This window comes from Paraburkholderia piptadeniae (genome assembly GCF_900007165.1).
GTDB lineage: Bacteria > Pseudomonadota > Gammaproteobacteria > Burkholderiales > Burkholderiaceae > Paraburkholderia > Paraburkholderia piptadeniae.
Window position 1 is genome coordinate 1 of sequence record NZ_CYGY02000042.1, and the last position, 113,196, is coordinate 113,196.

The window sequence follows — 113,196 nt, forward strand, 5'->3', positions numbered from 1 at the left end:
TAGTACATAACGCAAATAAGGCAATCATTTTTTAACTCGGGATACTAGACTGTTCTTCACGAATCGCGCGATGCGCATCGGAAATCCGCATTTTGAGGAGACAGACATGAAGGTCCCTACCTGGGAAAATCCCGTCGGCACCGACGGTTTCGAATTCATCGAATACACCGCGCCCGACCCCGTCGCGCTCGGCAAGCTGTTCGAGCGCATGGGCTTCACGGCGATCGCGAAGCATCGTCACAAGGACGTGACGTTGTACCGTCAGGGCGACATCAACTTCATCGTCAACGCGGAGCCGGATTCGTTCGCGCAGCGCTTCGCGCGCCTGCATGGCCCGTCGATCTGCGCAATCGCGTTCCGCGTGCAGGATGCCGCCAAGGCGTACAAGCGCGCGCTCGAACTGGGTGCATGGGGCTTCGACAACAAGACGGGCCCGATGGAGCTGAACATCCCCGCAATCAAGGGCATCGGCGACTCGCTGATTTATTTCGTCGACCGCTGGCGCGGCAAGAACGGCGCGGCGCCGCACAGCATCGGCGACATCAGCATTTACGACGTCGACTTCGAGCCAATTCCGGGCACCGATCCGAACGCGACCGGCCACGGCCTCACCTATATCGATCACCTGACGCACAACGTCCATCGCGGACGCATGCAGGAGTGGGCCGGGTTCTATGAGCGCCTGTTCAACTTCCGCGAAGTGCGCTACTTCGACATCGAAGGCAAGGTGACGGGCGTGAAGTCGAAGGCGATGACGTCGCCGTGCGGCAAGATCCGCATTCCGATCAACGAGGAAGGCTCGGAAACGGCTGGCCAGATTCAGGAATATCTCGACGCGTACCACGGCGAAGGCATTCAGCACATCGCGCTCGGCACGAACAATATCTACAAGACGGTCGACGGCCTGCGTGCGTCGAACATCTCGCTGCTCGATACCATCGACACGTACTACGAACTCGTCGACCGCCGCGTGCCCAACCACGGCGAGCCGCTGGAAGAACTGCGCAAGCGCAAGATCCTGATCGACGGCGCACACGACGACCTGCTGCTGCAAATCTTCACCGAGAATCAGATCGGACCGATCTTCTTCGAAATCATCCAGCGCAAGGGCAACCAGGGCTTTGGCGAGGGCAACTTCAAGGCGCTGTTCGAATCGATCGAGCTGAATCAGATTCGTCGCGGTGTCGTGCAGGACAAGACCTAACACCCATTCTGGCGGCTAACGCTCGGCAAAGAAAAAGGCGAGGAATCGTACGATCCTCGCCTTTTCATTTCTGGATTTGAGAATCGGCGCCCCTCGGTCCGCCGACTCTCGCTGTTCGTTCAGACGCGGGCGGTCGTGTCGGCCGCCCGCCATCGTGCGTCAGCCACGCCGCTCCGTGTCGTCGGACGAGCGCTGCCGGTTCACGGCGACCGTTGCCGCTGCCACCGGCGCGGTGCGCGTGACGGCATTCACGAGCGAGCTGGCGCTGCTCGAGTGCACGGGCGCGCTCATCGCGAAGAATGCTGCCGAGACCATCAGGAAGGTCTGGATGTGTTTCGTGTTCATGCGTACTCCTTTTTCAACTCCTGCACAGCGAAGCTCCGCAGCATGCGGAACGTTGCGATTCGTGCAGGTGGGGAGTTTAGACCAGCATTTCAAGTCCCGTTCCTGTCGTTTCAAGCTTTTACACGCTGTTACAGCGGCACACCAAATAGATTCCGCCACGTCATACGCGCGACATTTTCCTGCGTGAGTCATCCCGCATTGCGGTGTTTTCAACGATTAGCGGCGGGTTTTTACCAGTGCTACCATCGCAAAAAAGCCGTCAATATGGCGACCCCGGCCGGAGCATTCACAAGATGCCGAGGCCCTGAAGGTTTTGGCGATCCCAACCTGGGTGGAGGAGTACACATAATGAATGCCCCGCTAGACGCTGGTCAGCGAGCCTCGCTCGAAGCCGCGTTGACTTCCGTCACGCTCGACGACAAATACACGCTCGAACGCGGCCGCGCGTACATGAGCGGCATCCAGGCGCTGGTGCGTCTGCCGATGCTGCAACAGGAGCGCGACAAGGCCGCCGGACTCAATACCGCCGGTTTCATCTCGGGCTATCGCGGATCGCCGCTCGGCGGCCTCGACCAGGCGCTGTGGAAAGCGAAGAAGCACCTCGCCGGGCATCAAGTGGTCTTTCAGCCCGGCGTCAACGAAGACCTCGCCGCGACGGCCGTGTGGGGCTCGCAGCAGGTCAACCTCTATCCCAGCGCCAAATACGACGGCGTGTTCTCGATGTGGTACGGCAAGGGCCCCGGCGTCGACCGCTCGGGCGACGTGTTCAAGCACGGCAACTCGGCCGGCTCGTCGCGTCACGGCGGCGTCCTTGTACTCGCAGGCGACGATCACGCCGCCAAATCGTCGACGCTCGCGCATCAGTCGGAACACCTGTTCAAGGCGTGCGGCCTGCCCGTGTTGTTTCCGTCGAACGTGCAGGAATATCTCGACTTCGGGCTGCACGGCTGGGCGATGAGCCGCTACTCCGGCCTGTGGGTCGCGATGAAGTGCGTCACCGACGTCGTCGAGTCGTCGGCTTCCGTCGATATCGATCCGCACCGCACGCAAATCATTCTGCCAACCGACTTCGAGATGCCCGAAGGCGGTCTCAACATTCGCTGGCCCGATCCGCCGCTCGTGCAGGAAGCGCGTCTGCTCGACTACAAGTGGTACGCCGGGCTCGCGTACGTGCGCGCGAACAAGCTCGACCGGATCGAGATCGATTCGCCGCACGCGCGCTTTGGCATCATCACGGGCGGCAAGGCGTATCTCGACGTGCGTCAGGCGCTGACCGACCTCGGCCTCGACGACGAGACCTGCTCGCGCATCGGCATTCGCCTGTACAAGGTCGGCTGCGTGTGGCCGCTCGAAGCGCAAGGCGCGCAGGCGTTCGCGCGCGGACTGCAAGAGATTCTGGTGGTCGAAGAGAAGCGCCAGATTCTCGAATACGCGATCAAGGAAGAGCTGTACAACTGGCCCGATGCGCAGCGTCCGCGCGTGTTCGGCAAGTTCGACGAGAAGGACGGCGCGGGCGGCGAGTGGTCGGTGCCGATGGGCAACTGGCTGCTGCCCGCGCACTACGAACTGTCGCCCGCGTTGATCGCAAAGGCAATCGCGACGCGTCTCGACAAGTTCGATCTGCCATCCGACGTGCGCGCGCGCATCGCAGCGCGCATCGCCGTGATCGAAGCGAAGGAAAAGGCGCTGGCGCGTCCGCGCGTCGAAGCCGAACGCAAGCCGTGGTTCTGCTCTGGCTGCCCGCACAACACGTCGACGAACGTGCCCGAAGGCTCGCGCGCGATGGCGGGCATCGGCTGCCACTATATGACCGTGTGGATGGACCGCAGTACGAGCACGTTCAGCCAGATGGGCGGCGAAGGCGTCGCGTGGGTCGGCCAGGCGCCGTTCACGAACGACAAGCACGTGTTCGCCAATCTCGGCGACGGCACGTATTTCCACTCGGGCCTGCTCGCGATTCGCGCGGCGATCGCGTCGAAGGCCAACATCACGTACAAGATTCTTTATAACGACGCGGTCGCGATGACGGGCGGCCAGCCCGTCGACGGCACGCTGACCGTGCCGCAGATCACGCATCAGCTCGCGGCGGAAGGCGCGAAGAAGATCGTGATCGTCACCGACGAGCCCGAGAAGTACAGCGCCAATGTCGGCCTCGCTCCTGGCATCGCGGTCCACCATCGCGACCTGCTCGACGACGTGCAGCGCGAGTTGCGCGAGATCGAAGGCACGACGATCCTGATCTACGACCAGACCTGCGCGACCGAAAAGCGCCGCCGCCGCAAGCGCGGCGCGTATCCCGATCCGGCGAAGCGCGTCGTGATCAACGAAGCTGTGTGCGAAGGCTGCGGCGATTGCTCGGTGCAGTCGAACTGCCTGTCGGTCGAGCCGCTCGAAACGGAGTACGGCACGAAGCGGCAGATCAACCAGTCGACCTGCAACAAGGACTTCTCGTGCCTGAAGGGCTTTTGCCCGAGCTTCGTGACCGTCGAAGGTGGACAGCTACGCAAGCCGAAGGCGTCGGGCGCCGGAAGCGACACGATGCCGCCCGTGCCCGATCCCGAGATTCCCGCGATCGGCAAGCCGTACGGCGTGCTGGTGACGGGCGTCGGCGGCACGGGTGTCGTGACGATCGGCGCGCTGCTCGGCATGGCCGCGCACCTCGAAAGCAAGGGCGTCACGGTGCTCGACGTGACAGGTCTCGCGCAGAAAGGCGGCGCCGTGATGAGCCACGTGCAGATCGCGAACCAGCCCGCCGACATCCACGCGACACGTATCGCGATGGGCGAAGCGAATCTGGTGATCGGTTGCGATTCGATCGTGACGGCGGGCGACGAATGCGTGTCGCGGATGCAGAACGGCCGCACGCACGTCGTGCTGAACAGCGCGCCGACGCCGACGGCCGAGTTCATCAAGAACCCGAACTGGCGCTTCCCTGGCGCGAGCGCCGACACAGACGTGCGCGCGGCTGCCGGCGACGACAACGTCGCGGCTGTCGATGCGAACCATTTCGCCGTTGCCCTGCTCGGCGATGCGATCTACACGAATCCTTTCGTGCTCGGCTACGCGTGGCAAAAAGGCTGGCTGCCGCTCACGCACGAGTCGCTGATTCGCGCGATCGAACTGAACGCGGTGCAGGTCGAGAAGAACCGCGCGGCATTCGAATGGGGCCGCCGCGCGGCGCACGATCTCGATGCCGTGCGCAAGCTCGCACGACCGCAGAATCGCATCGACGACGACACGTCGAATGCCGCGAAGATCATCTCGCTGCATACCCCGAAGGCGCTCGATACGTTGATCGACAAGCGCGCGCAGTATCTGGCCGCTTATCAAAACGACGCATACGCGGCGCGTTATCGCAAGCTGGTCGACGAAGTGCGGGCCGCCGAAACGAAGCTCGAAGCCGCCGACGGCCAGATGCCGCTGACGGAAGCCGTCGCGAAGAATCTGCACAAGCTTATGGCGTACAAGGACGAATACGAAGTGGCGCGCCTGTATTCGGACCCAGCGTTCGTCGAAAAGCTGAAGGCGAATTTCGAAGGCGACTGGAAGCTGAAATTCCATCTCGCACCGCCGTCGACGGCGAAGAAGGACGCGCACGGCCATCTCGTGAAGAAGCAGTACGGTCCGTGGATGCTCAACGCGATGCACGTGCTTGCAAAGCTGAGGTTCCTGCGCGGCACTGCCCTCGACGTGTTCGGCAAGACGGAAGAGCGCCGCGCCGAACGTGCGTTGATCGTTGAGTATGAAACGCTGGTGCGTGAGCTGATCGGCGGATTGACGGCTGACAAGCGCGCGCTGGCCGTCGAGCTCGCGAACCTGCCGGACGGAATTCGCGGCTACGGCCACGTGAAGGAAAACAATATGAAGGGCGTTCGCGCGAAGTGGGCCTCGTTGCTCGCGAAGTGGCGCTCGCCGGCGGGCGGCGTCGAGCAGCAGCACGTCGCGTAACGCCCGAAGTTTTCCGGACAGGCCGGCAGCACAAGGCCGGCAGCAACAAAAAGGGCACCTCGCGGTGCCCTTTTTTCATCAAGCGATCATCCAGCGGGAACGCGGTTAGTTCGCGGCTTGCCGCTCCGCACCGACGTTCGCCGAAGCGATCGCCGTCATGTTGATGATCCGGCGCACGGTCGCGGCCGGCGTCAGGATGTGCACCGGCTTCGACGCGCCGAGCAGGAACGGACCGACCGTCACGCCTTCGCCGCCGATCATCTTCAGCAGGTTGTACGTGATGTTCGCCGCTTCGACGTTCGGCATGATCAGCAGGTTCGCTTCGCCCGTCAGCGTCGTGCCCGGGAAGGCCGCCTTGCGCACCGCTTCTGACAGCGCGGCGTCGCCGTGCATTTCGCCGTCCACTTCGAGATGCGGTGCGCGTTCGGCGATCAGCTTGCGCGCAGCCGACATGCGTGCCGACGTCGCCGACGGGATGCTGCCGAAGTTCGAATTCGACAGCAGCGCGACCTTCGGCACGATGCCGAACTTCTCGATTTCACGCGCGGCGAGAATCGTCATGTCGGCGAGCTGTTCGGCCGTCGGCACTTCGTTCACGTACGTGTCGCTGATGAAGAGGTTGCGGCCCGGCAGCATCAGCAGGTTCATCGCGGCGAAGTTATCGACGTGCTCGGCCTTGCCCAGCACCTGCTCGACGTATTTCAGATGCTCGTGATACGTGTCGATCAGGCCGCAGATCATGCCGTCCGCGTCGCCGAGATGCACGAGAATCGCGCCGATCAGCGTGTTGAACTTGCGCATCGCGGCCTTCGCGACTTCCGGTGTAACGCCTTCGCGCGCACCGATTTCGTGATACGCCTGCCAGCTCTTGTGGTAACGGGGATCGTCTTCCGGATTGACGATCTCGAAGTCTTCGCCGCACTTGAGTTTCGAGCCGATCTTCTTCAGACGCATCTCGATCACGCCGGGGCGGCCCACCAGGATCGGCTTCGCGATCTTTTCGAGCAGCACGAATTGCGCGGCGCGCAGCACGCGCTCGTCTTCGCCTTCCGCGAACACGATGCGCGCCGGCTGCGCTTTCGCGGCGGCGAACACGGGGCGCATCACCATGCCCGAGCGGTAGACGGTCGCGCCGAGTTGCTCGCGATAGGCGTCCATGTCCTGAATCGGACGCGTGGCGACGCCCGAATCCATCGCGGCCTGCGCGACGGCGGGCGCGATCTTGATGATCAGACGCGGATCGAAAGGCTTCGGAATCAGGTAGTCGGGGCCGAATTCCAGCGAATGGCCTTCGTAGGCCTTCGCGACTTCATCGCCCTGATCGGTTTCTTCGGCGAGTTCCGCGATCGCGCGCACGCACGCAAGCTTCATTTCTTCCGTGATCGTCGTCGCGCCGACGTCCAGCGCGCCGCGGAAGATGAACGGGAAGCACAGCACGTTGTTGACCTGGTTCGGATAGTCCGAACGGCCCGTCGCGATGATGCAGTCCGGGCGCACCTTCTTTGCTTCTTCCGGGCGGATTTCCGGCTCCGGGTTCGCGAGCGCGAGGATCAGCGGCTGCGTGCCCATCTCCTTGACCATTTCCGGCTTCAGCACGCCGGCGCTCGAGCAGCCGAGGAACACATCGGCGCCCTTGATCGCGTCGGCGAGCGTGCGCGCGTCGGTATGCGCCGCGTAGCGCTCCTTCGACGGGTCCAGATTGCCGCGCCCTTCGTAGATCACGCCCTTCGAATCGACGACGAGCACGTTCTTCTTCGACAGGCCCAGGTTCACGAGCAGGTCCAGACACGCGATGGCCGCCGCGCCCGCGCCCGAACACACGAGCTTCACCTCTTCGAGCTTCTTGCCGACCACCTTGAGGCCGTTGAGAATCGCCGCCGATGCGATGATCGCCGTGCCGTGCTGGTCGTCGTGGAAAACGGGAATCTTCATGCGCTCGCGCAGCTTCTTCTCGATGTAGAAGCATTCGGGCGCCTTGATGTCTTCGAGGTTGATGCCGCCGAGCGTCGGCTCCAGCATCGCGATCGCTTCGACGAGCTTGTCGGGATCGGATTCGCTCAGCTCGATATCGAACACGTCGATGCCGGCGAACTTCTTGAACAGACACCCCTTGCCTTCCATCACGGGCTTCGCGGCGAGCGGTCCGATGTTGCCGAGGCCCAGCACAGCCGTGCCGTTCGTGACCACGCCGACCAGGTTGCCACGCGACGTGTACTTCTGCGCGTCGAGCGGCTCGTCATAAATGGCCATGCACGCGGCTGCGACGCCCGGCGAATACGCGAGCGACAGATCCAGCTGGTTCGAGAGCGGCTTGGTCGGTGTGACCGAAATCTTGCCGGGCTTCGGATTCTGGTGATACGCGAGAGCGCTTTGCTTCAGTTGTTCGTCCATTTTCTAACCTGCGAGACGTTAATAATGGGCCCGGCTCGATACATCACTACGTCACGTGCTGCGCTGGCCATTGCCGGAACGATGCCCGACGGCGGCGTTTCTCGCGTGCGCCCGTCGGGCGCGGCGTCAAACCTCAGCGGAAAGCAGGCGGCGCTGAGCTTTTTCGGGTCGATTAGTGTACACCCCTGATGAGTCAGTTCGGGCCAGGTTTTGTACCGGACGGATAAGCCTGAGCCGCGCCAGCTCGTGCTGCGGTGCGACATGAAAGTACTTTCAGCTTGCGCGCGGGTGCTCGGCAGATGCGGTCATTCGAGCGCTGCGCCGCAGCGTTCCGGAATCAGAAAGACCGTCGCGAAGATGTCGAGCACGTAGATTGACGCGAGCGCGACAAGCGCCGCACCGAATGAAAAACGCGCAGCCAGCGCGCCGACCGCGACGGGACCGAAACCGCCCACCGCCCGGCCGATGTTGAACAGCACGTTTTGTGCAGTGGCGCGGGCATCCGTCGGGTACAGCTCGGAAATCAGCGCACCGTAGCCGCCGATCATCCCGTTCACGAACACGCCCATCACTGCGCCGCCGATCAACAGCGCGGCTGGCGTGCTCAGGTGCGCATAGACGAACACCATCGCGACGGCACCCGCCTGGTAGAAAAGAAACGTCGGCTTGCGGCCGAAGCGGTCGGCGGCGACGCCGAACAGCCAGATGCCGACGGCCATGCCGAGCACCGTGACGGCCGTCCATAGACCGGAGCGCGTCAGCGAGCAGCCGAAGGTCTTCGACAGATAGGTTGGCAGCCAGATCATCAGGCCGTAGTAGCCGAAGTTCTGCACCGAGCAGAGAGTCGCGACGCCTGCGCTCGCGCGAGTCGTGCGTGCATCGGCGACGAGCAGTTTCACAGGCGCCTTGCACATGCCACGCGCGACCCGCTCGGTGAACAGCGCCGGTTCCTCGACGCGCCGCCGCACGAAAAACGACACCACGGCGGGCAGCAGCCCGAGCGCGAACATGCCGCGCCAGCCAATCAGCGGCAGCAGCGGCGGCGTCAGCAACGCGGCCGCGAGCACGCCGAGTTGCCAGCCAAGCCCGACATACGACGATACGCGCGCCCGCTGCGCCGCAGGCCAAGCTTCCGCGACGAGCGTCATGCCGATGCCGAACTCCCCACCCAAACCGACGCCCGCGATCGTCCGGTACGCGAGCAGATCGCCGTAGCCCCGCGCGAGCGCGCACAGGCCCGTGAAGATCGCGAAGATCAGGATCGTCCACGTGAGCATGCGCACGCGGCCGAAATAGTCGCTCAAGACGCCGAAGATCAGACCGCCTGCGACTGCGCCGATCAGCGTCCAAGTGACGAGCGACCCGGCTTGCGTCGACGTAAGGTGCAGATCGGCGGCGATCACGGGCAGCATGAAGCCGAGAATCAGCAGGTCAAAGCCGTCCATCGCATAGCCGAGCACCGACGCGATCAGCGCCCGCGCGGCATAGCCGGCGCGAGGATCTTGCGTGACGGCGTTCGGCGAAGAGGCGATGTTCATATGCAGTGCTCCGTGCGCGCGTAACCGGGCGGCAAATGGCAAATGGCCGCGCACGGCCATCGCTGAAACTTGGTGTGGTGGAAAATGTCGCGTGAGTGTAAAGGCCGCGATCTGCCGTCACAACCTGGCCAAAAAGCATAGGCGAAGCGTCCAGGCGGCCAATGCGTCGGCGGGCCTGCACGTTCGCGCGCCCTGGGACAAGTCCGAATCGGGTAAAATATCCGGCTACGCGCGCAGCAATCCCGTCAGTTTTTCAACTTTCCGGCGTGTTTCGCCCATCCGGGCGCCAGGTGCCACATCTGGTCACGCCACGCTTGCTGCGCCATAGGGCCGCGCGCCCGCCTCCCAGCTCACCACCCAAGGATTCGCCCATGACAGGCTTCGATCGCCAGACGATCTCCGACACGACCGCAAAAATGCTGCTGGAAGTCCAGGCAGTGCACTTCAACGCGGAAAAACCGTACATCTTCACCTCCGGCTGGGCGAGCCCGGTATACATCGACTGCCGCAAGTTGATCTCGTACCCGCGCGTGCGCCGCGGCCTGATGGAGATGGCGGAAACGACGATCTTGCGCGACGTTGGTTACGAGCAGATCGACGCCGTCGCTGGCGGTGAAACGGCGGGCATCCCGTTCGCCGCGTGGCTGTCGGACCGCCTGATGGTACCGATGCAGTACGTGCGCAAGAAGCCGAAGGGTTTCGGCCGTAATGCGCAGATTGAAGGTCTGCTGACGGAAGGCCAGCGCGTGCTGCTGGTGGAAGACTTGACCACCGACAGCCGCAGCAAGATCAACTTCATCGACGCACTGCGCACGGCGGGCGCGCAGGTGAACCACTGCTTCGTGCTGTTCCACTACAACATCTTCAAGGAAAGCGTGTCCGTGCTGAAAGACATCGACGTCGATCTGCACGCGCTCGCCACGTGGTGGGACGTGCTGCGCGTCGCGAAAGAAAAGGGCTACTTCGATACGAAGACGCTCGACGAAGTCGAGAAATTCCTGCACGCGCCCGCCGAGTGGTCGGCAGCGCACGGCGGTGCGACGGCTGCTCCGCAGTAATCGTCCGCATCACGCGCCGGGCTGAAGTCGCCAGGGCCCGCGCGCAGCCGGCGATGCAAACAGAAAGGCTGCCTGTCCGTAAGACAGGCAGCCTTTTCCTTTGGCATGCCAAGATTCGCGTCGACCAGATTCGGAAGCGTCCCTCCTCCTCCGGCGACACGTCTAAGACTGTTGCGGCGCAGCGCCTCCGTCGTCGGCCTCGCCCGGCGCATACGACGACAGGTTCATCAAGCCGTTACTTTGCGCATACTGAAATAATTCGGAATCCCGTTCGAGTCCGAGCTTGCGCATCGCCGTGTTCTTTTGAGTACTGATCGTCTTGATGCTGCGATTCAGTTGCTCGGAAATTTCCTTGATGGTCATGCCCGAAACGAAGAGCCGCACCACTTCGAGCTCGCGCTTCGACAGGATCACCTCGTCGCTCTTGCCACCCGCGTTCATGCGCAGCGTGTCGAGCGACGCCTTCACCGACGGACTCATGTATTCGAGATGCCGGCTGACGTGCTGCACGGCAAGACCGATATGACTCAGATCGTCCGACTTGTTCACCACGGAAGTCACGCCAAGCTCATTTAGCCGCTTCAGCAACGCGGCGTTTTCAAGCATCGTCAGGACAACGATGGGCAAGTCGGGAAAATTCCGACGCAAGTAACCGATCAATGGCAGACCGTCGCCGTAATGCCCGCCAGGCATCGCGAGATCGGTGACGAGCACGTCGCAGGGCGTCGTTTGTAACAACTTCACTAGCTCAGTGGATTGTTTTGCGCGCGCGACCACACGAATACCCTGGAACTTGAGCAACGCCTGCTCGGCACCAAAGAGAATGACCGGATGGTCGTCGGCAACCACGACCCTGATGGGATCTTGCATGGCCCTCCCTCGATCTGACAATCCACGCTCCGAAACTTCAGTCATGAAACTGTTTCTTAGTTCTAAATTTCTAGGAGTTGTCTGCTTGCATACGACCGCAGACGATCCCAGCGACTATAGCTGATTTCAGGCCATACTGGCCGCTTACCAAGCACGAATGCTTTTATAAGATGTAATGTTAGACTCGATTTGTCGCTTGGGTATAAAAAAGGATAATAATCCTTCGTAAGGACAATTCTTTACGAGCCTGACAGGAGATTCGGCACATGCGCTTGCGTTGCCCGGTCGTTACGCCTGCTTCGTCCCGTTCGTTCCTGCCGTTTCTGTCTGTCGCGCCATCGCGCGCCGCGTCCGTCATCGCGTTCGCGTGCGCGGTTCACGCGTCCACGGTCTTCGCCGACAGTGCGTTCACCGTCACCAGCACCAGTTTTCGCGCGGGCGGCACGGTCAACAACGCGCAGGTCTTCGACCGAGACGACTGCAAGGGCAACAACTATTCGCCGCAACTCAGCTGGCATAACCCGCCCGACGGCACGCGCAGCTTCGCGATCACGATCTTCGATCCCGATGCGCCTGGACGCGGCTGGTGGCATTGGGCCGTCGTCGGCATTCCAGCCAACGTCGACCGGCTGCCGGAAAACGCTAGCGCGTCCGGCTTTCTTAAGAAACTCGGTGCCGTCGAAGCACGCAACGATTTCGACATCGACGGCTACGGCGGCCCCTGCCCGCCGCCCGGCAAGCCGCATCGTTATGTCATCACCGTGTATGCGCTGAGCGCGCCCAATCTCAGGCTCGCGCAGGGACGGCCTTCGGTGATGTTCGACCACGAGATCAGCACCGCGACGCTCGGCTACGCCCGCATGACCGTCATGTACGGTCGCTAGCCTTTTTCCAAGGCGGTCTCAACAGCGATCGGACGACGCCGCGTTTTCTCGCGGCGTCTGAAAGAACTCGCCCTTGATGACAGAATGAACCCGCAACGTTCTGCCCTTGCCAATCATTTCTTGCAACGATGGAGTTGTCCATGTCGAAGATCATCATCGTGTATCACAGCGGCTATGGCCACACGAAGAAGCTCGCGGAAGCGGTTCTCGCCGGCACGCTCGACGGCGGCGCGGACGCAAAGCTGATCGCCGTCGGCGAGCTCGACGACGCGGGCTGGGCCGAGCTGGACGCAGCCGATGCGATCATCTTCGGCGCGCCCACGTACATGGGCGGCCCGTCCGCCGACTTCAAGAAATTCGCCGACGCCAGTTCAAAGCCGTGGTTCGGCCAGAAATGGAAGGACAAGATCGCCGCCGGCTTCACGAATTCAGCGACGATGAACGGCGACAAGTTCTCGACGATCCAGTATTTCGTCACGCTCGCGATGCAGCACAGCATGATCTGGGCGGGCACGGGCATGATGCCGTCCAACACGAAAGCGGCCACTCGCAATGATCTGAACTATGTCGGCGGCTTCACCGGGTTGCTGTCGCAGTCGCCCGCCGACGCGACGCCCGAAGAAGCGCCGCTGCCCGGCGACATCGAAACGGCAAAGGTGTTCGGCGCGCGCATCGCGGCCGTGACAGCGCGCTGGAAGGCGGGACAGCCGGCGTAGGCGAGCGCGGCGCGTGCTGGTCGCGTCCTGGCAGCGCGGTCTGTCATGCCGCTGTCACTGTTGCAGCGCAACTTGTTTTTAACCAAATCCGCACATGCGCTGCACACGCGCCGCCAAGCAGTCTTAAAATGGCGTTCCGGCGCAGCGAGCGCCCGTTTTCCGTAAGCCAGCGAGATCGAGATGAGCACGAAAGTTTTTGTCGACGGACAGGAAGGCACGACCGGCCTGAAAATTTTCGAATACCTGTCACAACGCGCAGACGTTGAAATCCTCCGCATCGAAGAAGCGAAGCGCAAGGACATCGACGAGCGCCGTCGTCTCATCAACGCGTCCGACGTCACGTTCCTGTGCCTTCCGGACGTCGCGTCGCGCGAATCGGCCTCGCTCGTCGAGAACGACCGCACCGTGCTGATCGACGCGAGCACGGCGTTCCGCACCCATGCCGACTGGGCGTACGGCCTGCCCGAACTGGCCCGCGCGCAACGAGAGCGTCTGCGCACGGCGAAGCGCATCGCGGTGCCTGGCTGCCACGCATCGGCGTTCGTGCTGGCGATGCGTCCGCTCGTCGAAGCGGGCGTGGTGTCGGCGGATTTCGCTGCGCACAGCTATTCGATCACCGGCTACAGCGGCGGCGGCAAGAAAATGATTGCGGACTACGAAGCGGGCGGAAACGCGAAGCTCGACAGCCCGCGCCCGTATGCGCTCGGCCTCACGCACAAGCACCTGCCGGAAATGGCCGCGCACACGGGCCTGAAGCACCCGCCCATCTTCACGCCGATCGTCGGCAACTTCTTCAAGGGCCTCGCCGTGACGACGTACTTCACGCCGAGCCAGCTCGCGAAGCCAGCCACGCCGCAAGAAGTGCAAGCGCTCTTCGCCGAGTACTACAGCGGCGAGCAGTTCGTGCGCGTCGCGCCCTTCAACGCGGACGACAACCTCGACAGCGGATTCTTCGACGTCCAGGCGAACAACGACACGAATCGCGTCGACCTGTTCGTGTTCGGCAGCGAAGAGCGCTTCGTAACGGTCTCGCGGCTCGACAACCTGGGCAAGGGCGCGTCGGGCGCGGCGATCCAGTGTATGAATCTCGCGATCGGCGCTGACGAAGCGACGGGATTGAAACGCTAACCGATCACTCTCGGACGGCACGGCCGTCCTCATAAGTCACAAAGCCGGCCATTCAAACGCCGGCTTTTTCTTTTGCGCTCGTCAATTCGCGATTTAAAACCATTAATTAAAACACCGCGCGATTCCTTTCGTTTTTCTCACTATCTCCAGCATTCCTGAAAGCTGGCATTTACTACTTCCCTTTTCCCATTCTGAGCATCTGTTACCGCATAGGGAAACTCCGGATTTTTTTGCGAACGATCGTTCGCAGATGATAGAGCACTTTAGTGTATCGCCCACCAGCAAAGGATGAGCGGAGTCGGAAGAAATCCGTCCGACTTCGAAATAATCCGTTTTTGTTTAAAAACGCGCGCCTCGAAGCGCCATGCGACTCTCCGCGAAAAATGGGCTGTTTGAATCGGACTTTTTAGACGATTCGTTCAATTGACAGTCTTAAATCGCGCAGCGAAATTAGCTCGCAAATTAGATCAGTCGGCAAACACGGATCGGAGTAAGCGTTAAAAGCCCCAACTCCGGCCAACAGGGAGACAACAGCATGTACGCCATTTCGAAAGGGCTGGCATGTGCCATTGCCAGCTCGCCTTTTTTGCTCGGCTGCGGCGGAGGGAAGGCAGATAACCCCGGTTCGATCCAGACGAGCCAGTGCTCGGGATCGAGTTGCGGCGTGCAGGGGCCACCGACGTCGACGGCCAGCGCGAGTACGCTCTGCCCCGCCGATGCCGACATCGGCAAGAACACCTACCTGGGCGGGGCCGGCAGCGGCGAAGTCGTGTCCCTGAACATCGACGCCGTGAAGATGACGTACAAGCTGACGTTTCTGGAATCGCCGATTCCCGTGTCGACGGGACAGGTCGACAAGACGCGCGCGGGCACGACCGTCACGGGCGCTGTCATGCATCCGCCCGCAGGCATGCTGCCCAACGCCGAGCAGACGCGCTGCGCGTTCATGCTGACGCCGGCCTCGGGCACCGCGCCGTCTACGGGCTCGACGTACACCACATCGTTTTCGTCGGCGAACCCGCCGATTGTCTTCGTCGGCAAAGGCGTCGCGGGCGGCGGCATTCCCGGCGCGGACATCTCGTACGCCGGCAAGAACATCCTGACCTACCAGAACGTCGGCGCCGTGCCGAGCCGGCACTTCGACTTCTATCCGTTCCTCGGCTTCGCGAGCACGACGACCGATCTCTCGAAGCTCGCCGGCATCTACAACGGCCTGCTGTATCACATCGAGCCATCGGCGAACTACGCGGCGGCCGCAACCAGCACGTCCGAAACGTTCGACGCAAACGGCGCCTGCTCGTCCGCATCGAATCCGGCGCCCACTACCGGTAACACGAGCTCGACGGGATGTCTGTCGACGGGCGACCCGCTGACGCTCAACGCCAACGGCTATTTCGACAGCAACAACGCGCCGCGCATCGAAAACCAGTTCAGCTTGCCGCTGCTCGGCCAAAGGGGCACGTCGAAGGCCCATATGATCCTCGGTCAGCTGAACGGCGCCACTGTCCCGGTCGTCGTGAGAACGGGCTATGTGTTCACCGGCACGGGCGCCGTTCCTCTCGACGCGCAGGTCGACGACGAATCCGGCATCGCGATGCTCGCTAGCGCGACGCCGCTCGCGTCGGGCGGCTTCGACGGCGGCTATGTCGGCGCGGACTCGAACTTCAAATACACCGCGTCGCTGATCCAGGGCGGCCTCGGCACTTTCATCAATCCGACCACGCAAGCAGCCGAAAGCGGCTTCGCGCTGAAGTACGGCCTCGGCAACCCCGGCGTCGTGAACGTTGGCGACACGCAGGGCAAGTTGGGCCTCGCCATCGCCGCGGGCGGACTCTACGCGATCTTCATCGAGGGCACGGAAAACGGCGGCGTCGCGCCGACTTCGGCCAACGCCGACACGGCCAGTTCGCCGTACTTCAGCGTCGGCGCACAGATCAGCAAGTGAACCAAGTGAGCGACCCGGCGACACGATTGCAACCGGCAACCCGGCAACAAGACATGCAGCAAGGGCAGCAGGACGCAACGAACGCGGTACGGCAACAACGCTAGATCACGAGACCGAAAGGCGGCTGGACTGGGAGCCGGCTGCCCACAACAAGACAGGGAGGCACAATGAACTGGAAGATTCTTTCGGCGCTGGCTTTTGCTGCGCCGTTGCTCTCGGCTTGCGGCGGTTCGGGCGGCGAAGGCCCGCCGCCGACGGAAGCGCGCCTTTGCCCTTCGTCGCTCGATTACGGCACGACCTTCACGGGCGGCGGTGGAGATGGCGAACTCGTCAAGCTGCAACTCGACACGACGAAGATGACGTGGCAAGTCACCTACGTCGAATCGCCGATACCTGCGACGAAGGGAACGGTCGCGCCCACCCGCAAAGGACAGACGGCATCCGGCACGCTCACCCAGGAAACGCAGCTGCCCACCAACAAGCTCAATCAGTGCGCGTTCCGCCTGAACGGCGCGAGCCTCGATCCGAACCGTCCGGCGCGCATCTTCGTCGGCGAAGGCGTGGCAGGCGGCACGATTCCGGGCGCCGAGATCCAGTTCGATGGGATTCTCGGCCAGGGCAAGGTGCCCGATACGACATTCCCGTATTACCCATTCATCGGCTTCTCGTCGATCGAGAAGAATCTTGCCAACGTCGTGGGCACGTACAACCAGCTCGGCTATCACCAGATTCCGTCGCAAAACTTCGCACCGACCGTCGTCGATACGAAGATCACGATCAACGCCGACGGAACCTGGACCGAGTGCGACAACGCGGGCGTCAACGCCGGCAAGTGTCAGCAGCCTGGCACGAACTGGGCGCAGTCGTCCGACGGCAGCGGCGCGTTCGAAACCGACAACTTCCAAGGCCAGGGCAAACCGACGCTCGCGACATCGCCTGTCGCCAAGGGCTTCATGATCGTCGGCAAGCTGCGCAACCAGAACGTGCCGATCCTGATCCGCACGGGCGTCGCGAATTCGTCGCTGACGCCGAATCCGCAGAACGGCTTGAGCGGCCCCGTCGCCGATGACGAATCGGGTATCTCGATCCTCGCGCCTCAGACGAACATCGCCGTCAACTCGCAGAACGGCGAGTACATCGGCGTCGACAGCGAGTTCGACTACCGGACGAATGCGCTCGTCGGCACACAGGCGACGCTGCTCGATCCGTTCAACCCGTCGCAGGCCTCGCTCACCAAGGCGCTAAACCTCGATTTCACGCAGACGGTGCCCGGCGTCGTCACGTCGACCTACGCGAGCGCGGCGGCAGGCAGCGCGCCGACCGGCAAGTTCATTTTCACGGGGGGCGTGTTCGGCTTCCTGGACTTGTCGAATGCGTCGTCGCCGTACTTCACGATCGGCGCCTTCGTCCAGTGATGGGCGCGCGCTCCTCACCATAAAACGCAACGAGGCGATCGCCCCTCGGCCCGTCCCTCTGCCCGCGCGGCAGAGCGGACGGCCGGGGCGCGGGCCAGACGGCGCCGATAACGCCGTTGCCCGCGCGGCAGGCCGCCCGCTCAGGAGGAACAGAATGAAAAGGCTCTTGGTCGCGGCGTCGGCTGCCGCAATCGGCGCGCTCGTCACGCAGAGCGCGCACGCGCAAAAGGCCGGCGACAATCTCGTCACGCTCGGCTGGTTTCACGTGATGCCGCAGGATTCGAGCACGCCGCTCACGACACACGTCGCGCCCGTGCCGATCAACACGCCTTTGCGGCTGCCGAGTTCGTTCACATCGCCGGGCACCAGCCTGTCGACGACGAATGCCGACACGGCCGGTCTCGTCTTTTCGCACTTCGTCACGGACCATATCGCGGTGACGTCGGTGGCGGGCATTCCGCCGAAGTTCCAGATATACGGGCACGGCACGATCCAGCCGCCCGGCCCGGCGGGCGCGCTCGGCAAGCAGGACATCGGCGATCCCGCCGTCAATCCGATCGTGAAGAGCGTGCGGCAATGGAGCCCGGCGCTGATCTTCCAGTATTACTTCGCGTCGGCGACGGCGAAGTTCCGGCCGTTTCTCGGCATCGGCGTGTCGTACAACTGGTTCAGCGACATCCAGCTAAACAACAACTTCGTCACGTCGACGCAGGACAACCTCGGCGCGATCCTCGCCGCGGGCGCGGGCAAGCCGGGCAAGACATCGGTGGAAGCGAAGGCGTCGTCGTCATGGGCACCCGTCTTCAACGCCGGCGCGATGTACAACATCACGGACCATTGGGGCGTGACGGCGTCAGTCACCTATATCCCGCTGAAGACAACCTCGTCGGTGATCATCAAGGCGGCGGACGGCACGGAACTGGGCGTATCGAAGGCTGAGCTGAAGGCCGATCCGATCATCACGTACCTCGCGGTGTCGTACAAATTCTGACGACGCGAGTGCGAGCGCGAGCGGCTTTGATGGCACCGGCCGCGCGCAACAGCAAGGACGTGAAGGAAACGGGCAAAAAAAAGCCCGCCGAAGTTGGCGGGCTGAATCCATATCAGAGGAGACATGGAGGAGACAAAAACAACTATAGCAAACCCTGTGATGCGACGCAACATTTCAATTTAGAGCAACCGCTCTATGCAGCACATGGGCGACATATCGCCGTACCGCACCTTGCGAGGGCGTTCGTTGTGCTCCGCATCATGCCGTCGAGCCGGCCAACGGCCAGCAGGCGGCATCCTTTTCCAGCTTTTCGATCAGCGCGTCGCGCATCAACGCGATCGGCCGCATCAGGCGCCCAGGCAGCGCCCCATGCACGAGCCACACGTTCAGGCCGCTGCGAAAATCCGGCACGTCGAGAATCTGCAGCGACTCGCGCTGCGGGCTGCGCGCCAGCACTTCCGGTGCCGCGAGCCCCACGCCCAGGCCGCGCGCGACGAGCGACAACTGCAATTCCGAGCCGAATGCCTCGACGGCGACATTGAACGGCAACCCCGCAGCCGACATCGCGCGGCTCAGCGCCGAGCGCATCCCGCAGCCATCCTGATTCAGCACCCACGGATGACACGACAGTTCGGCGAGCGTCGTCGGCTTCCCGGTGAAGCCGAACGAGCGCGGCGCGACGACCACGGTCGGCTTGTACGCGAGCAGCGTCGCGGTGAGCGCTTCCGGCAACGGGATGCCCTCGGGCAGCAGCACCACGGCCGCATCCGCCGAGGCACGCTCGACGCCCTGCAGCAACCCCGGCGACCAGCCCGCCGTCACGCGCAGCGTGAGCTTCGGAAACGCGCTGCGCAACCGGTCGATGGGCTGCTCCAGCGCGAGTTCGGACAGAAACGGCGGCACACCGATTTTCAGCTCGCCCGTCGGCTCGCTGTCGGGCGACGCGACGGCCATCAGGTCATCGACGGCGCGCAGCACCGTACGCGCGAGCCCGTACACCTCGTTGCCCGCCGCCGTCGGCCTGAGCGGCTTGCTCTGCCGGTCGAGCAACTCGATGCCGAGCATCGTCTCCAGGTTCTGCACGCGGCGCGTGAGTCCCGGCTGCGTGAGAAACAGCTTTTCCGACGCCCGCACCATCGATCCGCTTTCGACAACCGCGACGAACGCCTGCAAGTCTCGCGTGTTCAAAACTTCCTCGCATAAACATTATCGAGATAATTCAATTGTCGCATAACGTCGGCATCCCTACGATAGGACGGACCAAAACCTTTCGGAGCCGAACCGATGAACCGACCCGCCGACACCTGTCCGCGCGCCGTCACCACACCGCCCTCGCCGTCATTGGCGCGATCGCCCGCTACGCGGGGGACTTTGACCACGCCGTTGACGCTCTTTTTCGCCGCCGCAGTCGGCGTGATCGTCGTGAATCTGTCGGCGGCACAGCCGTTGACGGGGCCTGTCAGCCGCGCGCTGAACCTGCCGCCGGAACTGGCCGGACTGATCGCGATGCTGCCTCAGCTCGGCTACGCGGCCGGTTTGCTGCTGCTCGTGCCGCTATGCGATCTGCTCGAAAACCGCCGGCTCATCTTCAGGACGCTCGCGTTCTGTGCTGCGTTCCTCGCGCTATCGGCGCTCGCACGGTCGGGCTGGCTATTTCTGGCGTCGGCATTTCTCGCGGGCGCGACGTCGAGCGTGATCCAGATGCTCGTGCCGATGGCGGCGTCGATGGCGCCGGAAAGCCGGCGCGGGCGCGCCGTCGGCAACGTGATGAGCGGACTGATGCTCGGCATTCTGCTGTCGCGTCCGCTTGCGAGCGTGATCGCGGGGTCGTTCGGATGGCGCTCGTTCTACGGCATCGAAGCGGCCGCCGATGCGTTGCTTGCGCTCGTCCTGTACGTTCAGTTGCCGAACCACATGCCACTTGCCCACGCGCGCTACACGGAATTGCTGCGCTCACTGTGGACGCTGTTGCGCACCGAGCCCGTGCTGCAACGGCGCGCGACGCTGGCCGCGCTCGCCCTCGGCGCGTTCAGCGCCTTCTGGACGGCCATCGCATTGCGGCTCGCGCAGCCACCGTTTTCGCTCGGCATGCAAGGCATCGCGGCATTCGCGCTGGCGGGCGCCACGGGCGCGATCGTCACGCCGCTCGCCGGCTATCTCGGTGATCGCGGCGCGGAGCGCTCGACGCAGATCGCCTCGCATCTGGTGATGATCGGCGCCGTTCTCGTGCTGGGTATCGCGGGCGCGGGCTGGGGCGGCTTCTCGCCGGCTGCGCATCCCGTTGCGGCGCTCGCGCTGCTGGTCGCCGGCGCCGCAGCGCTCGATGCGGGCGTCATCACCGATCAGACGCTCGGACGACGCGCGATCAATCTCATCAACCCGACCGCGCGCGGTCGGTTGAATGCGCTCTTCGTGGGAATTTTCTTTATCGGCGGAGCGATTGGCGCCGTACTGGCGGGCGCGGCGTGGGCGTGGGCCGGATGGAGCGGCGTGTGCGCGATAGCCTTGGGGTTCACAATCGCCGTGCTGCTGTTCGGATTCGTCGACCGCGCCGCTCGGCGGACCCCGCATTGAGCGTGGTTGCTCGCAGCAAGACCGGGCGAGCAAGCCGAACAATCGAGGGCCCGCTCGCCGCGCTGAACCGCGTGGCGAGCGTGAAGCGTCAGTGCCGCACCAGCGCCATCATCGCGCCGAAGCCGACGAACACGCCGCCCGTCAGCCGGTTGAACGCCTTCGCGACGCTGCTGCTTTTAAGCTTCGCGCCGATCTGCGTGCCGCAGCCCGCGTACACAATGTACCAGCTGACTTCGAGCACGGCCGTCGTCGCGACGAGAACCGCGAACTGAGGCAGCGTCGGGCGCGACGCGTCGATGAATTGCGGCAGCAGCGCAGCCGAAAACAGAATCGCCTTCGGATTGCTGCTGCCGACGAGAAAGCCGTTGCGAAACAGCGAGCCGCGCGAACGGGTGAGCTTGCTGCCCGTATCGTCGGGCGAAGCCTCGATTTTCGCCGCCGCGATTTCGCTCGCGGGCGCACGCCATGCCTTCACGCCGAGATAGATCAGATACGCCGCGCCGAGCAGGCGCAATGCATTGAACATCGTCGGCCAGGCTTTCAGGAACACACCAAGCCCGGCGACAGACACGGCCAGCATCAGCATCAGCGACATCAGACAGCCGGCCATCGTGGCCGTCGTTTGTCGCATGCCGTAGCGTGCGCCGTGCGTCATCATCAACAGCATGTTCGGACCGGGGATCGCGCAGACGACAAAAACCGTGGCCACGTAGAGCCACCAGGTATGCAGACTCATGATGCTTCGTGCTCGATGAAATGGAAAACGGGCGGGACGAACATTATGCCCGCCCCGCCCGTTGCGCGCCGAAGCCCGCCGCCTGCCGCCGCGAATGACAGCAAGGATCGACAAGCGACGGCGCGGTTCAAGCCGGAATCAAAGATCAGCTGCCGCTACAAAGCGTCAGCGGCCCGCTCGCCGCGAGGCGACTTGCCCAAGCACGGCGAAATCCTTCTCTCCATCACCATGCGCGACTGCTTCGATCAGGCTGTCGCGCACGACGCTCGCCACCGGCAGCGGCGTCGAGACGGAGTCGGCTGCCGCCAGCGCGAGCCGCACGTCCTTCAGGCCAAGCCGCGCCTTGAAAAGCGCGGGCTCGTAGCGCCGTTCCGCGATCATCTTGCCGTAGCCCTGATACACCGGCCCGGGGAACACGCTATTCGTGATGACGTCGAGAAAATCCTGCATCGCGACGCCATGACCGCCCAGCAGCGCCGATGCTTCGCCGAGCGTCTCCACAGCGGACGCCAGCATGAAGTTCGCCGCGAGCTTCACGACGTTCGCCTGCTGCGGCAGCGAGCCGATGCGCCACGTCTTCTGGCCGATCGAATCGAACACCGGCTGAACGCGGTCGATCGCCTCGGCGGGCCCGGCAGCGACGATCGTCAGCTTCGCGGCGGCCGCCACGTCCGGCCGGCCCATCACGGGCGCCGCCACGTAGTGCACGCCACGGCTCGCGTGCGCAGTCGCGAGCTCTTCGGCGAGCGAGACGGAAATCGTCGCCATGTTCACGTGGATCAACCCGCGCGGCGCATGCTCGAGCAACGACGCGCTGACGACATCGCGCATCGCGGCATCGTCGGCGAGCATCGAGAAGACGGCGTCCCCGGCGAAAGCCTCGGCGGGCGAACCGACCACCTGCGCGCCCAGTTCGGCTAGCGCCTGCGCCTTGTCCGGCGAGCGGTTCCACACGCGCACGCTGTGCCCGGCTTTCAAGATGTTTGCGACCATCGCGCCGCCCATCTCACCGAGACCGATAAAACCGATGTCCATCAATAGCTCCTGTTCAACAGAATCCGCAGTAGAGCATAGTCGCGCGAGCCGTGCTCGTAATTGCCCATCGGCACTGCGCCGGACGCAGTGCCATACTCGCACCATGGTCACCGCGACTTTCCGCTTCTACGAAGAATTGAACGACTTCCTGGCGCGGCCGCTGCGTCGGCAGTCATTCAGTTGCGAGTGCGCGCGCGCCGCCACGGCCAAGCACATGATCGAAGCGCTCGGCGTGCCGCATACGGAAGTCGAGCTGATCGTCGTGAACGGCGAATCGGTCGGCTTCGAGCATCAGTTGCAGGAAGGCGATCGCGTTGCCGTCTATCCGAAGTTCGAGGCGCTCGACATCCAGCCGCTGCTGCGCGTACGCGAGCGCCCATTACGCGTGGTGCGCTTCGTCGCCGACGCGCATCTAGGCGGGCTCGCGCAATTGCTGCGCCTGGCCGGCTTCGACACACTCTACGACAACCATTACGCCGATTCGCACATCGAGTCGATCGCCTCCGACGAAGACCGCATTGTCCTCACGCGCGACCGAGAACTGCTCAAGCGCCGCACGATCACGCATGGCTGCTATGTACGCGCGTTGAAGCCCGAAGCACAGTTGCGCGAGATTTTCAGCCGGCTCGATCTGGCGGGCACTGCGCGGCCGTTTCGCCTGTGCCTGACGTGCAACGCGCCGCTGCGGCGCATTCCAAAGGACGAAGCAATCGGACGCGCGCCCGCCGGGGTGCTCGAGCGGCATTCGCAGTTCGTGACTTGCGACATCTGCCGGCGCGTCTTCTGGGAAGGTTCCCATTGGCGGCGGATGCGCGCGTTGATGGATAGCGTGACGGGCGCGCAGACTGCCGCGCAATGACCTGCACCCTGCCGTGCACACACGGCGCTGCTTAACCGGCATTTCAGGCGCGCGCGGTGCGTACAATGTCGGATTGCTTATTCGTTAGAGGCCTTCAGCATGGCAATGAAGAAATTCGACCTTGAGAAGAACAAGGCGCTGAAACTGGGCAACCAGATGAAACAAACCCTCGCCGCCGACCGTTTCGGCAAGGCGTCGTCGCAACAGCCGCAGCTCGACCGGCGCGAGCAGCGCAAGCTCGATCAGGCAATGGGTCTCGTGCCGTTCGCGTGCAAGCTGCCGGAAGCGCTCGTCGATCAGTTGAAGGAGCGCGCCGCGACGCATCCGGAAGGCATGAACGCGCTGATCGCCGAATTGCTGGTCAACGGACTCGCAGCGAGCGCTTGAGCGCACGCAAAGCGCGGCGTCGACGTTTTCCGTTCAGGTGCGTGGGCACGACTGCCCGCGCTGAAAATGCAAAAGGCCGAAGCATTCGCTTCGGCCTTTCTTGTTGCTACGCCAGCAGCGCTGCGAAGGCGCCGGTGCCATCGAAGATGACGCGCCGGGCAAACCGCTCGCAGCTTGAGTGACGAACGGGCTGCTTAGTTCGTCGTGCCCTTGTCGTTCGTACCTGCAGCCGAAGCGGCGCTCGACACGCCTGCACGCTTGCCGTGCGTCTTCAGTTGCTTGTGGGCGTGCTTCGGCTTGGCGGCGCTAGCGGCTGCCGGTGCTGCGTCGGATGCCTGTGCGAAAGCCTGAACGGACACGAGTGCGAGCGAGGCGGTGATGAGCGAGGCGATGATCTTCTTCATGTGTGTTTATCCCCAAAACCTGACGACTTTTTAAGTCAAATGTTGAATTGGACAGCAAGACGGTGAAGCCGGCCGGGCCACACAGCGCCTCCCGGCTCCCCGCGGGGGAGTATCACGCAGCGTAGGCAGTTTGTCATCCCATAAAGTTGGATTGTATTTTCGGGGACACATTTAGCTTACTCGATGCTTTCACCCCGTCGACGCTTCGCCGACGGCGTGCCCGGGTATCATGTCGGCTGCCACCAATGCCGTCATGAATCATCGTTTCGTCTGAAGAGATACGCGCCCTATGCGCCGCGCATCCCACGAAATGAGTTGCCTTGCAGGAAATCTCCGCTTGAAAACCGCCACCCGCCAACACCTGCGCGCGAATCTTCTGATGCTCGTCGCCGCAATGATCTGGGGCAGCGCATTCGTCGCGCAGCGTCTGAGCCTCGATGCAATCGGACCGTTTCTCTTTACCGGGCTGCGCTTTCTGCTGGGCGCGTTCGTCGTGCTGATCGTCTGGTCGATCACGCGACGCCGCAAGCCCGGCATCCCGACGGAAACGACGCCCGCAGTCGCCGTTTCGACCGCACGCAAGCTATGGCGCGACGGGGCGCTGCTCGGCCTGCTGGTCGCCGTGTCGATTTCGTGCCAGCAGATTGGCCTCCAGTACACGAAAGTCGCCAATGCGGGCTTCATCAGCTCGCTGTATGTCGTCATCGTGCCGTTGATGGGCGTCGTGCTGCGCCATCAGACGGGCCTCGGCGTGTGGCTCGGCGCAACGCTGGCCGCGCTCGGCATGTACTTCCTGAGCGTCGACGAGCATTTTTCGATTCTGTACGGCGACTGGCTCCAACTGGCGGGCGCCATCGTGATTTCCGCCCAGGTGGTGCTGGTCAGCCGTTTTGCGCGCCGTCACGATCCCCTTGCGCTCGCGCTGGTGCAGTTCGTCGTGTGCGGCGTCGTGAGCCTCGCGATCGGACTCGCCGTCGATCCGCTGCGCCTGAGCGACATCGTCCGCGCCGCGCCGACGATTCTCTACGGCGGCGCACTGTCGGTGGGCGTCGCGTACACGATTCAGGTGGTCGCGCAAAAAGATGCCGCGCCCGCGCACGCCGCCGTGATCTTCAGCATGGAAGGCGTGTTCGCGGCGCTGGCCGGCTGGCTCGTGCTCGGAGAAACGCTCGCGGCGCGGGCAATGCTTGGCTGCGCGCTGATGCTCGCGGGCCTGATCGTCTGCCAGGTGATGCCGATGTGGAGCGGCCGGCGCCAGGTATCGTCCGATTCAGCGGAACCGGCCTGACGCGCGGCCCGCTGGAATTACGCCGCGCGAGCGGTCACAGGCGACCACAAGCGGCGACGAGCGATTACAAGCGGTCACAAGCCGCTTCAGGCGACGGCCTGCGCGGCAAACGCGCTCTGCCGGCTTTCGTCGTCGGAACCGCGCTTCTTCGGCGTCGGCGGAAAGACGCACCAACAGCCGTCGTCGTGACGAAAGAAGAAGAGCGAACGCCGACCGTCCGGCAACGATGTCTCGACGCGCACGTAGCGGGTGTTGTCCCGTTTCGTGCGGCCGACCTGGGTCACGCGCACGGGTGCTGAAACCGGCCCCAGCCACTTGTCGACCAGAAAATGCAGCGACTGCTCGGTGGCGGGTTTCATGACGTTCTCCACGTCCTCTTTTCGCGGGAGCCTTCGCGCACTGTGTCAGGCTTTTCCTGCTCTTCCTCCGCTGCCTCAGCTGCTGCAAGCTCCATCGCCCGTTGCGTCGCAGCTGCGCGAAGCGCCCTGCAATCCGCCGCGTGCCGCATGTCCGACAGTAGCCGAACCAGTTGTCGCGCGTTTCTACGTTTCATAACACCCCCCGCACTGCACAAGAGACTTGAGAAAGCACTTTAACTTTAGGCCTTGATCTCCCGTCTCTCTAGTTGTTTTGACGAAATAGCAACAGTCAAATTCGAATGGAAGCACTGAGTATTTCGTCGGTTTTCATCGTGTTCCCGCTGTTGCCCGCAGTCTGTGCGCTGGCGACCGCAATCTTTGAGGCGTGCAGCCCGCGCAATACCTGATGTGGCATTGAATATGCTGTTGCGCCGTACATGCGCGCGTCGACGAAAACGATCAGTTGACCGAATCTCCCTTTTGCGCCCATGTCCTCTGACATGTCGCAAGCGCCGCGCCCGCAGCAAGCAGACATGCCGAATAGATGAGGCCGCGTTCTAGACCGGCGCCGTCGGAGACCCAGCCGATCACCGTCGGCCCGACGATCTGCCCAAACGCGAACACGATCGTAAAAGCGCTGATGCCGCGTGCCCAATGCGCGGCGGGCAGATTGTGACGCACGAACGCTGTCGTCGATGCGACGGCGGAAAGGAACGTCGCGCCGAACAGCAACCCCGACGCAAACGCGACGACGGGATGCGCGACGAGCGCAGGCAGCACCGTCGCGAACGCAAGCAGAGCGTTGAGCACGGCCAGCGCCTGGCCGCCGCGCATGCGGTCGAGCAGCCGCGACCAGATGCGCGCGGAGACGATCGTCGCCATGCCGAGCAGCACATAGAAGCCCGTCACGACGCCTTCGCTCATGCCGACGCCATGCAGGAGCGCGACGATGAACGTCATGTAGCCGATATAGCCGACGCCGAAGAGCCCGTAGCCGGAAAGCGCGAACGCATAGCGAAAGACCGACACGTGCCGCGTTGTTGCGGCAGCTTCGCCCGCTGCGCTCGTCCGCAAGACATGCTGCTTGTCGACGCGCCTCGCAGCGATGCCGGCGACGACCGACAACGCGACGCACGCGCCTGCAAGCGCAAACCATGCAACTTGCCAGCCATGCACGGCAGCGACGAGCGTGGCGGGCACGAGCAGCGCCGACGCGACGATGCCCCATCCCGTGCCGCCGTAGTAGAGGCCGAGAACGAGCCCTGCATCGCGCGGACTCGACGATGCGAGCCGTGCCGCCAGCACGCCGCCGCTCACGAAGATGAACGCGCTCGCGATGCCTGTCGCGACACGTTGCGCGAACAGCGCGTTGGTGTCGGACAGCATGCCTGTCGCCGCCATCAGCAAGGCCGTCGCAACGCATCCGCCGATAAAGAGCGCGCCTGCCGACCATCGCCGCGACAGTCGAGGAAACGCCAGCGCGCCGAGCAGATAGCCGAGCGCATTCGCTGTGTTCATCGCGCCCGCTTGCGCGAAGCTCCAGCCGAGGTCCGTTTTCATCGACGGCAGCAGCAGCGCGTACGAAAAGCGCGCAAGCCCCAGCGCGATCGCGCTGCCCATCGACAGGCTGATGGCGAGCCACAGCGTCCGTCCGCGGCGCGGCAAGCGGGCGTCCTGCGCGGCGCGCGATGCTTCGCCGGATAACGCTTCATCTTTTGGCCGCCACTCGCCTCGTTCGATGAGATCGGTGAGGCTGAAGTCGGTCCATGAAAATGCGCGGCGAGCGAAGCCAGTCGTCATGTCGTTGTTTGTGATAGTCGGTTGGGCTATCACTGTACATCGCAAGCGCGCGTTCAGTAGGTACGCATTCGACACGCATCGAACACGATCGCGGCGCTTGCTGGACACTTCGCCAGCCTGATAGCGTAGTGATCCCACTACAGAGACTGTCCTTGTGTTGAATCCGCTTCTGGTCATCCGTCACAGGCTTCACCACCTTGAGCGCACGCACGGCGCGGCCGTGTCGCAAGCGGTTGGCAATCGCCCGTTCCTGACGGGCATTGCGGGCACGCTGATCGCGACGGCGATGGCGGGCCTGACGCTGGCCACGCTGTACTCGGGACGCACCGACGCGCTTGACCACGCACGCGAAACGTCGGCGAATCTCGTGCTGCTGATATCGAGCGATATCGCGCGCAACGTCGAAATCTACGACCTGTCGTTGCAGGAAATCGTCCATCGTGCGCAGGAGCCCGCCGTCTGGCAGATGCCCGACGAGCTGCGCCGCACGATGCTGTTCGATCGCGCGACCCTGGCCGCGTACCTCGGCGGCGCCTATGTCGTCGATGCGCGAGGCATGCTCAAGGCGACGCAGCAAGGCCCCGTCAACAAGACCGTCAAGTTCGACGACCGCGACTATTTCACCGTCCAACGGCGCGACCCGCAGGCCGGCCTGTTTGTTTCGCATCCGTACCGGTCGCGGCTGCGCGGTCACGAGCTTTCGTTTGCACTGTCCCGACGCATCGATGCGCCCGACGGCTCGTTCGCCGGCGTCGCGCTGCTCGCAGTACGCATCGCCTATTTGCAGCGGCTGCTCGACAAGGTCAGCACAGGCCAGGCGGGAACGGCCGCCATTCTGCTCGACGACGGCACGGTGCTCGCGCGCAAGCCGTTTGTCGAAGGCCTGATCGGCACCAACGTAAAAGGCATTCCACTGTACGCCGACAGGCGGATGGGAACGGCAGGGTCGTACATCGACTATTCGCCCGTCGATCATGTGCAGCGCATCTACTCGTACGAGCATGTGCCCGGCACGCCGCTGGTGGTGGTCGTCGCGCCCGCCGTCGATGATGTGCTCACCCTATGGCGCACGCGCAGCGTGATCGCGGGCGGACTCACTTTCATGCTGGGCGCAATCGTCGTGCTGGTCTGCTGGACGCTTGCGTTCACGCTGCGCGACAAGGTGCGTGCGCAGGCGCGCCTGGCCGAGCTGGCCGCCACCGATCCGCTCACCAAGCTGAGCAACCGCCGCACGCTCGACCTGCATCTCGACGACGAATGGCGCCGCGCGCGGCGCACGGACGCGCCGTTGTCGGTGCTCTTCATCGACATCGATTACTTCAAGCGCCTCAACGACACCTACGGCCATGCAGCCGGCGACGAAGTGCTGGCGGCCGTCGCGGATTGCATCGCGTCGATGGCGCGGCGCTCGATCGACATGGTCGCGCGATATGGCGGCGAAGAGTTTGCCGTCGTGCTGCCGGACACGGGGTCGAATGCAGCGATCCATGTCGCCGAGAAAATCCGCCGCGTCGTCGAGACGTCGCGCGTCAAGCAACTGCCGCCCGATCACGGCGGCGTGACGGTGAGCATCGGTGTCGCGACATGCCGTCCCGCCGACGGCGGCACGCCGCCGGAACTCGTCGCCGCCGCCGACGCGCAGCTCTACGCGGCGAAGGCGGCTGGGCGCAATCAGGTGAAATCGGCGGAATGGACGCAGGTTGACGAGGCCAACGATCATGCGGAACGTGCCGGTTCGGCGAAACGGCGCGCATGAACCGGAATACGCGGGACACAGCGAATTGCGGGGAAAAACGCTCACTATTCGCTCAATGGCGCTTGCCGCGTCGACGTAGACTTGTTCCCGTCTCCAGGTTCTCCATGATTCTTCACGCAGTTGGAATCATCGGGACGATTTGCGCGCCACGGCTTTTGTCCGTGGCGTTTTTCTTTTCACGGCCAAGCGAACAGCATGTGGTGACGCGGCCGCGCGGTAGCCGCTAACTCTCGCGCTCATCGCGCCCGGCAAAGCGCCGCGCCACTTCGTGCGGAATATTCTCCGGCGTCACCACCACGACCGACGACGACGCGCTCACCGCCGACATCGGCAGCAGGTTGTGAAAGCACATCACGTGGCGACACGCCGAGCGCATGTCCTGCCGCAAGTCGTGGTGCAGCACCGCCGTGATCGCGCGGTCGCGCAGCAACTGCACGTTCTCGCGATCCAGATCGTGTCCGATGAAGCACTTCGGATGCTGGTTCAGCGACCCGAGCGCCCGCAGAATCGCCGCGTTGCCGCCGCCCATCGAATAGACGGCGGCAATCTTCTGCCCCGCTTCGAGCGCCTTGCGCACGCGGTCTTCCGTTTCCGCATCGAGCCCCTGCCCGCCGCTCGCGTCGATCAGCGTCAGATGCGCGTACCGTTCGCGCAGCGTCGCGCGAAAGCTCGCCTCGCGCTCTTCTTCGCCGCGAAAGCGCTCGTTGCTCATCGTCACGAGCACGTTGCCCGCGCGCCTGCCGAGCCAGTGGCCGATCAGATATGCAGCCGTCGCGCCGCCGACACGATTGTCGAGCCCCGCATACGCAATGCGCTCCGACACCGGGATGTCGGTAAACATCGTCACGACAGGAATATCGCGCTGCTTCAGTTCAGCGATGGCTTGCGCGATCTCCGGCACGTCCTGCGCCTTCAGAAACACACCGTGACTTCCGCGCCGCGCGATCGCGCGCAACGCATCGACGACTTGCGCCGTCGTCATCGTCTCCTGCATCAGAAAGCGCGGCCGGAAGATCGCGGGATGCAGGCTCGGAATCGTATCTTCGAGCGCGTCGCGGATCTCGTCGGCGAAACGGCGCGGCGCCTCCACGACGACATCGACGACGAGCTTGCGCCCGCTCGTCGCCATCGTGATCTGCTGCTTCTCCAGTTCCCTGATCGCCTGCATCACGCGGCGGCGCGTGTGCTCGCGAACGTGCGCGCGACCGTTCAGCACGCGGTCGACGGTGGCCGTGCCGAGCCCCGCCTGCAACGCGATTTCCTTGATCAGAAAGGGATGACTCATGGCTCGCAGGCCGAAAGCGCCGTCGGTTTTTGATGTGTTTTTGATGTTTCGATAGTAACGCAGCGCCGAAGTTTGGCGATAAGCTGGTTCGAAACATCCAGCCATCAGGTTGCATCGGAAGGGAGACGACATGAGCCAGAACCCTCGACGTTTTGCATCGGGCGCGCACGCATGGTTTCGCGAAGCGGACTGTTCCGTCGACGGCTTCGCGACGCTGATTGAAGCTTCGCGCGAAGCGTACACACGGCCGCGCTTCGCCGCCGCCATCGAACAAGCTATTCCCGTGTACGACTGCGACGCGCTGCGGCCTGTCGTGGGCGATGCGTCGCGGCGTCCCGAACTGCTGGCCGAATGGGCCGACGTGTTGCTCGACGGCGCCGGCGTGTTCGTGCTCAAGCGCGCCTACGAAGACACGTCCGCGATCGACGATGCAACCGCGATCTTCGAATCGATCATCCGAAGCGAGCGCAAGGCGGGAGGCGGCGCCGATCACTTCGCGAAGGCCGGCGCGAACGACCGCATCTGGAACGCGCAAGAAAAGCTCTGCCTTGCCGCGCCGGAAGTTTTCGTGCGCTACTTCGCGAATCCGATCCTGATGGCGGCCGCCGAAGCGTGGCTCGGCCCCGGCTATCAGATGACGTCGCAGGTGAACGTCGTGCGTCCGGGCGGCGAAGCACAACAGGCGCACCGCGATTTTCATCTCGGCTTTCTCACCGTCGACGAAGCGCAGCGCTTTCCCGCCCATGTGCACTTGATGTCGGCGCTGCTGACGCTGCAAGGCGCCGTCGCGCACACCGACATGCCCGTCGATAGCGGGCCGACCAAGCTGCTGCCGTTCTCGCAGCGTTATCCGCAGGGCTATGTCGCGTGGCGCCGCGCGGATTTCCGCGAGTATTTCGAATCGCACTACGCTCAGCTGCCGCTGCGAAAGGGCGATGCGATCTTCTTTAGTCCCGCGCTCTTTCATGCGGCCGGTTCGAACCGTACGCGCGACGTGCAGCGGATGGCGAATCTGCTGCAGGTGTCGTCGGCCTATGGGCGCGCGATGGAATCGCTCGATCGCGCGCGCATGTGCAATGCCGTGTTTCCCGCGTTGCGTGCGATGCGCGCGCAACGGCGGATCGGCGCGCCGGAAGCGGTGGCCGTGATCGCATCGTGCGCGGAAGGCTACGCGTTCCCGACCAATCTCGATCGCAATCCACCCGTCGGCGGACTCGCGCCCGCGAGCCAGCAACAGATCTTCGCGACAGCGCTCGATGAAAACTGGTCCGACGGAAAATTCGCGGAAGCACTGCGCGATCTCGAAGTCCGCAACGCGACGCACTAGCTACGCACTAGCTACGCACTAGCTCGTACTTACTCGAACGACGGAGACGACATGACGATAAGCACAATCGGCAGACGCATTCGGCTCGGACTGATCGGCGGCGGCCCGGGGTCGATCATCGGCGAGACGCATCGCATCGCGGCGCGGGTGGACGGCCACTACGACATCGTCGCGGGCGCGCTGTCCTCCGACCCTGAACGCGCGCGTCAGGCGGCGTTGAATCTCGGCATCGAGCATGAGCGCGCGTATCCGTCGTGGCAGCAGATGATCGAAGAGGAAGTCGCGCGGCCCGATCGCATCGACGTGGTCGCGGTGATGACGCCCAACGACTCGCATCACGCGATCTGCATGATGGCGCTCGACAAGGGCTTTCACGTGATCTGCGACAAGCCGCTGGCCAACGATCTGGCGCAGGCGCGCGAGATTGCGGCGCGCGTCGAGGCGACGAACGCGGAGTTCTGCGTGACGTACTGCTACTCGGGCTTTCCGATGGTGCGGCAGGCGCGCGATATGGTCCGTGCTGGCGAACTCGGCGAGATTCGCCAGGTGCATCTGCAATACGTGCAGAGCTATCTGGCCGCGCACGATCTGCCCGCCGGTTGGCGCACGGAATCGGGACGCGCGGGCCGCTCGCTCGTGCTGATGGATATCGGCACGCACGCGTTTCATCTGGGCGCGTACGTCACCGGGCTCGACGTCACGCGCGTGTGCGCGGACGTCGGCTCGGCGATTCCCGGCCGCACCATCGACGATTATGTTTCCGCGCTGCTTCGCTACGAGAACGGCGCGCGCGGCTCGCTCTGGGTAACGAACGCGGCGGCTGGCTCCGAGCATGGACTGAGCTTTCGCATCCACGGCGACAAAGGCGGGCTCGAATGGCATCAGGAAGAACCGAACCGTCTGATTCATCGCCGGCATGACGGCTTCGAGCAAATCATCACGCGCAGACTCGGCCCGACGATGAGCGAAGGTGCGCAACGCTCGACGCGCATCGCCATCGGCCATCCCGAAGGCTATCTGGAAGCGTTCGCGAATCTTTATACGGAGTTCGCGGAGCGTGTCGCAGGTCGGATCAGCGAAGGCGAACGGGATGACAGGCCTACGCTCTTTCCCGGCGTGAGCGATGGCGTGAAGGGACTCGCATTCGTCGATGCATCGGTGAAGAGCATGGCGGCGGGCGCGTGGCAGGACGTCGAGCGCGCTTGATCTGCGGATCGTGTACGCCAAAAAAAGAGCCCTGTTCCGCGGGGGAACAGGGCTCGGTGGATGAGTCATATCGTACAGGCGCGTGGATGCTTGCCGACTTGCTGCTCATCACATGAAGCTGTTATTGGTCACGCTTCTTTTTGCTTCGATTTGGCCCCGCGCCTACTCCTTGCTGCTAACCCCAACTGCATTCTTTAAACCGGTGAATCGACTGCTCGTTTGCCGCTGCTACGACTGCTGTTGCCGACTGCATTGCTTCGCTACTGCGGTACTGCCCGACTGCTACTGCTGTACTGGCCTACTGCTACTGCAACGAGGACTTCAAACTGCTGATCGAACTGCAGGCAACCTACGGTCTTGCACGACGCGGAGGGGAACCGCATCGATGGGGCTTATTGAATCGCCGCTCCATGGAAAGAAGTATAGGAGCGGGCTCGCGCAATCAATTGGCTGAAGCGAGGGCGATTCGTGGCGCTGTTCGCCCGTTTGTTCGCGGGCGGCCAGCGGCGCGCGATAGGTTCACGTTGCGAAGCGCGTGCTCGCCGCGTGCGAACGGTAGGCGCTGCCGAACAGCACGTCCGGATCGGCACGGTCTTCGTCGGGCGTTTCACTGAGTTCGCGGAACGTCGCGACGAGGCTGTCCCACGAAGCGGACCAGCGTGTTTCTCTCAAACGGCAGCCCGTGCTGTCCGTGATGCGCAGGACGCCCGTGTCAGGGAAAAAAGTGAGCGTGACCGCGATTCCATCGATGACACACGTCGCAGTACAGGGTTTTGCTGCAAGCACGATCGCCTCCGGTTGATGTGTGGTGAAGTCCGCTTCATTGGCGGGCGCGCAGTAAAAAGCAATGGGCAAGCCATGCGGCCCTCGCGGGCCGCATGGCTTGCTACGCGGGACGTGCGGGCGCTCGCGCGCGATTCAGGAGCGAACCTTTCGACGATGAGTGTTGGCTTGCTCCGCACACAATGCTTTCGCACTGCCTTCGCCAAACCGACACTGCTAACCGACACTGCTATTCGCGCACAGACTCATCAATCCAGTGTTGTCCAGGGAACAGGCAAATTCCATCGTCTGCTGCACATTCACCCCGTACGCATGCATTACTCAACGCTTTTAACTCATCGATATGTATACGTAGTAGCAGTTAACAAGCATCGCCGTTTCCTGTGGACAAGCATCAAATCCGCATGGCTTTCAATCGATTGCGAAACGGATACCCGTGCGAATAAACGTGGGACGCGTGGCGGCAGCCTTGGATAACTTTTGCGGTGTTTGAACGCGCGGCGAGTTTACCCAGAATCCGCCCACAGCAATCGCCTCCGCGATATCCCCATGTTGTCCAGAGCATCGTGTGGACATCCGGATGTCGGGCCCGCGTGGATTCACACCGTTCGTCGATTGATCGTTGCACTCTCGCGCGAGGGGCCTATAACGGAATTCATCGCGCGAAATCGCGGCGACGGGATGAAGCCGTTGCCGTGAACAGGCATCGCTCGCTATCGTCATGAACGCCATAATGCGTCTGGAGAAACCGACATGGAAGAAAGCGAATTCGGCGCCTTCGAACATCGAGGCTGGGAACGGGCCGCGCAGCCTTATCACACGTATTTCGGTAACTTGACCATTCAGTCCCACGGTCCGTTGCTCGACGCGCTGGACGTCCGGCGCGGCGTCCGCTTCCTCGACGTCGCATCGGGCCCCGGCTATCTCGCTGCGGCGGCCGCGCAGCGCGGCGCCGATGCCGTCGGCGTCGACTTTGCCGAGTCGATGGTCGATCAGGCACGGCGCATCTATCCCGCGCTGACGTTCCGCATCGGCAGTGCGGAAGACCTGCCGTTTCCCGACGAGTGTGTCGACGCCGTCGGCATCAACTTCGGGATGCTGCACTTCTCGAATCCCGAGAAGGCGCTTCTGGAGGCATTCAGGGTGCTGCGGCCCGGTGGCAAGGTCGGCTTCACGAATTGGGCGACGCCCGACAAGGCGGCCGGTTTCGCGATCGTGCTGAATGCCATCGAGGCGCATGGCCGGATGGATGTTCAGTTGCCGCCAGGGCCGCCCTTCTTCCGGTTCAGCGACTGGGACGAATGCAAGCGCGTGCTCGTCGAGGCAGGCTTTCTCGATCCGCGTGTGCAGGAAATCGGGCTGACCTTGCATGCGCGCGCGCCGGGCGCGCTATTCGACATGGTGAGGCGAGGCGGCGTGCGCATTTCCGCGATCCTGAATGCGCAGACGCCAGAGGCGCTGGACTTGATCGAGAAGACGATCGGCGAAGGGGCTGCGCGATATGAAAGCGCCGGCGGGGTGCGAATACCGATGCCGTGCGTGCTGGCCAGCGCGGCGAAGCCTTGAGCGTTCGCGAGGGAACGTCAGGCAATGGAGGAAGGGAGAGCTTGAATTCGAGGCGTTCCGGATACGCCCGCCAACATGGCGCCGTATCGGGAACGCTTGCACGACAACAACATCACTGCAGAGCGAACAGCCTCACTCCACCGTGACGGATTTCGCGAGATTGCGCGGCTTGTCCACGTCCGTCCCGCGCGAGCACGCCGTGTGATACGCGAGCAACTGCAGCGGCACGACGTGCAGAATCGGCGACAGCAAGCCGTAGTGCTCCGGCATGCGAATCACGTGCAGCCCTTCGTCGTTGACGATCTTCGTATCGGCATCGGCGAACACATACAGCTGACCGCCGCGCGCGCGCACTTCCTGGATGTTCGACTTGAGCTTTTCGAGCAGCGCGTCGTTCGGCGCGACCGTCACGACGGGCATCGCCTCCGTGACGAGCGCCAGCGGCCCGTGCTTCAGTTCGCCCGCCGGATACGCCTCCGCATGGATGTACGAGATTTCCTTGAGCTTCAGCGCGCCTTCCAGCGCGATCGGATAATGCAGGCCACGGCCGAGGAACAGCGCGTTCTCCTTGCGCGAGAACTCTTCCGACCACGCGATGATCTGCGGCTCCAGCGCGAGCACGCTGTTGAGCGCCGCGGGCAAATGGCGCAGCTGGCGGATGTAGTCCGCTTCCTGCTTCGCGCTGATGTTGCCACGCATCTTGCCGAGCGTCGCGGCGAGCACGAACAGCGCGACGAGCTGCGTCGTGAAAGCCTTCGTCGACGCGACGCCGATCTCGCGGCCCGCGTGCGTGAGGAACGACAGCTCCGTCATACGCACCATCGCGCTCGTGGCGACGTTGCACACCGACAGCGTGTGCTTGTGCCCCAGCGATTGCGCGTGCTTGAGCGCCGCGATCGTGTCGGCCGTCTCGCCCGATTGCGAAATCACGACGACGAGCGACTTCGGATTCGGCACCGAATCGCGATAACGGTACTCGCTCGCGATCTCGACCTGCGTCGGAATCTTCGCGATCGATTCGAGCCAGTACTTCGCCGTCAGGCCCGAGTAGTAGCTCGTGCCGCACGCGAGAATCAGCAGGCTGTCGATTTCGGCAAACGCCTTCGGGGCCGTTTCGCCGAACAGCGACGCATCGAACACGTCGGATTGCGGGATCGTGTCCGAGATCGCGCGGGGCTGCTCGAATATTTCCTTCTGCATGAAATGACGATACGGGCCAAGCTCAACCGCGCCGCCGTATGCCGCGACCTGGCGCACATCGCGCGCGGCCGGCTTGCCGTCGCGATCGAACACGCGGACCTTTTCGAGCGTCAGTTCGCAGACGTCGCCTTCTTCGAGGAACATGAAGCGATCGGTGCTGCCCGCGAGCGCAAGTGCATCCGACGCGAGGAAGTTCTCACCTTCACCGAGGCCGACGACGAGCGGCGAACCCTGGCGCGCGCCCACCACCGTATCCGGCTGGCTCTTGTGCAGCACGGCGATCGCGTAGGCGCCATGCAGGTGCCCCGTCGCTTCGCGCACGGCCGCGAACAGATCGCCGCTATATAGGCTTTGGATCAGATGCGCGATCACTTCCGTGTCCGTCTGCGAGATGAACTCGTAGCCCTTGCCGCGCAGCATGTCGCGCAGCGTCTCGTAGTTCTCGATGATGCCGTTGTGGACGATCGCGAGTTCGTTGCGCGAGAAGATCGGGTGGGCGTTGTCGGTGACGGGCGCGCCGTGCGTCGCCCAGCGCGTGTGCGCGATACCCGTCACGCCTTCGAGGCGCGTCTCGCGCACCTGTTCGTCGAGATCCGCGACGCGCGCCACGCTGCGCGCGCGCTTCGGCTCGCCGCCCGCGAGCACCGCGACGCCGCATGAGTCATAGCCGCGATATTCGAGGCGACGCAATCCTTCGATCAGAACAGAAACGATGTTTCGCTGCGCTACCGCGCCGACAATGCCGCACATAATCAATGATCCTTTGCAGAGTTAGGGTCCGCTGCGCACTTCACGCGCGGCTTCCTTCAGCTTTTCTTCTTCGTCGGGCGCACGTAACCCTTCTTGCCCACCTGGGTCTTCTCGTTGAGCACGAGAAGACCTTCTTCGACGTCCTTCCACACTGTCGTGCCCGCCGCGATCGTCACGCCGCGGCCGACGCGCACGGGCGCCACGAGTTGCGTATCCGAGCCGACGAACACGTCGTCTTCGATGATCGTGCGAAATTTGTTCGCGCCGTCGTAGTTGCAGGTGATCGTGCCCGCACCGATATTCACGCGCGCGCCGACATCCGAATCGCCGATATACGACAGGTGATTCGCCTTCGACCCGTGCCCCAGCACCGCGTTCTTTACTTCGACGAAGTTGCCGACGTGCGTCTCGTCCGACAGCGCCGCGCCCGGACGCAGACGCGCGTACGGACCGAGCACGACCTGCGCGCCGATCTGCGCGCCTTCGATGTGCGTATAGGCATCGACGCGCGTGCTCGCGCCGATGCTCGCGTTACGGATCACGCAGTTCGGCCCGATCGACACGTTATCGGCCAGCGTGACCTCGCCTTCGAACACGCAATTCACGTCGATCGACACATCGCGGCCGCATTTGAGCGAGCCGCGCACGTCGATGCGCGCCGGGTCCGCAATCGTCACGCCCGCGACGAGCAGTTCGTCCGCGACGTTGCGCTGATGGATGCGCTCGAGTTCGGCGAGCTGCTGCTTGCTGTTGACACCGAGCGTTTCCCACTCCTCGTCCGGTTGCGCGGTAACGACATCGATGCCCGCTTCGATCGCCAGCTCGACCACGTCGGTCAGATAGAACTCGCCTTGCGCGTTGTCGTTCTTCAGCGATGACAGCCAGCCGTCGAGGCGCTTTGTCGGCATCACGACGATGCCCGTGTTGATCTCGGCGATCTTCTGCTGCTCCGGCGTCGCGTCCTTCTGTTCGACGATGCGCTCGACCTTGCCGTTCGCATCGCGCACGATGCGGCCGTAGCCGGTGGGATCGTCGAGCGTCACCGTGAGCACACCGTAGCCGTCGTGGCCTGCGCTATCGGTCAGACGCTTGAGCGTGCCGGCTTTCGTGAGGGGCACATCGCCGTACAGCACGAGCGTCGGCTGCGACGGATCGAGCAGCGGCAAAGCCTGCTGCACCGCGTGCCCAGTGCCGAGCTGCTGTTCCTGCAACGCGAATTGCACATCGGTCGCCGCGACGGCCGTGCGGACCTGTTCCGCGCCGTGACCGACCACGACGACGAGGCGCGTCGGATTCAGCGTGCGGGCGGTATCGATGACATGAGCGAGAAGCGGCCGACCGGCCAGGGGATGTAGCACCTTCGGCAACGCGGAACGCATGCGCTTGCCAGTGCCTGCCGCCAGAATCACGATATTCATGACGTGGGCATCTATGACGAGTTTGGAGTGGGCGATTCTAGCACGCTGCGCATGACGGCTACGTTCCCAGGCAGACCGACAATTCCCCGCAAATGCCGGTGCTGAAAGGCTTTGCGGGGAATCGGGCGATCTGTCAGAGATCGTCGAATTGCACGAATGAGATCGTCTGCGACGCGCTTTGTTGCGTGCCATCCGGCGCGGAATCGGTGGAGCACGGCTCTTCGTCGAACGCGATATCGCCTTGCGGATCGGCTTCGCCCGTCGCGCGCAGATTCGTGAACGGGAACAGCTTGTGGTCCATCAAGTGCGACGGGACCACATTCGACAGCGCATTGAACATGTTGTCGACGCGGCCCGGGAAACGCTTGTCCCACTCGCGGATCAGCGCCTTCATTTCCGCGCGCTTCAGATTGGGCTGGCTGCCGCAGAGATTGCACGGAATGATCGGGAATTCGCGCAATTCCGCGTATTTTTCGAGGTCCGTTTCCTTCACATACGCGAGGGGACGGATCACGACGTTCTTGCCGTCGTCCGATTGCAGCTTGGGCGGCATGCCCTTCAGCTTGCCGCCGTAGAACAGGTTCAGCAGCAGCGTCTGCAGGATGTCGTCGCGATGATGGCCGAGCGCGATCTTGGTTGCGCCGAGCTCGCCCGCCACGCGATACAGAATGCCGCGCCGCAGACGCGAGCACAGCGAGCAGGTCGTCTTGCCCTCGGGCACCAGACGCTTGACGATGCTGTACGTGTCCTGATTCTCGATATGAAACGGGATGTCAAGCTTGCCCAGGTACTCGGGCAGCACGTGTTCCGGAAAGCTCGGCTGCTTCTGGTCGAGATTCACGGCGACGATCTCGAAGTCGATCGGCGCGCGCTCGCGCAGACGCATCAGGATGTCGAGCATCGCATAGCTGTCCTTGCCGCCCGACAGGCACACCATCACCTTGTCGCCGTGCTCGATCATGTTGAAGTCGCCGATTGCCTGGCCGACCTGGCGCGCGAGCCGCTTGAACAGCTTGTTGTTCTCGTACGCTTCTTTCTGCTCGCGGCGCGTGAGCGCGTGCTTGCGCTCGGCGGCTGCCGCTTCGGCTCCGGCGTCGTTCGCGTCGACGCCCGTCAACGTTTCGGGAGCGTTCATCGCTCAGTCCTCTTTGATCTGGAAAACTTCGACGCCCACGGCATCGCAGTCGGAATAAACATCGGGCTTTTCCGTCGAAAGGCGCACGGCGCGGACCTGCGGATGCGCGAGCAGCACCTTGACCAGGTCATCGCAGAGCGTTTCCTGCAGATGGATATGCCCCTGGCTCACGCGCTGTGCAATCGTTGCGCGCATGAAGTCGTAGTCGACGACTTCGCGCAGCTTGTCTTCGACGGGCGTCGACTGCGCGAGCGGCACGAACAGTTCGACGTTGATCACCACGCGCTGCTCGCCGCGCTTTTCGAATTCGTGCACGCCGATGTTGATGTGCACCTCGTAGTTGCGCAGAAAGAGCCGGCGGCAATCAGCGAGCCGGGGATGAAGCAAGGCGGCAGACATGTTCGTTCCAGTACAAAAGGGCGCGTGCGGGCACGCACGCAGTTGCAATTGGGCGCGCATTGCGGCGCGCCGGTGGGGCGCGACCTCCCGGTCAGGCGCCCGTCAAAAACATCACATCGCGCGGCAGCGGCACGAGATGCTGGCCGCCGTCGACGACCAGCGTCGTACCCGTGACGCCCCGCGCATCCGCGAGATACAGCGCGGCCGCGACGATATCCTCGATGCGCGACGCACGGCCGAGCGGCGTGACCTTGTGCGCGGCCTCGAAGCTCTCCGGCGTCTGATCGCCGGATTGCAGCGTGAGGCCGGGCGCGAGGCCGACGACGCGCACCTTCGGCGCCAGCGCCTGCGCGAGCGCGACGGTCGCGGTGCCGAGCGCGGCTTTCGACACCGTGTACGACAGGTAATCCGGATTCATGTTGTACAGCTTCTGGTCGAGCACGTTGATGACGGCACTACGCAGCGACTCGTCTTGCCGCGCCGCCTCGGGCGTGACTTCGTGCAGCATCCGCGCTAGCACGAGCGGCGCGCCGACGTTGATCGACGTCAGATGCAGCAACTTCGCGTAGCCGATGTCGAGCGCGGTGTCCTCGTCGAACAGCGACGCGTTGTTCACGATGCACGACGGACGCCCGAGCGACGCGATGCAATCGGGCACCAGCCGCTCGACTTCCGCCTCGACGGACAGATCCGCCCTCAGCGCGACGGCGCGCCGGCCCAGCGCGGCGATTTCCGCGACCACGTCGTCGGCTTTCGCCTTCGACGAGCCGTAGTGCACCGCCACGTCCCAGCCCGCCGCCGCAAAGCCGACGGCCAGCCCCCGGCCGATCCGGTGCGAGGCGCCCGTGACGAGGACGACGCGCTCGCGTCGGGCGTTGGCGGCGGAAGTGTCGTTCGAGGCGGTCATTTACAATGCAAGGATGAATCCGAAAGCTCACCAACCCGATAGTTTACCTGCTCCCGGCCCGACCGCGCTCGCGCAGTCGGAAGCGCTCGTTTCGCGGATTCGCGCGGAGATCGACGCGAACGGCGGCTGGATGCCGTTCGATCGCTACATGGAGCGCGCGCTGTACGCGCCGGGACTGGGCTACTACAGCGGCGGCGCAATCAAGTTCGGCCGCCGCGCCGAGGACGGCAGCGACTTCGTGACGGCGCCGGAACTGTCGCCGCTCTTCGCCGAAACGCTCGCGCGGCCCGTCGCGCAAGCGCTCGAAGCGAGCGGCACGCGTCACGTGATGGAGTTCGGCGCGGGCACGGGCAAGCTGGCGTCCGGCTTGCTCAATGCGCTTTCGGAGCTTGGCGCGCAGTTCGACAGCTATTCGATCGTCGATCTGTCGGGCGAATTGCGCGAGCGTCAGCGGGAGACGATCGAAGCGCACGCGCCCGCGATGGCCTCGCGCGTGCGCTGGCTCGACGCGTTGCCGGAGCAGTTCGAAGGCGTGGTGGTGGGCAACGAAGTGCTCGACGCGATGCCCGTGCGGCTGTTCGCGCGCAGCGGCGGACAGTGGCGCGAACGTGGCGTCGCGTTCGAAAACGGCGCGTTGCGCTTCGCAGACCGTGCCCTTCAATCGACACACGATGCCGCGTTCCTGCGCGATCTGGAAATCGACGGCGATGGCGAGTATGTGACCGAGACGCACGAAGCCGCGCTCGCCTTCACGCGCACCGTCTGCACGATGCTCACGCGCGGCGCGGCGATTCTGATCGACTACGGCTTTCCGCGTCACGAGTACTATCACGCGCAGCGCACGCAGGGCACGCTGATGTGCCATTACCGGCACCGCGCACACGGCGATCCGTTTCTCTATCCGGGCTTGCAGGACATCACGTCGCACGTCGAATTCACGGGCATCGCCGAGGCGGGCGCCGATGCGGGCGCGGATCTGCTCGGCTATACGTCGCAGGCGCGCTTCCTGATGAACGCAGGCATCACGGAAGCATTGAGCGCGATCGATCCGTCCGACATTCCCAACTTCCTGCCCGCCGCGAACGCCGTACAGAAGCTGCTATCGGAGGCCGAAATGGGCGAGCTCTTCAAGGTGATCGCGTTTTCGCGCGGCATCGACGGCACACTCGATGCGTTCGCGCGCGGCGATCGTTCGCACACGCTGTGAGGCAAACACGATGATCCGCTGGCTGCTCACCACGTTCGTCGCCGTGGCCGTGCTGTCGGCGTGCTGGCCGTGGCTGCGCAAGCTCGGCATCGGCAGGATGCCGGGCGACATCACGCTGCGGCTGTTCGGAAAGGAGTATCCGTTTCCGTTTATGTCGACGCTGGTGCTGTCGATGCTGCTGTCGCTGATCGCCCGGCTGCTTTGATTCACGCGTCTTCCGAGGACGCTTCGTCCAACGCTTTCGCCACCGCGCGCACGCGCTCGCGATGCACGGCCTCCTTGATCTTCGCGGGGTCGTCCGCATACGCGCTCGCAACCGCGCCCGCATCGACCGAGCGCGCGGCGACGAGCGCCTCGCGCAAGCGCTCGGCCTGCGGATAGGCCGCTGCCTCGAACCCGAGCCGGCCGCGCGCGTCGGCTTCGCACGCCTGCAAGGCTTCCGCGAAACGCGCGGGCTTGCGCAGCGCGTCGCAACGCTCGAATAGCCGCACAAGCCCCGCCGACTTCGTCTCCATCACGCGATGAATAGTGCCGTGCTCTCGCGCGACCAGCAGCGCAAGATCGCGGCATTCGTTCGGCACGCGCAGACGTTCGCACAACGGCTTGAGCAGATCGACGGTGCGCCCTTCGTGGCCGATGTGACGAGGCAGAACATCTTCGGGCGTGGTCGCCTTGCCGAGATCGTGCGTGAGCGCGGCAAAGCGCACCGTCAGCGCGTAGTTCTGCGCAGCGGCGTGATCGACGACCATCATCACGTGCACGCCCGTATCCACTTCCGGGTGATAGTCGGCGCGTTGCGGCACGCCGTACAGCGCGTCGATCTCGGGAAGAATGCGCGCGAGCGCGCCGGATTCGCGCAGCACGTCGAACATCCGCGAAGGCTTCTTCTCCATCAGACCGCGCGAGACTTCCTGCCACACGCGCTCGGGCACCAGCGCGTCGACTTCGCCCGCCTCGACCATCTTGCGCATCAGCGCCATCGTCTCCTGCGCGATGGTGAAATCGGCAAAGCGCGCCGAGAAACGCGCGACGCGCAGAATGCGCACCGGGTCTTCGAGAAACGCGTCGCTGACATGCCGGAACACGCGGTTCTTCAGGTCGGTCTGGCCGCCGAACGGATCGATCACCGAGCCCGTCAGATCGCCGTCCGGGGTCACTTCGCGGGCCATCGCGTTGACGGTGAGATCGCGCCGCGCGAGATCCTCTTCGAGCGTCACGTCGGGCGCGTAGAAAAACTGGAAGCCGTGATAGCCCGCCGACGTCTTGCGCTCGGTGCGCGCGAGCGCGTATTCCTCATGCGTGTCCGGATGCAGGAAAACGGGGAAATCCTTGCCAACCGGGCGAAAGCCCTTCGCGATCATCTGCTCGGGCGTCGCGCCGACCACGACGTAATCGCGATCCTGAACGGGCATGCCGAGCAGCTCGTCGCGGATCGCGCCGCCTACTGCGTAGATATTCATGCGCAGATGTCGTACTTGGCGATGTCATGTCCTTCGCGCAAGGCATCGCCGATCCACGCTTTCACGGCGGGCTGCTCCGTCACGCGGCGTGCGTAAGCGGCCGCAGCCTCCGAGAGCTTCGGCTGCCACGTGTTGAAGCGCATCACGACAGGCGCGTACATCGCATCGGCAATGCTGAAGTCGCCGAACAGGAACGGGCCGCCGTACGTTTCGAGACACTCGCTCCAGATCGCATCGATGCGCGCAACGTCGGCGAGTGCGCCCGGCGTCGCGCCCTTGCCGGGGAACGACGCGCGAATGTTCATCCACATGTTCGAGCGCAGATCGCCGAAACCCGAATGCATCTCGGCACTGATGCTGCGCGCGCGCCCGCGCGCGGCGGCGTCGCGCGGCCACATCGCGTGCTGCGGATAGCGCTCGGCCAGCGTCTCGCAGATCGCGAGCGAGTCCCACACGGTGATGTCATCGTCGGTGATGAGGCACGGCACTCTGCCCGAAGGCGAATGCGCAAGGATGGCCGCTTGCGTCTGATCTTCGGCCAATGGAATCCTCACCTCTTCGAACGGAATGCCGAAGTGCGTGAGCACGAGCCACGGCCGCATCGACCACGACGAATAGTTCTTGTCACCGATAACGAGTTTCATGCTTTGCGAGAAGTGAAGTTGAAGGGAACGACGGGTTTGTGGGCTCAACGGCCCGCGCTCTCGCGGAACGTGTTGAAGCGCGAGCGGAACGATGAACCCGTCAGATACACGGGCGCGATCGTTTCGATGCTGGCCGGTTCGATATCGAGTTCGGGCGCGAGCGGCGCGCTCAGCACGGCATCGATTTTCATCGAGTCGAGATTGTCGCGCGAGATGACGGGCTCGCCCGGCGCGAGTTCGAACGACAGCGCCTGAAGCCGCGCAAGCGAATCGGGCAAACGGATGATGCGCGCATGCTTGCCGATCACCGAGCCGCAGTAGTCGACGAGCGCTTCGAGCGTATAGACGGACGGCCCGCCGAGTTCGTATGTGCGGCCTGTCGATGCGTCGAGATCCAGCACGTTGACGATCGCCTTCGCGACATCGCCGACGAAGATCGGCTGAAAGCGCGCCTCGGCCTTCGCAAGCGGAATCACCGGGAATACGCGCTGCAGGAACGCGAACTTGTTGAGAAACTGGTCTTCGGGACCGAACACGACGGACGGGCGGAAGATCGTCGACGCGAGCATCGACGACGCGTGAATCGCGCGCTCGCCATCGCCCTTCGAGCGCAGATACATGCTCGGTCCACGCGGGTCGGCGCCGATCGCGCTGACATGGATCAGCCGATGCACGCCCTTGCCTTCGCATGCGGACACGATCTTCGTCGGCAGCTCGACGTGCGCCTTCGCGAACTCGGGGCCATACGGATCGCCGCGATGACCATGCAGCACGCCGACGAGATTGATCACGGCATCCGCGCCCTCGACGAAGCGCGCAAGCTGGATGGGATCGAACACATCCACTTCGACCACGTCGATGGGAAGCAGCGTGAGATGCCGCGCGTTATAGCGGCGACGGGTGGCGATGCGCACCGTCTTGCCGAGTTCGACGAGCGCGTTGACGAGGTGACTGCCGATGAAGCCGGAACCGCCGATGATCGCGATGGTTTGATGTCGCATTTTCGACTCCCTGAAGGAAGCCGCGGCAACGGCTGAAGGTCGGGCGCCGCTGCGTGTGCGTGTCACGCGGCGGCGGCCTGGCGCACCGTCATTGCAAGGGTGAGATGTAACCCAGACGCGCCTTCAGCGATTGCGGACGGCCTTCGAACAACGCTGCATAGTAGACCGTGTTGGACAGCACGTTCTTCACGTAGTCGCGCGTCTCCTGGAACGGGATGGCTTCCGCGAAAATCGCGCCTTCGACTCCGTGCTGCAACGACGCGCGCCAGTTGCGCGGACGGCCCGGACCGGCGTTGTAGCCGGCTGTGGCCAGCACGGCGGACCCGTCGAATTCATTGTAGATCATCGACAGATAGTTCGTGCCGAGCAGGATATTCGTGTTGATGTCGTTCATCTGCGCGCGCGAAATCGGACCGAGGCCGATTTTCTTCGCGACCAGTTGCGCGGTGCCCGGCATCAGCTGCATCAAACCGCTTGCGCCGACATCCGAGCGCGCGTTCATGATGAAGCGCGACTCCTGACGGATCAGACCATATGCCCATTCGACATCGAGCCCGTTCGACTGCGCATCGCGCTCGACGATATCGCGGAACGGCGACAGAAAGCGCAGCGAGAAATCGTGCTCGCTCTTCGTGCGATCGGCCGTGTTCACTGCGCGGTCGTAGAGCTCGATACGGCGCGCGTACTCGGCGGCCGCGATCAGCTGACGGTCGTTCATGTTGCGCAGCGGCCAGTTCCATTCGCGGTTGCCTTCCAGACGCAGATTCAGCGAATAGAACTTCTGAGCAAGCGCGAAGCCCGGTGTCTTGCCCGCCTGTTCGACTTCGGTATCCGAGACCGCCGTCTTCGGCGGCACGATGATCTTCTGGCCGAGTTCTTCGGCTGCAAGCTGACCGTAGAAGTTGTAGCCCTGTGCGATCGACTCGAATTCCTGGTTCGCCGTGGTCACGTCACCTGCCTGCTTCAGCGCGCGCGCATGCCAGTAGACCCACGCGGGCTGGCTGCGCAGCGATGGCGGCATCTGTTCGATCGACCAGCGCACCATTGTCCAGTCGCCTGCAACGAGCGCCACACGCGTGCGCCATTCGTACGCGGGATTCGACAGCGGCGCATTCGCCGACAGGCGATACCAGTCGACGGCGCCAGGCATCTGCTTCGCGGCCGCCTGATAGGCAATCGTGCCCCAGCCGATCGCGCGTTCAGGCGTAGTCAGCGACGGCGCGACCGAACCGAACGTCGCGGCTGCCATCGCCGGATCGTTGCGAGCCATGCGCGTGATCGCGAGCAACGCGAGCTGATGCGCCTGCGGATCGGGGCCGACGCCGCGCGCGAGCAGAAGCGGCGGTGTGCTCGCGGCCTGATCGAAGAGCGTCGGATCGGGACGGTTGTTGCCGAGCGCATCGACTAGCTTCGCGCCCGTGTTCGTCTGATTCTGCTCGTACGCGAGACGGATCTGCTGCCAGACGTCGTCGCTGCTGAACTGCTGGTTGATCGCGAGCGCGGTGATCAGATCGACGCATCCGTCGCCATAGTTGCGCGGCTCGACCAGCAGTGCGCGCGCCGCGTCGACGACGTTCTCGCCTTTCGCCGCACGCGATTCGAGCGCGTAGCACTTCACCTGCGTGTCGTCGTCGAGAACGAAGCGCGCGTATTGCTGGTCGAAGTTGGGCCAGTCGTGGCGCGCGCCGAGCACGACGAGGTAGTCGTTGCGCATGCGGTCCGCGATCGCCTGGCCGTCGTAGCGTTGCAGGAACGACAGCACGGGCGCATCGGCCGCATCGATGCGCGGATGTCCCTGGTTGTCGAACAGTTGCGGCTTCAACTGGAAGTACTCGAGATACGAAGGCGCCGGGTAATCCGGAATCATCGCCGCGAGTTGCGCGGCGCGGCCAGCATCGTTATTGCGCGCGGCCTCGCGCAATTGCATGAAAATCTGGTCGTCGTTGTTGGGTGGGGAAAGCTGAATGGGCCTGACGGCGGAAGCCGTGCTGCACGCGACGAGTGCCGCCGCGGCGAGCGCCAGACTGGCCGCGCGATATACTCGGAAGAGGCGTTTGGACATCGTTATTTCTGGAGCGCGAATTGAACTCAAGCATAGCATGCAACCTCGGCGCAAAATCGAAAAAGGAACTGCGTACAACGCTTCTCGAAGCGCGTCTGCATGCGGCTCGCGGGCCAGGGATCAACGATGCACTGAACCGTCGCGTGCTTGATGCGTTGAAGCGCTTTGCGCCGAAGAGCGTAGGGTTGTACTGGCCGCTGTCGGGCGAGTTCGACATACGTGCCGCGATCGCAATCTGGCTCGCGACCGACGCCACGCGCCGGGCGAGTCTGCCCGTCATCACGGGCCGCGAAAAGCCGCTCGAGTTCCATGTGTGGACGCCGGACATGCAGATGCAACTCGGCGCACATCGCATCCATGAACCGACCTCGGGCGAAGCGATCGCGCCCGACCTTTTGTTCGTGCCGTGCGTCGGTTTCGATGCGGACGGTTATCGGCTCGGCTATGGCGGCGGCTATTACGACCGCACGCTCGCGATGTTTCGCGACGCCGGGAAAGTGCCCACCACAGTGGGCATTGCGTATGAAGCATGTCGTACGGAAACGCTGCAGCACGAAGCACACGACATTCCGCTCGATGCGATCGTCACCGATGCCGCGTGGTATCCAAAAGAGACCTGAGCGCGCGATCGCTATTTCGTAGACAGCCTCAAAGCGATGCGGCCGCGCGCGCGGCCGTGTCGTAGATGCCCGACGCGTTGCGCATCAATTGTGCGGCCTCGCCGATCTGTTCATTGGTGAGGCCGCTTTCCTTAAGCGTAGCGATCAGACAGTTCTCACGCACCTCGCGATACTTCATGCACAGATCGCGTCCCGCCTGCGTAGCGGAAAAGAACACCTCCTTGCCGGTCTTTTCGCTTTTTACATACCCTCTAGCTACGAGCTTCTTGAGCGCATAGGTCGCGACGTGCGTGTCCTCGATGTTCAGCACGAAGCAGATATCGGCAATCTTCTTGCGCCGCTCGCGATGACTTACGTGATGCAGCAGTGACACCTCGATGGCCGTCATGTCCTTGTCACCGGCCGCCGCCATACAACGAACCATCCAGCGGTTGAACGCGTTGCTCGCCATGATCAGCCCATATTCCAGTTCGGACAGTTCCGCACTGAACTCGGAAACAAGATGTTCCGATGAGACGATTTTGGTCGGATGACGCGCCATGGTGTTTTTTTAGCGTGATGGTTGATGGGAGTGTACGACTTCGCTCACATCCGGGCGAGCCTGGGGAGATCTCTTATTGATAAATTGTCGATATTTTATTGAGAATGTACGCTACCCGTCGCGAGGGGCAGCGGACATCATCCGACGAATCGGCTGCTCTCGACCCAATCCAGGATTTCGATGACTGAACCCCGCATCTTTCCGTTCGGCGATATCGCGCTCGTCTGCGAGGCGCCGCCGCCTGCCACGCTCGATTGCCAGCGCCGCGTCTGGGCGGCCGCGCAGGCCGCGCGCGACTGGCCGCACGTGCTTGAAGTGGTGCCAGGGATGAACAACCTCACGGTGATCTTCGATCCGCTCGAAGCCGATCCCGACGATCTGAGCGCGAAGCTCAAGGCCGCCTGGGAGCGCGCAAGCGATGCGCCCGCCGCCGGCCGCGACGTGGAGATTCCCGTCCAGTACGGCGGCGAGTACGGCCCCGATCTGAAGGCCGTGGCCGATCACACGGGGCTTTCGGTGAAGGAAGTCGTCGAGCGGCATGCGGGCGGCAAGTACATCGTGTTCTTTCTCGGCTTTCAGCCCGGCTTCGCGTACATGGGCGGGCTCGAAGACGCGCTGCACACGCCGCGCCGCGCCGAGCCGCGTCTCGAGGTGCCCGCCGGCTCGGTCGGCATCGGCGGTGCGCAGACGGGCATCTATCCGGCGACGTCGCCGGGCGGCTGGCAACTGATCGGCCGCACGTCGCTCAAACTCTTTGACCCGTCGCGCAATCCGCCGACCCTTCTCCAACCGGGCGATCGCGTCCGCTTCACCATCGCAGGGCTGCATCCATGATCGACGTGATACGCGCGGGTTTGCTGACGACGATCCAGGATCTCGGGCGGCACGGCCACCGGCATCTCGGCGTCGCGATGGGTGGCGCGCTCGACCGGCTGGCACTCGAAGTGGGCAACCGGCTGGTCGGCAACCGGCCCGATGCCGCCGGGCTCGAAATCACGTTCGGTCCGACCGTGCTGCGCTTTCTGCGTCCGGCGCGCGTCGCGATCACGGGCACCGAGTTCGGCGCGACGCTCGACGGCAAGCCTGTCTATTCGTGGTGGAGCCTGCCCGTCAAGGCCGGCCAGGAACTGACGTTGAACACGGCGAAGCGCGGGATGCGCGGCTACGTATGCATAGCGGGCGGCATCGACGTGCTGCCGATGCTCGGCTCGCGCAGCACCGATCTGCAAGCCGGTTTCGGCGGGCTCGGCGGCCGCGCGCTGCGCGACGGCGACCGCCTGCCTGTCGGCGCGCCGCGCGCGGCCGCCGGCTCGGGCTTCTCGCCCGACGCGCCCGAGTTCGGCGTGAAGGCGCCCGCGTGGTGCAAGTTCGTGCTCGTCGACGAGCCCGTGCGGCGCGGCCGTCATCCGTCGGGCGTCGCGTGGGCGCCGCCCATCCGCGTGCTGCCCGGCCCCGAGTACGACAGCTTCACTGCCGATGCGCAAAAGGCTTTCTGGAACGAGGAGTGGCTCGTCACGCCGAACAGCAACCGCATGGGCTACCGGCTGTCGGGCAGCGAACTGAAGCGCACGCAGAAGACCGATCTGCTGTCGCACGCGGTGATGCCCGGCACGATCCAGGTGCCGCCGAACGGCCAGCCGATCATCCTGATGAGCGATGCACAGACAACGGGCGGCTATCCGAAGATCGGCGCCGTGATTCACGCGGATTTGTGGAAGCTCGCGCAGGTGCGCCTGAACGGCGCGGTGCGCTTCATTCCGGCGACGCCTTATGAAGCCCGCCAGGCGCTGATCGAAGAACGCAAGTACTTGCGACAGATCGATGCCGCAATCGGCATGCATGAAGAACGCTGCGCGCGGCTTATCGCGTCCGCAGTGGCCTAACCAAGAGGACATCATGGAAATCGACTTGAACGCCGACCTCGGCGAAGGATGTGGCTCCGACGAAGCGCTGCTCGATCTCGTCAGCTCGGCAAATATCGCGTGCGGCTGGCACGCGGGCGGACCCAACGCGATGCGCGACTGCGTGCGCTGGGCGGTGCAGAAAGGCGTGTCGATCGGCGCGCATCCGAGCTTCAACGATCCGGAGAACTTCGGCCGCAAGGAAATGGACCTGCCCGCCAGCGAAATCTACGCGGGCGTGCTGTATCAGCTCGGCGCGCTGTCGGCGATCGCGCAGGCCGAGGGCGGACGCATCGCGCACGTGAAACCGCACGGCGCGCTCTACAACCAGGCCGCGCGCGACCCGAAGATCGCCGATGCGATCGTTTCCGCCGTGCACGACTTCGATCCGTCCGTCGCCGTGTTCGCGCTTGCAAACAGCGGGCTCGTGACGGCAGCGCGCAACGCGGGGCTCGTCGCCATCGAGGAAGTGTTCGCCGATCGCGGCTATCGCGCCGACGGTTCGCTCGTGCCGCGCAAGGAGCCAGGCGCGCTGCTCGATGACGAAGACGAAGTGCTCGAGCGCACGCTGACGATGGTGCGCGAGCAGCGCGTGAAAGCCGTCAGCGGCGAGTGGGTGGCCATCAACGCGCAGACGATCTGCCTGCACGGCGACGGTCCGCATGCGCTCGCGTTCGCGCGCCGCATCCGCGCGGCGCTCGAAGCGGCGGGCATCGGCGTGCACGCGGCCAGTGCGGCGCGCGTCTGATTCCGGCACGCGTACCGCATGCACCTGTCAGCAACCGACGCCCCGCTCTTCGCGGGGCGTTTGCCAGAACGCAACGGCAACGGTTGCCGGCGATTTTTTGAAGCACGAGAAGTTCGGCAGCAGCCGGGCAGTACCCGCAGCAACGACAGGCAGTCAGCCAGGCGGCCATCGAAGAGCCGCACGGCAAAGAGGGCATCCGCGCCGACATGGCCCGGAGTCACGAGAGTTCGCCGCCACGTGCGGTGTCCCAACGCAGGACCCACATCAGGAGATCCAGATGCAGTCAACCGTTAACCTGTGGCCGCTCATAGGAGTTGCCGTCATCATCGTCGGGTTCGTATTGCGCTTCAACCCGATGCTGATCGTGGCCGCCGCCGCAGTCATCACCGCCATCGCCGCGCATTTTCCGCCCGACAAGATTCTCGCTGCGATCGGCAGTGGCTTCATCAAGACGCGCAATATCCCGCTCATCATCCTGTTGCCGCTCGCGGTGATCGGCCTGCTCGAACGGCATGGGCTGCGCGAGCGCGCGCAGACGTGGATCGCGAGCATCAAGGCCGCGACGGCCGGGCGCCTGCTGATCGTCTATCTGCTCGTGCGGGAACTGACGGCTGCCGTCGGCCTGACGGGTCTCGGCGGCCATCCGCAGATGGTGCGTCCGCTGATCGCGCCGATGGCCGAAGGCGCGACGGAAACGCGCTTCGGCAAGTTCAGCGACGCGGTGCGCTACAAGCTGCGCGCGTTCGCGGCGGCAACGGACAACGTGGGCCTCTTCTTCGGCGAAGACATCTTCGTCGCGTTCGGCGCGATCGTGCTGATGGTCACGTTCCTGAAGGAAGCGGGCATCACCGTCGAGCCGATGCACGTCGCCGTGTGGGGCATCCCGACGGCCGTCAGCGCGTTTCTGATTCACGGCTTCCGGCTCTATCTGCTTGACCGCAAGCTCGAGCGCGAACTACGCGGCAACGCGGCATCGCAAGCGGGCACGAACACCAACGACAACAACGCGGCAGGCAAGCACGCCACTCAATCGGCTACGCGCGCGACAACCGGGGACGAAGCATGACACTCACCATCAACTATCTGTTCTGGCTGGTCGGCATCGTGCTGCTCGTGATCGGCGGCATGATCGTCACCGACAAGGAACATCCGCGCCGCTTCACGGCGGGCGGCTTCTGGATCATCTATGCGGTGATCTTTCTCGTCGGCGACAAGCTGCCTGTCGAACTCGTCGGCGCGCTCGTGATCGCGATGGCGCTGATCGCCGGCTTCGGCGGCGTGACGGCGGGCAAGCCCAAGGTGCTGTCGGAGGCCGCGCGCAAGGCGAGCGCCACGCGTCTCGGCAACAAGCTCTTCTTCCCCGCGCTGACGATTCCCGTCGTCACGGTGATCATCACGCTCGGTGCGAGCCATCTGGTGTTCGGCGGCACGCCGCTGATCGAGCAGAAAAACGTCACGTTGATCGGCTTCGGCATCGGCTGCGTGATCGCGCTCGCGTTCGCGTGCATGATGACGCGCGACACCGTCGGCCAGTCGATGAAGGAAGCGCGCCGTCTCGTCGATGCGCTGTCCTGGGCCGCCGTGCTGCCGCAGATGCTCGGCATGCTCGGCCTCGTGTTCTCGGATGCGGGCGTGGGCAAGGCGGTTGCGCACGTGACGACGGCCTATATCAGCCTCGACTACCGGCTGATCGCGGTGGCTGTCTACTGCATCGGCATGGCGCTCTTCACGATGGTGATGGGCAATGGCTTCGCGGCCTTTCCGGTGATGACGGGCGGCGTCGGCGTGCCGATTCTCGTCAACGTGTTCCATGGCAACCCGGCCGTGATGGTTGCGATCGGCATGTTCTCGGGCTACTGCGGCACGCTGATGACGCCGATGGCCGCGAACTTCAACATCGTGCCCGCCGCGCTGCTCGAACTGCCTGACAAGAACGCGGTGATCAAGGTGCAGGTACTGACGGCGCTGCCGCTGCTCGTCGTGAACATTTTCCTGCTGAACTTCCTGATGTTCCTGTAGCAGCAGCTCTCTGGCTGAAGCGAAACGGCAAGGCGGTCTTTTCCATGAAATACGGACCGCCTGCGCCGCGTGCTGAATGCACGCGCAACGCCAGGCTCAGTAAGCGTCGACGACGAAGCCGCGCTGCCGAAGCAACTGCAACACGCCCTTCGGACCGCCCAGATGCAGCGCGCCGATCGCGACGAACACGGGCTTGTTCGGCGCGGCGATCAGCAGCATCCGGTTGACGAAGCGCCGGTTGCGATCGAACAGGATCTTGCTGTCGACCTGCGCGGAAATGCGCTTGTCGCGCGCGAGCTTCTCCGACTTCGCCGCTTCCCATGCGGCGATCGCATCGGCATCGCCGACGCGCCATAGCCGGTGCAAGGTCCGCACATCGGCGACGTTATCAGCGGGCGTCTGCACGAGATCCTGCGCGAGCATTTCGCGCTGCTGCGCGAGCGTGAGCCCCGTGAACGCTCGCATCTGTTCCGCGAGCGTCTCCAGTCCGACGATCCTGCCCTTCTGCTTCAGATAGACGTTCTGCAACTGCGCCTCGGTGCCGTACTCGGTTTGCAGGCCGGCGCTCAGCGAGTCATAAGTTTCCACCAGCAGCGCTGCGAGCCAGGGCCGCATCTTTCTGATTTCGTCGAGCGCGGCGGGATTGCCGTGCAGGCGCATCGCAAGCTTGTGCCACAGCGGCTCGGGCAGCAGCTTCGGCAGGCATCGGTACGAGCAGACGCCGTACTTCGACACATCGTCCTGCGAGACGAGCAGATCGTCGGGCGACAGTTCGAGCGCGAGCGTCGGCGATGCGGCGAGCGCGCCGAGTATCGGCGGACGGAACGGCTGGCCGGACGGATAGTCGTTCGGATCGCCGACATGCAGCGTGCCGAGCAGATAGATCGTGGTCGTGCCGCGCGTGGCGACATAGAAAGGCATGCGCGCCGGTTGCACGCGCACCGGGCCGCTTGCCGTCGTGCCGCTCGCGGTCGACGGCGGCGGATTGAAGCCGGGCAACGTCGCGCGCGGCTGCGAAGCATTGCGCGAACCCGGCACGGGGACGGCGGGCCGCCCCGCCTGGTTGGCCTGCGCGCCTTGGACGGCCGTATTCGCGGCAGCGCCCGCGGCGTGCGCCGGAACAATCACGGCATCCAGCCAATGAAACGAAAGCTGCGCGGCGGCGAGCATGGCGCACGCGACAACGTGCGCAGCCCGCCGCCGCATCGACACAGCGCGCGCGCCGCGCGCATGATCGACATGCGAACGACGCGCGTGACGGCGCGCAAGACGACGCGCCGCCACCCCATCATGCATTCGTGTCGTCTCCCACCTCTTCGGCGCGATGACACGACACCTGACGGCCATCCACTTCACGCAGCTTCGGCTCTTCCTTGCGGCAACGCTCGATCGCATACGGGCAGCGCTGATGGAACGTGCAGCCCGACGGCGGATTGAGCGGCGAAGGCATTTCGCCTTGCAGCTTGATCTGGATGCGGCGATCGGCTTCGAAGATCGACGGCGTCGCCGACATCAGCGCCCGCGTGTACGGATGCCGCGGCTTGCTGAAGATGCGCTGCTTGTCGCCGAGTTCCGCGATGCCGCCGAAGTACATCACCATCACGTCGTCCGCGATGTGCTCGACCACCGACAGGTTGTGCGAGATGAACACATAGCTGGTCTTGAACTCGTCCTGCAGGTCCATGAACAGATTCAGGATCTGCGCCTGGATCGACACGTCGAGCGCGGAAACCGGCTCGTCGGCGACGACGATCTGCGGATCGAGAATCATCGCGCGCGCAATCGCGACGCGCTGACGCTGGCCGCCCGAGAACATATGCGGATAACGCTTCGCATGCTCGGGCCGCAAGCCGACGATGCGCATCATGTGCGCGATGCGCTCCGTGCGTTCGACCGCGTTCAGCTGCGTGTTGATGGCGAGCGGCTCGTTAAGCGTCTGCTCGACGGTCTTGCGCGGATTCAGCGATGCGAACGGGTTCTGGAACACCATCTGCACGCGGCGGCGCAGTTGCGCGATCTTCTCGTGATTCGCGCCCGCCACGTCCTCGCCGTTGATCAGCAGACGGCCGGACGTCGGCGATTCGATCATCGTCAGTTGACGCGCAAGCGTCGACTTGCCGCAACCGGATTCGCCGACCACGGCGAGCGTCTTGCCGCGTTCGAGCCGGAACGACACGCCGTTCAGCGCCTTCACGGTGCCGTGGCCGAACATGCCGCGCTTCACGTCATAGTGGCGCGCGAGGTTGTCGGCGACCAGCACGTGATCGCCTGCGGGCTTGCGGGCTCCGTCGTCGGGGCGCCGCGTTTCGGGTACTGCATTCATCGTGCGCCTCCGTGTTGAATGGCATCGCGAACCAGGTTCAGCGGCTTGATGCAGCGAACCCGGGTTGCGGCGTCGTGGTCCGCCAATGACGACAGCGCGGGCCTTGCCTTGTTGCAGTCGTCGACGACGTACTTGCAGCGCGGCGCGAACAGACACCCTTTCGGGCGATCGTCGCGCCCAGGCACCATGCCCGGCAGCGCGGCAAGACGCACCGCGCCGACGTTGTGCTCGGGAATCGCCGCCAGCAGCGCTTCCGTGTACGGATGATGCGGCGCGCTGAAGATATCGGGCACGCGGTTCGTTTCGATGATCTCGCCCGCGTACATCACGGCCACGCGCTGCGCGACTTCCGACACCACGGCCAGATCGTGCGAAATCAGCACGAGCGCCATGCCGCGCTCTTTCTGCAACTGCACCAGCAGTTGCATGATCTGCGCCTGGATGGTCACGTCGAGTGCCGTAGTCGGCTCGTCGGCGATCAGCAGCTTCGGGTTGCATGCGACAGCCATCGCGATCATCACGCGCTGATTCATGCCGCCCGACATCTGATGCGGGAACGTCGAAATGCGGTTCTTCGCGTCGGGAATGCCGACCTGGTCGAGCAGTTCGAGCGCGCGCTTATGCAGCGCGTCGCCGCGCAGTCCTTCGTGCAGCTTCAGCACTTCCTTGATCTGATAGCCGACGGTGTAGCTCGGGTTCAGGCTCGTCAGCGCGTCCTGAAACACCATCGCCACATCTTTGCCGATGATCTTGCGGCGCGCCTTCGGCGTCGCGTTCAGCAGGTCCTTGCCGTTGAACGTGACTTCGTCGGCAGTGACGATGCCCGGCGCGTCGATGAGACCCATCAGCGCCATCATCGTCACGCTCTTTCCGGAGCCCGATTCGCCGACGACGCCCACCACTTCGCCCGGCGCCACGTCGAGATTGATTCGATCGACAGCGGGCATGCCGCTGAAGTTGACCGCGAGATTGCGGATGGTCAACAGATTTCCGTTGGTAACGTTTTGCATGTCAGGCCAACCGTTTGAGTTTCGGATCGAGTGCGTCGCGCAGCCCGTCGCCGAGCAGGTTGATCGCGAGCACTGAGATCAGGATGGCGAGACCGGGCATGGTGACGATCCACCATGCGCTGTCGATGTAGTCGCGTGCGGACGCGAGCATCGCGCCCCACTCCGCCGACGGCGGCTGCACGCCGAGGCCGAGGAAGCCGAGCGCGGCGGCATCGAGAATCGCCGACGAAAAGCCGAGCGTGGCCTGCACGATCAGCGGCGCCGTGCAGTTCGGCAACACCTGCGAGAACATCAGGCGCAGCGTGCCCGCACCCGCGACGCGCGAAGCCATCACGTACTCCTTGTGCAGTTCGCCGAGCGCCGATGCGCGCGTGAGACGCACATAGCCCGGCAGCGCGACGATTGCGATGGCAAGCATCGTGTTCGTCAGGCCCGGACCGATGATGGCAACGACGGCCACCGCGAGCAGCAGCGACGGCAACGCGAGCAGCACGTCCATGATGCGCATGATGGGCGTGTCGGCCCACTTCTCGAAGAACGCGGCGACCAGGCCGAGCACGATGCCGGGGATCAGCGCGAGCATCACCGACACGAAGCCGATCCAGAACGACAGGCGCGCGCCGTACATCAGACGCGAAAGAATGTCGCGGCCCGCTTCGTCGGTGCCGAGAATGAACTTCCAGTTGCCGCCGTCGAGCCATGCGGGCGGAATCTTCACGGAATCGCGGTACTGCTCGATCGGGCTGTGCGGCGCGATCAACGGCGCGAAGACCGCGACGAAGATCAGCACCAGCACGATGATGCCCGCACTGACGGCGCCGCGGTTGCGCGAAAAGTTGGTCCAGAATTCACGGGCGGCAATTGCACGGCCGCTGGGCGGCGTGACTGCCTGGGGGACGGTGTTTTGGATATCTGCCACGGCTTTTTACCTCGTATGGCGAATGCGCGGGTTCAACACGCCGTACAGCAAATCGACGACGAGGTTCACGACGATCACAAGCGTTGCGATCATCAGGATACCGCCCTGCACGACAGGATAATCGCGCCGGCCGATCGCATCGATCAGCCACTTACCGATGCCCGGCCACGAGAACAAGGTCTCCGTCAGCACCGCGCCTGCAAGCAGCGTGCCGACCTGCAGACCGATCACCGTCACGACGGGAATCAGCGCGTTGCGCAGCGCATGCACGACGATCACGCGCGCCGGCGACAGGCCCTTCGCGCGCGCCGTGCGGATGTAGTCCTCGCGCAGCACTTCGAGCATCGACGAACGCGTCATCCGCGCGACCACCGCAAGCGGAATCGTGCCGAGCACGATCGCGGGCAGGATCAGATGCGAAAGCGCCGAGCGGAACGAGCCTTCGTCGGTGCCCGGCAGCAGTGAGTCGATCAGCAGGAAGCCGGTCACGTGCGGGATGTCGTATTCGACCGCGATGCGGCCCGACACAGGCGTCCAGCCAAGCTTCGACGAGAACATCATGATGAGGATCAAGCCCCACCAGAAGATCGGCATCGAATAGCCGGTGAGCGCCGTGCCCATCACGCCGTGATCGACGACGGTGCCGCGCCGCAGCGCCGCGAACACGCCCGCCGGCAGCCCGACGATCAGCGCGAACAGCATCGCGCAGAACGACAGCTCGACGGTGGCGGGAAAGCGCGCAAGGAACTCGTCCATCACGCTCGTATTGGTGATGACCGATATGCCGAGGTTCCCCTGCAGCGCGTGACCGACGTAATGGAGGTACTGGATGGGCAGCGGCTCGTCGAGTCCGAGGCGATGCATCGCGGCTGCGTGCATGGCCGGATCGACGCCGCGCTCGCCCATCATCACTTCGATGGGATCGCCCGGGATCAGGTGGATGAGCGCGAATGCGAGGATCGTGATACCGATGAAAGTCGGTATGACCATCCCGATGCGGCGCAAAACGAATCGGAACATGGTTCGTCCCTATGGTCTTGGTGAGAAAAAACGCAACCGGCGACGAGGGCTCGTGACCCCGGTCGCCGGACCATTTCGACCAGTCTTCTAACCGAACGAAAAGCGTACTGCGTCTGGGACGCAGCGGGCAACGAAGCCCGCCGCATCGCGAGATTTACTTCATCGTCACGCCGTCGAAGCGCGCGTAGCCCAGCGGCTCGATACGCATATCGACGACCTTCTTGCTGACAGGCTGATACACCGTCGAGTGAGCGATCGGCGAGAACGGCAACTGCTGCGCGAAGATCTGCTGAGCCTGCGTGTAGAACTTCGTGCGCGCTTCCTGGCCCGTCGTTTCGCGGCCCTTCTGCACGAGTTCGTCAAAAGGCTTGTAGCACCACTTCGAGAAGTTGTTGCCGTTCACCGCGTCGCAGCCGAGCAGCGTGCCGAGCCAGTTGTCCGGGTCGCCGTTGTCGCCCGTCCAGCCGATCAGCATCGTGTCGTCTTCGCCCGCGTGCGCGCGCTTGATGTACTCACCCCATTCGTACGTGACGATCTTCGCCTTCACGCCGATCTTCGCCCAGTCGGCCTGGATCATTTCCGCCATCAGGCGGCCGTTCGGGTTGTACGCGCGCTGCACGGGCATCGCCCACAGCGTGATGTCGAAGCCGTTCGGGAAGCCTGCCTTCGAGAGCAGCGCCTTCGCCTTCTCCGGATCGTAAGCCGGCATCTTCAGGCTCTTGTCGTACGACCACTGAGTGGGCGGCATCGGGTTCGTCGCGGCCTGGCCTGCGCCCTGGTAGACGGAGTCGATGATCGCCTTCTTGTTGATCGCCATGTCGAGCGCCTCGCGCACTTCGAGCTTGTCGACGGGCTTGTGGCTCACGTTGTACGCCAGATAGCCGAGATTGAAGCCCGGCTGCGACGGCATGTCGATGTTCGAATCGGCCTTCAGCGGCGCGATGTCGGCGGGGCGCGGGTAGCTCATCACCTGGCATTCGTCGCGCTTGAGCTTCTGCACGCGCACGCCCGGATCAGGCGTGATCGAGAAGATCAGCTTCGACAGCTTGACCGTGTTCGGCTTCCAGTAGTCCGGATTGCCGTCGTAACGGATCGTCGCGTCCTTCGTGTAGCTGCGGAAAATGAACGGGCCCGTGCCGACCGGCTTCTGGTTGATGTCGGCGGCCTTGCCTTCCTTCATCAGCGAATCCGCATATTCAGCAGACAGGATCGATGCGTATTCCATCGCCAGGTTCTGGATGAACGGCGCGTTGACTTCCTTCAGCGTGAAGCGGACGGTGTACGGGTCGACCTTCTCGACCTTCTCGATCAGCTTGTCGAGGCCCATGTCGGTGAAGTACGGGAACTGCACCGGGTAGGCTTTGCGGAACGGCTGGTTCGGGTCCAGCATGCGCTGGAACGTGAACACGACGTCATCCGCATTGAATTCGCGCGTCGGTTTGAACCAGGAAGTCGTGTGGAATTTGACGCCGTGGCGCAGATGGAACGTGTACGTCTTGCCGTCGGGCGAAACGTCCCACTTCTCCGCAAGGCCCGGCTCGACCTTCGTGCCGCCGCGCTCGAATTCGACGAGGCGGTTGTAGACGGTAAACGTGTTGGCCGTGAAATCCACGCCCGTGGTGTACTGCGCCGGATCAAAGCCCGCTGGACTGCCTTCGGAGCAGTAGATGAGGGTCTTGTTCGGAAGATCGGCGGCGTTCGCCAGTTGGGCTCCCGCCATCGATGCCGCTGCCGTCGCGACCAGCATCGTGAGCCGAGCCGCGCGCAACAGTTTGTTTTGCTTCATGTTTCCTCCAGGTTCAGCGCCGGCAAAAACCAGCGTAGCGCGATATTACTGAGCTTTGCCAGGGGCCACAAGCGGAGGAAATTCCTTGTGTTGACGATCGGAAACAGCTGTGCGGGGGACTGCCGCGGGCCGCGCGGCAGCCATCCCGGACTAGAGCGAACTTGCGTAAAGAAGCGGCAAATTCGTTACTTCAGGCCGACGTTCCAGAATTGCGTCGGGCCAAACGGGTCGATTTTGAAGCCTGTGATCGACTTCGACAGCGGCTGATAAACCGTCGAATGCGCAATGGGAGTGAAAGGAACCTCCTGCTTGAAGATCTCCTGGGCCTCCGTGTAGTCCTTCGTGCGCGTCGCCATGTCGGTCGTGCTGCGGGCCTGCTTGATCAGGTCGTCGAAAGGTTTGTAGCACCATTTGGAAAAATTGCTGCCGTTGACGGCATCGCAGCCGAGCAGCACGCCGAGCCAGTTGTCCGGGTCGCCGTAATCGCCCGTCCAGCCGATCAGCATCGCTTCGTGCTCGCCGCTGTGTGCGCGGCGAATGTACTCACCCCACTCGAAGGTGACGATCTTCGTCTTCACGCCGATCTTCGACCAGTCCGCTTGCAGCATTTCGGCCATCAGGCGCGCGTTCGGGTTGTACGGACGCGAAACGGGCATTGCCCACAGTGTGAGATCGAAGCCATCGGGGTAGCCCGCCTGCTTCAGCAGCGCTTTTGCCTTGTCGACGTCGTACGGCGCGTCTTTCAGGTTCTTGTCGTAGCCCCATTGGGTCGGCGGCATTGGATTCGTCGCGGCCTGGCCCGCGCCCTGGTAGACGGAATCGATGATCGCCTTCTTGTTGACCGACATATCGAGCGCGCGCCGCACGAGCACGTTGTCGAGCGGCTTTTTCGTCGTGTTGTACGCGATGAAGCCCAGATTGAAGCCCACCTGATGCGGCAGCGCGAGCGACGAGTCCGACTGGATCTGCGGAATGTCGGCGGGCTTCGGATAGCTCATCACCTGGCATTCGTTGCGTTTGAGCTTTTGCAGACGCACGGACGGGTCGACAGTGATCGCGAAAATCAACTTGCTCACCTTCACGACGCCCGGCTTCCAGTAGTTCGGGTTGCCGTCGAAGCGGATCGAATCGTCCTTCGTGTAGCTGCGGAAGATGAACGGCCCCGTGCCGACCGGGAACAGATTGATATCGGACGCCTTGCCCGCTTTCAGCAACTGATCCGCATACTCGGCCGACAGGACCGATGCGAACGGCATCGCAAGCTGCTGGAGGAACGGTGCATCCACTTCCTTCAGCGTGAAGCGGACGGTGTACGGGTCGAGCGCCTCGATCTTGCTGATGTTCTTCGCGAGGCCCAGGTCGTTGAAGTACGGGAACGACACGGGGTACGCCTTGTGGAACGGCTGCTCCGGATCGAGCATCCGCGTGTAGGTGAAGACGACGTCGTCGGCGTTGAAGTCGCGCGTCGGCTTGAACCAGGCCGTCGTGTGGAACTTCACGCCATGGCGCAGATGAAACGTGTATTGCAGGCCGTCGCTGGAAACGTCCCACTTTTCGGCGAGGCCGGGCTCGATGTCGGTGCTGCCGTGACCGAACTCGACGAGCCGGTTATAGACGGTGTACGAACCGGCGCTGAACTCGACGCTCGTCGTGTACTGCGCGGTATCGAATCCGGCGGGACTGCCTTCGGAACAGAACACGACCGTCTTGTCGGGCAGCGACGCCGCGGCGCTCAGACTGGGCGCGACGCATGCCGCGGCAATCGCGACGGCGGACAAAATGGGCAGGCAGGACTTGCGAACTGCAGACAGCGTCGATGACATTGGCATGTTGTTCTCCGCGAGGCAGTTGGGTCGAGTGCCCTTTGGATCATAGTCAGCCAATATTCCGATTCAATATGGGTTTTCACTCCGCTTTCGTGACAGCAAGGTGAATCGGCACGGGTGAAATGAAAAGGGCGGCGCACGCCTGCGCGCACGCCGCCCATTTTTGCTGCCGATAAAAGATCAGATGCGAAAGATCAGAGGCCCAGCCGCCCACAAATGGCTTTCGTCGCCGCCGCGCCGTTGAGCGTATAGAAATGCAGGCCCGGCACCTTGGCGTCGACGAGACGGCGGCACAGGTCCGTCACCACGTCGAGACCGAACGCGCGGATCGCATCGCGGTCGTCGCCGAAGCTTTCCAGCCGCTTCGCGACCCAGCGCGGCACTTCCGCGCCGCACATTTCGGAGAAGCGCATCAGCTGCGAGAAGTTCGTGATGGGCATGATGCCCGGCACGATGGGCACATCGACGCCCAGCTTGTGCGCATCGTCGACGAAGCGGAAATACGCGTCGGCGTTGAAGAAGTACTGCGTGATCGCCGAATTGGCGCCCGCCTTCACCTTGCGCGCGAAGTTTTCCAGATCGTGACGCGGCGAACGCGATTGCGGGTGGTACTCGGGATACGCCGCGACCTCGATGCGAAACCAGTCGCCGAACTCGGCGCGAATGAAGCTCACCAGTTCCGACGCATAGCGCAGTTCGCCGACTTCGCCCATGCCCGACGGCAGATCGCCGCGCAGCGCGACGATATGACGGATGCCATGCGAGCGGTACTCGTTGAGAATCGCTCGCAGGCTTTCCTTCGACGAGCCGATGCACGACAGGTGCGGCGCGGCGTCGACACCGTCCTTCGCCATTTCGAGAACGGTGTCGAGCGTGCCTTGCTGGGTCGAGCCGCCGGCGCCGAACGTGACTGACACGAACTTGGGCTTGAGCGGCAACAGTTGCGCGCGCGTGGCGCGCAGCTTGTCGAGTCCTTCCTGCGTTTTCGGCGGGAAGAATTCGAATGAAAGTTCTATGGGGTTCATGGTCCTGTTGGCAGTCCCGTCAGCCGATGCTGCGGTTGCCGAAGATGAGCGCGGACAGCAGCCACGAAACGATGCTGTACAGGATCGAGCCGAAGAACGCCGACCAGAAACCCGACACTTCGAAGCCCTTCAGCAGCGACGCGCACAGCCAGAAGCACAGCGCGTTCACCACCAGTATGAAGAGCCCGAGCGTGAGTATCGTGACGGGCAGCGTCAGCAGGATCAGCACCGGTCGCAAGACGGCATTGATGAGCCCGAGCACGAGCGCGACGATCAACGCAGTGCCGAAACTGCGGATGTGGATCGACGGCACAAGGTAAGTGATGATCAGAAGCGCGAGCGCGTTGATCACCCAGGTCAGCAATACAGTCATTTACAGCTCCTCGTCGCTTGCGGGCGTGAAGTCCGGGTTGAACGCCAGGGCATGCGTGAAGCACGGGCCCATGCGATCCATCGCGTGGGCCACGTCCAGCCCTATGCGGCCATGTGTGACGCCGCATCGGCCATCCGCTTCGTGCTTCGCGCGATGCAGCTGCATGCCGTGGCACGCTGCTGCATCCGTCATGCCGCCTGGTTGCCGATCAGTAACGGTAGTGGTTCGGCTTGAACGGACCGCTCTTGTCGACGCCGATGTACTTCGCCTGCTCGGCCGACAGCTCGGTCAGGTTCGCGCCGATGCGCGCGAGGTGCAGGCGCGCGACCTTCTCGTCCAGCTGCTTCGGCAGCACGTAGACCTTGTTTTCGTACTTGCCGCCTTCGACGAACAGTTCGATCTGCGCGAGCGTCTGGTTCGTGAACGAGTTCGACATCACGAACGACGGGTGGCCCGTGGCGCAGCCGAGGTTCACGAGGCGGCCTTCCGCCAGCAGGATCACGCGCTTGCCGTCCGGGAAGATGATGTGGTCGACTTGCGGCTTGATGTTTTCCCACTTGTACTGGCGCGTCGACGCGACGTCGATTTCCGAATCGAAGTGGCCGATGTTGCAGACGATCGCGTTGTGGCGCATCGCCTTCATGTGATCGTGATTGATCACATGGTAGTTGCCCGTTGCCGTCACGAAGATGTCGGCCTTGTCGGCGGCGTATTCCATCGTCACGACGCGATAGCCTTCCATCGCGGCTTGCAGCGCGCAGATCGGATCGATTTCCGTGACCCACACGGTCGCGCCCAGGCCGCGCAGCGATTGCGCGCAGCCCTTGCCCACGTCGCCATAACCCGCGACCACGGCGATCTTGCCCGCGATCATCACGTCCGTCGCGCGCTTGATGCCGTCCACGAGCGACTCGCGGCAGCCGTACAGGTTGTCGAACTTCGACTTCGTGACGGAATCGTTCACGTTGATGGCCGGGAACGGCAAACGGCCTTCCTTCTCCATTTGATACAGGCGATGCACGCCCGTCGTCGTTTCTTCCGTGACGCCCTTGATGTGCGCGAGACGCGTCGAGTACCACGTTGGGTCGGCGTCGAGATGCTTCGCGATGGCCTTGTACAGCGCGACTTCTTCCTCGTTGGTCGGCTTGGCGATCACCGAGCGGTCCTTCTCGGCCTTCGCGCCGAGAATCAGCAGCAGCGTAGCGTCGCCGCCGTCATCGAGGATCATGTTCGCGAATTCGCCGTTCGGCCATTCGAAGATGCGGTGCGTGAACTCCCAGTATTCGTCGAGCGATTCGCCCTTGAACGCGAACACGGGCGTGCCGCCCTTCGCGATCGCGGCAGCGGCGTGGTCCTGCGTCGAGAAGATGTTGCACGACGCCCAGCGGACGTCGGCGCCGAGCGCCTTCAGCGTTTCGATCAGCACGCCCGTCTGGATGGTCATGTGCAGCGAGCCGGCGACGCGCGCGCCCTTCAGCGGCTGCTGCGCCTTGTACTCTTCGCGGATCTGCACGAGGCCGGGCATTTCCGTTTCGGCGATGTCGAGTTCCTTGCGGCCCCAGTCGGCAAGCGACAGGTCGGCAACGACAAAATCCTGGGAATTTTTCGAATCGTAGACTGCGGCGTTCATCACGCCCTCCTTTCTAAAAAAGACTAGAAATGTGACGTGAGCGCCGTTCGATGCGGTTGGTTTGTAAGCGCGGCGCGCGTCCAATCCTTCCGATTGAAAGCCTTCGAGCCTGGCGGGCGGAACCCGTCGCAACGCTCCTCGAAGACGAACGGCGATTGTAGCAAAACGAGATGGCTTGCGGTGGTCCTTCGGCCTATGCCGATTGACCTGCCGGCGCTGCATCGGTGGGCGGCGGCGTCAGTTGCGGCGCCAGATCGGCGTCGCGCAATTCCTTGACCGCTGCGTAGGCGCGGTGCACGAAGCGCCACGAAGCGTCGCGGGTCGCGGCGATCAGTTCGTCCGGCGCGGCGAGCATGCCCATCGAAATGCGGAAATAGCGCTCGGCGTGGATGTTCGGGTGATAGTGCATGCGCACGCGCTTGCAGTCGTCGAGGCGCGGATTGCCGAAGATGTTCAGCAGCGCCAGCGAAAACGCGCCGTCTTCGCCGCCGTGGCGCCGGAACACGTCATCGAGCGGAAACCCGCCGAACGCCGCATAGACGGAACGGCGAATCACGAGACTGCTCGGCACCGTGTTGCTCAGGACGGCCGCGTAGCTTTCGAATTGCGGATGCCCGGTGATGTTGGCGGGAAAGCCGCAGAATTCGACGTCGAGCCGGATCGACGGCTGATGCGGATGCTCCGCCATGAAAGCGGCGGCGCTCGCCAGCGCGCCGGGCATGTACTCGTCGTCGGCATCGATGAAGCCCAGCAGCGGATGAAGCGCATGCATCGCGCCCCAGTTTCGCGCGCGAGCCGCGCCGCCGTTGTCCGGCATGCGCAGCAGCTCGACACGCGGATGTTGTCGCGCGTAGTGCGCGACGACCTCGGCGGAGGCGTCCCGCGAGCCGTCGTCGACCACGACGATCTGCGCCGCCTCGGGCTGCACGACGCAGCTCGCGAGCGTGCGGGCGAGCGTCTTCTCGGCGTTGTAGCAGGGAATGATGACGGAGATGGGCAGCATCGCGTGGACCGGAAACCGGGAAAGGACGGTGCGTCGATCATAAAGCCGACGCGCCGCTTTTTATCCCGATTTGGTCGCGCGAGCGCTGCGCGTCATAGCGGCAGCAAGCTGAAAAGCGGCGCGAGCAGCACCATCACGACGCCGGCGATCATCATCGTCAGGCTGGCGACGACGCCCTCTTCGCTGCCCAGCTCGCGCGCCTTCGCCGTGCCGACGCCATGCGCCGCCGCGCCGAACAGCGCGCCGCGCGCGAGCCTCGTGCGCAGCGGCACCAGCGCGAGCACGATCTCGCCGAACAGCATCCCGCAGACGCCCGTCGCGATCACGAACAACGCGGTCAGGTCTTTCGGCGCGTGGATCTTGTCGGAGACGGCGAGCGCGAACGGCGTCGAGACGGAGCGCGTCATCAGGCTGCGCTGCAGTTCCGGCGACAGGTGCAGCAGCTTCGACAGCGCGAGCGATCCGCCCACCGCGACCACGATGCCGACCGTCACGCCGACGGTGAGCGAAATCCAGTGACGCCTGAGCAGCTCGCGATACTCGTAGATCGGCACCGCGAACGCGACGGTGGCCGGGCCGAGCAGCCACATCAGCCAGCGCGTGTCCTCGAAGTAGACGGCATACGGAATCCGCGTGACCAGGACGATCGCGGCGAGCACGGCCGGCACCGCGACGAGCGGCGTCAGCCACGGCGACTTGAAGCGCGCATACAGCGCCTTCGACGCGAAATAGAGCACCACCGTCAGCACGAAGCAGCCCGCGGCGATGAGCCGGGACGCGTCGTCGGCGAAAAGGGACGTGTAGAGGGCGCTCATGATGGCGTGACTCGCAACAGGAATTAGCGGAAGCTTCGACGGTCGAGGCCGCGCTCGCCGCGTTGGACCCGTTGGACCATCACACGGCGCAGCGCGAGGCGGCGTTCGAGGCGCGCGGCCTGGTCGACGGCGAAGGCGACGGCCACCATCACCATCAACGTACCCGCGACCACCACGAGCGCGAGACGCCAGCCGTCTTCGCGGAACAGGCCGCCGTACTGGACGGCCGCGACGGCTGCCGGGATGAAGAACAGCAGCATGTCGGACAGCAGCCAGTCGGCGCCTGCCTTGACCCAGCGCGGCGCGACGCCGCCGCAGAACAGCAGCGCGAGCAACGCGACTAGCCCCACGACGCCGCCCGGAACGGGCAAGCCGTAGCGTCGCACGACGAAATCGGCGGCGAACCAGACGCCCGCGATCGCGGCGCTCTGCACGGCGATCCGGCTGATCCTCGCGAGCGGCGACGTCGCGTCGACGCGAACGGAAGCGGCAATACGAGCGATGAGCGGCAAGATCATGGCAAACCCTAGGTGACTTTTCGATGGAATTCAGTATAGGTTGCAACGCAACATAAATAAAATGACTTAGAATTATTTGCTCCATTCCGAATTGGAATTCCAGAGTTACGAGGGCTACGATCATGGAACTGCGCGCGCTGCGTTATTTCGTCGAGGTCGTCCGGCAGCAAAGCTTCACCGTCGCGGCCGAGCAGATGTTCGTCACGCAGCCGACTATCAGCAAGATGGTGAAGTCGCTGGAAGACGAGATCGGCTCGCCGCTGCTGCTGCGCGACGGCCGGCAGATGGTGCTGACGGACGCCGGGCGGATCGTCTATCAGCGCGGCCAGGACGTGCTCGCCGCTTACGCGCAGTTGCAGGCCGAACTGAACGATCTCGGCACGCTCGGGCGCGGCGAACTGACGATCGGCATTCCGCCGATGGGCGGCTCGCTCTTCACACCCGCCATCGCCGCGTTCCGGCAGCGCTATCCGAAAGTCGAGCTGAAGCTGTTCGAGCAGGGCTCGAAGGCGATCGAGGCCGCGCTGATTTCCGGCGAGCTCGAACTGGGCGGCGTCCTGCAGCCCGTCGACCCGGAGATGATCGACGTGCTGCCGATGACGCGCCAGGTGCTGTGGCTGGTCGCGCGCCGGAGCTCGCGCTGGGACGCGCTGCATGAAGTGCCGCTCGCCGATCTCGCGAACGAGCCGTTCGTGTTCTACGGCGAGAGCCTCGCGCTGAACGACGTCGTGCTCACTGCATGCCGGACGGCGGGTTTCGCGCCGACCATCGTCGGACGCAGCGGGCATTGGGATTTCATGGCGGCGCTGGTGCTGGCAGGCGTCGGCATTGCGCTGCTGCCCGCGCCGTATTGCCGGCGGCTCGACGCCGCGCAGTTCACCTGCCTGCCCGTCGTCGAGCCGGAGATTCCGTGGGAAATGGCGATCGGCTGGCGGCGCAACGGCTATCTGTCGCACGCGGCGCGCGCGTGGCTCGAAGTCGCGCGCGAAACGCTCCCGGGACTGACCACCGACAACTTCACCCACACACCGACGTTCGACGTGCCCGAAGCGTCGCCGGATCGGCCGAAATCGACGCTGAAATGAAAAATGCCGTCCGATCAGCGACGGGCGGCATGCTGTTTTGCTTGCGGGCGCGGGGCGCTTATTGTGCGTGGGCCTGGGCTTTCGCTGCCTGTGTCCGCGTGGCCTGAGCTTTCGCGACCTGTGTTTGCGCGCCTTGCGTCCGTACGTCGTGCGTCTCGTTTGCCGTAGCGCGCATGGCATCGAACGCGCTCACCTGATACGTCGCGCCCAATCGCGCGTTCAGGCGGTCCGGCCAGCCGGCCTTCGCATCGGCGGCGGCGCCGCTCAGCTCGACGCGCGTGCCGCCGATTTTCATCCCGGCGCCCGGCGTCTGCATCAGCGGCAACAGCGCGTCGATGTGCGCTAGCCAGTCGGCGGCCTTCGTGTTGTCGTCGACGGTGACATCGGCGTTGAAGTTGCCCGCGCCGAATTTCGCCGTCAGCGCATTCAGCAGCACGGATTTTTCCGCGACGTTCTGCACGGTTGCCGTAATCGCAGGCTTGCCGTGCTTGTCGACGGCGACGATCAGTCGCGCATCCTTCGCGGTCGCTGATGCTTGCGGCTCGATCTTGCCCGTCGCGCTCGCCGCGTCATCCGGCCGCGCTTCCGATGTGGACAGAACTGCGGCATCCGGCGCGTCGGCGGGAGGACTAGCCTTGATCGTCGGAGCCGTGGCTGCGACGGCATTGCGGCCAACCAAATTCACCGCCGACGGGCAGTAAGCCAGCGCGACCCACATCAGCATTGCGGCAACCGCGCCGAGCAGCGCCGACAAGGCCGCCGCGCCGAACCAGTGCTTCGCCTTCGGGCCGGCGTAGCGCACTTCGCGCACCGTCTGCGCCGCCGGCGCGGCAGCCGCCGCCGATGCGGACGGCGCCGGTTCGGCAGGATCGCGAGCCGACGCAGGTGCCGCAGCCGGACGCTCGAAATGCGCCGAAACCGCGCGCACATGCAAGCCGACGGCGTTCACGAACGCGGACGCGCCGCCCAGCCCGAGCACCGTCGTCAGACTGTCGTTAAGATGCGGCGCGATGACCGGCAACTGCTGGCCGAGCAGCGTCGGCAACTGACCGATATTGCCCTGATGAGCGAGAAGGTGACGCTTCAGCACGCCCATCAGGATGCTGCCCGCAATGCCCGTCACCGCGTGCGTCGCGTGAGCGGGCACGCCCGTTTGCATTGATACGGTATCGCTCAGACCGTCGATGCGGCGCTCGAACGTATGCTCGAGCAACTGGCGCCCCGTCGACGACAACTGCGTGACGCCCGTCGTGCTCGCGAAGATGCGCGGCAACTGTTCGCCGATATCCGCATTGACTTCCTGGCCGAGAATCGTCGCGAACAGCGCACGCGCGCCGTCGAGCGTCGCGCACCGGTTCAGGAGACCCGCAACGAGCGCCGGCGAGGCCGCGTCCACGACTTTCGCCGTCGCCTCCGGCGGCAACCCGAGGCAGTTCGACAGTTGCCGAACCACCGCTTCCGGCAACGTCGACCGGATCAGTTCAATCACATTGACACTCATCGCTTCGTTTCCCTGAATTTCGAGCGCGCGCCCACACGCGCTTCATTGGGGCGCGATTATAGGAGCGGGAAAATCTCAGAAATGAAGCGATGAGTGAATTTCGAACTTTATCGGACTAATCCTATTTAGCTGCCACGTCAGCGGGTTCATCCGCGATTACGGACGACGCGCTCTCGCCGCGCGTGGCCGCGATGAAATCGGCGGCACGCTCTCCGATCATCACCGTGGGCGCATTCGTGTTGCCGCCGATCAGCGTCGGCATCACCGAGGCGTCGACCACGCGCAAGCCTGTCACGCCGCGCACGCGCAACTGCGTATCGACGACGGCGCGTTCGTCGCCGCCGATCGAGATCGCGCGGATCGCTGAGAAATGCCGGATCGATGACGGGTGCAACACGCGCATCGCTGCTCGCGAGCGTGACCGAGCCGCGGCTATGCGGACGCAGCACTCAGACATGTAGCGAATAGCCGTGTCCCCAGTGCATGTGGCGGTTGTGATCGTCGACGAGCGCCGTGCAGAAGTGCAGTTGCAGATCGGGCCGGTCGAGCGTCGGCCGGCTCTTCAGAAAGCCGCCCGCTTCGGCGACGCGATGAGCGCGATCGTCGCATCGGGACACCGCTCCGCGAGACGGCCCGCGAGCGAACAGCCGCCCGAGCCCGCGCCGACGATGACGTAGTCGTATTGCATCCGCTCCCCCTCTGCTCACACGCGCGGCGTTGCCCGCGGCATCTGTCGCATGCACACTTGTCTACGTTTGTCGACTGCGCCTTGTAGGTAGCAAGGGCCGTTCTTGCCGCATCGATGACAGAGCGATCCCTCTAAACGTAACGCGCATCGGCCCCCTATGATGAAAGCTTCCGTTCGCGCGATGCCGCGCGCTCGGGCATCGTTCAAACAAGGTCTTTCGCGCGCCGCCGTCAGTACGCATGGCTTGCGCGCTCGAATCAAACAGCGCCTCGAAAAATGAACGGCGCGCGTCCGTCAAACGGAGACATGCGATGGAACGGTTCGGCCCCGGCAAGACACACGACGTGACCAATCAGGTCCCGCCGCTCGCGAACTACAACCTGTTTTCGAGCGATGCCGCGCTCGCCGCCGCCGTCGATCGCGAAGGCGCGGCGTGGCATCGCGATGCGCTCGCGCGCGACGGCGCCGCACTGACGACACCCGATGTGCTTGCGCTCGCCGACCTCGCGAACCGCCACACACCCGAACTCGCGACCTTCAACCCGCGTGGCGAACGCATCGATGCGCTCGAGTTTCATCCCGCGTGGCACACGCTGCTCGGCCTGTTGCGTCGCGAGGGACTGCACGCATTGCCGTTTTCCGATCCGCAACAAGGCGCGATGGTCGCGCGCTGCGCGGGCTATTTCCTGCACGCGCAACTGGAATCCGGCTCGCTCTGTCCGCTGACGATGACCTTCGCGAGCATCCCCGTATTGCAACGCGAGCCCGCGCTGTTCGACACGCTGCGCGACAAGCTCTATTCGCGCGAACACGATGCGCGCGACGTGCCGCTCGATCAGAAGACCTCGATGATGGTCGGCATGGGCATGACCGAAAAGCAAGGCGGATCGGATGTGCGCAGCAACCAGACGCAAGCCTTCGCGGCGAACGGCGGCGGACGCGGCGCGGCATATCGGCTCGTCGGCCACAAATGGTTTTTCTCAGCGCCGCAGTGCGATGCCCATCTCGTGCTCGCGCGCACCGGCGATCACGAAGGCCTCTCGTGCTTCTTCGTGCCGCGCTTCGCACCCGATGGCAGCAAGAACGCGGTGCGCATCCAGCGTCTGAAGGACAAGCTCGGCAATCGCTCGAATGCGAGCAGCGAAGTCGAGTTCTTCGATGCCTTTGGCCTCATGATCGGCGACGAAGGACGCGGCGTGCCGACCATCATCGAAATGGCGAACTACACGCGGCTCGACTGCGTGATCGGGAGTGCAGGGCTGATGCGTGCCGCGCTCGTGCAGGCGATCCATCACACGCGCCATCGCAGCGCGTTCGGCAAGCATCTCGTCGATCAGCCTCTGATGCGCAACGTGCTCGCCGATCTTTCGCTCGAATCGGAGGCGGCGACGGTGCTGTTCATGCGCCTCGCGCGCACATTCGAAGACACGGCGAACGCGCCGGAAGAACGCGCGTGGCGGCGGCTCGTGACGCCCGCCGCAAAATACTGGGTCTGCAAGCGCACGCTCGAATTCACGGGTGAAGCGATGGAGGTATGGGGCGGCAACGGCTACGTCGAAGAAGGACCGATGGCGCGCTTCTATCGCGAGGCGCCTGTGAATTCGATCTGGGAAGGCTCGGGCAACGTGATGTGTCTCGACGTGCTGCGCGCGATGGAACGCGAGCCCGATGCGGCGCAGGCGTTGCTGGCCGCGTGGCGCAAAGAAGCGCATGCGCATCCGGCGCTGAAGGCGGCACTCGAACGGCTGATGAACGCGCTGACATTGACGCCCGAAGCGCGCGAGGCGTCCGCGCGCCGCATCGCGCAGCAGATCGTGCTAATCGCGCAGGCGGTGTTGCTCGCGCAACATGCGCCGTCGTTCGTCGCCGATGCCTTCATCGCGACGCGGCTCGGCGAAGGCTGCGGCGAGAGCGGTCGCGTGTATGGCACGCTGCCGTCCGCGTTCGATCATGCGGTGATCGTCGATCGCGCTTTCGCGGGTTGACTGCGCGCGGCACGACGCGCAACACAAAACAATAGAGAGAGAGACGAACGATGAAAAACGACCTGCCGGAAATCGCAGCACTGGAAGGCCTGCTGCGCGAACAACGGGCTGCGTATCTGCGCGCGCCGTATCCGTCATGGGATCAGCGCGCCGCGCATCTGAAGGCATTACGCGATGTGCTGCTCGACAATCGCGATGCGCTCGCGGATGCGATGCACGCGGATTTCGGCAATCGCGCGAAGGAAGAAATCCTGCTGGCCGAGTTTCTGCTCGTGAAAGAGGAAGTCGACGGCGCGCTGCGTCACGGCAGGCGCTGGATGACAGCGCAACCGCGTGCGACTAACAAATGGCTGTTGCCCGCGCGCGCGAAGATCGTGCCGCAGCCGCTCGGCGTGGTCGGCATCATCGTGCCGTGGAACTATCCGGTGCTGCTCGCGGCCGGTCCGCTGATCAGCGCGCTCACGGCGGGCAACCGCGCGATCGTCAAGATGTCGGAGCTGACGCCGCGTACATCGATGCTCTTCGAACAGCTGATCGCGCAGACCTTCGCGCGCGATCACATCGCCGTCGTCAATGGCGATGCAACGCTCGCCGCCGCGTTCAGTGCGCAGCCGTTCGATCATCTGCTGTTCACCGGCTCGACGAAGGTCGGCCATGACGTGATGCGCGCCGCCGCCGGGCATCTGACGCCCGTGACGCTGGAACTCGGCGGCAAGTCGCCCGCGATCGTCGGGCCGAACGCGCGCTTCGACCATGCTGTCGACAGCATCATCGCGGGCAAGACGCTCAACGCCGGGCAGACCTGCATCGCGCCGGACTACGTGCTCGTGCCGCGCGGCAAAGAGCAGGCGTTCATCGAACGTGCGCGCGTGCGCATGGCACGCCTGTATCCGGATTTCACGCACAACCGCGATTACACGTCGATCATTTCGCCGCGCCATTTCGCGCGGCTGCAACGTCTCGCCGACGAAGCGCGCGAACAGGGCGCGCAACTGCACGCGCTCACCGATTCAATGGCCGATGCGAGCACGCGCCGCTTTCCGCTCGTCGCCGTGACTCAGGCACCCGACGCGTCCACGCTGATGCAGGAAGAGATTTTCGGACCGCTGCTGCCCGTCGTTCCGTACGATTCGATCGACGATGCGATTCGCTATGTCAACGCACGGCCGCGTCCGCTGTCGCTGTACCTGTACGAAGAGGACAAGGCCGCGATCGCGCGCGTCACGCGCGAGACGATCGCGGGCGGCATGTGCGTCAACGAGACACTGATGCACCTCGCGTGCGAGAGCCTGCCATTCGGCGGCGTCGGCGCGAGCGGCATGGGCGCGTATCACGGATATGAGGGCTTCGTCACGTTCTCGAAGATGAAGCCGGTTTTCACACAGGCGCGCTTCAATGCGCGCGGATTGATCGCGCCGCCGTACGGCAAGCGCGTGCGGGCGCTGCTTGCGCTGATGATGCGGCACTGAGGCGTGTCGTGCCGCTGTTTTCTTTGGCGGCTATTGCGCCGCTTGCGATGGTGGCGACGTGGAAACGATGAGCTCGGTGGACGGCGCATCGTCGGCGGCGCCGCTTTCCAGCCGATGCAGCCACGCCAGCAGTTCCGCGACGGCCTGATACAGCTGCGGCGGAATGCGCGAGTCGAGATCGACCTGCATCAGCAGCGACACCATCTCCGGTGCTTCGTGCACGTACAGGCCCGCTTCCTTCGCGCGCTGCACGATCATGTCGGCGACGAGCCCGTAGCCCTTCGCGACCACGCGCGGCGACTCGTCGTGACCGTGCGAATCGTAGACCAGCGCCGCCGCGCTCTTGCGATGGGTGCGGCTCATTGCACGTCCCAGTCGAAGTTGTCGCCGGCGGCGTCGTGCGAATGCGGCTTGCCCGCCGACGCATCCGTCGAGCGCGCATCCGTCGAGTTCGCATACGCCGATGCCGCAGCGGCCGCCGCAGCCGCGCCGCCCGCCGGCGCATTCCCGCCGATCTCGCGAATCGACAGCCCGCTCAGCTCGATGCCCGCCTGCGCAAGCCGCTGCCGGAACGCGTCGCCCTGCGCCGACAGACGCGCCGCGCCGCCCGGGCTCGCGAGCACGCGCGCGACGAGCCGCGTGCCCGTGAGCGTGAGTTCGGCGTCGACGGTGCCGAGCGTCGGCAGCGACAGCGTGAGCCGCGTGCGCCACGGATACTCGTCGTCGGCAGAAAAAGCGCCGCTGCCGCCGCGCCGCCATTCGTCGCCTTCCTGCTCGATCGTCCAGTCGAGCCGCGCGCCGGGCCATGCCTCGCCCGTCCAGCGGAACTGTCCCGTCGCGAGCAGATCGAGCTGCTGGCGCACGAGCGGAATCGTCGCGGGATGCAGCGCCGCCGCCATCGACTGCGGCTGACGCCCGTTGGTGTCGTCGATGCCCGCTGCGTTGGCCGAGGCAGGATGCGGCGCCGTGTGCTCGTCCGTCATGTCGATGATGTCGTGCGTCGCCATGTCGAACGTCGTGAAGCGCGCCGGCTGCGCATGCGGACCGTCGGGCGCGCCGCGCGCAGCGAAATTCGCCGAAGCCGCCGCGCCCGAACCCGCGCCGCTCGACGGACGGCCTTGCGTCCACGACAGTGGGTCGTCGGCGTCGTGGCTCCAGTCGAGCGGCAATTGCGACGCCATGTCGGCGAGATGATTCTGCGGCTCGGCGGCGAGCGATTCGACGGGCCTTTGTCCCGAGAGCCACTGCGCGAGATGCGATTCGTAGAAGAGCCCGCTTTCGTCGACAGTTCGCCTGAGCGCCGCCGCGAGTTCGGCGACGGGAACGGGCGCCGCGACGACATTCGATGCCGCGTTCGATCCCTGCGCCGCATTCGCGCCCGTCGCGCCGTTCGCGCCGTTCGCGCCTTGCGATGCCGCTGCATTGCCCGCCGCGTTCGCCGCAGCAGAAGCGCCCGATGCACCCGATGCACCCGTACCCGCATCGAACAACGGCAATGGCGCGACATCGATAGCGGGCGCTGCGGGCCACACGGGCAACTGCCCGACGAGCGCGGGCGTCGCCTCGCCGCCCGAGCGCGTGATCGCGTCGAGCGTCATCGCGACGGCGGACAATGCCGTCTGCGCGGAAGCGGGCAAAGGCGCGGGCGTGGCCGCAACGGGCGTAGGAGGTGTTTTGACGTTGAGCGCCGCGTCCGCCTGCGATGCCGTCGCACCGGCGCGCGCGCCGACGGAAAGGAGGCTGTCGATGCGGCTAGCCAGCAGCGTTGCCACCGCCGAGTCGATTCCGTTCATGCCCGCTTCCTTTCGCGTCTTGACGATGCGTGGCCGCTAGCGGCGCGTGCGCCGAGGCGGCTCATGTTGGACCGTGTTACCGGACCGGAAAAAAGGCGATCAGCGCGCCTGGTAGAGTTCCTTCAATACGATCGCGGGGCGGCTCGGCGCAAAGAGCGCTTGCAACTTCGCCATGCGCGGATTCGCCAGATCGCGGACCGTTGCGTCGTTCGCGAGGATCTGGCGGATCAGATCGAACTTGCGCGCGCGGTCGTCGTCGGATAGCCGCACGGACGATTCCGCGTTCTTCAGCGCGTCGACGAGATGACGGTACTCGTCCTGCAACTGGACGAGATCGTTCCACGCCGCGTTTCGCGCCGCCATCACCATCCGCACCGAAATCACTGCAATTGCCTCGTAGCGGGCAAGATATTCTTCGTTCGAATTCATCTCATGCTTTCCGCGGACGACTGCGTCGCCATCCGCGCGATCTCCGGCGCGATTCCGAGCCAGGCTTCCTCGAGTGTCGCCAGCAAGCCGTCGACCTCGACGAGCATTGCTTCGCTTTGCTTGATGTTCGCCTCGAGCAGGCGCCGCGTCATGTACGAATAGAGCGCATCCAGACGACTCGCGATTTCTCCGCCGGCTTCCAGGTTGAGCGCCGCTTGCAATCCCTCGCCGATGATCCTGATCGCCTTGGTGATCGCCTGCCCGCGCCCCGGAATGTCGCCCTGCTGCAGATGCATGCGGGCCTGCGCGATTGCCTGACGCGCGCCCTGGTACAGCATCACGATCAGGCGGTGCGGGCTTGCGCCCATCGCTCCTGTCTCCAGGCCGACGCGAGCGTAGGCGTTGGCTCCAGAGTGTCCCGGGGAAAACATCGGCGCTCCTCCTGTATTGCAGATGACGATCGATACGACAGCGGCGGACTTGCCGGGAAACGCGCTGCATCGGCGTGCAACGCGCCTTCCGGTCAGACCTTGTACCAAGGTTATCGGATCGTACGAATAAAGCTTTAGGCCGCCGAAAGGACGCGCCAGAAATGACAGGCAGCCCGGCGGAGCGCCTGTGCGCCGTCGCACGGCAGCTGCCGGCCGCGAGCGCCGCTTCAGACGGCCATCTGCATGATCTCGTTGTAGGCCGACACGAGCTTGTTGCGCACCTGCAGGCCGAACTGGAAGCCGACGTTGGCCTTCTGCATGTCCACCATCACGTCGTTCAGCGACACGTTCGGCGCGCCGATCTCGAATGCATGAGCTTCGCCGACCGCGCTCTGCTGGTCGTTGCTGATCTTGTCGATCGAGGCCTTCAGGGCCGACGCGAAGCCGCCCGCCGTGGCCGCGCCGGACGCGTTCGCGACGGGCGCGCTGCCGCCCGCGGCCTGGGTGGCCATCGACTGCATCTGCTGCAACGCCGACGTGAGCGGATTGATGGGCACAGTCATGTTCTCTCCAGAAGTGGGATGCGGCGAGCATTCGCGCCATGCACCGATTGGACAGGAAGCATAGCAGCGGGCCCCTTCCGAAAGCCGTGAAAGTAAGGGGGAAACCCCCCGCTATTCGAAGCATCGGGTTGCCAGCCCATGCGGATAATCCCTAGCGTGAAAGTCTCCGCCGGTGCGCGCCGCAAGCCCGGGCGCCGCCGGCGGAACTCGAAAGCATTCCGGAGAAACCCGACGCATGGATTCGTCAGCCAACTCTTTGATCAACCCCGACGCCCGCATGGGCCTCGCCGGCGCGCAGCCGGGCACGGCAGGCGCTGCCACGGCCGGCGCTGCGGGCATCGACCTCGGCGGCACGGGCGGCGGTGGCTTCGCCACGCGCTTTCCGGGCCTGCCCGCGTCGCTGTCGCAGATGCGCGGCAACCCGCGCGCGCCGCTGATTTTCGCGGTGGCGGTGCTGGTCGCCGTCATTGCCGGGCTGATCCTCTGGTCGCGCGCGCCGGACTACAAGGTGCTCTACAGCAACGTCTCCGATCAGGACGGCGGCGCAATCGTTGCCGCGCTCCAGCAGGCCAACGTGCCGTACAAGTTTTCCGACGCGGGCGGCGCGATCCTCGTGCCCGCCGACCAGGTGCATGAAATGCGTCTGCGCCTCGCTTCCCAGGGCCTGCCCAAGAGCGGCTCGGTCGGCTTCGAGCTGATGGACAACCAGAAGTTCGGCATCAGCCAGTTCGCCGAGCAGGTGAACTATCAGCGCGCGCTGGAAGGCGAATTGCAGCGCACGATCGAGTCGATCTCGACGGTGAAAACGGCGCGCGTCCATCTGGCGATTCCGAAGCCGACCGTGTTCGTGCGCGACCGCGAAGCGCCGTCGGCGTCGGTGCTCGTCAATCTGTATCCGGGCCGCATGCTCGACGAAGGCCAGGTCGTGGCGATCACGCATATGGTGGCGTCGGCCGTGCCCGATCTGCCCGTGCGCAACGTGACGATCATCGATCAGGACGGCAACCTGCTCACGCAGGCGGGCGCCAACGGCAGCGGCCTCGACGCGACGCAGCTGAAGTACGTGCAGCAGATCGAGCGCAACACGCAGCAGCGCATCGACGCGATCCTGGCGCCGCTGTTCGGCTCGGGCAACGCGCATTCGCAGGTGAGCGCCGACATCGATTTCACGAAGGGCGAGCAGACCTCCGAAAACTACGGCCCGAACGCGAACGCGCAGCAGGCCGCGATCCGCAGCCAGCAGACCAGCACGGCGACGGAAATGACACAGAGCGGCGCGCAGGGCGTGCCGGGCGCGCTGTCGAACCAGCCGCCGCAGCCGGCCTCGGCGCCCATCGTCGCGAGCGCGAACGGCGCAAGCGGCGTGACGACGACGCCCGTCAGCGATCGCAAGGATTCGACGACCAACTACGAGCTCGACAAGACCGTCAGCCACACGGAAAAGGCGACGGGCGGCATCAAGCGCCTGTCCGTGGCCGTGGTGGTGAACTACATGCGCGTCGTCGATGCGAAGGGTCACGCGACGATGCAGCCGGTTCCCGCCGACAAGCTCGCGCAGGTCACGCAGCTGGTGAAGGACGCGATGGGCTTCGACCAGGCGCGCGGCGACTCGGTGAACGTGGTGAACAGTGCGTTCACGACGATCCCCGATCCGGACGCCGACCTGCCGTGGTGGCGCACGAAGGACATGATCGCGCTGTACAAGCAGATCGCGACGTATGCGGGCATCGGGCTCGTCGCCCTGTTCCTCTACTTCGCGATGGTCAAGCCGGCGCTGCGCCGCGCGTTCCCGCCGCCCGAGCCGCCCGCCGCGCTGCCGTCGCCGGAGGAGCCCGTGCTCGACGGCTTGCCGGCCATGGCCGCGATCGACGCCGAAGAGGAAGAAGGCACGCTGGTCGCGCTGGAAAGCGACAAGGCCAGATATGAGCGGAACCTCGAGTACGCGCGCCAGATCGCGCGCCAGGATCCGAAGATCGTTGCAACCGTCGTGAAGAGCTGGGTGTCCGATGAGCACTGAAGGCGTATTGAAGAGCGCGCTCCTGCTGATGTCGATCGGCGAGGAAGAGGCGGCTCAGGTATTCAAGTTTCTCGGGCCGCGCGAGGTCCAGAAGATCGGCGTCGCGATGGCGTCGCTGAAGAACATCACGCGCGAGCAGATCGACGAGGTGCTGCACGAGTTCGTCGCGGAAGCCGACAAGCACACGGCCCTGTCGCTGGATTCGAGCGAGTACATCCGCTCCGTTCTGACGAAGGCGCTCGGCGACGACAAGGCAGGCGCGATCATCGACCGCATCCTGCAGGGCAGCGACACGAGCGGCATCGAAGGGCTCAAGTGGATGGACTCGGCCGCCGTCGCCGAGCTGATCAAGAACGAGCACCCGCAGATCATCGCGACGATCCTCGTGCATCTGGACCGCGACCAGGCATCGGAGATCGTCTCCTGCTTCACCGAGCGCCTGCGCAACGACGTGCTGCTGCGCATCGCGACGCTCGACGGCATCCAGCCGGCCGCGCTGCGCGAACTCGACGACGTGCTGACAGGCCTGCTCTCGGGCAGCGACAACCTGAAGCGCAGCCCGATGGGCGGCATCCGGACGGCGGCGGAAATTCTCAACTTCATGCCGAGCAATCACGAAGAGTCCGTCATCGACAACGTCCGCCAGTACGACGCCGAACTCGCGCAGAAGATCATCGACCAGATGTTCGTGTTCGACAACCTGCTCGACCTGGAAGACCGCGCGATCCAGCTGCTGCTGAAGGAAGTCGAGTCGGAAACGCTGATCATCTCGCTGAAGGGCGCACAGCCCGCGCTGCGTCAGAAGTTCCTGTCGAACATGTCGCAGCGCGCCGCCGAACTGCTCGCGGAAGACCTCGACGCGCGCGGCCCGGTGCGCGTGTCGGAAGTGGAAACGCAACAGCGCAAGATCCTGCAGGTCGTGCGCAATCTCGCCGAATCGGGAGCAATCGTGATCGGCGGCAAGGCGGAAGATGCGTATGTCTGACCACGATCCCGTGCGCGAGGAATGCCGCCCGGCCTACCAGCGCTGGGAGATGGCCTCGTTCGACCCGGTGCCCGAGCCGGAACCCGTCGACGACGGCGCGTTCGAAGCCGAGCTGGAACGCCTGCGCGAGGCCGCGCATGCGCAAGGCGTCGCGTCCGGCCACGTCGCGGGCCAGGCGCTCGGCTATCAGGCAGGCTACGAGCAGGGCCGCGCGCAAGGCTTCGAGCAAGGTCAGGCGGAAGCGCGCACGGAAGCCGCGCAGCTCGCCGCCCTCGCCGAGACGTTCAAGGCCGCGCTCGACAACGCGCAGCACGAACTGTCCGAAACGATCGTCGCGCTCGCGCTCGACATCGCGCAACAAGTGGTGCGCCAGCACGTGCAGCACGACCCGACGGCGCTGATCGCCGCCGCGCGTGAAGTGATGGCGACGGAACCGGCGCTGATCGGCGCGCCCGCTCTGATCGTGAGCCCCGCCGATCTGCCCGTCGTCGAAGCGTATCTGCTCGAGGAATTGCAGACACGCGGCTGGTCCGTGCGCACCGATCCCGCGATCGAACGCGGCGGCTGTCGCGCGATTGCCACGACGGGCGAAGTGGACGCCGGCATCGGCACGCGCTGGGAGCGCGTCGCCGCCGCGCTCGGCAAGGCAAGCGTATGGTAAAGCCGACCATCGAAGACATTCAGCAGAGCGACCTCACGCCGCTCGAACGCGAATTGGCGCTGGCGTCGTTCGGTGCCGAGGCGCTCACCGTCGCGCAGATGGAAGCGTCGCTCGCGGCACTGGAATCGGCGATTTCGTCGGCCCATGCGGGCGCCGACGCGATCACGTCCGAAGCAGCCGACGCGAGCGCGCCGCATCCCGCCGCGCATCCGATTGCCGCGCCCGCGAGCCGCGAGTCGGCGCCGCCGCCCAAGCGCACGCCTGACCCTGCGCTCGCCAGCAATCCGCATCTGCAAGCCTGGCGCGCGCGCCTGAACGGCTTGCGCGAACGCAACCAGATCGCGCGGCCGCTGCGCGCGTGCGGACGTCTGACGCGCGCCGCCGGGCTCGTGCTCGAAGCAGTCGGGCTGCGGCTAGCCGTGGGTGCGGAAGTGATGATCGAACTGCCGCCCGGCAGCACGCGCACGATGGCGGAAGCCGAAGTGGTCGGCTTCTCCGGCGACAAGCTCTTTCTGATGCCGACGACGGAAGTCGCGGGCCTCCTTCCCGGCGCGCGCGTCTATCCGCTCGAAACCGCGCCCATCGCCGATCCGATGGCGGGCGCGAAGCGTCTGCCCGTCGGCTGGGAGCTGCTCGGCCGCGTGGTCGATGCGTCGGGCAAGCCGCTTGACGGCTTCGGCCCGCTCAACGCGCGCAACGACGCGCCGCTCACCGCGCCGACCATCAACCCGCTGCACCGCGAGCCGATCCAGACGGTGCTCGACGTCGGCGTGCGCGCGATCAATGCGCTGCTCACCGTCGGACGCGGGCAGCGCATGGGTCTCTTCGCCGGTTCGGGCGTCGGCAAGTCGGTGCTGCTCGGCACGATGGCGCGCTACACGAGCGCGGAAGTGATCGTGATCGGCCTGATCGGCGAACGCGGACGCGAAGTGAAGGAGTTCATCGAGCAGATTCTCGGCGAGGACGGTCTCGCGCGCTCGGTCGTCGTGGCCGCGCCCGCCGACGTGTCGCCGCTCCTGCGCATGCAGGGCGCCGCGTACGCGACGTCGCTCGCCGAATACTTCCGCGATCAGGGCAAGCACGTGCTGCTGCTGATGGATTCGCTGACGCGCTACGCGATGGCGCAGCGTGAAATCGCGCTCGCGATCGGCGAGCCGCCCGCGACCAAGGGCTATCCGCCGTCGGTGTTCGCGAAGCTGCCCGCGCTCGTCGAGCGCACGGGCAACGGCCCAGAAGGCGGCGGCTCGATCACCGCGTTCTATACGGTGCTGACGGAAGGCGACGACCAGCAGGACCCGATCGCCGATTCGGCGCGCGCGATTCTCGACGGCCATATCGTGCTGTCGCGCACGCTCGCCGAAGCGGGCCACTATCCCGCGATCGACATCGAAGCGTCGATCAGCCGCGCGATGACGTCGCTCATCAGCGACGCGCATCTCGACCGCACGCGTCAGTTCAAGCAGATGCTGTCGCGCTATCAGCGCAACCGCGATCTGATCAACGTCGGCGCGTACTCGTCGGGACGCGACGCGGTGCTCGATCGCGCGATCGCGCTGTATCCGCGCATGGAAGCGTTCCTGCAACAAGGTTTTCGCGAAAGCGCCGGGTTCGAAACCAGCGTCGCGCACCTCGACTCGCTGTTCGGTTAAGGAGACTGAATGAGCAAGCACTTTCCGATCAAGACGCTAATCGGCCTCGCGCAAGACGACGTCGACGCCGCCGCGCGCAAGCTCGGCCGCGTGCAGCGCGAGCGCAACGAGATCGAAGCGCAGCTGAATTCGCTGATCGAATACCGCGACGAGTATCACCGCCGCTTCACGGCAACGGCGCAAGCGGGCATGCCCGCCGGCAACATGCGCAACTTCCAGGCGTTCATCGACACGCTCGATGCCGCCATCGAACAGCAGCGCCAACTGTTGGCAGCCGCGACGGCGCGCGTCGAAGCGGCGAAGCCCGAGTGGCAGCGCAGCAAGCAGAAGCTCGGCTCTTACGAAGTGCTCGAGGCGCGCGGCATCGCCGCGGAAGCGAAGGTCGCGGCACGCCGCGAGCAACGGGACGCCGACGAGCACGGCGCACGAATTCTCCGGATGCGGGCGGAAGGCGCATGAAGAGCGCTTCCGCGCATCGCGCGCCGTATTGCGCGCGCAACGGGACTGACACGACCAAACGAGATTTAGCATGTCGCCTCTTTCACTGATCAACTCGCTGCTCGGCGCAACGAGCGGCACATCGGGCAGCAACGCATCGAATGGCGCAAGCGCGGGCAGCGCGCTGCCCTTCTCGACGACGCTGCAACAAAGCATCGACGCGCAGAATCAGGCAGCCGCCGCGCCTTCGCCTTCCCCGGCTGCTTCGCCTGCTCCCGCTCCCAGCGCGGTGCCGACGCCGTCGGCATCGAACGGTGCGACGAGTGCGACTGGCGCGGGCAATTCCAGCGTGCACGACACGCCGCCGCCCGCCGACGCATCGAAGAACGCCAGCACTGCCGACAGTTCGAACAGCACCGACAGCACGAAGTCCGCGAGCCAGACGGGCGGCACGCAGCAGACGGCATCGACGAGCGACGCGAACGGCAAGGACAAGACCGACTCCGCATCGAAGCACAACGATGACGCGCCGACCACGAGCGCGGCCACGGCTGAAACGGCGGCTGCGGCAGCAGCGGCCGCAGCCGCAGTTCAGGCACAGGCCCAGGCGAGCAGCGCGGCAAACGCAGCAAACGCAGCGGCCACAGCCAGCAGCGACACGCAGCCGACGACGCCCGCCACCGCGCCTGTAGCCGGCAACACGACGACGCCCGTCATCCAGACGCCTTCGAAAAAGATCGCATCGCTCGATCCGAAAGCCACACAAGACGCGCTGCAGGCGGCGTTCGCCGCGATGGCAAACAGCCAGGGCGCGGCGCCCACGATGAACGCGGCGTCCGCGAAGGCGGGCACGTCCGCCACGGGCGACGCGACGCTCGGCAGCCACGGCGCGAACGCCGGCAAGGGCCTGACGATCGGCGATTTCCACGGTGCCAAGGGCGACGCCGCATCGACGAACTCAGCCGCCGCCACGGCCAGCGCATCCACCGGAACCGCGACGCCGCAAAGTCCCGCCGAAACGCTTGCCGCCGCGACCGCGAGCGCGCCGCAGAACGCTTCCGCTGCGCCCGCCGCCGGCACGAACGACGCGCTTGCCGCAACCCAGGCCGCATCGGCAGCAGCAGCGGCGACGGCATCGACGGTCGCGAGCCAGGCCACCAATCCCTCAACGGCCGCGATGGCGAATGCCGTCGCGCCGCACGTCGGCACGTCCGACTGGGAAGATGCCTTCAGCCAGAAGGTCGTGTTCCTCACCAATGCGCATCAGCAGTCGGCGGAACTCACGCTGAACCCGCGCGACCTCGGGCCGCTACAGGTCGTCCTCCAGGTTGCCGATAACCATGCACATGCCCTCTTTGTTTCGCAGCATCAGCAGGTGCGCGACGCGGTCGAAGCCGCGCTGCCCAAACTGCGCGAAGCGATGGAACAAGGCGGCATTGGATTGGGGAGCGCAAGCGTCAGCGACGGCTTTGCCCGGCAGAGCGGCCAGCAGGGCGACGAGCGCAGCGGCAGCGCGCGCGGCGGCCGGGGCGGAGGCCGTGGCGACGCGAGCATCGACGTCGCGGACAGCGCGACGGCTGTGAACATGCCCGTGCGCCGCACCGTCGGACTCGTCGACACGTTCGCCTGATTCCACGCGCACCGCGCAAGCGGCTCGCCGTGAGGGCGGCGGCCGCGCCGTGCTTCCCTGATAACGATTGAAGGCATGCGTTGCGCGCGCGAGGGCCACGTGCGCATGCCGATGATGAAAACGACGGGAGCTTTCAGCGCACCGGAAAGGCGATGCACAGGTGAGGCAAGAACACGCATCGCGCTTGCATCCGCATCACAGCCATCTCTGGAGTCACGGCAGCAGCCAGGGCGGTCGCCGGTCAGGACAACACGCGCGGCATGCGGCTCGCCGCGCCGAGCGTCGAAGAAGGATCGGTAAAAGCGGCCGCCGCGAGGCAAACAAACGAGCTAAACGTGAATATCCCTTCTTTTCGACCCATCGCGGCACTGTCAGACACCTGAAAATTCATTCACAGCATTGAGGCAATCAATTCCATGGCATCCACGACCGCAAACCAGCCAGCCAACGCGAAGCCCTCGTCCCCGGGCCTCGTCAACCGCATTGTTGTGATCCTGCTGATCGCGCTGGTCGCGGCAGGCGCAGCCGGCGCAGCCACCTGGTTCTTCATGTCGAAGCGCGCGCCGTCCGCCGCGACGGCGGCAGGACCCGTGATCGCAGCCGCACCCATCTTCTTCCCGCTCGAATCGATGACGGTGAACCTGCAATCCGACGACGGCCAGTTGCACTACCTGCGCATCGGCCTGACGCTGAAACTCGCCGACCAGAGTGTGCAGGCGCATCTGACCGAACACATGCCCGAGATCCGCAGCCGCGTGCTGCTCGCGCTGTCGGCCAAGCGTCCCGATGAACTCGCGACGCTCGACGGCAAGAAAGCGCTCGCGAACGAACTCGAAACGCTGGTCGAACAGCCGACCGAGCCCAATGGCCAGAAGGTGCGCGTCGAGGACGTGCTGTTCACCGAATTCGTCGTCCAGTAACGGCGCTTCGCGCTGACTGACTTGATCTTGAACCGCGCCATCCATCGCGAAGGGACGCACGAGGAATAGGAATGGGCCACGAAGAGTTCATGTCCCAGGAGGAGGTCGATGCCCTCCTCAAGGGCGTTACGGGCGAATCCGACTCGCAATCCGGCGAGGCCGACAAAGGCGGCGTCCGCCCGTACAACATTGCGACGCAGGAACGCATCGTCCGCGGCCGGATGCCCGGCCTCGAAATCATCAACGACCGCTTCGCGCGGCTCTTGCGCGTCGGCATTTTCAACTTCATGCGGCGCACGGCGGAAATCTCCGTCGGCCAGGTGAAGGTGCAGAAGTACAGCGAATTCACGCGCAACCTGCCGATCCCGACGAACCTGAACCTCGTCCACGTGAAGCCGCTGCGCGGCACGTCGCTGTTCGTGTTCGATCCGAACCTCGTGTTCTTCGTGGTCGACAACCTGTTCGGCGGCGATGGGCGCTTTCATACGCGCGTCGAAGGCCGCGACTTCACGCAGACCGAGCAGCGCATCATCAGCAAGCTGCTCGGCCTCGTGTTCGAGCACTACACGACGGCGTGGAAGAGCGTGCGTCCGCTGCAGTTCGAATACGTGCGCTCGGAGATGCACACGCAGTTCGCAAACGTTGCCACCCCGAACGAGATCGTGATCGTCACGCAGTTCTCGATCGAATTCGGCGCGACGGGCGGCACGCTGCATATCTGCATGCCGTACTCGATGATCGAGCCGATCCGCGACGTGCTCTCGTCGCCGATCCAGGGCGAAGCGCTCGAAGTGGACCGCCGCTGGGTGCGCGTGCTGTCGCAGCAGGTGCAGGCCGCCGAAGTGGAGCTGACGGCCGATCTCGCGCAGATCCCCGTGACGTTCCAGGAGATTCTCAACATGAAGGCGGGCGACGTGCTGCCGATCAACGTCCCCGAGCACATCACCGCGAAAGTCGACGGCGTGCCGGTGATGGAATGCGGCTACGGAATTTTCAATGGTCAATATGCGTTGCGGGTCCAGAAGATGATCAGCGCAGCGGACACGATGAAGGAAGCGGGATATGACTGAGCTGAACTCGACACCCGAAATGGACATGCCGGAAGACTCCAAGATCACTGATCCGGCGGCGGCCGTCAGCGCCGACGACGCGGCCCTCGACGACTGGGCGAGCGCGCTCGCCGAGCAGAACAACAACGCGCCCGTGAGCACGAGCACGGCGGGCGTGTTCCAGCCGCTGTCGAAGGTCGAGCCGACCACGACGCGCAACGACATCGACATGATCCTGGACATTCCCGTCCAGATGACGGTCGAGCTCGGCCGCACGAAGATCGCGATCCGCAACCTGCTGCAACTCGCGCAAGGCTCCGTCGTCGAGCTGGACGGCCTCGCGGGCGAGCCGATGGATGTGCTCGTCAACGGCTGCCTGATCGCGCAGGGCGAAGTGGTCGTCGTGAACGACAAGTTCGGCATTCGCCTGACCGACATCATTACGCCGTCCGAGCGTATCCGGAAGCTGAATCGATGAAACACGCTGTACACCGGGCCGCGTCGCGCGCCAGCGCCATGCCGCTTTCGCGCCGCGCCCGTTTCATGTCGGCCGTTGCGCTGACTGGTGTTGCGCTTTACGCAAGTGCGTCGAACCTCGCGCACGCCGCCGACATGAATGCCGTCAACAATGCCGCGAAGATCGCGTCGAGCGTCGGCGCGGGCACGGCGGTGCCATCGCTCGGCGTCGGCGCCGTGTTGCAGACGATCGTGGGGCTTGCAGTCGTGATCGGCCTCGTGTTCGGCTGCGCATGGCTCGCGCGCCGCTTCGGCCTGCAACCGGGCCATCGCGGCGGCATCGTGAAGACGATCGGCGGCACGTCGCTCGGCGGCAAGGAACGCGTGGCCGTCGTCGAAATCGGCGACACGTGGCTCGTGCTCGGCGCGGCACCCGGCAATGTGCGCCTGTTGCACACGATGCCCGCAGGCTCGGCCGCGGGCGGAATCCCTCTCACCGGCTCGGCCGCTGCGCCCGGCGCAGCCGGTTCGACCATCGGCGGCGGTCCCGTCCAGTTGAGCGGCACCTTCGGACAACGCTTTCGCGACGCGCTCAAACACGAAGCCAGCAGACGTTTCCAGCGGCGCGTGAGCGGAGAACAGTAAATGCAGTACGACCGATCTGACGCGCAGCGTGGCTGCGCTCGGGGTTTTCACGCCCTTTCCCACGCCTCTTCTTCGGCGCCCGCTTCGATGTCGATGCCCTTCGTGAAACGCGCAGCGCATGTGGTGTCGCGTGTCGCGCCGTTCGCCGTGCCCGCGCTGATGCTCGCGCTGCCGACGCTCTCCTTCGCGCAGACGGCGGGCTTGCCCGCGTTCAACACGAGCCCCGGCCCGAACGGCGGCACGACCTACTCGCTGAGCGTGCAGACGATGCTGCTGCTCACGATGCTGTCGTTCCTGCCAGCGATGGTGCTGATGATGACGAGCTTCACGCGGATCATCATCGTGCTGTCGCTGCTGCGCCAGGCGCTCGGCGCGCCGACGACGCCGCCCAACCAGGTGCTGGTCGGCCTCGCGCTGTTTCTGACGCTGTTCGTGATGTCGCCCGTGCTCGACAAGGCGTATAACAATGGCTACAAGCCCTTCTCCGAAGGCACGATCCAGATGGACGAAGCGGTGAAGCGCGGCGTCGCGCCGTTCAAGGCGTTCATGCTGAAGCAGACCCGCGAAAGCGATCTCGCGCTTTTCGCGCGCATCTCGCACGCGGCGCCGATGCAGGGCCCGGAAGACGTGCCGCTGTCGCTGCTGGTGCCGTCGTTCGTGACGAGCGAGCTGAAGACGGGCTTCCAGATCGGCTTCACCGTGTTCATTCCGTTCGTGATCATCGACATGGTGGTGGCGAGCGTGCTGATGTCGATGGGCATGATGATGATCTCGCCGGCGACCATTTCGCTGCCCTTCAAGCTGATGCTGTTCGTGCTGGTCGACGGATGGCAGCTGATCGTCGGCTCGCTCGCGCAGAGCTTCACCTGAGACCCGGGAGACTGAAGCCATGACACCGGAAACCGTCACCACGCTCGCGCACGACGCGATGTACATCGCACTGCTGCTGGCCGCGCCGCCGCTTTTCGTGGGCCTGATCGTCGGTCTCGTCGTGAGTCTTTTCCAGGCCGCGACGCAGATCAACGAATCCACGCTGTCGTTCATTCCGAAGCTGTTCGCGATCGCCGTGACGCTCGTGCTGATCGGCCCGTGGATGCTCGCGAAGATGCTCGACTACATGCGCCACATGTTCACGAGCATCCCGACGCTCGCCAACTGAGCGCGCTGCCCTTTCCTTCTTTCGACGCGCGATGTTTTCCGTCACCTACGAGCAGCTGAACGTGTGGCTCACCGCGTTTCTGTGGCCGTTCGTGCGGATTCTCGCGCTGATGGCGACGGCGCCCGCATTCGGCGAGAAGTCGCTGCCGACTCGCGTGAAGATCGGCCTCGCCGCGTTCGTCACGATCATCGTCGCGCCGACGCTCGGCGCGATGCCGCAGGTGACGGTGTTTTCGGCGCAGGGCGTCTGGATCATCGTCAACCAGTTCCTGATCGGCGCCGCGCTCGGCTTCACGATGCAGATGGTGTTCGCGGCGGTGGAGGCCGCGGGCGCCTTCATGGGCATGAGCATGGGGCTCGGCTTCGCGACGTTTTTCGATCCGCATGCGGCGGGCTCGACGGATGTGATGTCGCGCTTCGTGAACATGATTGCGCTGTTGACCTTTCTCGCGCTCGACGGGCATCTGCAGATGCTGTCGGCGCTGATCCAGACATTTCAGTCGCTGCCCGTCGCGGCGAACGTGCTGGGCGCGAACGGCTGGCGCCTGCTCGTCGGCTGGGGCAGCACGGTGATCAGCGCGGGGCTGCTGCTGTCGCTGCCTGTCGTGACGGCGCTGCTCATCACGAATCTCGCGCTGGGTATTCTCAATCGCGCTGCGCCGCAGATCGGGGTGTTTCAGGTCGGTTTGCCGGTGACGGTGATTACCGGGTTGCTGCTCATTCAGTTGATGCTGCCAAATATGATGCCGTTCTTTTCACGGCTGTTTGATAGTGGGATTGAACAGATGGGGCGAGTGGCGGCGGGGATGCACTAGGTTTTTTTGATGTCTGCGACGCTGGTGGGTTTGGTTTGGTTTGGTTTGCTTAGCGTGCCGCTGGCATCCGCGATTGCGCCTCGCGGCGCGGGCGTTGCCCCTGTGCGAGGCGCAATCGCGGATGCCAGCGTAAGGGCAAAGAAAACGAAAGCATACGCGGATGCCAGCGGCAAGCTAAGCAAACACAAACAAAAACGCCCAGCCCCCAAACAGAGCCAGGCGTCCAGCCTTCAAAAAAACGCGGGGCAACAACAGCCCGCAAATCAATTCCCGATGTAATCGAACAACGACAGCTTCTGGATCATCGAGAAGCCCTGCTGCGCAGCCTGCAGCGAGGACTGCGTCATCGTGTACTGGCTGATGACCTTGGTCAGATTCGTCTGCGTCAGATCGGCGAGATTGCTTTGAGTCTGCAGCGAGTTGGATTGCGTGACGGTCTGCAACGCCTCGATCTCCTGCTCGCGCCCGCCCACGGACGTCTGGATCGTCGTCACATTGTTCAGCGTGTTTTGCAGCTGGGTCAACGCCGTCCCCAACGCGTTCGTCAGATTCGCCTGCCCGGTTGCGCCCGTCACCGGCGTCTGCAAAGCGGCAATCACAGTGTCCAGATTGGCGAACACATCGCTCGTCTGTCCAGCAGGCGTGACCGAAAAGCTGTCTCCGCCATTCGGCGCACCCGAGATCGTGACGCTCTGACCGCCACCTCCGAGCACGATCGGCTGGCCGGCCGTATAGGTCTGCGGCGCGCTCGTCGTGCTCGTGGCGACATCAGTGACCGTGAACGTCGTCCCCGACGTGAAGTTGATCGTGAACTTGTGATTGTTCGTCGGATCGGTCGAGTTGTTGACCGTCACGCCGCCGATCGTGCCCGTGCCCGAATTGCTCAATGCACCCGCTGTCACGTCCGTGCTTCCGGGCTGCGAGCTGCTGAGGAATACGGCCTTGCCCGTATCGGCAACAGCAATGCTGCGCGAGCTTGTCACCTGAACGTACTGCACGCCGTTGTCCCCGCTGTATTGCACGGCGCCGCTCGTACCGACCGAAAAAGGCGGGGTCGATGCCTGATAGCCGCCATAGAGGTAGTTGCCGGACGCGTCGGTCCCGTTCGCGAGGCCCATCAACTGGCTGCGCATGCCTTCCAGCTCGGTCGCAATCGTCGACCTGTTTGCATCGTTGAGCGACCCATCGCCCGCGTGCACGATCTGCGTGTTGATCGCCGTCAGCACGCTGCTGATGCTGGAGAGCGAGCTGTCCTCGGCCTGCAGCGACGACAGCGCCGTATTCTGATTGCTCGCGTACTGCGACAGCGTCGTGCCCTGCATGCTGAGCTGCACCGCCTGTGCCGCACCGACAGGGTTGTCCGACGGCGTCGCGAGGCTCACACCGCTCGACAGCTGCTGATACAGCTGCGCGAGCGTCACCTGCTGGTCGTCCATCGTCTGGACGTTCATGCCGAAATACTGCGAAGTAGAGATGCGCATATGCGTTCAACGCCTCACTGGAAGATGCCGAGGATCGTCTGGAACAGCGTCGCGGCCGTCTGGATGACCTTGCTGTTCGCCTGATACAGCTGCTGGTATTGCAGCAGGTTCGCCGCTTCCTCGTTGATGTTCACGCCGGACACCGCCTGCTGCGCCGTCGTGATCTGCGTGACGAGCGATGCCTGAGCCTTGCTCGACGTCTGTACCTGGTTCGTCTGGTTGCCGATGTCGTTCACGTAGTTCGCATACGCGTCGGTCAGCGTGAGCTTGCCGTTGCCCAACGTCTTCGTCGTCACGAGATTCGACATCTGCTGCGCGTTGCGGCCGTCCTTGCCGCCCGACGGATTCGCCGCGATCGTGAACGTATCGCCGTCGGCGGGCGTGCCCGTGATCTGCAACGAGACGTTGTTGATCGGGCCCGGCGGCGTCGCTGCCGTGTTCGACGTAATGGTCAGCGACAGACCTTTGCTCGGATCGTATGGCACCTGATCCGTCGTCGCGTTGATCGTGTACGGCGCCGATCCCGGAACCGTCACGATCGAGCCAACCGGAAAGCCCGACAAGACCCCCGCCGGCGGCGTGGTCGTCGTCACGGTGTATTTGATGTCCGTTGCCGTCGAGGGCACCGAGTAGCCCGCCGACACCGTGCCTTGCGTCACCTGCGCGGTGCCTGTGTTCGCGTTGCCCGCCGTCACCAGAACGGGCGACGAAGCGGCGATCGCCGTACCACTGGTCGTCGTCAGCGCGAAGCCGTTCAGCGCGCCGCGCGTCGGCTCGATCGTGAACGAATCGCCGGCGTTCATCGTGGTCGTTCCCAACGAGAACTGCATGCCGCCGATCGGGTTGGACAGGTTGCTCGCCCGGCCGACGACCTGGCCCGTCTCGCGATCGGTGAGCGTGTAGTTCGTCCCGTCGTACGACAGCGTGTAGTCGCTCGCCGGCGGCTGCGCCGGGTTCGTCAGCGTGACGCCGAGATTGCCGTTGCCCGTGTTGTTCGCGTTCGCATAGACGGTCGGATTGCCGACGGTGAAAAGCGCGCTGCCCTTGTTCCCGTTCAGGTCGATGCCGAGCGCGTTCTGTGCGTTCACCTGGGCCGCGAAGCTCGTCGCGATCGCGCCGAGTTGCGCTTCGGCGGGATCGAGCGTTTGACTGCGGAACGTCATCAGCCCGCCGAGCTGTCCGCCCAGCGCTGTGCTGTCGGGCAGGATCTGCGGCGTCGACGTTGCGGCCTGGCTCGCAAGACCCGCGTACGCAACGGCCGTTTCCGTCGGGTCCGACGGCGACGTGACCGTCGAGAGATTGAAGCTCTTGTCGGCGACGACGAGCGGCTGACCGTTGCCCATGAACACGCTGTAGCCGCTGTCGCCCTGCACGACCTGCACGCCGACCAGTTGCGACAGGTTCGACACGGCAAGGTCGCGCTGGTCGAGCAACTGGTTAGGCGGCTGGCCTTGCGCGCTCAGCGCCTGGATCTGCGAATTCAGTTGCGCGATCTGCGCGGTGTAGCTGTTGATCTGCTTGACGGTGTCGCCGATCTGCGTGTTGACGCTCGCGCGCAGCTGGTCGTACTGGTCGCCCGCCGCGTTGATCTGGTCCGCTAACGATTGCGCGTTGCTGATGGCACTTTGGCGCATCGCGGGATTCGACGCATCGTTCGCGACGTTCTGCAGGCCCGTGAAGTAACTCGTGATCGCGCTCGAAATGCCCGAGGTCGGACTGCCGACCATGTTGTTGAGCTGCGCGATCATGTTGTAGTACGTGCTCAGCGAACCGGCCTGCGACTGTGCGTTGTTCAGCTCGGTCGTCAGGTACTGGCTGTACTGGCGCTGGATGGTCGTCGTCGACACGCCGCTGCCGATGTAGCCGGAGCCCGTGTACTGTCCGCTCGATTCCGCGTAGACGGGGCGCTCGACCGAATAGCCGGGCGTCGCCTGGTTGCTGATGTTCTGACCCGTCGTCGTCAGCCCCCACTGGGCTGCATTGAGTCCGCTGAGGCCGATGCTAAATAGGTTGCTGGACATGCGTCATCCTGAAAGACGGCGTAAAAGGCGGCGCATGAAGCGCCGCCTGGTTGACCGGACACTTTGTATATCGGCCTCGGCGCGCGAACATTGAGGGCCAATTGATGGCACCGCATCATTTTTTGCCGCGTTTTCTGATGAGCTTTTGCCGCGCTGCTTGCGGCATGTCTCGATGCAGGCCGTGCAGCTCAGGATGGCTGCGTGTGGACGTGCATGCGCTCGCGGCGAGCAGGGCCGCTTCAGCGCATGCGTATCGAATCAGGTGAGGGTCGTGCGTGGTCGAATTCAGGCGCGCACGAGCGAGCGGCGCTTCATTTCGAGTTGCGTGATGAGGCGTTGCAGCGTGTTTTCCGCATTGCCGGGCAACGACAGAAAACGGAAGCCGAGCGTATAACGCAGCGAGCCGTTGGGCAGCGCGACGGCGCGGTTCGACATCAGTTCGAGATCGAGTTGCAGCGTGCCGAGCGAGCCCAGCGTCACTTCCGTGTCGAGCAGCCGCACGCCGTGTTCGAGCGACGTCACGCGCTCGTCGCTGGTGCGCATCGCGATGCCGCCCAGCGACAGGTCCTGCACCTCGAAGCGGAAACCATCGCCGTCCGGCAGGCGGCCGCGGCAGATGTACGGATCGAGCAACGGCGCATCGACGCGGAAATACTCGCGGCGCTGCACGTAATAGAGCACGTCGGGAAAATCGGCCTCGAACGAAGGCCGGCCTTCGAACGTCGTCTCGCGCGGCGTCCGCGTGACGAAGTGCACGCGCACGCCGTCGGGTGTCGCGTGGAAATGCCCTTCCGGCGACGTCAGCAGGCCCCGGTTCTGGTCCGCGAGCGCGCCCCAGTCGAACGTAAAAGTACGCTCCCGCACGTCCACTTCGAGAATCTTCGTCACCAGCTGGCCGCCTTTGTACTGCACGGTCAGAAAATCGCCGCGGTTGAGCAGGTTGCGCAATTGCACGCCGATCTCAAGCGGATTGCGGCGGCCGAAATCGACGCCTTCCGTCTCGCGGTCATCACCATTCGACTGGGTGGTATTCATGGCCTTGCCAATTTCTCTTCGTTCTTGCGGGCACGCCGCGCGAATACGGCCGGCCGGTTCTCAGCTGGCCTTCCGGAGTCGCGAAACGCGCGTTGGACCGGATTTCACATACGGCATTCCGGTATCGGGTCTGACTGTTTAGCGGCAGCGTCAGGTCAAAGTTTAGACCGGTTTTACGAAATATTTTTCGCAAACGTTTGACACTGCAACGAAGAAAGGATACGCCAATTTGCGCGTGAATCCCGAAAGTGGGAAGGCAGAATGAACGCAGCGAGCGCCGCGTCCGGAAACAGCGTCACACCATCTTCTGCATGATGGAGATGAGTTTTTTCGCGTAGTGAGGATCGGTCGCGTAGCCCGCGCGCTGCATGCCCTGCGCGAAGCCGTTCACGTCGCGCGACGAATTGATGACTTGCGCATAGCGCGGGTTCGACTTCAGGAAGCTCGCGTAATCGGTCATCGCTTCCTCGTACGAGTCGTACGCGCGGAATTTCTCGACCACGCGTTGCGGGCGGCCGTTGATGTACTCGGTCGTGACCGTCGCGACCGTCTTCCCCGTCCAGTCGTCGGTGGCCTTGATGCCGAAGATGTTGTGGGTCGTCGTGCCGTCCGCCTTCTTGATCTCGCGCTTGCCCCAGCCCGATTCGAGCGCGGCCTGGCCGATGATGAAGCGCGCCGGAATGCCCGTCGCCGCGCTGGCCGCCTGCGCGGGCGCTGCGAGCTTGTCGACGAACGCATCGACCTTTTCCGACGAGCCGTCGCCGTGCACGGGCGGCGTCAGCGCGCTGTTCGCCGTATAGCCGCGGCCCATCCGCAGCGCGCCGTTGCTCGCGGGATTCGCGTACGCCTTTGCGAGCGCATTGAGTGCGACGTTGTTGCCCGCGTTTGCATCGTCGGCGGACATGCCCGAGTTGCGCATCAATTGCTTGAGCATCGCATCGGCGACGCCAATTCCTTTCGATGACATCTGCTGCGCAAGCTGCTGATCCATCATCGACGTGTAGGTCGCCATGTCGTGCGAATCGAACGGACCGTCGGACGGCGTTGCGTCGCGCATGCTCTTCAACATCATCTGCGTGAAGACAGCATCGAACTGCTTCGCCGCCGACTTCATCGCCTCGCGCGGATTCGCGGCCGCCTGGGCGCGCATCGCGTCGAAGCCCTGCACGTCGAGCGCAAAGCGGTTCGTCAGGTCATTCGCTGCGTTGCGTGTCGTGTCGGAGTTCATTCTCGGTGTTCCCCAAGGGTCTGTTTGCATATGAAACGTGCATGCGTTGCCCCGTAAAGGGCCGCTCGCAAGGACTGCGACGCAGCGAGCGGCCCTTTACGGGGCAACCCCTGACTTCTGAATTCATTCATTCCAGGGGAACGCCCGAAACCGGGCGCATGGCGGCGTCGCGCGTCGTTTATTTGGCGCGGCCAAACGGCGCTCCTTGCTCCTTGCCCTGCGCCCGGTTTCGGGCGTTCGCATGTACGTTTCATATGCAAACAGACCCTAAATGATCTCGAGGTCGGCGCGAAGCGCACCCGCTGCCTTCATGGCCTGGAGGATCGACATCAGATCGGCGGGCGTCGCGCCGAGCGCGTTGAGCGCCTTCACCACTTCCGCGAGATTCGCGCCCGCCGTGACGAGCTTGAGCGCGCCGTTGTCCTGCTTCATCGAAATCTGCGACTGCTGCGCGACCACCGTCTGGCCGTTCGAGAACGCGCCCGGCTGGCTCACGACCGGCTGCGTATTGATGATCACGGACAGATTGCCGTGCGCAACCGCGCAGTTTTGCAGCGTGACCATCTGGTTCATCACGATCGAGCCCGTGCGCGCGTTCAGGATCACCTTCGCGGCGGCCTGCGCGGGCTTCACGTCGAGGTTCTGCAACTGCGCCATGAACGAGACCTGCTGCGCCGGATCGGCGGGCGCGCGCAGCTGGATCGTGCGGCCGTCGAGCGCAACGGCCGTGCCGAAACCGAACGCGTTGTTGATCGCGGACGTCACGCGCTGCGTCGTGTCGTAGTCCATGTCGTTGAGTTCGAGCTGCATCGTGCCCGCCTGCGAGATCGTCGTCGGCACCGAGCGCTCGACGATCGCGCCGCCCGCGATGCGGCCCGCCGCAAGCTGGTTCACCTGCACGCGGCTGCCGTTCGCGCTCGCGCCAGCGCCGCCGACGGCCATGTTGCCCTGCGCGAGTGCGTACACCGCGCCGTCCGCGCCCTTGAGCGGCGTGAGCAGCAGCGTGCCGCCGCGCAGGCTCTTCGCGTTGCCGAGCGACGACACCGTGACGTCGATCGCTTCGCCGGGACGCGCGAACGCGGGCAGCGAGGCCGTCACCATCACGGCCGCGACGTTCTTCAGCTGCATGCTGGAGAGGGCATTCGCGCCCGAGTTGCTCGCGCCCGCCTGCTGGTTGTTGATCGAGATGCCGAGGTTCGCGAGCATGTTCGCGAGCGTCTGCGTCGTGAACGGCGTCTGCATCGTCTGGTCGCCCGTGCCGTCGAGACCGACGACGAGGCCATAGCCGATCAGCGGGTTGTCGCGCACGCCCTGGATCTGCGCGAGGTCTTTCAGGCGCTCGGCGTGCGCGACGTGCGTCGTGACGGGCAGCGCCGCGCAGGCGAGCGCGACCACTGCCAGTGCGCGCGTCGCGAAGCTGAAAACCGGGCCGAAGATAGAAACGGTACGCATGATCACCACGGCGCGACGTTGAGGAAGAAGCGTTGCAGCCAGCCCATGTTCTCGGCTTCGTCGATATAGCCCTTCGCCGAGTATTCGATCTTCGCGTCCGCGACCTGCGTCGAGTAGACGGCGTTCAGGCCGTTGATGGTGTTCGGATTGACGACGCCCGAGAAGCGCACGAACTCGTTGCCCTGATTGATCAGCATCTGCTTTTCGCCGCTTACGACGAGATTGCCGTTGGGCAGCACGTTCGTCACCGTGACGGTGATCGTGCCGTTGAAGGTGTTCGCCGCGCTCGCGCCGCCCGCCGCCTTGAACGTGTTGTCACCGCTCGCGTCGAGGTTGACCTTGCCGAAGAAGCCGCTCAGAAACCCGGCCGTCGGCACGCCGAATTTCGTCGTGCCATCGCGGTTCGCGTTGGCGCCCGACGATTTCGTCGCGTTGATGTTTTCGGCGATGACGATGGTCAGGATGTCGCCGACGTTGCGCGGCCGCTGGTCTTCGAACAGCGGCCGGCCAGCGTACCCCGGGTTGTAGATCGAGCCGGGCGTCTGCAGCGAGGGCGGCGTCGGCGGAAGCGCCGACATCGGCTGCTGGGTGATCGGCTGCTTCGGCACGAGCCCGCAGCCGCCGAGCGCGGCTGCGAGCGCGCCGGCGCACGCGAGCATCGAGGCTGCCCGCGCGCTGCGCAGAAGGACCGGGGTACGGGTGAAGTGCGACATCTTGATTACCGCCTGTTTGATTCCTGCTTTCAACCGCTCAGCCTGCTCAAACCGGCATCTGGCCGAGCGTCTGCAGCATCTGGTCCGACGTCGTCACGGCCTTGCTGTTGATTTCATACGCGCGCTGGGTCTGGATCATGTTGACCAGTTCCTGCACGACGTTCACGTTCGACGATTCGACGTAGCCCTGATTCAGCGTGCCCGCGCCGTTCAGGCCCGGCGTCGTGATGTTCGGCGCACCCGACGACGACGTTTCGGCGAACAGGTTTTCGCCCTTTGCGTCGAGGCCGACCGGGTTGATGAAGGTCGCCAGTTGCAGCGCGCCGATCTGCTGGGTGGTGCTCGAACCCGCGACCGTGATGGACACGGCGCCGTCGCTGCCGATCGTGAGCGACGTCGCGTTCTGCGGAATCGTGATCGCGGGCAGCACCTGATAGCCGCTCGACGTGACGAGCTGGCCTTGCGCGTTGGTCTGGAACGAGCCGTCGCGCGTGTAGGCGTTCGTGCCGTCCGGCATCAGCACCTGGAAGAAGCCCTGGCCGTTGATCGCGACGTCCTTCGAATTGCCCGTCTGCTGCAGGTTGCCCTGCGTGTACAGGCGCTCGGTCGCGACCTGCTGGACGCCCGTGCCGAGCTGGATGCCCGAGGGCAGTTCCGTCTGCTGCGTCGAGTTCGCGCCGGGCTGGCGGATCGTCTGATACAGCAGGTCTTCGAACACGGCGCGCGAGCCCTTGAAGCCATTCGTGCTGACGTTCGCGAGGTTGTTCGAGATCACGTCCATCTGCGCCTGTTGCGCATTCATGCCCGTGGCGGCGATATAGAGTGAGCGGTTCATTTCTTTTCTCTCGTGTGTGGACCAGGGTTGGTGCTTTAGCTGTCGGCTGGAGTTAGTCCTTTGGCGCTTACTCCAGCCCCATGCAGAGCACCTTGCTCTTGTCCCATCCGTTGAATCCGTGTCGGGTTAGCTGAAGTCGAGCAGCTTGTTCGCAGACTGTTCGTTCTGGTCGGCGGACTCGATCATCTTGGTCTGCATCTGGAACTGGCGCGCGTTGGTGATCATCGAGACCATCGCCGCCACCGGATTCACGTTGCTGCCCTCGAGCGCCCCCGCCGCGACGACGACATTCGGATCGGCGTCCGCCGGATTGCCGTCGGCAGTGCGGAAAAGTCCGTCGTCGCCGCGCGTGAGCGAAGCGGGAGCGGGGTTCACCAGTTTCAGCTGATCGACGATCGCGATCGACGTCGGCGGATCGCCCGGGATCAGCGCCGACACTGTGCCGTCGCGGCCGATCGTCACCTGCGAGCCGGGCGGCACCGACAGTGGGCCGCCGCCGCCCACGACGGGCATGTTGCTGGCCGTCACGAGCTGGCCGTTTTCGTCGACGTGCAGGTTGCCCGCGCGCGTGTAGGCTTCCGAGCCGTCCGGCGTCAGCACGGATAGCCAGCCCGGTCCCTGGACGGCGACGTCGAGCGGGTTGCCCGTCTGCTGGATCGGGCCGGGCGTGTAGTCCGCGCCTGGCGTCGACGACAGCACGAAAGTGCGCGTGGTGTCGTCCTGAATCGTGCTGCCGTCGCCGAACGCCATCGGCACGGCGCGGAACGTCGCGAGCTGCGCGCGAAAGCCCGTCGTCGAGGTGTTCGCGAGGTTGTTCGCGACCACGGCCTGCTGTTCGAGCGCCTGCGTCGCACCCGACATCGCGGTGTAGATGAGCCGGTCCATGATGGTGTCGGTGCGTCAGCGTTACAGGTTGATGAGCGTCTGGTCGACGGCCTGCTGGGTCTTGATCGTCTGAGCGTTCGCCTGGTAATTGCGCTGCGCCGTGATCAGGTTCACCAGCTCGCTCGTCAGATCGACGTTCGCGTTTTCGGTCGCGCCGCCTTGCAGCGAGCCGTGATTCGTCGAGCCCGGCACCGCCACCACCGCGACGCCCGAAGCCGCCGTCGCCTGGAACTGATTGTTGCCGAGGTTGATGAGGCCGTTCTGGTTCGCGAAGGTCGCGAGCGCGACCTGGCCGAGCGCCGCTGTCTGACCGTTCGAGTAGTTGCCCGTGATGATGCCGTCGGTGCCGATCGTGAAGTTGGTCAGCTGGCCGGCCGCGAAGCCGTCCTGCGTCAGCGCGTTCACGCCATCCTTGCTGCCGAACTGCGTCGTGCCGCCGATCTTCAGCGTCAGCGTTTGCGGCGTCGCCGAGCCGTCGGTGTTCGGGATCTGGAACGCGAACGCGAGATTCGACGTGGTCGCCATCACCGAGTTCGTGCTGACCAGGTTGCCCGACGTATCGAAGTTCATCGTGCCGATCGGCGTCGTCGGCACGTTCCCGTCCTTGCCTGCATAGACGGTCCACGAGCCCGCCGCCGTCTTCACGAAGTACATGTCGACCTGCTGCTCGCCGCCGAGCGAGTCGTAGACGGGCACGGAAGTCGTGTAGCTGTATGTCGTGTTGTCCTTCGGATCGAAGTTCTTGGCGGTCGGCGTAACGGTAATCTTGTCCGTCGCCGTCGGCGTGCCCGTCAGCGTGATCGTTTCACCGTTGCCGAGCTTGATCGGCGAGTTGCTGCTGAACGTGCCCGTCACGGGCGTCGAGCCGGCCGCCGACGACGTGACCGTATAGCCGCCCGCACCGTTGAATGTGATCGTGTACGTGTCCGCGTTCGTGCCCTGCGTCGCGTCGGAGACGGTCACGCCGTTGCTCGAGACGGTCGCGCTCGTGCCCGTCACGCTCGGCGTGCCGAGCACGAGGGCGTCCTGCGCGTTCAGGTTCAGGCCCGCCGTGATGGTCTTCGTGGCCGTCGGCGCGATATTGGTCGTCGGCACCTGCAGCGGCACCGTGCCCGCCGTGTTGATGATGCCGTTCTGGTTCGCCGCGTAGCCCATCAGCTTGAGGCCGTCGGCGTTGACGATGTAGCCGTTCTTGTCGAGCTGGAACACGCCGTTGCGCGAGTACGTCAGCGAGCCGTTGTTCGACATCTGGAAGAAGCCGTTGCCGTTGATCGCGACGTGCAGCGCGATGTCATCGGTCGAAATCGTGCCTTGCGAGAAGTTCTGCTCGACTTCCGACAGGCGCGTGCCGATGCCGATCTGGTTGTTGACGGCCGTCGCGATCGAGTTCGCGTACATGTCGGCGAACTGCGCCTGTCCCTGCTTGAAGCCGACGGTGTTCGCGTTCGCGATGTTGTTGCCGATGACGTCGAGGTCGCTCGATGCGCCCGCCAGTCCGCTCAACCCTTGTTGATAACCCATGGAGGTCTCCGTATCCCGTGATGCCGAATGCGCTTAGATGATGGCGGCGACCGTCGACAGGCCGACCGTCTTGCCGTTCGAAAGGACGAGGCCTGGCGTGCCGTCCGTCTGCTTGATGACCCCTTGCACCGTGGCCGCCGACAGCGTGGCGGGCGAACCCGTGCCGCTCGCCGACGTGCTGGTGGCCGTAAACGTGTACGTGCCGTCGGGCAGCGCATTGCCGCTCTTGTCGACGGGCGTCCAGCCGATGGGAATCGTGCCCGCCGACTGCTTGCCGAGATCGATCGTGTTGACCACCTGGCCCGCTGAGTTCTTCACAGTGAGCTGCACGTCCGTCGCGTCGGAAGCGAGCGTGACGCCGAAGCCCGTCGCCTTGCCCGACGCCACCGAGAAGCTGTCGCCCGGCGCGAGCACCGTCGTGCTGATGAGATTCGCGGCCTGCGTCTGCTGGTTCGTCGTGAGCTGCGACGCGAGCGAGGTCAGCGACGTGTTCAGCTGCTGGATGCCCGTCACCGTGTTGATCTCGGCGAGCTGCGAGGTCATCTGCGAGCTATCCATCGGATTGGTCGGGTCCTGGTTCTTCATCTGCGCGATGAGCAGTTGCAGGAACGTGTTCTGCAGGTTGCTGCCCGACGTCGCACTCGAAGCGCTGCTCGACGACGACGCGCTGTTCGTGCCGTTCATCGTATCGAGCAGCGTCTGCGACACCGTCGTGCCGTTGTTGCCGATCGTGGTTTGCGTAGTCAAGAAGGCTCTCCTCAGGTTCCGATCGTGAGCGTCTTCAGCATCAGCTGTTTCGCGGTGTTGAGCGTTTCGACGTTGGCCTGATAGGAGCGCGAAGCCGAAATCATGTTGACCATTTCCTGCACGGGGTCGACGTTGGGCAGCGTCACGTAACCGTTTGCGTCGGCGGCCGGATTGCCGGGGTCATACGACGTTTTCATCGGCGTCGGATCGTCGATGACGCCCTTCACCTGCACGCCGCCGATCTGCTGGCCCGAGCCCGTGCGTGCGCCGCCGATCGGATTGACGGCGAACACGACCTGCTTCGCCTTGTACGGCTTGCCGTCGGGGCCCGTCGTACTGTCGGCGTTCGCGAGGTTCGACGCCGTCACGTTCAGGCGCTGCGACTCCGCGGACATCGCCGAGCCGGCGACATTGAAAATGTTCATCAGGGATGGCATGGCTTTTCGACCTCTCTTGCCGGCGCACCGGCGTCTAATCCCGTAGCGTTCTGGTTTTTAGCGTTGATCCAGCGCGCCGCCGCCTGTGCCGGCGGCAGCGCAATTCCATCAGCTGTTCGACGTGATCGCCGCCAGCATCGACTTGATCTGTTGCGACAGCACCGTCATGCCCGCCTCGAAGTGCAGCGAGTTGTCGGCGAACTGCACGCGCTCGGCATCGAGATCAACGGTGTTGCCATCGAGCGCGGGCTGCGTCGGAATGCGGTAGGCGACCTTGCCGAAGTCGTCGGTCGGGCCGCCCGTCGCGATGAGACGCGCCTTGCCCGTCATGTGGCCGGCTTCCGTCGAGGCCATCGACATGCCCTGGGTCACGCCCGCCGGCTTGGTCATCGCGAGCGTTGCGTTGTTCGACGCGCCCGCCGTCGTGCCGCCGCTTTTCTTCAGCGAGCCGGCCAGCGCCGACGCGAAGTCGATGTCGCGCGCCTTGTAGCCAGGCGTGTCTGCATTCGCGACGTTCGACGACAGCAGCTCCTGCCGATAGGCGCGCACGTCGAGCGCCTGGCGGCCAAAGGCAAATTCGGCATCGAGTTTGTCGAGCATTCAGTTCTCCGTTGAACGGTCCGAGGCGTCCCGTTCGCTCACGCCGAAACGCGCAGTCTGATAGCAGGCGTTTCGTCCGCGCGGGCCGGGATGGCCTTTTCGCATGTGATGCATCTTATGGGCGGGGCGCAAGACTTAATCGGACGAATAGCCGGGGAAGGACGCCTCTATTCACCGTTTCCGCGAGGTGGCCTATCTCTAGAATGCGATTCGTACCGATGCATCAGATGGAGAACGACCATGCCCTCGCCTTTCGCCACCGCTTCGCGCCACGCTCGCCGCGCGGGTGCGCGCGCTGCCCGCGCGCTGTCGGCGATGGTGCTGGTCGGCGCCTGTGCCGTCGTCTCGCATGCGCATGCGCAAGAGAACGGCGCTCCGATCGTGATCGCCGGACCGGCAGAGAAGAATCCCGCCGAACTTCAGGCGATGGCCGAGCGCATGAATGCGCCCGCGCCGCGCGCCACTGCGCCCGCCGTTGCCACTCCGGGCGTTGCCGCTCCTGCCGTTGTGCCGCCAATGCTCGGCCCGAATCCTCGCAACGATGCCGACCGCTTCGCGCAAGCCGCGCACGCCGATGGCGCGATCGTGATTCCCGGCGCTGCCGAAGCCGTCGCGCAGAGGGAATCCGCCGTCGCGGCAAACGCGCCGGGCATGATGCGCGTGAGCCTGCAACCGACCTCGCGTCAGGTGATGCCCGTGGTGGTCGCGCCGGCCCAGGCCGCCGCCCGTCAGACAGCGGCCGTGCAGCCGATCGCCGTGAATCCTCCCGCTGGCAATGCCTTCCCGAATGCAGCGACGACGCAGCCTCGCGGCGTCGCCTTGCGCAATAACGCGGCGGCGTCCGCGCCTTCCGTTGCTGCGCCGGCGCAAGTTCAGACGCAAGTTCAGACGCAACTTCAGACGCAACTTCAGCCTCAGGCTCATGCGGCGGCGCAGCCTGCCGCGCCCGTTCCCGCTGGACAGCAGGACGGCGAATCGATCCGCCGGGCCGCGCTCGCCTATCTGCAACAGCAATCGGCGGGATTGCCGGGCAAGGTCGAGATCAGCGTGGCGACGGTGTTTCCGCGCGGTCTCGCGGCGTGCACGACGCTCGAACCGTTCTTGCCGACAGGCGCGCGCCTGTGGGGCCGCACGACGGTCGGCGTGCGCTGCGCGGGCGAGCGTCCGTGGACGCTTTACATACAGGCGAAGGTATCGGTGCACGCGACTTACTACCTGGCGTCGCGCGCGATCGGTCCGGGCGAACTGCTGACGGCCGCCGATCTCGTCGCCCGCGACGGCGATCTGACGCTCCTGCCGCAAGCTGTGATTACCGATCCCGCGCAGGCGGTCGGCTCGGTCGCGCTGATGCGCGTGTCGGCGGGCTTGCCGCTGCGCAGAGACATGCTGAAGAGCGCCGAGTCGGTGACGATCGGCCAGTCGGTCAAAGTGGTCGCGCAGGGCCAGGGCTTTTCGATTTCGGCGGAAGGCAGCGTGATGAACAATGCGTCGCCGGGCCAGCCGGTGAAGGTGAAGATGGCGAGCGGGCAGATCGTGCAGGGCATCGTGAAAGACGGCGGAACCGTCGAAATCCAGCTCTGACGACGTGCCGCGCCCGGTTACAACTTGAAAAACGTGTCTGATCGATTGCGCTAAAGTTCGACGGTGTGATTGCCGATATCACATTCAAATCGATCAGGAAGCCAATCGTGAAAGTTGATTCCACTACCCAATCTGGCCTGCGGACGTTGAAAGACGGGCTGCAGCGCACGCAGCAAGGCGATACCGCCGCGACGGGCGGTGCGAGCACGGCGACGTCGAGCGCATCGACGGCCACGGGCGCGTCGGGCGACGCCAATGTGAACCTGTCGGGACTGTCGTCGCATCTGCAGAGCCTGGCGAGCGCGGGCACATCGGACATCGATACGGCGCATGTCGAATCGATCAAGCAGGCGATCAAGGACGGCACGTTGACGATCGACTCCGGCAAGATCGCCGATGGCGTGCTGGCGACGGCGCGCGAACTGCTGCAACAGAAGAGCCTGTCGGCCGGCAACTGATCGACGTACCGATGCGGTGCGCCGGGAGCCGGGCGGCATGTGTGATGAATCCGGTTTTGCGCGCGGCGCGAGCCGCTGCCTAGCGAGTTGTTAGTGATGAAAGACGCCCTGCTTGCCACCGTCATCGACGAATATTCCGCTGTGGAGCTGTTTGCCTCCGTCCTCGCAGCCGAGGAAAAGGCGCTGACCACGGTGCATCCCATCGAGACGCTGCCGCCCATCGTCGAAAAGAAGATGGAGTTGGTGGAAAGGCTCTCGACCCTTGAGAAGGTACGCGATTCGCAGCTCGTGCAGCTTGGTTATCCGACGGGATGGAAAGGCATGGAGATGGCGGTCGCCAACGATTCGCGGCTTGCTACGCAGTGGTCGTTGCTGCAAAAGGCCGTCGAACGCGCTAAGCGGTTCAACACCACGAACGGCGCGTTGATCCGGACTCGCATGGAATATAACCGGCGGGCGCTTGCCGCGCTTAATGTCGCCGTTGGGCCGGAGCGCGGCGCGCTTTATGGGCCGGATGGGCGGGTTCCGGCATTTGCGGGGATTTGATCTGGTTTTAAGGGGTTGTCCTCCTTCTTATCCCCTCTCTGCTTTTTAATCGACCGGTGCCTTTGGGTGCCGGTTTTGCTTTTTGCTTTTGTCTGCGACGCTGTTTGCTTTAGTGCTTTCAGCGTGCCGCTGGCATCCGCGATTGCGCCTCGCGGCGCGGGCGTTGCCCCTGTGCGGGGCGGCACCTACTTTTCTTTGCCGCCGCAAAGAAAAGTAGGCAAAAGAAAGCGGGCTCATACCGCCAGTCCTTGACCTTTACCCACGGGCTCTCAACGTCCCCATCCTTCATGCGGCAGTGTGTTAGCCGATGTTCGTTGCCAACGTCCTGGATAAACGCCTGACCCGCTTCAAGCACATGTGGCAGCGCTAAGGGCATCGAACGTTTCGGCGCCGCATGTCGGTAGTGAATGTGGGTTGCTGTGTCGTACAGGGCAACGCCCGCACTTGTAGCAGCATCGCGTAGCGCGTGTGTTCTGTGCGGTGCGAATGCCTACACACAGTTTGCCGCAAAGGGGTGTGAAGATCTGCGATGTCGCGGGCCGCAACGCGGGTGCATGAAGCAGGTGAGGCGCTTAAGTAGTGCGCTGGTAACGCATGTGGAGCAGGATGCTGTCGCGTGAAACACGGGGACGTTGAGAGCCCGTGGGTAAAGGTCAAGCACTGGCGGTGTGAGCCCGCTTTCTTTTGCCTACTTTTCTTTGCGGCGGCAAAGAAAAGTAGGTGCCGCCCCGCACAGGGGCAACGCCCGCGCCGCGAGGCGCATACGCGGATGCCAGCGGCACGCTAAAAAGACCAAAACAAAAAAGCAAAAAAGCCGACCTTAAAAAAGATCGGCTCTAGCAGAAAGAAAGAACAAGCCGCCCGCAGGGGCAAAAACAAAAAATCAGTTCGTCTCCGCCGAAGCCCAAGCCTGCTCGCGCAAGCGAGTCCGCAACCGTGCGACGGCCTGCGAATGCAGCTGACACACCCGCGACTCGCTGACCTCCATCACCGCCCCGATCTCGCGCAGATTCAAGCCGCGCTCATAGTAAAGCGACATCAGCAGCTTCTCGCGCTCCGGCAGCCGCTCGATCGCCTCGACCAGCGCGCCGCGCAAGCTCTCGTCGAGCAGCGCCGACAGCGGATCGGAGTGGTCGACGCAATAGCGGTCGAGAAACGGCTCGTCGTCAGCGGAACGATCGAAGTCCTCGTAGTAGATCAGCTGGCTGCCGTGCAGGTCCTGCAGCATCGACTGATACTCTTCGAGCGGCATCTTCAGATGCTCGGCAATCTCCGTCTCGCTCGCCGACCGGCCCAGCGTCTGCTCGACCTTGTGCACGGCCGTCTCGACCTCGCGCGACGTGCGGCGCAAGCTGCGCGGCAGCCAGTCGTTGCTGCGCAACTCGTCGAGCATCGCGCCGCGAATCCGCTGGCTCGCGTACGTCTCGAACTGCGCGCCCTGGTCTTCCTTGTAGCGGCTCGCCGCATCCAGCAGGCCAATCATGCCCGCCTGGATCAGATCGTCGAGGTCCACGCTCGCCGGCATCTTCGCGACGAGCTGCAAGCCGAGACGGCGCACCAGCGGCGCGTACTTCGTCAAAACGTCGGCCTGCGAAATCTTTCCTTGAGCGTTGTACATCGTGCTCCCCTTGTTCTTGCACGCCTTCAGGCGTGCTGCGCGGACGGTTGGTCGGCGAATTGCGCCGCTGTCACCGCCGCCGGCGGCACACTGTGCGCCCGTGACGAAATCGCTGGCCGCATCGGCCAGTACTGCAGTTCGGCTGCGATATGCCGAAAGTCGCGCGCAGCAGGTGCCGATGGGAACGCATCGACGACGCAGCGTGACAACTCCATGGCTCGCGCCATCAAAGGCTCGGATGAGACGCAGCCCGCCTCTTCCAGTGATACGGCGAGGTAGCGCCCCGCCACGCCCGCCAGGTTTTCAAACGCGACGTGCGCATCGGCGATGCTCTGCACGTGATTCATCAGCACGCGAAACTGCGCGATTGCATGCGAGAAGTGCAGACGCTTCATGCACGCGTATGCATCGGTGATTGCCTGCGCCGCGACGCGCGTGACGACCATCACGTCATGCGACTGACTCGCGAGCGCCGACAGCGCCCCCTCGCGGCCCACCTGCGCATCGATCAGCACGACATCGGCCGATCCGCTCAACACCACGCCCAGTTGCTCCTTCGTGCAGCTTTCGCAATTGCCGCGCGATGCAGCGAGAACCGCGAAGCCGAGCGCATGCCGCCCCGCCGCTTGTTCGAGCGTCATCTCGCCCCGCACCACCGCGGAGAAATTGCCCGTGCCCCGCACGCCGCCGAGCGTCGCGCTCACCGAGCGCTCGCCCAGACATTCGTCGATCACCAGCACGTCCTTGCCCTGCTCCGCGAGCGCCGCCGCGAGATTCACCACCGTCGTCGTCGCGCCCACGCCGCGCGTGCCGCCCGCTACCGCAACGACCCGCGAGCCGGTGCGCGCGAGCAGCCTCCGCAGTCCTTCCGCCTGATCCTGCACAAACTTATCCAAAGCGAACCTCATGCAGATCGGCGGTCGAACGGGCCGACAACGCCGACAGCAGCGCCGGCACGTCCTCGTCCTGCGGGACGAACGGCGAGTTGTCACGCGGAATGCAGAAAGCGCTCTTGATGAGGAATTTCTTCGTCGCGACGTACAGGTTCTCGGGCACCTTCTGTCCCGTCGACACGTAGTGCACGGACAGCTTGTAGCGGATCACCGTATCGAGCACCGCGCCGAGATTCGTGGCTTCGTCGAGCTTGGTCAGGATGCAGCCGGCGAGCGGCTGCTGGTCCGGCGCGTTCTGATACGCCTGCACGACTTCGTTCAGCGTGTCGCCATGGCTCGTTGCGTTCAGCAGCAGCAGGCGCTGGACGGGCTGGCCGGCGCGGCACAGCATCGCGATCTGGTCGGAGACGAGCCGGTCGCGCTGGCTCATGCCGATCGTGTCGATCAGCACGATATGTTTGTTGCGCAGCTCGGAGAGCGCGAGCTGAAGATCGGCGGTGTCCTTCACCGCATGCACCGACACGCCCAGGATCTTGCCGAAGATGCGCAGCTGCTCGTGGCCGCCGATCCGGTAGCTGTCGGTCGTGAGCAGCGCGACCTTGCTTGCGCCGAAGCGCATCACGCAGCGCGCCGCGAGCTTCGCCGTCGTCGTGGTCTTGCCGACGCCCGTCGGGCCCATCAGTGCGAACACGCCGCCGCGCTCCATCAGCGCGTCTTCGTTCTCGAGCACGGGCACGTTCGATTCGAGCACCGTCTTCACCCAATCGAGGCCCTCGTCCATGCTTTCGACGTCGGGAAGATTGTCGATGACCATCTTCACGAGCTGCGCGGAGAAGCCGGCTGCGAACAGATGCCTCGTCAAGGCCGCATGCGTCGGGCTGCGTCGCTGGCGATCGGCCCACAGCAGACCCGCGAACTGCTCTTCCATCATGCCGCGCATCGACGTGAGCTCGTTCATCACGGTCTCGTTGACCATCTGCTCGATACGCGATTTCACCGATTCCATCAGATCGGCGGCCGACTTCGGCGTCATCTCGGCGGCTGCGTTGCGGCGCGCGTCGGCCGAGTGGGCGATGTCGCCTGCGATTTCGTACGCGGCGTGCGGGTTCTTCTGCGATGCGCGGCGCGCGGCCAGTTGCGCGGCTTCGCGCGCCCACTCGGGCGTCGCCGCGTCGTTGACGGCCGGCTCGCGCGGATCGACGGGCGTGCCTAGGCCGCGCGCGATCGCGGCGGCGGGCGTCATCGTCGGATTGGCGGCGGGGACCACGTCCTTGGCCGCAATGCGACGCGCGTGATCGATCAGCCACGGATTCGTTTCGGCCATCGTGCGCGGACGGGCCGGCACTTCCAGCATCGCGGGCTTGCTTGCCACGGAAGGTGCAGCCGATGCATCCGCGCGCAGCTCGCCGCGCGATTCCTGGCGCAGTTCGACGCGCACGTCGTCGGTTGCGCGCGCAGCGTTCGATGCGCCCATCGGCTTGCTGTCGCTTGCCGTGCTTTCACCGGCGGCCGCCATCGTGCCTTGCGGCTCGGCCTTCTCTTCGCTCGCGGCGGACATGCGCTCGGTGCCCGCTTCCGGGCTCGCACCGAACACCGACGAGAACACGTCGGGCATTCCGCTCGCGTACGGATTGACGGGCATCGGCACGCGCGTGGCGGCGCCTGCGTTCATCGCGGGACCGGCTATCAGCGCTGTGCCCGCCGGCGCGCTTGCGCCCGTCGTGGTCAGCGCGGCGCTTTCCTGGGCGCGCGGCGCGATCGCGTTCAGATCCCGGTCGGCGACCGCGACGATCTCGACGGTCCCATCTTCATTCGTGCGATTCGACAATACGACTGCATCGGAGCCCAATGCCTCGCGGACGAGACGCAGCGCGTCACGACTCGTTGCACCGACAAATTTACGAATGTTCAAGCTGGTTCTCCGATGAGCAGCGCGGATCGGCGACATACCGTTTCCCGATGAAATGAATTATTGCGAAAGACGTCCACCGTCCATCGGGCAATAAAGACGGTGAAACGCTGGCAATTCACGCATTCGGCGCCTGCTCCGGAAGCCGGGAACGATCGTCGAAGCCGGCCGATCCGATCGGCAACGCGCAACGCTAACCAACTCCAACGGACGCGAAGCCTTGCGCATCAAGGCGCCGCGCGGGCCAGCCAAAGAGACTGGCCGCGCAGCGCGGACCGTCCTTCGAATCGGACGCCCTGTCCGCGAGACAGCGGCGGCGATCGTGGTGATCGTGGCGCTTGTGGCGTAGCGCCGCGAACGACCCGTGAGGACCGCACGCGAACGCGCTCAGGCTCACCCTTGCGTGCCGATCACGTTGACGACCCGCACATGCCGCGTATCGGGCACTTCCGCGTATGACAGCACCTTCAGCTGCGGCAGGCTGCGGCGCAGGAAGCGCGCGAGCATCGCGCGCAGCGAATGCTGGACGAGCATCACGGGCGCGAGACCGATGTTCTGCTGGCGCGTCATCGCCTTTTGCGTCTCCATCAGCAGCGTGTTCGCGAGACCCGGCTCGAGGCCGGGGTTCGCGCCCGTGTTGAGCGCCTGGCTCAGGAGCCGCTCCAGATGCGCGTCGAGCCCCATCACCTGGATGTCGCCATTGCCGGGGAACCACTGCTGCGTGATCGCGCGGCCCAGCGCGAGACGCACGGCCGCCGTGAGATCGTGCGGATCGGTGAGCTTCGGCGCGTGCTCCGACAATGCTTCGAGGATCGTGCGCATATCGCGGATCGGCACGCCTTCTTCCAGCAGGTTCTGCAGCACCTTTTGCAGCGTCGCGACGGGGATCACCTTCGGCACGACATCGTCGACGAGGGGCGCCGCGTCCTTCTGCATCCGCTCGATCAGCGCCTGCACTTCCTGGCGGCCGAGCAGTTCCGCTGCGTGCGTGACGACGAGGTGATTCAGGTGAGTCGCGACGACCGTGCTCGAATCCACCACCGTGTAGCCGTACACCTGCGCCTGTTCGCGCAGGTTCGTGTCGATCCAGATCGCGGGCAGGCCGAAGGCCGGGTCCTGGGTCGGCGTGCCGGGCAGCGCGGCCGTGACCTGGCCGGGATTGATCGCGAGCCATTGGCCCGGATACGCCTCGCCGACACCCACTTCGACACCCTTGAGCGCGATCCGGTAGCCGTTCGGGCGCAATTCCAGGTTGTCGCGGATATGGATGACGGGCGGCAGGAAGCCGATTTCCTGTGCGAACTTCTTGCGGATGTTCTTGATGCGCTTGAGCAGCTCGCCGTCCGAGTTCTTGTCGACGAGCGGGATCAGCCGATAGCCGACCTCGAGGCCGAGCGCGTCGATCATCGTCACGTCGTCCCAGCTGGCCTCCGCCGCTTCCGTCGGCGCGAGCGCCTGCGGCACGACATCGACGAGCGCGGCAGCCGTCTTGCTCCGCGCGGCGCGCTTCTTCATCACGCGGCCGAGCTGGATCGCGCCGCCGCCCAGCAGCAGAAACGCGAAGTGCGGCATGTTGGGGATCAGGCCCATCAGCACGAGGATCGAGCCCGTGATCGTCAGCACGCGCGGGTTCGTGAAGAGCTGGCCCGTGAGCTGGGTGCCGATGTCTTCGTCGGTCGCGACGCGCGACACGATCACGCCCGCCGCCGTCGAAATGACAAGCGACGGAATCTGCGCGACGAGGCCGTCGCCGATCGTGAGCAGCGTGTAGGTCTTGCCCGCGTCGCCGAAGTCCATGCCGTGCTGGACGATGCCGACGATCAGCCCGCCGATGATGTTGATCACCATGATCAGCAGGCCGGCGATCGCATCGCCGCGCACGAACTTGCTCGCGCCGTCCATCGAGCCGTAGAACTCGGCTTCCTGCGCGACTTCCATCCGGCGCTTGCGCGCCTGTTCCTCGTTGATCATGCCGGCGTTCAGGTCGGCGTCGATCGACATCTGCTTGCCGGGCATCGCGTCGAGCGTGAAGCGCGCGGACACTTCGGCGATACGTCCCGCGCCCTTCGTGATCACCATGAAGTTGATGACCATCAGGATGACGAAGACGACGATGCCGACCGCGAAGTTGCCGCCGACGAGGAAGTGGCCGAACGCCTCGATCACCGCGCCCGCCGCGCCCGGTCCCGTATGGCCTTCGAGCAGCACGATACGTGTCGACGCGACGTTCAGCGACAGCCGCAGCAGCGTCGAGAACAGCAGCACGCTCGGGAACGCCGCGAAGTCGAGCGGCTTCATCGTGTACATGCTGACGAGCAGCACCATCACGGAAAGCGCGATGTTGAACGTGAACAGCAGATCCAGCAGAAACGGCGGCAAGGGCAGGATCATCATGCCGAGGATCATGCAGATCAGAAGCGGGCCCGCCAGTGCCCGCAGGTTGGTGCCGTTCAGCGCTTCCGGCCGTCGTGAAAGGAAACCCGCGCGGGCGTTCATGCTGATGCTCCGTTACCTTGATTGTCGCCGCCGAGCGCATCGGCGGCTTCCTGGTCCGCTTCGTCGTCCGGCACGCCGCCCTTGTCCAGTTCCGGCGGAACGTCGAGCTCCGTCGGCGCGACAGGCGCAATGCCGCCGTCTTCCTTGAAGCGGCGCAGTTGATAGACCCATGCGAGCACTTCCGCTACGGCGCCGTACAGCGCGCCCGGAATCTCGCGATTCAGTTCGACGTTGTGATAGAGCGCGCGCGCGAGCGGCGGCGCTTCGAGCAGCGGAATGTTGTGCTCCGTCGCCAGTTCGCGGATGCGGGCGGCC

At 64.4% G+C, this 113,196-nt stretch carries 107 protein-coding genes, 1 pseudogene and 1 riboswitch (1 of these 109 only partly in view); of the genes and pseudogenes, 45 read left to right on the forward strand and 63 right to left on the reverse strand.

Translation table 11 applies throughout. The features are described 5' to 3' along the window. The first annotated feature begins 106 nt into the window (after window positions 1-106). Window positions 107-1,204 (forward strand): 4-hydroxyphenylpyruvate dioxygenase, encoded by a 1,098-nt coding sequence (hppD, locus tag BN2476_RS21675; protein WP_087736329.1) that lies wholly within the window; start codon window positions 107-109, stop codon window positions 1,202-1,204. A 159-nt stretch (window positions 1,205-1,363) separates the two neighbouring features. Here the strand turns inward: hppD and BN2476_RS21680 are convergent, their stop codons facing one another. Further along, complete coding sequence (locus tag BN2476_RS21680; RefSeq protein WP_087736223.1) at window positions 1,364-1,549, reverse strand: hypothetical protein; 186 nt, start codon at window positions 1,547-1,549, stop codon at window positions 1,364-1,366. 348 nt (window positions 1,550-1,897) lie between these two features. Here BN2476_RS21680 and BN2476_RS21685 point away from each other — a divergent pair, with 348 nt between their 5' ends. Further along, complete coding sequence (locus BN2476_RS21685) at window positions 1,898-5,497, forward strand: indolepyruvate ferredoxin oxidoreductase family protein (protein ID WP_087736224.1); 3,600 nt, start codon at window positions 1,898-1,900, stop codon at window positions 5,495-5,497. 105 nt (window positions 5,498-5,602) lie between these two features. On the opposite strand, the gene BN2476_RS21690 is transcribed toward BN2476_RS21685, so the two are convergent. Both BN2476_RS21690 and BN2476_RS21695 read right to left on the reverse strand, forming a co-directional pair. Continuing rightward, window positions 5,603-7,888, reverse strand: coding sequence for an NADP-dependent malic enzyme (locus BN2476_RS21690; RefSeq protein ID WP_087736225.1), 2,286 nt, complete (start codon window positions 7,886-7,888; stop codon window positions 5,603-5,605). A gap of 305 nt (window positions 7,889-8,193) precedes the next feature. Further along, on the reverse strand, window positions 8,194-9,426 hold the full coding sequence (locus BN2476_RS21695; RefSeq protein WP_087736226.1) for an MFS transporter: 1,233 nt from the start codon (window positions 9,424-9,426) through the stop codon (window positions 8,194-8,196). Between the two features lie 371 nt (window positions 9,427-9,797). On the opposite strand from BN2476_RS21695, the gene BN2476_RS21700 reads away from it, so the two are divergent. After that, window positions 9,798-10,484 carry an orotate phosphoribosyltransferase gene (locus tag BN2476_RS21700; protein ID WP_087736227.1) on the forward strand — a complete coding sequence of 229 codons (687 nt, stop codon included), beginning with the start codon at window positions 9,798-9,800 and terminating at the stop codon, window positions 10,482-10,484. A 162-nt stretch (window positions 10,485-10,646) separates the two neighbouring features. Here the strand turns inward: BN2476_RS21700 and BN2476_RS21705 are convergent, their stop codons facing one another. Then, on the reverse strand, window positions 10,647-11,354 hold the full coding sequence (locus BN2476_RS21705) for a response regulator (protein ID WP_087736228.1): 708 nt from the start codon (window positions 11,352-11,354) through the stop codon (window positions 10,647-10,649). A 266-nt stretch (window positions 11,355-11,620) separates the two neighbouring features. Here BN2476_RS21705 and BN2476_RS21710 point away from each other — a divergent pair, with 266 nt between their 5' ends. The 6 genes from BN2476_RS21710 (at window position 11,621) to BN2476_RS21735 (ending at window position 18,433) form a co-directional block, all read left to right on the forward strand. Then, entirely contained in the window at window positions 11,621-12,238 is a 618-nt protein-coding gene (locus tag BN2476_RS21710) for a YbhB/YbcL family Raf kinase inhibitor-like protein (RefSeq protein WP_087736229.1), read from the forward strand. Between the two features lie 140 nt (window positions 12,239-12,378). Further along, window positions 12,379-12,954, forward strand: a complete 576-nt coding sequence (locus tag BN2476_RS21715) for a flavodoxin family protein (protein ID WP_087736330.1) — start codon at window positions 12,379-12,381, stop codon at window positions 12,952-12,954. Window positions 12,955-13,134: 180 nt separating this feature from the next. Next, window positions 13,135-14,082, forward strand: a complete 948-nt coding sequence (gene argC / locus BN2476_RS21720) for an N-acetyl-gamma-glutamyl-phosphate reductase (protein WP_087736230.1) — start codon at window positions 13,135-13,137, stop codon at window positions 14,080-14,082. A 535-nt stretch (window positions 14,083-14,617) separates the two neighbouring features. Next, window positions 14,618-16,027, forward strand: coding sequence for a DUF2957 domain-containing protein (locus BN2476_RS21725; protein ID WP_087736231.1), 1,410 nt, complete (start codon window positions 14,618-14,620; stop codon window positions 16,025-16,027). A 167-nt stretch (window positions 16,028-16,194) separates the two neighbouring features. Next, the gene (locus BN2476_RS21730; RefSeq protein ID WP_087736232.1) at window positions 16,195-17,442 is read left to right on the forward strand and encodes a DUF2957 domain-containing protein; all 1,248 of its coding nucleotides are present in this window, start codon (window positions 16,195-16,197) and stop codon (window positions 17,440-17,442) included. Window positions 17,443-17,596: 154 nt separating this feature from the next. Then, window positions 17,597-18,433 carry an OmpW/AlkL family protein gene (locus BN2476_RS21735; protein ID WP_087736233.1) on the forward strand — a complete coding sequence of 279 codons (837 nt, stop codon included), beginning with the start codon at window positions 17,597-17,599 and terminating at the stop codon, window positions 18,431-18,433. A gap of 258 nt (window positions 18,434-18,691) precedes the next feature. Here BN2476_RS21735 and BN2476_RS21740 read toward each other — a convergent pair whose 3' ends face one another. After that, a complete protein-coding gene (locus tag BN2476_RS21740; protein WP_087736234.1) occupies window positions 18,692-19,621 on the reverse strand; it encodes a LysR family transcriptional regulator in 930 nt (309 codons plus the stop codon). Window positions 19,622-19,717: 96 nt separating this feature from the next. Between BN2476_RS21740 and BN2476_RS21745 the strand changes: the two genes are divergently transcribed. Next, complete coding sequence (locus BN2476_RS21745; protein ID WP_087736235.1) at window positions 19,718-21,007, forward strand: MFS transporter; 1,290 nt, start codon at window positions 19,718-19,720, stop codon at window positions 21,005-21,007. An 88-nt stretch (window positions 21,008-21,095) separates the two neighbouring features. Here BN2476_RS21745 and BN2476_RS21750 read toward each other — a convergent pair whose 3' ends face one another. Continuing rightward, window positions 21,096-21,743 carry a LysE family translocator gene (locus tag BN2476_RS21750; protein ID WP_087736236.1) on the reverse strand — a complete coding sequence of 216 codons (648 nt, stop codon included), beginning with the start codon at window positions 21,741-21,743 and terminating at the stop codon, window positions 21,096-21,098. 165 nt (window positions 21,744-21,908) lie between these two features. Continuing rightward, the gene (locus BN2476_RS21755) at window positions 21,909-22,778 is read right to left on the reverse strand and encodes an NAD(P)-dependent oxidoreductase (protein ID WP_087736237.1); all 870 of its coding nucleotides are present in this window, start codon (window positions 22,776-22,778) and stop codon (window positions 21,909-21,911) included. A 103-nt stretch (window positions 22,779-22,881) separates the two neighbouring features. Between BN2476_RS21755 and BN2476_RS21760 the strand changes: the two genes are divergently transcribed. After that, entirely contained in the window at window positions 22,882-23,637 is a 756-nt protein-coding gene (locus BN2476_RS21760) for a Mut7-C RNAse domain-containing protein (protein WP_087736238.1), read from the forward strand. A gap of 99 nt (window positions 23,638-23,736) precedes the next feature. Continuing rightward, complete coding sequence (locus tag BN2476_RS21765) at window positions 23,737-24,024, forward strand: hypothetical protein (protein WP_087736239.1); 288 nt, start codon at window positions 23,737-23,739, stop codon at window positions 24,022-24,024. A 194-nt stretch (window positions 24,025-24,218) separates the two neighbouring features. Here BN2476_RS21765 and BN2476_RS21770 read toward each other — a convergent pair whose 3' ends face one another. Beyond that, window positions 24,219-24,428, reverse strand: a complete 210-nt coding sequence (locus BN2476_RS21770; RefSeq protein WP_087736240.1) for a hypothetical protein — start codon at window positions 24,426-24,428, stop codon at window positions 24,219-24,221. 337 nt (window positions 24,429-24,765) lie between these two features. On the opposite strand from BN2476_RS21770, the gene BN2476_RS21775 reads away from it, so the two are divergent. Next, complete coding sequence (locus tag BN2476_RS21775) at window positions 24,766-25,716, forward strand: DMT family transporter (protein WP_087736331.1); 951 nt, start codon at window positions 24,766-24,768, stop codon at window positions 25,714-25,716. A gap of 86 nt (window positions 25,717-25,802) precedes the next feature. Here BN2476_RS21775 and BN2476_RS21780 read toward each other — a convergent pair whose 3' ends face one another. Further along, window positions 25,803-26,075 carry a hypothetical protein gene (locus tag BN2476_RS21780; RefSeq protein ID WP_087736332.1) on the reverse strand — a complete coding sequence of 91 codons (273 nt, stop codon included), beginning with the start codon at window positions 26,073-26,075 and terminating at the stop codon, window positions 25,803-25,805. 459 nt (window positions 26,076-26,534) lie between these two features. Continuing rightward, a complete protein-coding gene (locus BN2476_RS21785; protein WP_162849260.1) occupies window positions 26,535-27,875 on the reverse strand; it encodes a YbfB/YjiJ family MFS transporter in 1,341 nt (446 codons plus the stop codon). A gap of 154 nt (window positions 27,876-28,029) precedes the next feature. Here BN2476_RS21785 and BN2476_RS21790 point away from each other — a divergent pair, with 154 nt between their 5' ends. After that, window positions 28,030-29,631, forward strand: a complete 1,602-nt coding sequence (locus BN2476_RS21790) for a sensor domain-containing diguanylate cyclase (RefSeq protein ID WP_218274533.1) — start codon at window positions 28,030-28,032, stop codon at window positions 29,629-29,631. Between the two features lie 223 nt (window positions 29,632-29,854). Here BN2476_RS21790 and BN2476_RS21795 read toward each other — a convergent pair whose 3' ends face one another. Further along, window positions 29,855-30,916 carry a LacI family DNA-binding transcriptional regulator gene (locus tag BN2476_RS21795; RefSeq protein ID WP_087736241.1) on the reverse strand — a complete coding sequence of 354 codons (1,062 nt, stop codon included), beginning with the start codon at window positions 30,914-30,916 and terminating at the stop codon, window positions 29,855-29,857. A 130-nt stretch (window positions 30,917-31,046) separates the two neighbouring features. Between BN2476_RS21795 and BN2476_RS21800 the strand changes: the two genes are divergently transcribed. Both BN2476_RS21800 and BN2476_RS21805 read left to right on the forward strand, forming a co-directional pair. Continuing rightward, entirely contained in the window at window positions 31,047-32,243 is a 1,197-nt protein-coding gene (locus tag BN2476_RS21800; RefSeq protein ID WP_087736242.1) for a phytanoyl-CoA dioxygenase family protein, read from the forward strand. Between the two features lie 51 nt (window positions 32,244-32,294). Continuing rightward, window positions 32,295-33,449: a Gfo/Idh/MocA family protein gene (locus BN2476_RS21805; protein ID WP_087736243.1), complete on the forward strand. Its 1,155-nt coding sequence runs from the start codon at window positions 32,295-32,297 to the stop codon at window positions 33,447-33,449. A 519-nt stretch (window positions 33,450-33,968) separates the two neighbouring features. Here BN2476_RS21805 and BN2476_RS21810 read toward each other — a convergent pair. After that, window positions 33,969-34,235: a hypothetical protein gene (locus BN2476_RS21810; protein ID WP_087736335.1), complete on the reverse strand. Its 267-nt coding sequence runs from the start codon at window positions 34,233-34,235 to the stop codon at window positions 33,969-33,971. Window positions 34,236-34,985: 750 nt separating this feature from the next. Between BN2476_RS21810 and BN2476_RS21815 the strand changes: the two genes are divergently transcribed. Continuing rightward, on the forward strand, window positions 34,986-35,798 hold the full coding sequence (locus BN2476_RS21815) for a class I SAM-dependent methyltransferase (protein ID WP_087736244.1): 813 nt from the start codon (window positions 34,986-34,988) through the stop codon (window positions 35,796-35,798). Between the two features lie 132 nt (window positions 35,799-35,930). On the opposite strand, the gene glmS is transcribed toward BN2476_RS21815, so the two are convergent. From glmS to BN2476_RS21840, 5 genes are all read right to left on the reverse strand, one after another. Continuing rightward, window positions 35,931-37,748: a glutamine--fructose-6-phosphate transaminase (isomerizing) gene (glmS, locus tag BN2476_RS21820; protein ID WP_087736245.1), complete on the reverse strand. Its 1,818-nt coding sequence runs from the start codon at window positions 37,746-37,748 to the stop codon at window positions 35,931-35,933. Between the two features lie 56 nt (window positions 37,749-37,804). Then, a complete protein-coding gene (glmU, locus tag BN2476_RS21825; protein ID WP_087736246.1) occupies window positions 37,805-39,166 on the reverse strand; it encodes a bifunctional UDP-N-acetylglucosamine diphosphorylase/glucosamine-1-phosphate N-acetyltransferase GlmU in 1,362 nt (453 codons plus the stop codon). 133 nt (window positions 39,167-39,299) lie between these two features. Further along, the gene (ttcA, locus tag BN2476_RS21830; RefSeq protein WP_087736247.1) at window positions 39,300-40,301 is read right to left on the reverse strand and encodes a tRNA 2-thiocytidine(32) synthetase TtcA; all 1,002 of its coding nucleotides are present in this window, start codon (window positions 40,299-40,301) and stop codon (window positions 39,300-39,302) included. Between the two features lie 3 nt (window positions 40,302-40,304). After that, a complete protein-coding gene (locus BN2476_RS21835) occupies window positions 40,305-40,700 on the reverse strand; it encodes a dihydroneopterin aldolase (protein WP_087736248.1) in 396 nt (131 codons plus the stop codon). Window positions 40,701-40,791: 91 nt separating this feature from the next. Continuing rightward, window positions 40,792-41,607, reverse strand: coding sequence for an SDR family oxidoreductase (locus BN2476_RS21840; protein ID WP_087736249.1), 816 nt, complete (start codon window positions 41,605-41,607; stop codon window positions 40,792-40,794). 13 nt (window positions 41,608-41,620) lie between these two features. Here BN2476_RS21840 and BN2476_RS21845 point away from each other — a divergent pair, with 13 nt between their 5' ends. Both BN2476_RS21845 and BN2476_RS21850 read left to right on the forward strand, forming a co-directional pair. After that, complete coding sequence (locus BN2476_RS21845) at window positions 41,621-42,814, forward strand: class I SAM-dependent methyltransferase (protein ID WP_087736250.1); 1,194 nt, start codon at window positions 41,621-41,623, stop codon at window positions 42,812-42,814. 10 nt (window positions 42,815-42,824) lie between these two features. After that, the gene (locus BN2476_RS21850) at window positions 42,825-43,019 is read left to right on the forward strand and encodes a DUF2905 domain-containing protein (protein WP_087736336.1); all 195 of its coding nucleotides are present in this window, start codon (window positions 42,825-42,827) and stop codon (window positions 43,017-43,019) included. 1 nt (window position 43,020) lies between these two features. On the opposite strand, the gene BN2476_RS21855 is transcribed toward BN2476_RS21850, so the two are convergent. The 4 genes from BN2476_RS21855 to BN2476_RS21870 form a co-directional block, all read right to left on the reverse strand. Continuing rightward, the gene (locus BN2476_RS21855) at window positions 43,021-44,274 is read right to left on the reverse strand and encodes a multifunctional CCA addition/repair protein (protein WP_087736251.1); all 1,254 of its coding nucleotides are present in this window, start codon (window positions 44,272-44,274) and stop codon (window positions 43,021-43,023) included. Further along, entirely contained in the window at window positions 44,271-44,918 is a 648-nt protein-coding gene (locus BN2476_RS21860; RefSeq protein WP_087736252.1) for a glutathione S-transferase family protein, read from the reverse strand. Before BN2476_RS21860 ends, BN2476_RS21855 begins: the two co-directional genes overlap by 4 nt. 44 nt (window positions 44,919-44,962) lie before the next feature. After that, entirely contained in the window at window positions 44,963-45,919 is a 957-nt protein-coding gene (locus BN2476_RS21865; RefSeq protein WP_087736253.1) for a complex I NDUFA9 subunit family protein, read from the reverse strand. Between the two features lie 88 nt (window positions 45,920-46,007). Next, window positions 46,008-47,981, reverse strand: a complete 1,974-nt coding sequence (locus tag BN2476_RS21870; RefSeq protein ID WP_087736254.1) for a lytic transglycosylase domain-containing protein — start codon at window positions 47,979-47,981, stop codon at window positions 46,008-46,010. A gap of 20 nt (window positions 47,982-48,001) precedes the next feature. On the opposite strand from BN2476_RS21870, the gene BN2476_RS21875 reads away from it, so the two are divergent. Beyond that, entirely contained in the window at window positions 48,002-48,601 is a 600-nt protein-coding gene (locus tag BN2476_RS21875) for a 5-formyltetrahydrofolate cyclo-ligase (protein WP_087736255.1), read from the forward strand. Window positions 48,602-48,629: 28 nt separating this feature from the next. Here BN2476_RS21875 and BN2476_RS21880 read toward each other — a convergent pair whose 3' ends face one another. Next, on the reverse strand, window positions 48,630-49,142 hold the full coding sequence (locus BN2476_RS21880) for a winged helix DNA-binding protein (RefSeq protein ID WP_087736256.1): 513 nt from the start codon (window positions 49,140-49,142) through the stop codon (window positions 48,630-48,632). 180 nt (window positions 49,143-49,322) lie between these two features. Here BN2476_RS21880 and pxpB point away from each other — a divergent pair, with 180 nt between their 5' ends. The 5 genes from pxpB (at window position 49,323) to BN2476_RS21905 (ending at window position 53,810) form a co-directional block, all read left to right on the forward strand. Beyond that, window positions 49,323-49,976: a 5-oxoprolinase subunit PxpB gene (gene pxpB / locus BN2476_RS21885; RefSeq protein WP_087736257.1), complete on the forward strand. Its 654-nt coding sequence runs from the start codon at window positions 49,323-49,325 to the stop codon at window positions 49,974-49,976. Further along, complete coding sequence (locus tag BN2476_RS21890) at window positions 49,973-51,025, forward strand: 5-oxoprolinase subunit C family protein (RefSeq protein ID WP_087736258.1); 1,053 nt, start codon at window positions 49,973-49,975, stop codon at window positions 51,023-51,025. The genes pxpB and BN2476_RS21890 overlap by 4 nt, the downstream gene beginning before the upstream one ends. Before the next feature lie 13 nt (window positions 51,026-51,038). Then, the gene (gene pxpA, locus BN2476_RS21895; protein WP_087736259.1) at window positions 51,039-51,791 is read left to right on the forward strand and encodes a 5-oxoprolinase subunit PxpA; all 753 of its coding nucleotides are present in this window, start codon (window positions 51,039-51,041) and stop codon (window positions 51,789-51,791) included. Window positions 51,792-52,068: 277 nt separating this feature from the next. Beyond that, on the forward strand, window positions 52,069-52,857 hold the full coding sequence (locus BN2476_RS21900) for a DUF969 domain-containing protein (protein ID WP_087736260.1): 789 nt from the start codon (window positions 52,069-52,071) through the stop codon (window positions 52,855-52,857). Next, on the forward strand, window positions 52,854-53,810 hold the full coding sequence (locus BN2476_RS21905) for a DUF979 domain-containing protein (protein WP_087736261.1): 957 nt from the start codon (window positions 52,854-52,856) through the stop codon (window positions 53,808-53,810). Before BN2476_RS21900 ends, BN2476_RS21905 begins: the two co-directional genes overlap by 4 nt. Window positions 53,811-53,906: 96 nt before the next feature. On the opposite strand, the gene BN2476_RS21910 is transcribed toward BN2476_RS21905, so the two are convergent. The 14 genes from BN2476_RS21910 to BN2476_RS21975 form a co-directional block, all read right to left on the reverse strand. Beyond that, complete coding sequence (locus tag BN2476_RS21910) at window positions 53,907-55,106, reverse strand: TraB/GumN family protein (RefSeq protein ID WP_087736262.1); 1,200 nt, start codon at window positions 55,104-55,106, stop codon at window positions 53,907-53,909. Further along, window positions 55,099-56,133: a peptide ABC transporter ATP-binding protein gene (locus BN2476_RS21915; RefSeq protein ID WP_087736263.1), complete on the reverse strand. Its 1,035-nt coding sequence runs from the start codon at window positions 56,131-56,133 to the stop codon at window positions 55,099-55,101. The genes BN2476_RS21910 and BN2476_RS21915 overlap by 8 nt, the downstream gene beginning before the upstream one ends. Continuing rightward, entirely contained in the window at window positions 56,130-57,143 is a 1,014-nt protein-coding gene (locus BN2476_RS21920) for an ABC transporter ATP-binding protein (protein WP_087736264.1), read from the reverse strand. The genes BN2476_RS21915 and BN2476_RS21920 overlap by 4 nt, the downstream gene beginning before the upstream one ends. Window position 57,144: 1 nt before the next feature. Beyond that, complete coding sequence (locus tag BN2476_RS21925) at window positions 57,145-58,062, reverse strand: ABC transporter permease subunit (RefSeq protein WP_087736265.1); 918 nt, start codon at window positions 58,060-58,062, stop codon at window positions 57,145-57,147. A gap of 6 nt (window positions 58,063-58,068) precedes the next feature. Beyond that, window positions 58,069-59,082 (reverse strand): ABC transporter permease subunit, encoded by a 1,014-nt coding sequence (locus tag BN2476_RS21930; RefSeq protein WP_087736266.1) that lies wholly within the window; start codon window positions 59,080-59,082, stop codon window positions 58,069-58,071. Window positions 59,083-59,236: 154 nt separating this feature from the next. Next, window positions 59,237-60,868, reverse strand: coding sequence for an ABC transporter substrate-binding protein (locus BN2476_RS21935; RefSeq protein ID WP_087736267.1), 1,632 nt, complete (start codon window positions 60,866-60,868; stop codon window positions 59,237-59,239). Between the two features lie 185 nt (window positions 60,869-61,053). Next, window positions 61,054-62,697 (reverse strand): ABC transporter substrate-binding protein, encoded by a 1,644-nt coding sequence (locus BN2476_RS21940; RefSeq protein ID WP_087736268.1) that lies wholly within the window; start codon window positions 62,695-62,697, stop codon window positions 61,054-61,056. A 191-nt stretch (window positions 62,698-62,888) separates the two neighbouring features. Then, a complete protein-coding gene (gene metF / locus BN2476_RS21945; RefSeq protein WP_087736269.1) occupies window positions 62,889-63,719 on the reverse strand; it encodes a methylenetetrahydrofolate reductase [NAD(P)H] in 831 nt (276 codons plus the stop codon). 19 nt (window positions 63,720-63,738) lie between these two features. Then, the gene (locus BN2476_RS21950; protein WP_087736270.1) at window positions 63,739-64,092 is read right to left on the reverse strand and encodes a phage holin family protein; all 354 of its coding nucleotides are present in this window, start codon (window positions 64,090-64,092) and stop codon (window positions 63,739-63,741) included. Next, window positions 64,093-64,284: a hypothetical protein gene (locus BN2476_RS21955; protein WP_087736271.1), complete on the reverse strand. Its 192-nt coding sequence runs from the start codon at window positions 64,282-64,284 to the stop codon at window positions 64,093-64,095. 16 nt (window positions 64,285-64,300) lie between these two features. After that, window positions 64,301-65,722: an adenosylhomocysteinase gene (ahcY, locus tag BN2476_RS21960; RefSeq protein WP_087736272.1), complete on the reverse strand. Its 1,422-nt coding sequence runs from the start codon at window positions 65,720-65,722 to the stop codon at window positions 64,301-64,303. A gap of 31 nt (window positions 65,723-65,753) precedes the next feature. Continuing rightward, a riboswitch (S-adenosyl-L-homocysteine riboswitch) is annotated at window positions 65,754-65,868 on the reverse strand. Window positions 65,869-65,915: 47 nt separating this feature from the next. Then, window positions 65,916-66,725, reverse strand: a complete 810-nt coding sequence (locus BN2476_RS21965; protein WP_087736273.1) for a glycosyltransferase family 2 protein — start codon at window positions 66,723-66,725, stop codon at window positions 65,916-65,918. Between the two features lie 92 nt (window positions 66,726-66,817). Next, window positions 66,818-67,540 carry an LrgB family protein gene (locus tag BN2476_RS21970; RefSeq protein ID WP_087736274.1) on the reverse strand — a complete coding sequence of 241 codons (723 nt, stop codon included), beginning with the start codon at window positions 67,538-67,540 and terminating at the stop codon, window positions 66,818-66,820. 23 nt (window positions 67,541-67,563) lie between these two features. Beyond that, on the reverse strand, window positions 67,564-68,058 hold the full coding sequence (locus BN2476_RS21975) for a CidA/LrgA family protein (RefSeq protein WP_087736275.1): 495 nt from the start codon (window positions 68,056-68,058) through the stop codon (window positions 67,564-67,566). Between the two features lie 122 nt (window positions 68,059-68,180). Here BN2476_RS21975 and BN2476_RS21980 point away from each other — a divergent pair, with 122 nt between their 5' ends. After that, window positions 68,181-69,143: a LysR family transcriptional regulator gene (locus BN2476_RS21980; protein ID WP_087736276.1), complete on the forward strand. Its 963-nt coding sequence runs from the start codon at window positions 68,181-68,183 to the stop codon at window positions 69,141-69,143. A gap of 58 nt (window positions 69,144-69,201) precedes the next feature. On the opposite strand, the gene BN2476_RS21985 is transcribed toward BN2476_RS21980, so the two are convergent. The 5 genes and pseudogenes from BN2476_RS21985 to BN2476_RS49360 all read right to left on the reverse strand — a co-directional run bounded on the left by BN2476_RS21985 (window position 69,202) and on the right by BN2476_RS49360 (window position 71,332). Next, window positions 69,202-70,644 carry a DUF937 domain-containing protein gene (locus BN2476_RS21985; RefSeq protein WP_087736277.1) on the reverse strand — a complete coding sequence of 481 codons (1,443 nt, stop codon included), beginning with the start codon at window positions 70,642-70,644 and terminating at the stop codon, window positions 69,202-69,204. A gap of 121 nt (window positions 70,645-70,765) precedes the next feature. Continuing rightward, window positions 70,766-70,948 carry a GMC oxidoreductase gene (locus tag BN2476_RS49720; protein WP_369122653.1) on the reverse strand — a complete coding sequence of 61 codons (183 nt, stop codon included), beginning with the start codon at window positions 70,946-70,948 and terminating at the stop codon, window positions 70,766-70,768. Continuing rightward, a pseudogene (locus BN2476_RS49725) lies at window positions 70,938-71,093 on the reverse strand (GMC oxidoreductase); the annotation flags it as partial. The gene BN2476_RS49720 and the pseudogene BN2476_RS49725, both read right to left, overlap by 11 nt. Next, window positions 71,094-71,261, reverse strand: a complete 168-nt coding sequence (locus BN2476_RS49730) for a hypothetical protein (protein ID WP_369122652.1) — start codon at window positions 71,259-71,261, stop codon at window positions 71,094-71,096. It lies immediately after the preceding pseudogene. Further along, the gene (locus tag BN2476_RS49360) at window positions 71,207-71,332 is read right to left on the reverse strand and encodes a hypothetical protein (protein WP_268957924.1); all 126 of its coding nucleotides are present in this window, start codon (window positions 71,330-71,332) and stop codon (window positions 71,207-71,209) included. The genes BN2476_RS49730 and BN2476_RS49360 overlap by 55 nt, the downstream gene beginning before the upstream one ends. A gap of 311 nt (window positions 71,333-71,643) precedes the next feature. Between BN2476_RS49360 and BN2476_RS21995 the strand changes: the two genes are divergently transcribed. After that, window positions 71,644-73,317, forward strand: a complete 1,674-nt coding sequence (locus BN2476_RS21995) for an isovaleryl-CoA dehydrogenase (protein ID WP_087736337.1) — start codon at window positions 71,644-71,646, stop codon at window positions 73,315-73,317. A 50-nt stretch (window positions 73,318-73,367) separates the two neighbouring features. Beyond that, window positions 73,368-74,786, forward strand: coding sequence for a coniferyl aldehyde dehydrogenase (locus BN2476_RS22000; RefSeq protein WP_087736278.1), 1,419 nt, complete (start codon window positions 73,368-73,370; stop codon window positions 74,784-74,786). A 30-nt stretch (window positions 74,787-74,816) separates the two neighbouring features. On the opposite strand, the gene BN2476_RS22005 is transcribed toward BN2476_RS22000, so the two are convergent. From BN2476_RS22005 to fliE, 5 genes are all read right to left on the reverse strand, one after another. Continuing rightward, window positions 74,817-75,149, reverse strand: a complete 333-nt coding sequence (locus tag BN2476_RS22005; RefSeq protein ID WP_087736279.1) for an EscU/YscU/HrcU family type III secretion system export apparatus switch protein — start codon at window positions 75,147-75,149, stop codon at window positions 74,817-74,819. Next, complete coding sequence (gene fliK / locus BN2476_RS22010; RefSeq protein WP_087736280.1) at window positions 75,146-76,579, reverse strand: flagellar hook-length control protein FliK; 1,434 nt, start codon at window positions 76,577-76,579, stop codon at window positions 75,146-75,148. Before fliK ends, BN2476_RS22005 begins: the two co-directional genes overlap by 4 nt. A gap of 99 nt (window positions 76,580-76,678) precedes the next feature. Beyond that, window positions 76,679-77,008, reverse strand: coding sequence for a flagellar protein FliT (locus tag BN2476_RS22015; protein WP_087736281.1), 330 nt, complete (start codon window positions 77,006-77,008; stop codon window positions 76,679-76,681). Continuing rightward, window positions 77,005-77,439, reverse strand: a complete 435-nt coding sequence (fliS, locus tag BN2476_RS22020; RefSeq protein WP_087736282.1) for a flagellar export chaperone FliS — start codon at window positions 77,437-77,439, stop codon at window positions 77,005-77,007. Before fliS ends, BN2476_RS22015 begins: the two co-directional genes overlap by 4 nt. 227 nt (window positions 77,440-77,666) lie before the next feature. Continuing rightward, window positions 77,667-78,002 carry a flagellar hook-basal body complex protein FliE gene (fliE, locus tag BN2476_RS22025; RefSeq protein WP_087736283.1) on the reverse strand — a complete coding sequence of 112 codons (336 nt, stop codon included), beginning with the start codon at window positions 78,000-78,002 and terminating at the stop codon, window positions 77,667-77,669. 235 nt (window positions 78,003-78,237) lie between these two features. Between fliE and fliF the strand changes: the two genes are divergently transcribed. From fliF to BN2476_RS45630, 14 genes are all read left to right on the forward strand, one after another. Continuing rightward, entirely contained in the window at window positions 78,238-80,019 is a 1,782-nt protein-coding gene (gene fliF / locus BN2476_RS22030; protein ID WP_087736284.1) for a flagellar basal-body MS-ring/collar protein FliF, read from the forward strand. Next, entirely contained in the window at window positions 80,009-81,004 is a 996-nt protein-coding gene (fliG, locus tag BN2476_RS22035) for a flagellar motor switch protein FliG (RefSeq protein WP_087736285.1), read from the forward strand. Before fliF ends, fliG begins: the two co-directional genes overlap by 11 nt. Then, complete coding sequence (gene fliH / locus BN2476_RS22040; protein WP_087736286.1) at window positions 80,997-81,665, forward strand: flagellar assembly protein FliH; 669 nt, start codon at window positions 80,997-80,999, stop codon at window positions 81,663-81,665. The genes fliG and fliH overlap by 8 nt, the downstream gene beginning before the upstream one ends. Further along, complete coding sequence (gene fliI, locus BN2476_RS22045) at window positions 81,659-83,314, forward strand: flagellar protein export ATPase FliI (RefSeq protein ID WP_087736287.1); 1,656 nt, start codon at window positions 81,659-81,661, stop codon at window positions 83,312-83,314. The genes fliH and fliI overlap by 7 nt, the downstream gene beginning before the upstream one ends. A gap of 9 nt (window positions 83,315-83,323) precedes the next feature. After that, on the forward strand, window positions 83,324-83,773 hold the full coding sequence (gene fliJ, locus BN2476_RS22050) for a flagellar export protein FliJ (RefSeq protein ID WP_087736288.1): 450 nt from the start codon (window positions 83,324-83,326) through the stop codon (window positions 83,771-83,773). 70 nt (window positions 83,774-83,843) lie between these two features. Beyond that, window positions 83,844-85,382 (forward strand): flagellar hook-length control protein FliK, encoded by a 1,539-nt coding sequence (locus tag BN2476_RS22055; protein WP_087736289.1) that lies wholly within the window; start codon window positions 83,844-83,846, stop codon window positions 85,380-85,382. 416 nt (window positions 85,383-85,798) lie between these two features. Further along, window positions 85,799-86,302 (forward strand): flagellar basal body-associated protein FliL, encoded by a 504-nt coding sequence (fliL, locus tag BN2476_RS22060; protein ID WP_087736290.1) that lies wholly within the window; start codon window positions 85,799-85,801, stop codon window positions 86,300-86,302. Window positions 86,303-86,373: 71 nt separating this feature from the next. Beyond that, window positions 86,374-87,372: a flagellar motor switch protein FliM gene (gene fliM / locus BN2476_RS22065; RefSeq protein WP_087736291.1), complete on the forward strand. Its 999-nt coding sequence runs from the start codon at window positions 86,374-86,376 to the stop codon at window positions 87,370-87,372. Then, on the forward strand, window positions 87,365-87,829 hold the full coding sequence (fliN, locus tag BN2476_RS22070) for a flagellar motor switch protein FliN (RefSeq protein WP_087736292.1): 465 nt from the start codon (window positions 87,365-87,367) through the stop codon (window positions 87,827-87,829). The genes fliM and fliN overlap by 8 nt, the downstream gene beginning before the upstream one ends. Then, complete coding sequence (gene fliO / locus BN2476_RS22075) at window positions 87,826-88,452, forward strand: flagellar biosynthetic protein FliO (RefSeq protein WP_087736293.1); 627 nt, start codon at window positions 87,826-87,828, stop codon at window positions 88,450-88,452. The genes fliN and fliO overlap by 4 nt, the downstream gene beginning before the upstream one ends. An 87-nt stretch (window positions 88,453-88,539) precedes the next feature. After that, window positions 88,540-89,322 carry a flagellar type III secretion system pore protein FliP gene (gene fliP / locus BN2476_RS22080; RefSeq protein ID WP_143811019.1) on the forward strand — a complete coding sequence of 261 codons (783 nt, stop codon included), beginning with the start codon at window positions 88,540-88,542 and terminating at the stop codon, window positions 89,320-89,322. A gap of 19 nt (window positions 89,323-89,341) precedes the next feature. Continuing rightward, window positions 89,342-89,611: a flagellar biosynthesis protein FliQ gene (fliQ, locus tag BN2476_RS22085; RefSeq protein WP_087736294.1), complete on the forward strand. Its 270-nt coding sequence runs from the start codon at window positions 89,342-89,344 to the stop codon at window positions 89,609-89,611. Between the two features lie 31 nt (window positions 89,612-89,642). Then, the gene (fliR, locus tag BN2476_RS22090) at window positions 89,643-90,425 is read left to right on the forward strand and encodes a flagellar biosynthetic protein FliR (RefSeq protein WP_087736295.1); all 783 of its coding nucleotides are present in this window, start codon (window positions 89,643-89,645) and stop codon (window positions 90,423-90,425) included. A 9-nt stretch (window positions 90,426-90,434) separates the two neighbouring features. After that, window positions 90,435-90,704 carry a hypothetical protein gene (locus BN2476_RS45630; RefSeq protein WP_143811020.1) on the forward strand — a complete coding sequence of 90 codons (270 nt, stop codon included), beginning with the start codon at window positions 90,435-90,437 and terminating at the stop codon, window positions 90,702-90,704. Here the strand turns inward: BN2476_RS45630 and flgL are convergent. From flgL to BN2476_RS22150, 12 genes are all read right to left on the reverse strand, one after another. Beyond that, window positions 90,689-91,906, reverse strand: coding sequence for a flagellar hook-associated protein FlgL (flgL, locus tag BN2476_RS22095; RefSeq protein WP_087736296.1), 1,218 nt, complete (start codon window positions 91,904-91,906; stop codon window positions 90,689-90,691). The genes BN2476_RS45630 and flgL overlap by 16 nt on opposite strands. 14 nt (window positions 91,907-91,920) lie before the next feature. Continuing rightward, window positions 91,921-93,927: a flagellar hook-associated protein FlgK gene (gene flgK / locus BN2476_RS22100; RefSeq protein WP_087736297.1), complete on the reverse strand. Its 2,007-nt coding sequence runs from the start codon at window positions 93,925-93,927 to the stop codon at window positions 91,921-91,923. A 285-nt stretch (window positions 93,928-94,212) separates the two neighbouring features. Beyond that, entirely contained in the window at window positions 94,213-94,962 is a 750-nt protein-coding gene (locus tag BN2476_RS22105) for a flagellar brake protein (RefSeq protein ID WP_087736298.1), read from the reverse strand. 295 nt (window positions 94,963-95,257) lie between these two features. After that, complete coding sequence (gene flgJ, locus BN2476_RS22110; RefSeq protein ID WP_087736299.1) at window positions 95,258-96,190, reverse strand: flagellar assembly peptidoglycan hydrolase FlgJ; 933 nt, start codon at window positions 96,188-96,190, stop codon at window positions 95,258-95,260. Between the two features lie 267 nt (window positions 96,191-96,457). Further along, a complete protein-coding gene (locus BN2476_RS22115; RefSeq protein ID WP_087736339.1) occupies window positions 96,458-97,642 on the reverse strand; it encodes a flagellar basal body P-ring protein FlgI in 1,185 nt (394 codons plus the stop codon). A gap of 2 nt (window positions 97,643-97,644) precedes the next feature. Then, window positions 97,645-98,355, reverse strand: coding sequence for a flagellar basal body L-ring protein FlgH (gene flgH / locus BN2476_RS22120; RefSeq protein WP_087736300.1), 711 nt, complete (start codon window positions 98,353-98,355; stop codon window positions 97,645-97,647). Window positions 98,356-98,401: 46 nt separating this feature from the next. Beyond that, complete coding sequence (gene flgG, locus BN2476_RS22125) at window positions 98,402-99,190, reverse strand: flagellar basal-body rod protein FlgG (protein ID WP_087736301.1); 789 nt, start codon at window positions 99,188-99,190, stop codon at window positions 98,402-98,404. A 126-nt stretch (window positions 99,191-99,316) separates the two neighbouring features. Continuing rightward, a complete protein-coding gene (gene flgF, locus BN2476_RS22130) occupies window positions 99,317-100,075 on the reverse strand; it encodes a flagellar basal-body rod protein FlgF (protein ID WP_087736302.1) in 759 nt (252 codons plus the stop codon). 21 nt (window positions 100,076-100,096) lie between these two features. Then, window positions 100,097-101,596, reverse strand: coding sequence for a flagellar hook protein FlgE (locus tag BN2476_RS22135; protein WP_087736303.1), 1,500 nt, complete (start codon window positions 101,594-101,596; stop codon window positions 100,097-100,099). A gap of 33 nt (window positions 101,597-101,629) precedes the next feature. Continuing rightward, a complete protein-coding gene (locus BN2476_RS22140; RefSeq protein WP_087736304.1) occupies window positions 101,630-102,343 on the reverse strand; it encodes a flagellar hook assembly protein FlgD in 714 nt (237 codons plus the stop codon). An 11-nt stretch (window positions 102,344-102,354) separates the two neighbouring features. Continuing rightward, window positions 102,355-102,780 carry a flagellar basal body rod protein FlgC gene (gene flgC, locus BN2476_RS22145; RefSeq protein WP_087736305.1) on the reverse strand — a complete coding sequence of 142 codons (426 nt, stop codon included), beginning with the start codon at window positions 102,778-102,780 and terminating at the stop codon, window positions 102,355-102,357. Between the two features lie 108 nt (window positions 102,781-102,888). Then, window positions 102,889-103,380 carry a flagellar basal body rod protein FlgB gene (locus BN2476_RS22150; RefSeq protein WP_087736306.1) on the reverse strand — a complete coding sequence of 164 codons (492 nt, stop codon included), beginning with the start codon at window positions 103,378-103,380 and terminating at the stop codon, window positions 102,889-102,891. Between the two features lie 240 nt (window positions 103,381-103,620). Between BN2476_RS22150 and flgA the strand changes: the two genes are divergently transcribed. The 3 genes from flgA to BN2476_RS22165 all read left to right on the forward strand — a co-directional run bounded on the left by flgA (window position 103,621) and on the right by BN2476_RS22165 (window position 105,965). Further along, window positions 103,621-104,961, forward strand: a complete 1,341-nt coding sequence (gene flgA, locus BN2476_RS22155; protein ID WP_087736307.1) for a flagellar basal body P-ring formation chaperone FlgA — start codon at window positions 103,621-103,623, stop codon at window positions 104,959-104,961. A gap of 107 nt (window positions 104,962-105,068) precedes the next feature. Further along, complete coding sequence (gene flgM, locus BN2476_RS22160; RefSeq protein ID WP_087736340.1) at window positions 105,069-105,419, forward strand: flagellar biosynthesis anti-sigma factor FlgM; 351 nt, start codon at window positions 105,069-105,071, stop codon at window positions 105,417-105,419. 96 nt (window positions 105,420-105,515) lie between these two features. Next, window positions 105,516-105,965, forward strand: coding sequence for a flagella synthesis protein FlgN (locus BN2476_RS22165; RefSeq protein WP_087736308.1), 450 nt, complete (start codon window positions 105,516-105,518; stop codon window positions 105,963-105,965). Window positions 105,966-106,848: 883 nt separating this feature from the next. Here BN2476_RS22165 and BN2476_RS22175 read toward each other — a convergent pair. The 5 genes from BN2476_RS22175 to flhB form a co-directional block, all read right to left on the reverse strand. Further along, entirely contained in the window at window positions 106,849-107,583 is a 735-nt protein-coding gene (locus BN2476_RS22175) for an RNA polymerase sigma factor FliA (RefSeq protein ID WP_087736310.1), read from the reverse strand. Between the two features lie 26 nt (window positions 107,584-107,609). Then, window positions 107,610-108,479, reverse strand: coding sequence for a MinD/ParA family ATP-binding protein (locus BN2476_RS22180; RefSeq protein ID WP_087736311.1), 870 nt, complete (start codon window positions 108,477-108,479; stop codon window positions 107,610-107,612). Beyond that, a complete protein-coding gene (gene flhF / locus BN2476_RS22185) occupies window positions 108,472-110,388 on the reverse strand; it encodes a flagellar biosynthesis GTPase FlhF (protein ID WP_087736341.1) in 1,917 nt (638 codons plus the stop codon). Before flhF ends, BN2476_RS22180 begins: the two co-directional genes overlap by 8 nt. Window positions 110,389-110,778: 390 nt before the next feature. After that, complete coding sequence (gene flhA, locus BN2476_RS22190) at window positions 110,779-112,881, reverse strand: flagellar biosynthesis protein FlhA (RefSeq protein ID WP_087736312.1); 2,103 nt, start codon at window positions 112,879-112,881, stop codon at window positions 110,779-110,781. Next, a protein-coding gene (gene flhB, locus BN2476_RS22195) for a flagellar biosynthesis protein FlhB (RefSeq protein WP_087736342.1) crosses the window boundary here: on the reverse strand, window positions 112,878-113,196 show its final stretch. Its footprint extends 890 nt past the window's final position; only the last 319 of its 1,209 coding nucleotides appear in the window; its start codon lies off the right edge, out of view; it ends in the stop codon at window positions 112,878-112,880. The genes flhA and flhB overlap by 4 nt, the downstream gene beginning before the upstream one ends.

What these genes read in the sequence shown, in the direction of transcription:
- hppD (WP_087736329.1), top strand. Translation starts at nt 107, where the DNA reads ATGAAGGTCCCTACCTGGGAAAATCCCGTCGGCACCGACGGTTTCGAA.
- BN2476_RS21680 (WP_087736223.1), bottom strand. Translation starts at nt 1,549, where the DNA reads ATGAACACGAAACACATCCAGACCTTCCTGATGGTCTCGGCAGCATTC.
- BN2476_RS21685 (WP_087736224.1), top strand. Translation starts at nt 1,898, where the DNA reads ATGAATGCCCCGCTAGACGCTGGTCAGCGAGCCTCGCTCGAAGCCGCG.
- BN2476_RS21690 (WP_087736225.1), bottom strand. Translation starts at nt 7,888, where the DNA reads ATGGACGAACAACTGAAGCAAAGCGCTCTCGCGTATCACCAGAATCCG.
- BN2476_RS21695 (WP_087736226.1), bottom strand. Translation starts at nt 9,426, where the DNA reads ATGAACATCGCCTCTTCGCCGAACGCCGTCACGCAAGATCCTCGCGCC.
- BN2476_RS21700 (WP_087736227.1), top strand. Translation starts at nt 9,798, where the DNA reads ATGACAGGCTTCGATCGCCAGACGATCTCCGACACGACCGCAAAAATG.
- BN2476_RS21705 (WP_087736228.1), bottom strand. Translation starts at nt 11,354, where the DNA reads ATGCAAGATCCCATCAGGGTCGTGGTTGCCGACGACCATCCGGTCATT.
- BN2476_RS21710 (WP_087736229.1), top strand. Translation starts at nt 11,621, where the DNA reads ATGCGCTTGCGTTGCCCGGTCGTTACGCCTGCTTCGTCCCGTTCGTTC.
- BN2476_RS21715 (WP_087736330.1), top strand. Translation starts at nt 12,379, where the DNA reads ATGTCGAAGATCATCATCGTGTATCACAGCGGCTATGGCCACACGAAG.
- argC (WP_087736230.1), top strand. Translation starts at nt 13,135, where the DNA reads ATGAGCACGAAAGTTTTTGTCGACGGACAGGAAGGCACGACCGGCCTG.
- BN2476_RS21725 (WP_087736231.1), top strand. Translation starts at nt 14,618, where the DNA reads ATGTACGCCATTTCGAAAGGGCTGGCATGTGCCATTGCCAGCTCGCCT.
- BN2476_RS21730 (WP_087736232.1), top strand. Translation starts at nt 16,195, where the DNA reads ATGAACTGGAAGATTCTTTCGGCGCTGGCTTTTGCTGCGCCGTTGCTC.
- BN2476_RS21735 (WP_087736233.1), top strand. Translation starts at nt 17,597, where the DNA reads ATGAAAAGGCTCTTGGTCGCGGCGTCGGCTGCCGCAATCGGCGCGCTC.
- BN2476_RS21745 (WP_087736235.1), top strand. Translation starts at nt 19,718, where the DNA reads ATGAACCGACCCGCCGACACCTGTCCGCGCGCCGTCACCACACCGCCC.
- BN2476_RS21750 (WP_087736236.1), bottom strand. Translation starts at nt 21,743, where the DNA reads ATGAGTCTGCATACCTGGTGGCTCTACGTGGCCACGGTTTTTGTCGTC.
- BN2476_RS21755 (WP_087736237.1), bottom strand. Translation starts at nt 22,778, where the DNA reads ATGGACATCGGTTTTATCGGTCTCGGTGAGATGGGCGGCGCGATGGTC.
- BN2476_RS21760 (WP_087736238.1), top strand. Translation starts at nt 22,882, where the DNA reads ATGGTCACCGCGACTTTCCGCTTCTACGAAGAATTGAACGACTTCCTG.
- BN2476_RS21765 (WP_087736239.1), top strand. Translation starts at nt 23,737, where the DNA reads ATGGCAATGAAGAAATTCGACCTTGAGAAGAACAAGGCGCTGAAACTG.
- BN2476_RS21770 (WP_087736240.1), bottom strand. Translation starts at nt 24,428, where the DNA reads ATGAAGAAGATCATCGCCTCGCTCATCACCGCCTCGCTCGCACTCGTG.
- BN2476_RS21780 (WP_087736332.1), bottom strand. Translation starts at nt 26,075, where the DNA reads ATGAAACCCGCCACCGAGCAGTCGCTGCATTTTCTGGTCGACAAGTGG.
- BN2476_RS21785 (WP_162849260.1), bottom strand. Translation starts at nt 27,875, where the DNA reads ATGACGACTGGCTTCGCTCGCCGCGCATTTTCATGGACCGACTTCAGC.
- BN2476_RS21795 (WP_087736241.1), bottom strand. Translation starts at nt 30,916, where the DNA reads ATGAGTCATCCCTTTCTGATCAAGGAAATCGCGTTGCAGGCGGGGCTC.
- BN2476_RS21800 (WP_087736242.1), top strand. Translation starts at nt 31,047, where the DNA reads ATGAGCCAGAACCCTCGACGTTTTGCATCGGGCGCGCACGCATGGTTT.
- BN2476_RS21805 (WP_087736243.1), top strand. Translation starts at nt 32,295, where the DNA reads ATGACGATAAGCACAATCGGCAGACGCATTCGGCTCGGACTGATCGGC.
- BN2476_RS21815 (WP_087736244.1), top strand. Translation starts at nt 34,986, where the DNA reads ATGGAAGAAAGCGAATTCGGCGCCTTCGAACATCGAGGCTGGGAACGG.
- glmS (WP_087736245.1), bottom strand. Translation starts at nt 37,748, where the DNA reads ATGTGCGGCATTGTCGGCGCGGTAGCGCAGCGAAACATCGTTTCTGTT.
- glmU (WP_087736246.1), bottom strand. Translation starts at nt 39,166, where the DNA reads ATGAATATCGTGATTCTGGCGGCAGGCACTGGCAAGCGCATGCGTTCC.
- ttcA (WP_087736247.1), bottom strand. Translation starts at nt 40,301, where the DNA reads ATGAACGCTCCCGAAACGTTGACGGGCGTCGACGCGAACGACGCCGGA.
- BN2476_RS21835 (WP_087736248.1), bottom strand. Translation starts at nt 40,700, where the DNA reads ATGTCTGCCGCCTTGCTTCATCCCCGGCTCGCTGATTGCCGCCGGCTC.
- BN2476_RS21840 (WP_087736249.1), bottom strand. Translation starts at nt 41,607, where the DNA reads ATGACCGCCTCGAACGACACTTCCGCCGCCAACGCCCGACGCGAGCGC.
- BN2476_RS21845 (WP_087736250.1), top strand. Translation starts at nt 41,621, where the DNA reads ATGAATCCGAAAGCTCACCAACCCGATAGTTTACCTGCTCCCGGCCCG.
- BN2476_RS21850 (WP_087736336.1), top strand. Translation starts at nt 42,825, where the DNA reads ATGATCCGCTGGCTGCTCACCACGTTCGTCGCCGTGGCCGTGCTGTCG.
- BN2476_RS21855 (WP_087736251.1), bottom strand. Translation starts at nt 44,274, where the DNA reads ATGAATATCTACGCAGTAGGCGGCGCGATCCGCGACGAGCTGCTCGGC.
- BN2476_RS21860 (WP_087736252.1), bottom strand. Translation starts at nt 44,918, where the DNA reads ATGAAACTCGTTATCGGTGACAAGAACTATTCGTCGTGGTCGATGCGG.
- BN2476_RS21865 (WP_087736253.1), bottom strand. Translation starts at nt 45,919, where the DNA reads ATGCGACATCAAACCATCGCGATCATCGGCGGTTCCGGCTTCATCGGC.
- BN2476_RS21870 (WP_087736254.1), bottom strand. Translation starts at nt 47,981, where the DNA reads ATGTCCAAACGCCTCTTCCGAGTATATCGCGCGGCCAGTCTGGCGCTC.
- BN2476_RS21880 (WP_087736256.1), bottom strand. Translation starts at nt 49,142, where the DNA reads ATGGCGCGTCATCCGACCAAAATCGTCTCATCGGAACATCTTGTTTCC.
- pxpB (WP_087736257.1), top strand. Translation starts at nt 49,323, where the DNA reads ATGACTGAACCCCGCATCTTTCCGTTCGGCGATATCGCGCTCGTCTGC.
- BN2476_RS21890 (WP_087736258.1), top strand. Translation starts at nt 49,973, where the DNA reads ATGATCGACGTGATACGCGCGGGTTTGCTGACGACGATCCAGGATCTC.
- pxpA (WP_087736259.1), top strand. Translation starts at nt 51,039, where the DNA reads ATGGAAATCGACTTGAACGCCGACCTCGGCGAAGGATGTGGCTCCGAC.
- BN2476_RS21900 (WP_087736260.1), top strand. Translation starts at nt 52,069, where the DNA reads ATGCAGTCAACCGTTAACCTGTGGCCGCTCATAGGAGTTGCCGTCATC.
- BN2476_RS21905 (WP_087736261.1), top strand. Translation starts at nt 52,854, where the DNA reads ATGACACTCACCATCAACTATCTGTTCTGGCTGGTCGGCATCGTGCTG.
- BN2476_RS21910 (WP_087736262.1), bottom strand. Translation starts at nt 55,106, where the DNA reads ATGCATGATGGGGTGGCGGCGCGTCGTCTTGCGCGCCGTCACGCGCGT.
- BN2476_RS21915 (WP_087736263.1), bottom strand. Translation starts at nt 56,133, where the DNA reads ATGAATGCAGTACCCGAAACGCGGCGCCCCGACGACGGAGCCCGCAAG.
- BN2476_RS21920 (WP_087736264.1), bottom strand. Translation starts at nt 57,143, where the DNA reads ATGCAAAACGTTACCAACGGAAATCTGTTGACCATCCGCAATCTCGCG.
- BN2476_RS21930 (WP_087736266.1), bottom strand. Translation starts at nt 59,082, where the DNA reads ATGTTCCGATTCGTTTTGCGCCGCATCGGGATGGTCATACCGACTTTC.
- BN2476_RS21935 (WP_087736267.1), bottom strand. Translation starts at nt 60,868, where the DNA reads ATGAAGCAAAACAAACTGTTGCGCGCGGCTCGGCTCACGATGCTGGTC.
- BN2476_RS21940 (WP_087736268.1), bottom strand. Translation starts at nt 62,697, where the DNA reads ATGCCAATGTCATCGACGCTGTCTGCAGTTCGCAAGTCCTGCCTGCCC.
- metF (WP_087736269.1), bottom strand. Translation starts at nt 63,719, where the DNA reads ATGAACCCCATAGAACTTTCATTCGAATTCTTCCCGCCGAAAACGCAG.
- BN2476_RS21950 (WP_087736270.1), bottom strand. Translation starts at nt 64,092, where the DNA reads ATGACTGTATTGCTGACCTGGGTGATCAACGCGCTCGCGCTTCTGATC.
- BN2476_RS21955 (WP_087736271.1), bottom strand. Translation starts at nt 64,284, where the DNA reads ATGACGGATGCAGCAGCGTGCCACGGCATGCAGCTGCATCGCGCGAAG.
- ahcY (WP_087736272.1), bottom strand. Translation starts at nt 65,722, where the DNA reads ATGAACGCCGCAGTCTACGATTCGAAAAATTCCCAGGATTTTGTCGTT.
- BN2476_RS21965 (WP_087736273.1), bottom strand. Translation starts at nt 66,725, where the DNA reads ATGCTGCCCATCTCCGTCATCATTCCCTGCTACAACGCCGAGAAGACG.
- BN2476_RS21970 (WP_087736274.1), bottom strand. Translation starts at nt 67,540, where the DNA reads ATGAGCGCCCTCTACACGTCCCTTTTCGCCGACGACGCGTCCCGGCTC.
- BN2476_RS21975 (WP_087736275.1), bottom strand. Translation starts at nt 68,058, where the DNA reads ATGATCTTGCCGCTCATCGCTCGTATTGCCGCTTCCGTTCGCGTCGAC.
- BN2476_RS21980 (WP_087736276.1), top strand. Translation starts at nt 68,181, where the DNA reads ATGGAACTGCGCGCGCTGCGTTATTTCGTCGAGGTCGTCCGGCAGCAA.
- BN2476_RS21985 (WP_087736277.1), bottom strand. Translation starts at nt 70,644, where the DNA reads ATGAGTGTCAATGTGATTGAACTGATCCGGTCGACGTTGCCGGAAGCG.
- BN2476_RS49360 (WP_268957924.1), bottom strand. Translation starts at nt 71,332, where the DNA reads ATGCAATACGACTACGTCATCGTCGGCGCGGGCTCGGGCGGCTGTTCG.
- BN2476_RS21995 (WP_087736337.1), top strand. Translation starts at nt 71,644, where the DNA reads ATGGAACGGTTCGGCCCCGGCAAGACACACGACGTGACCAATCAGGTC.
- BN2476_RS22000 (WP_087736278.1), top strand. Translation starts at nt 73,368, where the DNA reads ATGAAAAACGACCTGCCGGAAATCGCAGCACTGGAAGGCCTGCTGCGC.
- BN2476_RS22005 (WP_087736279.1), bottom strand. Translation starts at nt 75,149, where the DNA reads ATGAGCCGCACCCATCGCAAGAGCGCGGCGGCGCTGGTCTACGATTCG.
- fliK (WP_087736280.1), bottom strand. Translation starts at nt 76,579, where the DNA reads ATGAACGGAATCGACTCGGCGGTGGCAACGCTGCTGGCTAGCCGCATC.
- BN2476_RS22015 (WP_087736281.1), bottom strand. Translation starts at nt 77,008, where the DNA reads ATGAATTCGAACGAAGAATATCTTGCCCGCTACGAGGCAATTGCAGTG.
- fliS (WP_087736282.1), bottom strand. Translation starts at nt 77,439, where the DNA reads ATGTTTTCCCCGGGACACTCTGGAGCCAACGCCTACGCTCGCGTCGGC.
- fliE (WP_087736283.1), bottom strand. Translation starts at nt 78,002, where the DNA reads ATGACTGTGCCCATCAATCCGCTCACGTCGGCGTTGCAGCAGATGCAG.
- fliF (WP_087736284.1), top strand. Translation starts at nt 78,238, where the DNA reads ATGGATTCGTCAGCCAACTCTTTGATCAACCCCGACGCCCGCATGGGC.
- fliG (WP_087736285.1), top strand. Translation starts at nt 80,009, where the DNA reads ATGAGCACTGAAGGCGTATTGAAGAGCGCGCTCCTGCTGATGTCGATC.
- fliH (WP_087736286.1), top strand. Translation starts at nt 80,997, where the DNA reads ATGTCTGACCACGATCCCGTGCGCGAGGAATGCCGCCCGGCCTACCAG.
- fliI (WP_087736287.1), top strand. Translation starts at nt 81,659, where the DNA reads ATGGTAAAGCCGACCATCGAAGACATTCAGCAGAGCGACCTCACGCCG.
- fliJ (WP_087736288.1), top strand. Translation starts at nt 83,324, where the DNA reads ATGAGCAAGCACTTTCCGATCAAGACGCTAATCGGCCTCGCGCAAGAC.
- BN2476_RS22055 (WP_087736289.1), top strand. Translation starts at nt 83,844, where the DNA reads ATGTCGCCTCTTTCACTGATCAACTCGCTGCTCGGCGCAACGAGCGGC.
- fliL (WP_087736290.1), top strand. Translation starts at nt 85,799, where the DNA reads ATGGCATCCACGACCGCAAACCAGCCAGCCAACGCGAAGCCCTCGTCC.
- fliM (WP_087736291.1), top strand. Translation starts at nt 86,374, where the DNA reads ATGGGCCACGAAGAGTTCATGTCCCAGGAGGAGGTCGATGCCCTCCTC.
- fliN (WP_087736292.1), top strand. Translation starts at nt 87,365, where the DNA reads ATGACTGAGCTGAACTCGACACCCGAAATGGACATGCCGGAAGACTCC.
- fliO (WP_087736293.1), top strand. Translation starts at nt 87,826, where the DNA reads ATGAAACACGCTGTACACCGGGCCGCGTCGCGCGCCAGCGCCATGCCG.
- fliP (WP_143811019.1), top strand. Translation starts at nt 88,540, where the DNA reads ATGTCGATGCCCTTCGTGAAACGCGCAGCGCATGTGGTGTCGCGTGTC.
- fliQ (WP_087736294.1), top strand. Translation starts at nt 89,342, where the DNA reads ATGACACCGGAAACCGTCACCACGCTCGCGCACGACGCGATGTACATC.
- fliR (WP_087736295.1), top strand. Translation starts at nt 89,643, where the DNA reads ATGTTTTCCGTCACCTACGAGCAGCTGAACGTGTGGCTCACCGCGTTT.
- BN2476_RS45630 (WP_143811020.1), top strand. Translation starts at nt 90,435, where the DNA reads ATGTCTGCGACGCTGGTGGGTTTGGTTTGGTTTGGTTTGCTTAGCGTG.
- flgL (WP_087736296.1), bottom strand. Translation starts at nt 91,906, where the DNA reads ATGCGCATCTCTACTTCGCAGTATTTCGGCATGAACGTCCAGACGATG.
- flgK (WP_087736297.1), bottom strand. Translation starts at nt 93,927, where the DNA reads ATGTCCAGCAACCTATTTAGCATCGGCCTCAGCGGACTCAATGCAGCC.
- BN2476_RS22105 (WP_087736298.1), bottom strand. Translation starts at nt 94,962, where the DNA reads ATGAATACCACCCAGTCGAATGGTGATGACCGCGAGACGGAAGGCGTC.
- flgJ (WP_087736299.1), bottom strand. Translation starts at nt 96,190, where the DNA reads ATGAACTCCGACACGACACGCAACGCAGCGAATGACCTGACGAACCGC.
- BN2476_RS22115 (WP_087736339.1), bottom strand. Translation starts at nt 97,642, where the DNA reads ATGCGTACCGTTTCTATCTTCGGCCCGGTTTTCAGCTTCGCGACGCGC.
- flgH (WP_087736300.1), bottom strand. Translation starts at nt 98,355, where the DNA reads ATGTCGCACTTCACCCGTACCCCGGTCCTTCTGCGCAGCGCGCGGGCA.
- flgG (WP_087736301.1), bottom strand. Translation starts at nt 99,190, where the DNA reads ATGAACCGCTCACTCTATATCGCCGCCACGGGCATGAATGCGCAACAG.
- flgF (WP_087736302.1), bottom strand. Translation starts at nt 100,075, where the DNA reads ATGGACCGGCTCATCTACACCGCGATGTCGGGTGCGACGCAGGCGCTC.
- BN2476_RS22135 (WP_087736303.1), bottom strand. Translation starts at nt 101,596, where the DNA reads ATGGGTTATCAACAAGGGTTGAGCGGACTGGCGGGCGCATCGAGCGAC.
- flgC (WP_087736305.1), bottom strand. Translation starts at nt 102,780, where the DNA reads ATGCCATCCCTGATGAACATTTTCAATGTCGCCGGCTCGGCGATGTCC.
- BN2476_RS22150 (WP_087736306.1), bottom strand. Translation starts at nt 103,380, where the DNA reads ATGCTCGACAAACTCGATGCCGAATTTGCCTTTGGCCGCCAGGCGCTC.
- flgA (WP_087736307.1), top strand. Translation starts at nt 103,621, where the DNA reads ATGCCCTCGCCTTTCGCCACCGCTTCGCGCCACGCTCGCCGCGCGGGT.
- BN2476_RS22165 (WP_087736308.1), top strand. Translation starts at nt 105,516, where the DNA reads ATGAAAGACGCCCTGCTTGCCACCGTCATCGACGAATATTCCGCTGTG.
- BN2476_RS22175 (WP_087736310.1), bottom strand. Translation starts at nt 107,583, where the DNA reads ATGTACAACGCTCAAGGAAAGATTTCGCAGGCCGACGTTTTGACGAAG.
- flhA (WP_087736312.1), bottom strand. Translation starts at nt 112,881, where the DNA reads ATGAACGCCCGCGCGGGTTTCCTTTCACGACGGCCGGAAGCGCTGAAC.